The sequence below is a fragment of the Pseudomonas sp. PGPR N4 genome (genome assembly GCF_059693665.1).
Map to the genome: position 1 here is coordinate 286359 of NZ_JCAUKV010000002.1, position 115343 is coordinate 401701.

Below are 115343 nucleotides of genomic sequence, written 5' to 3' on the forward strand. Positions count from 1 at the left end.
ACCCGCCCCCAAGCGTTGGAAGTGTGCGGCACGGCCATCGACCTCAAGCAGGTCAAGTGCGATATCTACAGCCTGGCCGGCACCGCCGACCACATCACGCCGTGGCAGGCCTGCTACCGCTCGGCGCATCTGTTCGGTGGCAAGATCGAGTTCGTGTTGTCCAGCAGCGGCCACATCCAGAGCATCCTCAACCCGCCAGGCAATCCCAAGGCGCGCTTCATGACCGGTGAAGATCGCCCGGACAGCCCGCTGGCCTGGCAGGAAAACGCCATCAAGCACGCCGACTCCTGGTGGCTGCACTGGCAAGCCTGGCTCGGCGAGCGTGCGGGCGAGCTGAAAAAAGCCCCAGCGCGGCTGGGCAATCGGGCCTATGTCGCCGGCGAAGCTGCACCGGGCACCTACGTTCACGAACGTTGAGCATGACCGCCACGGCCTAGCGCCGTGGCGCTTCGTTCCTCACAGAGTTTCGCGCATGCCGCAACCCTATGTTTTTCGCACCGTCGAGCTGGACGACCAGTCCATCCGCACGGCGGTTCGCCCAGGCAAGCCGCACCTGACGCCGTTGCTGATCTTCAACGGCATCGGCGCCAACCTTGAGCTGGTGTTTCCATTCATCGAGGCGCTTGACCCGGACCTCGAGGTAATTGCCTTCGACGTGCCCGGTGTGGGCGGCTCATCGACGCCGCGCCAGCCATATCGCTTTCCTGGCCTGGCCAAGCTGACCGCGCGCATGCTCGACTACCTCGACTACGGCCAGGTCAACGTCATCGGCGTGTCCTGGGGCGGCGCCCTCGCCCAGCAATTCGCCCATGATTACCCCGAGCGCTGCAAGAAGCTGGTGCTGGCGGCCACGGCGGCCGGCGCGGTGATGGTGCCGGGCAAGCCCAAGGTGCTGTGGATGATGGCCAGCCCGCGGCGTTATGTGCAGCCATCCCATGTGATACGTATCGCCCCGCTGATCTACGGCGGCGCGTTTCGCCGCGACCCGGAACTGGCTGCCCGGCATGCCGCAAAAGTGCGCTCGGGCGGCAAGCTCGGTTATTACTGGCAACTGTTCGCCGGCCTTGGCTGGACCAGCATTCACTGGCTGCACAAGATCAGCCAGCCGACCCTGGTGCTGGCCGGTGACGATGACCCGTTGATTCCGCTGATCAACATGCGCCTGCTGGCCTGGCGCATCCCCAACGCCCAGTTGCACATCATCGACGACGGTCACTTGTTCCTGATTACCCGGGCCGAAGCGGTGGCGCCGATCATCATGAAGTTTCTCGAGCAGGAACGGCAGCGCGCACGGATGCACCCGCGCCCCGCCAGCGGCACCTAGCTACACCTGTGCATCTGGCGCTGTTCGGGCAGTGACGCCGCGACCGCGCTGGTGCAACCGACGCCATCACAACGAGGGAGTGTTGTCATGCAAGAAAAGCCGGCCAAAGGCAACTCACCCGCCCCGGTCACGGTGATGAATGTGCAGAATGCCATCACTGGCCTGCGCGGTCGCGACCTGATTTCGACACTGCGCCAGGTTGGCCGTCAGGGCCTGCGCGATCCGCTGCACACCGCCCGCCACCTGCTCGCCCTGGGCAGCCAACTGGGCCGGGTGATGCTCGGCGATTCGCCGCTACAGCCGCACCCGCGTGACACCCGCTTTGCTGACCCGACCTGGCAGGACAACCCGCTGTACCGACGCGGCCTGCAGGCGTATCTGGCCTGGCAGAAACAATCGCGGCTGTGGATCGAGCACAGTTCACTGTCAGCAGATGATCGCGCCCGCGCGCAGTTTCTGCTCAACCAGATCAACGACGCGCTGGCGCCGAGCAACTCGCTGCTCAACCCGCTGGCCGTCAAAGAGCTGCTCAACACCGGCGGGCAGAGCCTGCTGCGCGGCCTTGGCCACCTGCTTGACGACCTGCGCCACAACGACGGCATGCCGCGCCAGGTCGACCAGAGCGCCTTCGCCGTGGGTGGCAACGTGGCCAACACGCCCGGCGCGGTGGTGTTTCGCAACGAGCTGCTGGAGCTGATCCAGTACCAGCCGATGAGCGAGCAACAGCATGCGCGGCCGCTGCTGATAGTGCCGCCGCAGATCAACAAGTACTACATTTTCGACCTCAGCCCCGGCAACAGCTTCGTCCAGTACATGCTCAAGAACGGCCTGCAGGTGTTCATGGTCAGCTGGCGTAACCCGGAACCGCGTCACCGCGAATGGGGCCTGTCGAGCTACGTGCAGGCGCTGGAGGAAGCGCTCGATGCTTGCCGCAGCATTACCGGCAACCGCGACCCGAACCTGCTCGGCGCCTGCGCCGGCGGCCTGACCATGGCGGCCTTGCAAGGCCATCTGCAGGCCAGGAAGCAACTGCGCAAGGTGCGCAGCGCGACCTATCTGGTGAGCCTGCTCGACAGCCAGTTCGACAGCCCGGCCAGCCTGTTTGCCGACGAGCAGACAGTCGAAGCCGCCAAGCGCCGCTCCTACCAGCGCGGCGTGCTCGACGGCGCTGAAGTGGCGCGGATCTTTGCCTGGATGCGGCCCAACGATCTGGTCTGGAATTACTGGGTCAACAACTACCTGCTCGGCAAGACCCCGCCGGCCTTCGACATCCTCTACTGGAACGCCGACAGCACGCGGCTGCCGGCAGCCCTGCATGGCGACCTGCTGGACTTTTTCAAGCTCAACCCATTGGCCCACGCCGATGGCCTGGAGGTGTGCGGCACGCCGATCAATCTCAAGCAGGTCGAGCTGGACAGCTTTCATGTCGCCGGCAGCAACGATCACATCACGCCCTGGGATGCGGTGTACCGCTCGGCGCTGCTGGTCGGCGGCAAGCAACGCTTCGTGCTGGCCAACAGCGGCCATATCCAGAGCATCATCAACCCGCCCGGCAACCCCAAGGCCTACTACCTCGACAACCCACGCCTGAGCAGCGACCCGCGCGCCTGGTTCCATGATGCCAAGCGCAGCGAAGGCAGTTGGTGGCCACTGTGGCTGGAGTGGATCGGCCAGCGCTCGGGGCCGCTGAAGGCTCCGCGCAGCAGCCTGGGCAACACCACCTATCCACCCCTGGCGCCGGCACCTGGCACTTACGTATTGGTGCGCTGACTCGATGAAGACCCGTGACCGTATCCTTGAGTGTGCCCTGCAGTTGTTCAATCAGCAGGGCGAACCGAATGTGTCGACGCTGGAAATCGCCAACGAGCTGGGCATCAGCCCGGGCAACCTGTACTACCACTTCCACGGCAAGGAACCGTTGGTCAACGGCCTGTTCGAGCGCTTCGAAGAGGCCCTGATGCCGCTGCTCGATCCGCCGCTGGACGTGCGCCTGGACGCCGAGGACTACTGGCTGTTCCTGCACCTGATCGTCGAGCGCATGGCCCAGTACCGTTTCCTGTTTCAGGACCTGTCGAACCTGACCGGGCGCCTGCCCAAGCTGGCCCGCGGCATGCGCAGCCTGATCAACGCGATCAAACGCACGCTCGCGGCGCTGCTTGCCAGCCTCAAGGCGCACGGGCAGGTCACCAGCGATACTCAGGCGTTGGGGCAGTTGGTCGAGCAGATCACCATGACCCTGATGTTCTCGCTGGACTATCAGCGCGTGATCGGCCGCGCGGCCGACGTCGGGGTGGTGGTGTACCAGGTGATGATGCTGGTGGCGCCGCATCTGCAAGTGCCCGCACGGCGAGCGGCGGAGCAGTTGGCGATGAAGTATCTGGAGGGGTAGACCTGAGGTTCCGGCGTTGGGGCCTTCGCGGGCAAGCCCGCTCCCACGGAGCCTGCGCTGAGCTGCTGATCGGCGCTGTACCTGTGGGAGCGGGCTCGCCCGCGAAGAAGACGACGCGTTATCAGATCAGGGTATCGGTACCCGTTGGTGCCGACGGCGTGCTGCTGCCCGGAGCCGCGGCAGATGCGGGTGCTGCGGTAGCGGCCGGAGCGGCGCTGGCTGCCGGTTTGGCCGGCGCTTTCTTCGGCGCAGGCTTCTTCGCTGCCGCTGCCTTGGCCGCTGCCGGTTTCGCCGCAGGCTTGGCAGCTACAGACTTGGCCGCCGGCTTGGCTGCAGGCTTGGCCGCTGCGGTTTTAGCCGCTGGTTTGGCGGCTGCCGTTTTGCCTGCAGGCTTGGCGCCGGCGGTTTTGGCGGCTGCTTTGGCCAACGGTTTTGCAGCAGATTTGCTCGCGGCCGCCTTGGACACCGGCGTCACCGACGCGCCAGTCAGCTTCTCGATCTGCTTGGTCAGCGTGTCGACCTGCTGGTGCAGCGCCTTGATCTCGTTGCGGCTCGGTACACCGAGGCGCGAGATAGCACTGTTGAGGCGCTTGTCGAAGGCTTCTTCCAACTCGCCCCACTTGCCCAGCGCGCGCTCCTTGACGTCGGCAACGCGCGAAGAGGTTGCCGACTTGGCTTCATCAGCTGCCGAATCAACGGTCTTCTTCGCCTGCTTCTCGGCTTTTTCGCCGTCCTTGACCAACGAATCAAACAGCTTGGGGCCGTCCTGATCGACCTTGGAGTAGATACCCAGGCCAGCCAACCAGATCTTGCGGGAGTACTTCTCGATTCCGCCGATCCAGGAGCCGCCTTCTTTATCGATATTCTTCTTGCCAGCCATCCTGCTCTCCTTATGGTTTGCGCGCGACACGCTCGAGCAACTCGTGGAGTTGTTCCAACTTGATGGACAACGCCTCAACGTCATGTTTAGACGGAATGCCGAGGCGATTCAAGCCACGCGCGACACGCGCATCAAAAGCTTTTTCAATTTTGTCGAGTTGAACTTCAACCTTGCCACGTACGCGGCTGACTTCTTCACCGGCTTCATCGATCTGCTCGTTGGCGGCATCGAGCTTTTTGTCGATGACTTTCTTGCCACGCTTTTCGACGCCTTCGCCAGCCTTGACCAGCTCCTTGAAGTAGTCGGTGCTCTCCTGGCCGACTCGGGCATAGGCGCCCAGGCCTGCCAGCCAGACTCTGCGCGCATAGTTACGCACTTCGTCCAGCGTGCCTTGGGCGTCGTCTTTTTTCTTCAGATTGATCTTGGCCATGCTCTGCACCTCTCGCTCATAGGGGATGGAGGAACTGCCCACGGACTTCGGGCTTGAGCACAACGGTATGCAGAAAAATTAGAATTCTCACCCTAAGCGACGCAACCGCAACGACCAGGCCCACGTTTGATGTATTTACCGCAGGCCACCACCGCCGCTGGCCTAGCGTACAAGCTCCTTTCGCACTGGAGACCTGCACCATGCCGCTTGCCGCCCCAACGCCCATCGCTTCGATCCAACGCCTCGTCGCGGCGCGCTTCGCCAACCGCCCCAGCCTGCGCCAGGTCATTGCCCACGAAGGCCTGGAGACGCTTGCCAGGCGCTATCCGTGGATTCGTACCAGCTACCCTCAGCTCGAATCGCTCGAAGGCTTCAGCATTATCCACGCCCAAGCCCCCGGCGCAGGGCTTGGGCAAAGCCCGCTGGTCGACACGCTGATCGCCCACCTGCTCAGCGGAAAGCGCATGGCGTTGGCGCCGACCGATCAGCTCAGCCTGGCAACGGGACAGGTGTTTCACCCGCAGCAAGCCGGGCCAGGCCAGCCAGAGATCGATCTGCGCATGGCTGACCTCAACCAGGATTTCGACGCCCTGCTGGCCGGCGTGATCGACAGCTTCCAGCAAGCCCAGATCGGCTTCTGGAACGCCCGCGAAGGCGATTCGGAAATCTCCGCTCTGCGCTGGATGCAACAGTTATTGAAAGCAAACCTGCTGGCCAACATCCAGCGCCAGGGCCTCGGCGACGCCGAGAAGAGCGTGCTGTACGGCTTGCTCGAGGGCCGCAGCGATGGCCTGGTGTGCCATGCCCTGCAGGTCAGGCTGAACAGCGCGGGGGTCGAGCACTGCCTCTCACTCAGCAGCACGTTGCTCTGTGCACGCCACGCCGATCGTGACTTGCTGCTCTGGTGCAAGCCCACCGGCACCGTGCACGGTTACCACGACCTGTCCGCCCTCGCCTGCGCCCTGCGCGACGAATTGGCACAGCGGTATCGCTTCGAATCGATGGTGTGGGCGAAGGCGCCGCTGGAGGAGGATGCGTTCGCACATCAGGCCCGCCAGCTGCTCAATGGCATCCTCGATGAGATTGGCCGCCTGCGACTGGCCGATATCGCTACCCCGCGTGAACTTGAAGCGGCGCTGAGCCTGCTCAGTGACCCTGCGGCCGGCTTTCTCGATCAGCCGTGGCCGCCAGCGGCCCAACCCATCATCGAAGTACCGGGCTGGCTGGCCCAGGCCAGCGCGGGCGATCGTTTCCAGTACCAGACGGCCATGCTCCAGTTAGCCGCCAGCCAAGCCTTGGCCAAAGGCGAGACCTCGTGGGGTGATATCGAAGACCTCAACCAATACGCCTCACGCTGCCTGCGTGAACAGATGCACGCGGATCATCCGCAGGGGAGGCTGTTACAGCCAGACCAGGTGCTGGCGAGCATTGCCCAAAGGGTGCAGACCTCTTCGCTGACCTTCGATCTTCAATACCTCAGAACCGAGTCGCTCACCGCGCTGGCCATTACCCGCCTGCAGGTCGGCGAGCATGAAGCGGTGACCGGCATTCTTCTGGCCGACGGCTCGCAACCGCCTCAATGGCTGACGCCTGAGTATGTCGACAGGTTGATACGGACAGTCGACATCGGCGGGCGCTACCCGGGGTACGTCAACGCCGCGCTGCAGGATGCCCGCAACACGCCCCGCCGGGTGCGGCTGCACGCCCGCGAATGGCGCAGCCATCTGCTGCTCGGAGCCCTCCAGGCGAAGATCGCTGGCCAGTTGCGGGACCGCAGCTGGCAGGCGTTGGCCGATTTCTGTGACCGGCCCGGGGATCGCTCCAGCGTCCACGCCATGGCCCCGCTGGCGTTTCTCTGTGCGCCGCAAGCGGCTGCGGCCAATGAGGTCCAGGGCATGTTCCTGATCCGGCTCCAGGCGAACGGGCCCTGGGTGCTTTACCGGGCGCTTTGCAACGAGCAGGTCGTACGCGAATTCGACGACCTCGAGCATCTGATGGACAGCGTTCTCGCCGATCAGCCCCTGCAGCAAGACATGCTGGACTGGATGGACGACGACGCTCGCGCGATCTATGAAGACGGTGGTTTCCAGCGACCGCACCTGCACCGCAATCTGTCTGAACTGGCGCACCTGCTGGCCCCTGCAGACATGCTGGATGCACTGCTGAGTCGATTGCGCCAGCCGGCAAGGGTGCGCTTCAGCGCCTGGCAGGGCGATCTTGACCAGCACATGTTCCAGGCCCGCGGCAAGGCCCTGCTGGTGCTGGCGTCCAGGCAAAGCGTCTCCAACGCTCAACAACGCTGGGCACTGATCAGTCAACTGGCCTGGCTGGCCTTCAACACGGTCGCATCGGTGCTACGCGGTCCAGCCGCGTCAGTGGCCTGGCTGATCATCAGCCTGGTGGCACTCAAGGATGACCTCGCCGCGCTGGAGCGGGGTACGCCTGAAGAGAAGGCCCTGGCTGTCACTGACGTGCTGACCAACCTGGCCATGCTGCTGGTTCACGGTCATGCCAGCGGAGCGCAACCGGACACACTGTCCACACCCCTCAAGCCACGTCTCGAAGGGCCCAGACCGCACGAACCCGGCGCCACGCTCAACCGTGAGGAACCCTCTCCGGCGCCCTGGCAGGAACCCGTCGACCAAGGCCGTCCGGCACCTTTGCGGGTGAGTGGTTGGCAGGGTGGGCAAGGCCCTGGCCATCTGCCCGCAGCGCAACGTGAGACACTGGCCGGCCTGCGCGCAAGGATCTCCCTCGCCGGGCACAGCGCCGAGCCGCACGGCCGCCTGCGCGGCCTGTTCAAGGTGAATGAACGTCACTATGTGGCGCTCGACCACGAGCCCTACGAAGTCCAGGAGACCTTTGCCGGTGTCCGCATCGTCGGCCCCGAGCAGAGCCAGAGTGAGTGGTCGGGACAGTGGGGCGGCGCGCCGGACGGTTACTACCTGCCTGATCGCGAACGTGCCCAGGGCCCCTGGATCACCCGCTGGAACGGCGAGTGGCGGCTCGACCTGAGGCTGGCCGGCGGGATGCCGAAAAGCAGGCGCCAGGCGGTCGCAGAGAAAGTGGACCATTTCAACGCGCTGCAGCAGCGTCGCCGCAACAACGACAGCGAGCTGACCAAGCTGGCACCGCTCGCAGAACGCAATGCGCAGTTGCTCAGCGCCTATGATCAAGAAGCCGCAGCTTTTCGAAGCGACATGGAAAAACTGCCGCCTGATGCGCGCGCAGCGCTCCCGGATGATCTGCGTATCCGTCTGGAAAACCTGCATGGGCAGCGCAAGCAACACCGCCCCATCCTCGGAATAATGGCCTCCATTTTCGAGAAACAGTCCGTGCTGATCGAGTCCAATATTGCGCTTTTCACTGAACTCGGCGAACCGCAGTACCAGCGCATGGACCCTGAGGCTCGCGCCCGTCGGGCCCTCAATCAATGGTACGAGCAATCCATAAACAACGATCAGTACCTTTATCATCGGTTACTGGAGCTGACCGATTACGACTCTCTCAGTCAGCAATCACGGGAGCTCGCACGCCTTCCTGTCGAGCCAGCAGAGATCGAATTAGCCACCACGTTTCGCCGCACTGTCGCCGAGGCCCTCACCACCCACCAGCGTATGCTCACCGTCAGCGAAAGGCTCGACGCCAACATCCGCATGATCTACGCCGACCACCGAATCCAGTTCGAGAACCAGCAGGAAAAGATGAGCAAGGCGGTTGCGTATCGCACCTATTCGACCCTCATGGTGCGTGGACAGATCTTCAGCGATCTCGCCCAGTTGGTGATCGACAGGACGCGTCTGGAGCCCGAGAGTTTTGAAGCAGTGCTGCGCCTGCAGGCGGGTCTTCGCAGCAGTGACTTTCATCAGGCCATGCTCAGCCATGACAGCCTCGAAGGCACCGCCCTGGAACCCGCGGAGAGGGTGGAGGTGCTGGACAACGCATTGCGCGAATACCGCGCCTCGCTGGGCAAGGCCCACGAACTGTTGTCGCTCGACGAGCCTGCGGTGGACAAGCCCAGGGTCGAGGACTACATCCGCGAGCTTTCCCAACTGGAAGCACTGACCGTCGAGCAATTGAGCAACACCCTGCGCGACAACGACAGTGGCGCCACGCCGCCAGTTGTGCCGATGACCCACAGGGAACGACCGGGCAACCGTCGTTTGATCCGCACCGCTCGCGGCAAGCCGCTGCTCGCCGAGCAAAACGATCAAGGAACGCTTGCAGTCCAGCATGATCCGCTCACCGACCAGGCAGTCAGCCACTACGAGCAGCGTGACGGCCAATGGGCCGAGGCGGCCAAAGCCGCGCCGACCCCGCCCGGTAACGCCTACCTGCGCCGTGTTGGCTCAAGCCTGCTGGCGCGCAAGGACGCCAGGCTCGCACTGGCCGCCCGCTACCTGAACGAGCCCAACAGCCTCGCCGACCTGCTGGACTGGCACATCCAGGACATGGACGGCATTGCCACGCAGCTTGAAGCCGGCCAGGAGCAGGCGCTTGCCACCCAACTGCGTGAGGCCATCGGGCAAATGCAAAGTGAAAAGCGCCGCCTGCTGACGCAGGCCTACCTTGATACCCGCCACCCTGACAGCCAGGCGTTGCACTTTCTGGTGGCGCAAGGCGAGGTACAGATCCAACGCGTGCCGACCACGCTGCGTAAACGGCTCAAGGACAAGGATTACCTGGATGTCTACGCCATCAACCGCACGATGCCGCACCAGCAGCTATGGGAAGCGCACTTCCATTACTCCAGCGCACAAGCCGCGCCACGCGCGTTTGCCAAAGGCCACCTGAAGTTCTGGGAGCCACGCGCGATGAGCCGGGAAGAACAACTGCAGCGCACAGTCAACCCGGCGGAGCGGGTGCGCATCTACCGCGGGGATCTACGCCTGGAGCAGATCGAAGACCTGTTCCCGTTTTCCGCCCCCTAGCACGCCTCACTGAGCGCAGCTGTACTGGGACGGCTGCGCAGCCCATCGCGACGCAAGGCCGCTCCCACAGAGGCGGCACATGCCTCAAGACTGGAGGCTCAGGCCAAGGCCTTGTCCAATGCCCGTTCGATCTCGCCCTTGATGGTGCCGCTCATCATCGACATCATCATGCCCAGCTTCAATTGGACGCGGATCAGGTCGTCGCCGATTTCGACGCTGCCCTTGGCGCCGCTGCGCGAAACTTCGACCCGATCACCCTGCCAGTTGGCTTCCAGGCCATATTCGCGGGTCAGTTTGTCGACCAGCGCCTCGGCCTTGGCGCGGGCGGCTTCGCGGCCGAGGGCGTGTTTGCGTTCAACGCTGATCTGGGTCATGCGGGCAATCCTGGATATAAAGACAATGGCGCCATTATGCCCGCCCCTGCCCGAGGGCACACCCCGCCAAGACAAATCCGCCCATTGCCCCTAGAATGGCGATACTTTTTTCCGGTGATGCGATATGAACGACCAGCGCAAAGGCGAACACGCCGAACCCACCACTCATTTCGGCTACAAAGATGTGCCAGAAAGCCAGAAAGCGAAGAAAGTCGCCGAGGTTTTCCACTCCGTAGCCGCCAAATACGACCTGATGAACGACGTGCTATCGGGCGGCATGCACCGCCTGTGGAAGCGCTTCACCATCGAGCTGTCCGGTGTGCGCAGTGGCAACCGGGTGCTGGATATCGCCGGTGGCACAGGTGATCTGGCAGCCAAGTTCTCGCGCCTGGTCGGCCCTACTGGCCAGGTCGTGCTGGCCGACATCAACGAGTCGATGCTCAAGGTCGGCCGTGACCGCCTGCTCGACCGTGGCGTGGCCGGCAACATCGAATTCGTCCAGGCCGACGCGGAAAAGCTGCCGTTCCCGGACAACCACTTCGACTGCGTGACCATCGCCTTCGGCCTGCGCAACGTCACTCACAAGGACGATGCCATCCGCTCCATGCTGCGCGTACTCAAGCCCGGTGGTCGCCTGCTGGTGCTGGAGTTCTCCAAGCCGACCAGCAAGCTGATGTCCAAGGCCTACGACGCCTACTCGTTCGCCTTCATGCCGCTGGCCGGCAAGCTGATCACCAATGACTCGGAAAGCTACCGTTACCTGGCCGAGTCGATCCGCATGCACCCCGATCAGGAAACGCTGAAGGCGATGATGGTCGATGCCGGTTTCGACCGCGTCACCTATCACAACATGACCAGCGGTATCGTCGCCGTGCACCGGGGGATCAAACCCTGATGTTGCTGGCCGGGCTGCTCGCCAGCGTCGAGCATGGCCTCAACCGCGTCCTGCGTCTGGACAGTACGGCCTTGCCGCGGCTGGCCGCGCTGGAAGGCAAGGTGATCGCCATCGACTGTCTGCAGCCGGCCCTGCAGCTGTACATCCTGCCCGATGAAGATGGCCTGTTGCTGGCTGCGCATTGGGAAAGCGAGGCCGACTGCACCCTGCGCGCACCGGCCAGTAGCCTGGTCCAGTTGGCCCTGGCCAAGGACAAGACCGCTGTACTGCACAGCCCGCAGGTGCAGCTGCACGGCGACAGCGCCGTGTTGCTCGACCTGGTGGCCGTGCTGCAAGACCTCGAGCTGGACTGGGAGTACGAGCTGTCGCGTTGGCTGGGCCCGGTGCCCACCGCCCTGCTCGCCGGCCACCTGCGCCTGCGTGCACGCTGGACCCGGCAGGGCCTGGCGCGCTTCAGCCAGAACCTCTCCGAGTACCTTGCCGAAGAATCCCGTACCCTGGTCGGCCGCCGCGAAGCCGAGGCCGCATTCAGCGAGCTCGACCGCGTCAAGGTCGATGTCGAACGCCTCGAGGCGCGCATCCGCCGCCTTGCCCGATCCCTTGATACCAGCGATAACGCATGAAGTTGCTCGCCGTCCGCCGCCTGTTTCGTATCCAGCGTGTAGTGATTCGCTACCGCCTCGATGACATTCTGTTCGAGCAACCGCTGCCCTGGTGGCTGATGAGCCTGCGTTTGCTCATGCCCTGGCGCTGGCTGCCACGCAAGCCCTCGCCGCTCAGCCGAGGCGCACGGGTGCGCCTGGCGCTGCAGGACCTGGGTCCGATCTTCATCAAGTTCGGCCAGTTGCTGTCGACCCGCCGCGATCTGCTGCCAAGCGACGTCGCCGACGAGCTGATGTTGCTGCAGGACCGCGTACCGCCATTCGACCCGCAACAAGCAGTGGCGCTGATCGAAGCGCAACTGGGCGCCAAGGTCAGCGAAGTGTTCAGCCGCTTCGACGTCGAGCCACTGGCCTCGGCCTCGGTCGCCCAGGTCCATAGCGCACGCCTGAAGACCGGCGAAGAGGTAGTGGTCAAGGTGGTGCGCCCTGGCCTCAAGCCGATCATCGCCCAGGACCTGGCCTGGCTGTTCCTGATCGCCAAGGGCGCCGAGCGGTTGTCCGCCGATGCCCGCCGCCTGCACCCGGTGGAAGTGGTCGGCGACTACGAAAAAACCATTTATGACGAGCTCGACCTGCTCCGCGAGGCGGCCAACTCGAGCCAGCTGCGGCGCAACTTCGAAGGCTCCGATCTGATGTACGTGCCGCAAGTGTATTGGGACCTGTGCCGGCCCAAGGTGCTGGTGATGGAGCGCATCTATGGCGTGCCGGTCACCGACATGGTGGCCCTGGCCGACCAGCGCACCGACATGAAGCTGCTGGCCGAGCGTGGCGTCGAGGTGTTCTTCACCCAGGTGTTCCGCGACAGTTTCTTCCATGCCGACATGCACCCAGGCAACATCTTCGTCAGCACGGTCAAGCCATGGAGCCCGCAGTACATCGCCATCGACTGCGGGATCGTCGGCAGCCTCACCGCCGAAGACCAGGACTACCTGGCGCGCAACCTGATCGCCTTCTTCCGCCGTGATTATCGCCGTGTAGCAGAGCTGCACATCGACTCCGGCTGGGTCCCGGCGCATACCAAGGTCAATGAATTCGAAGCCGCGATCCGCACCGTGTGCGAGCCGATCTTCGAGAAGCCGCTGAAGGACATCTCGTTTGGCCAGGTGCTGATGCGCCTGTTCCAGACCGCGCGGCGCTTCAACATGGAAGTCCAGCCGCAACTGGTCCTGCTGCAAAAGACTCTGCTCAACATCGAAGGCCTGGGCCGTCAGCTGTACCCGGATCTGGACTTGTGGAGCACGGCCAAGCCGTTTCTGGAGCGCTGGATGCGCGAGCGCATGAGCCCCAAGGCGGTGCTGGGCAATATCTACAGTCAGGCCGAGCAACTGCCGCACCTGGCCGACATGACTCGCGACCTGCTCGAGCGCCTGTCGCAACCGCACCTGCACGACCCGCAGATGCCCCAGCGCCGTCGTAACGGTGATCAATGGGCGCTGCGCCTGCTCGGTGCCGGCCTGCTCGCTGGTGGCGCCATCCTTGCCACGGGCGCCGTCAGCCTGGGGGCGCCAGCGGCGTGGCCGGCCTGGCTGATGCTCAGCGCCGGGCTGTACCTGGTGGTACGCCGATAGCCAGCCACGCTGCTGGCTGGCACACTAATGCAACAGGCCCGATAGCGAAGCGGGCCCGATTTTGGAGTCGACGATGAAAGACTGGCTGGACGAGATCAAGTGGGACAGCGATGGCCTGGTGCCGGCAATTGCCCAGGACCATAAAAGCGGTCGGGTGCTGATGATGGCCTGGATGAACCGCGAAGCGCTGGCTCTGACGGCCGCCGAAAACCGTGCTATCTACTGGTCGCGCTCGCGTGGCAAGCTGTGGCGCAAGGGTGAGGAGTCCGGCCATGTGCAGAAGCTGCACGAGATGCGCCTGGACTGCGACGCCGATGTGATCATTCTGATGGTCGAGCAGCTGGGCCAGATCGCTTGCCACACCGGCCGCGAAAGCTGCTTCTACCGCGTCTTCGAAAATGGCCAATGGGTCAGCGTCGACCCGGTTTTGAAAGATCCCGATGCAATTTACCGCGCAGGCCACTGACATGAGCGATACCCTGACCCGTCTTGCCGAAGTACTGGAGGCCCGCAAAGGCGCGGCCCCGGACAGCTCCTACGTTGCCAGCCTCTATCACAAGGGTTTGAACAAGATCCTCGAGAAGGTCGGTGAAGAGTCGGTCGAGACCATTATTGCTGCCAAGGACGCTGCGCACAGCGGCGACTGCAGTGATGTCATCTACGAAACGGCTGACTTGTGGTTCCATAGCCTGGTGATGCTTTCGGCACTGGGGCAACATCCGCAGGCGGTGCTGGATGAACTGGACCGCCGCTTTGGTTTGTCCGGGCATGATGAGAAGGCAGCGCGGCAGCCTTCGGCCTGATAGTGATGCACTGATTGATGGGGCTGCCTTGCAGCCTGTTCCGACCGATCCGGCGCCCCGGCAAGGCCGCTCCTGTACAAGGAGCGTATTGGCGAAGCCGACACACCTTTTTCAGGAGTACAAAATGGGTATTTTTGACTGGAAACACTGGATCGTCCTGCTGGTCGTGGTGGTCCTGGTGTTCGGCACCAAGAAGCTGAAAAACTTCGGCGGTGACCTCGGTGAGTCGATCAAGGGCTTTCGCAAGGCCATGAGCGATGAAGAGCACAAACCTGCCGAGCAGACCCCGCCGCCGGTGCAGCCAGTGCCGCCAACCCAACAGCCGCATACCACAGCGCCGCTGACTCAACCGCACACCACCCTCGAGGGCCAGGCCCAGCCGGTCCAAGAGCAGCAGCGGAAAGACTGACCCATGTTCGGCATCAGCTTCAGCGAGTTGCTGCTCGTCGGCCTGGTCGCCCTGGTGGTGCTCGGCCCCGAGCGCCTGCCCGGCGCCGCGCGTACGGCGGGGCTGTGGATCGGCCGGCTCAAGCGCAGCTTCAACAGCATCAAGATGGAAGTCGAGCGCGAAATCGGCGCCGACGACATCCGCCGTCAGCTGCACAACGAGCACATCCTGTCGATGGAGCAGGAGGCCCGGCGCATTCTCAACCCACAGGCAGAGCCACCCAAGCCAGCCCAACCGCCGGTAGACGCTGGCGCGCCGATCGTGCCGCTGGCAGAGCCACCAGCCACCGTGCAGGCCCCTACTGCAGTGCCCGCCGAGCCGAGCACGCCTGTTGCCCCGGCCGCCATCCCTGAGCCGCCCCAGACGCCACGAGCCCCATGAGCGATAGACCGGACCACGACCAGCCGATGCCGCTGGTCTCGCACCTGACCGAACTGCGGACACGCCTGCTGCGCTGTATCGCGGTGATCTTCCTGATCTTTGCCGGGCTGTTCTCATTTGCCCAGCAGATCTACACCCTGGTCTCGGCGCCGCTGCGCGACCACCTGCCGGCCAACGCGACGATGATCGCCACTGACGTGGCCTCGCCGTTCCTGACGCCGTTCAAGCTGACCATGATCGTTTCGCTGTTCCTGGCGATCCCGGTGATCCTCCACCAGATCTGGGGTTTCATCGCACCTGGCCTGTATCGCCATGAGAAACGCATAGCGATCCCGCTGCTGGTCTCGAGCATCGTGCTGTTCTATGCCGGCATGGCTTTCGCCTACTTCCTGGTATTCCCGCTGATCTTCGGCTTCTTCGCCAGCGCCACCCCGGAAGGGGTGTCGATGATGACCGACATCGCCAGCTACCTCGACTTCGTCATGACCTTGTTCTTCGCCTTTGGCGTGGCCTTCGAGATCCCGGTGGCGGTGGTGTTGCTGGTGTGGATCGGCGTGGTCGACGTCAAATACCTGCGCAAGATCCGCCCCTACGTGATCATCGGTTGCTTCGTGGTCGGCATGGTCCTGACTCCGCCGGATATCTTTTCGCAGACCCTGCTGGCCGTACCGATGTGGTTGCTGTTCGAAATCGGCGTGCTCTGTGGTGGCCTGATCCGCAAGCGTGGCCCGCTCGATGAACCCGCTGCCGACGATCCGGAAGACCAGCCGCCAGCGACCCAGCCATGAACCTGCTGCTGCTTGAACAGGCCGACTTCATCGCGGCCGACCGCGTCGTGCTGGCTGATCGGCGCTTCACCCACATGCAGGAGATTCATCGCGTTGCAGTGGGCGACAACCTGCGCGTGGGTCAGATAAACGGGCTGATGGGCCAAGCCAGCGTGGTTCGCCTGGAGGGGCACGAAGCGGAGCTGCAGGTCAGCTTTGATCAGCAGCCACCGGCCAAGCTGCCGTTGACCCTGATCCTCGCCGTACCGCGGCCGAAGATGCTCCGCCGGCTGTTCCAGACCATCGCCACCCTCGGCGTGCCACGGCTGATCCTGCTCAACAGCTACAAGGTCGAGAAGAGCTTCTGGCAAACGCCGTTTCTCACCCCCGAGGCAATCCGCGAAAACCTTATCCTCGGCCTGGAACAGGCGCGCGACACGGTGCTGCCGGAAATCATCATCGAGAAGCGCTTCAAGCCGTTCGTCGAAGACCGGCTACCGGCCATCGCCGCCGACACCTTGGGTCTGGTCGGCCACCCCGGCGACTACCCGGCCTGCCCTCGCGCCGTGCAGCAGCCGGTCACCCTGGCAATCGGCCCGGAAGGCGGCTGGATCCCCTATGAAGTCGACTTGCTGGCCAAGGCAGGCCTGCAACCGGTGCAGTTGGGTGCACGCATCCTGCGGGTCGAGACTGCCGTCACTGCCCTGCTCTCGCGCATTTTCTGACTGATCGGTCAGAACTTTTCCGTCAAGTTTCCCCAGCCAAGGCCGATGCCCTGAGCAGCACAAGAAAAAATCTGCAGCGCCAACGCCGGGGGAGTCGAACATGTTCCAGTGGGTTGCCCAGTCTCTGGGAAATATGAGTGTCAGCCGCAAGCTCGGCTTTGGTTTTGGCCTGGTCCTGTTGCTGACCCTGGCAATCACCTTGACCGGCTGGTCCGGCATCAACGGCGTTACCTCGCGCGGTGACACGCTGGGCAACATCTCGGTGATCCATCAGTACACCCAGGAACTGCGCATCGCTCGCCAGCAATATGAGCGTGACCGCGACGAGAAAGGCGTCGCCGCGCTGGAAACAGCCTTGGGCAACCTGGACCGTCAGGTGCAATTGATGCTCGGCCAAATTGAGCAACCTGCCGACCTACAGCGCCTGGAGCAGCAACGTGAGGCGGTGCGTCAATACCAGCAAGCCTTTGCTGACATCCGCCAGGCCGGCCAGCGACGCGATGCCAGCCGCAGCGTGCTCGGCGACAGTGCCGACAAGGCCGCTGCGCTGATCAGCCAGGTCCAGCAGCGCCTGCTAGCGGCCGGCGATGTCAACCAGTACCAACACGCGGTCGAGGTCAGCGCCCTGCTGCAGCAGGCACGCTTCCAGGTGCGCGGTTACACCTACAGCGGTAAACCTGAATTCCAACAGACCGCTCTGACGGCCATCGACCAGGCCTTGGCCGTGCTCAACGCGCTGCCGACCAAGCTGCCGGCTGAATATGCCGCAGGCCTGGATGACGCCTCCACAGCGCTGGCCGCCTACCGCGATGCGGTCAATCAGTTTGCCAGTGCCCAGACCGCCGCCGAGCAGGCACTGCAGCGCATGACCGAGCAAGGCGCTGTGCTGATCGACACCAGCAAGCAGATGAGCAGTTCGCAAACCGAGGTGCGCGACCAAGGCACCCAGCAAGCCAAGACCGTGCTCGCCGGCGCCACCGCGTTGGCCCTGTTGCTCGGCCTGATCGCGGCATGGGCCATCACCCGCCAGATTGTTGTGCCACTGCGCTACACCCTGACCGCAGCCGAACGGGTAGCCAGCGGCGACCTCAGCCAGAACCTGCAGATCGACCGTCGCGATGAACTCGGCCAGTTGCAGGCCAGCATGCAGCGCATGACCGTGAGCCTGCGCGAGTTGATCGGCGGTATCGGCGACGGCGTCACCCAGATCGCCAGTGCGGCTGAAGAGCTGTCGGCAGTAACCGAGCAGACCAGCGCCGGGGTCAATAATCAAAAGGTCGAGACCGATCAGGTCGCCACCGCCATGAACGAGATGGCCGCCACCGTGCATGAGGTTGCGCGCAACGCCGAACAGGCCTCCGAGGCGGCCTTGGCGGCCGACCAGCAGGCCCGTGAAGGTGATCGCGTGGTCGGCGAAGCCATCGCTCAGATCGAGCGTCTGGCCAGCGAGGTGAACAACTCCAGCGAAGCGATGAATCAGCTCAAGGGCGAAAGCGACAAGATCGGCAGCGTGCTCGATGTGATCAAGGCAGTGGCTCAGCAGACCAACCTGCTCGCCCTCAATGCCGCCATCGAGGCCGCCCGCGCCGGTGAGGCCGGGCGCGGCTTTGCGGTAGTGGCCGACGAAGTGCGCAGCCTGGCCCAGCGCACACAGCAGTCGACCGAAGAGATCGAAGCGCTGATCGCCGGCCTGCAGAGCGGTACTCAGCGTGTAGCCAGCGTGATGGACGCCAGCCGCGACCTGACCGAGAGCAGCGTCGAGCTGACCCGCCGTGCTGGCGGTTCGCTGGAGACGATCACCCGCACGGTGTCGTCGATCCAGGCCATGAACCAGCAGATTGCCACTGCCGCCGAGCAGCAGAGCGCGGTCGCCGAAGAGATCAACCGCAGCGTGATGAACGTGCGCGATATCTCCGACCAAACCTCGGCAGCCAGTGAAGAGACCGCCAGTTCCAGCGTCGAGCTGGCGCGCCTGGGCACCCACCTGCAGAGCCTGGTGGGGCGCTTCCGGCTCTAGACGAGCAGCCGAACTGCGTGCGGCCTAGGAATTTTCCTAGGCCTCGCAGTGAACTTTCCTACAGGATTTGCAGGTCAAGTCCTACAACCTCCGCGCCGATGAGCAGGCATGGCCACAGTCCGTGGTCATCTTGAATGGACGGAGGTATGCCATGTTCGGCTTTATCAATCGCACGCTCGGCAACCTGAGCGTCAGGCTCAAGTTGGCGCTGGGCTTCAGCGTGGTGCTGCTGCTTACCCTGGCCACCACAATAAGTGGCTGGAACGCCCTCGACGGCGCCATCAGTCGCTCGCAACAGCTCAGCGAAATCACCCGTATCAATGACTTGAGCAAGGACTTGCGCGCAGAGCGGATCACCTACCGGGTGCTCGCTGACGAGACCAGCAGGACGCGCATCAGTGCCATCATCGAGCAGCTCGAGAGCATGCTCGCCACCCTCCAGCAACGCAGCTCAGTCGACCAGTCACGCCAGCTGCTCACGCAAAAACTGGATCAGCTCAAGCGCCTGCGCGAAGACTTCGGCCTGCTCCAGCAAGCCGTGGCCAAACGCGGCCAGCTGCGCGTCGGTATGCAGCAGCAGGAACACACGCTGGGTGAGGCCATCGACGAGTTGCAGAACCAGACCCTGCTCAAGCTCTCGGCCGATGGCCAACAGAGCAACCTGATCAGCCTCATGGACAGCTTTTCGCGGCATGTCGAGGGTGCCAACCAGCAAAGCCTGCTGCCGGCCTATACCTACTCGCCGCTGGAGGCCTTCGCCAAGGTCGGCGACTCGGCGTTGGCCGCCGCCGACAGTACGCTTGCGCAATTGCGCGGTGCCCTTGCACCGTTGGGCCTGCCGCGCGCCCTGAGGGAGCGGCCAGGCACCGAGCTGGCGCGCTATCGCAGCAGCCTCGAGCAGTACCGCAGCGCTGCGATCGAGGTGGAGCAACTGCACGACAACATGGAGAAACTCGGCGACCAGCTGAGCGCCGCCAGCGTTGCCCTGGCCAAGCAGAAGATCGAGCAGCGCGACCATGAGGCGGTTGAAGACCGCTCGCTGCTGACCAGCGTCGCCTTGTTGGCCTTGGTGGTCGGGGTAATCGCCGCCTGGTTGATCACCCGCCAGATCATCCAGCCCCTGCGCCAGACCCTGGCCCAGGCCGCGCGTATTGCCCGCGGCGACCTCAGCCAACTGGACACGGTTGAGCGGCGCGACGAGCTGGGCCAGCTGCAGGCCAGCATGCGCGACATGACCGTGAGCCTGCGCGAGCTGATCGGCGGCATCGATCAGGGCGTCGGCCAGCTCTCCAGCGCTGCCTCGCAACTGGCTGTCGCCAGCCAGGACACCAAGGCGCGGATCAACCAGCAGAAGGAGGATACCGACCAGGTCGCCACGGCCATGAACCAGATGAGCGCCACCGTGCAGGAGGTCGCGCAGAACGCCGAGCACGCTGCACAGGCGGCCACCAGTGCCGATCAGCAGGCGCAACAGGGAGATGCGGTAGTGACCCTGGCCGTGGCTGAGATCGAGCAGCTGGCCGCGCAGATGGACCACTGCCTGGAGGCCATGCACCACCTCGCGGCAGAGAGCCAGCGCATCGGCAGTATTCTGGATGTGATCAAGTCAGTATCGGTCCAGACCAACCTGCTGGCCTTGAACGCCGCCATCGAAGCAGCGCGAGCTGGCGAGGCGGGCCGTGGCTTTGCCGTGGTTGCCGACGAAGTACGCGGCCTGGCGCAACGAACCCAGCAGTCGACCGAAGAGATCGAGCAGTTGATCGACAACCTGCACAGCGGTACCGATCAGGTCACGCAACTGCTCGACGACAGCAAGCAGCTCACCGAGCGCAGCGTCGAGCTGAGCCGCAAAGCCGGCGATGCCTTGGGCCAGATCACCCAGACGGTGTCCAATATTCAGGGTATGAACCAGCAGATCGCCACTGCCAGCGAGGAGCAAAGCGTGGTCGCCGAGCAGATCAACCGCAGCGTGCTGAGCGTACGTGATGTGTCCGATCAGACCAGCGCGGCGAGTGAGCAGACCGCCGCCTCAAGCGGCGAGCTGGAGCAGCTGGGCCGGCAACTGCGCAGCATGGTCGGTCGCTTCAGCCTGTAACCCGAGCCCGTCGCCAGTCCGGCTGGCGACGGGCCCTGCGCTTACAGCACCTGGCGCAGGAAAGCCTGAGCGCGCGGGTCTTTGGGCGAATCAAAGAACGCCGCCGGTGCCGAATCTTCCAGCAACTTGCCATGATCGAAAAACAGCACGCGGTCGGCCACTTCGCGGGCAAAGCCCATTTCGTGGGTCACGCAGACCATGGTCATGCCTTCTTTGGCCAAGGTCTTCATCACGTCGAGTACCTCGCCGACCATTTCCGGGTCGAGCGCCGAGGTCGGCTCGTCGAACAGCATCACCTTCGGCTCCATCGCCAATGCGCGGGCAATCGCCACGCGCTGCTGCTGGCCACCGGACAGCCGCGACGGGAATTCGTTGGCCTTTTCGGCAATCCCGACCTTGTCCAGCAACGCCCGTGCCTTGGCCTCACGCTCGGCCTTGTTGCGTTTGCGCACGACCTTTTGCGCCAGGCACAGGTTCTCCAGCACGGTCATATGCGGGAACAGGTTGAAGTGCTGGAAGACCATGCCGACTTCGCGGCGATAAGCATTGATGTCGGTTTTCGGGTCGGCCAGCGGTATGCCGTTGATCGACACGTGGCCGGCATCGAAGTGCTCGAGGCCGTTCAGGCAGCGCAGGAAGGTCGACTTGCCCGAGCCCGACGGGCCCAGTACTACCACCACTTCGCCCTTGGCTACACCGGTACTGACGTTATCCACCGCGCGCACCATCTGGCCGCGGGTGTCGAACACTTTCAACAGATCACGGACTTCAATCACTTTGCGCAAGCCTCCGCTCGAGCCGGCTGGCGAGGTGCGACAGCGGCAGGTTGATCAGCAGGTACAGCCCTGCCACGCAGAACCAGATTTCAAAGGTCGAGAACGAGGTGGTGATCGCTTCGCGCCCGCTCTTGGTCAGTTCGGTGATGGCGATCACCGAGACCAGCGAGGTGTCCTTGACCAGGCTGATGAACTGCCCGGCCAGCGGCGGCAACACCCGCTTGAACGCTTGCGGCAGGATCACATGGCGCATCGACTGGCTGGCATTCAGGCCCAGCGAGCGCGCGGCTTCGTTCTGCCCACGGGCAATCGACTGCACCCCGGCACGCACGATCTCGGCCACGTAGGCGCCGGTGAACAGCGCCAGCGCGGCCACCCCGGCGAACTCGCGCGAGAGGTTGAGCACCGTGCCGATGAAGAAATAGAAGATGAAGATCTGCACCAGCAATGGCGTGCCGCGTACCAGCTCGACGTAGACCGTCGACAGATCGCGCAGGGTCGGATTGTTGGACAACCGGCACAGCCCGGCAAACAGGCCGATCACCAAGCCCAGCGCCCCGGACACAACCGACAGCCACAGCGTGGTCCACAGGCCCCAGGCCAACGGCCCGGCCGCCCAATGGCGGGTGACACCGATCTGGTCGCCTTCGGCAACGTCATCGCCGCGGCTCAGTTGCAGGCTGTCTTTGACCACGTCCAGTACTTGCTGCTCGCCGTCTTCACCCTTGAGGGTAACGCGTGCGTTGTCGCCCTGGACTACGATCTCGGCAACCGTGCCATAGCTGGCGGCGCGCTGGGCTTCTTCAGCCTGGTAGGCGAAATACTGCGGGACGCGGTTCCAGCGCCACTCGTAGGCCATCATCGACGTGGCGAGGTACAGGCTGATGGCCAGACCGACCAGCACCAGCGCGGTCAGCCCGTGCCAGGGCCACTGGGCTTTCTTGTGTTTGATCACGTGGGTACTTCCGTAAATGCGAACGCGCAGGGTTTGCCTGCGCGTCGGGGGTCAAAGCCTGGGCTTGTGGCCTGGGCCCTTATTCCATTTCCTTGAGCCAGTCCTTGTTCTTGAACCACTTGTCGTGGATCCGATCATAGGTGCCGTCGTGCTTGATCTGGTGCAGGAAGTTGTTGATGAAGTTGATGCTGTCGTAGTCGCCTTTCTTCAAGCCGAATGCCAGTGGCTCGTAGGTGAAGGGTTCTTCGAGGAACAGCAGCTTGCCAGCGCCGGCCTTCTCGACCGCCACCACGTTGTAAGGGGCGTCGTAGACAAAGGCATCGGCCTTGCCGTTGACCACGTCCATGACCGCTTCCTGCTCGTTGTCATAGCCGTGGTACTTGGCTTTGCTGATGAGCTTCTTGGAAACCATCTCGCCGGTGGTGCCGAGCTTGGAGGTGATGCGGTACTTGTCGCTGTTCAGGTCCTTGTACGACTTGATCTCGCCCGCCAGCTCCTTGCGGATCAGCAGGGTCTGGCCGACCACGATGAACGGTTCGCTGAAGTTCAGGCGCAGGTTGCGCTCCTGAGTCAGGGTCATGCCGCTGCCGATCATGTCGAACTTGTTGGTCAGGAGAGCGGGGATGATGCCGTCGTAGGCGGTGGAGACGGTCTCCAGCTTGACGCCCATGGACTTGGCCATGGCTTTGAGGATATCGACTTCAAAGCCGATAATCTCGCCACGCTTGTTGGTCATCTGGAACGGCATGTAGGTGGGGTCCATACCGACCCGCAGGGTGCCGCTCTTGACCGCATCGTCGATGGCGCCGGCCTGGGCCGCAGTCACCGCGACCAGCGCCGTGACGCCGACCAGCAGTCGCGACAGGTATTTCTTCATCATCACCAAGTCCCCTAGCAAAGAAAGAGTACGAATCTTATTGTTGGCACGGCCGTACTGGCCTGCTCGGAATACCGGAAGCGATGCTAACGCATGCGCGGCTCGGGACCTAGAGCTGGGGGGGACTTTGTTGGCCAAAAAGAATGCGTATCTCGGGGGCCCTGGAGGGCGCTCTGCGCCCTTTTCGCGACACAAGGCCGCTCCTACACGGGATCGCGCTGTACCTGTAGGAGCGGCCTTGTGTCGCGAAAAGGGCCGCAGCGCGGCCCTCAGGGTTGTATCAGGCGCCGACCAACGTCGGCTGCCCATCACCCTCGGGATGCAACGGCAACAACGGCGAATGCGGATCGCTGTTGATCGAACTGCGCCAGGCGTCGATCCAGGCTGCATGTTCGCCAGCCCAGACCCGCTCGTGCAGACGCGACAGCGCGACCGGGTCGCTCAACAGCGCCAGGCGCGTATTGCCATCCAGCGCGGCCGGGCCGACTTCCAGCGCCTTGGCGATGCGCTCTTCACGCAGTGCCTCGATCGCCGCCGACTGGCCATGCCGGGCAGTGCCCATGGCGCAGGCCAGCGCATTCTGCCGCGGGTCGACCACAGCCCGCACGAAGCCGTCGTTCAATGCATGCCAACGGTTCTCGTGGGTGTACTGGTCAGTGGCGAGCAGCTCGGTTGGCGTGGCGTATTCCTCAGGAATCAGGAACAGCTTCTCGTCCTTGGCGCGCAGACCGAGGCCCACTCGGCTGGAAATCACCGATACCGGAATCGAAAGCATCAGCGAACCAACAATCGGCACCAGCCACCACAGGAAGCTTGGGTTGAGCCAGGCTACCAGCACCGTCCAGGCCACACCGAGCAGGGTCTGCGGACCATGCCGACGCACCGCTTCGCTCCACGGCGTGGAGTCGTCATCACGCTGCGGCGAGTTCCAGGTCGCTGCCCAGCCGAGGAACGCGGCAAGCACGAAGCGGGTGTGGAAGATCATCCGTACCGGCGCCAGCAACATCGAGAACAGCATCTCGATCAGCATCGACACGGTCACCTTGAAGCGCCCACCGAATTCGGTAGCGCCCTTGGCCCAGATCAGGATGATGCTCAAAAGCTTGGGCAGGAACAGCAACACCACCGTGGTGGAGAACAGCGCAATGGCCTTCTCCGGGTGCCATTGCGGCCACAGCGGGTACAGCTGGAACGGCTCAACGAAGTATTGCGGCTCCATCAAGGTGTTGGTCGCCAGCAACGCCGTCGACAGCACCAGGAAGAAGAACCACAACGGCGCGGACAGGTACGACATCACCCCGGTCAGGAACACCGCGCGGTGCACCGGGTGCATGCCTTTTACCAGGAACAGGCGGAAGTTCATCAGGTTGCCGTGGCACCAGCGACGGTCACGCTTGAGCTCGTCGAGCAGGTTGGGTGGCAATTCTTCGTAGCTGCCGTCCAGGTCATAGGCAATCCACACACCCCAGCCGGCACGGCGCATCAGCGCTGCTTCGACGAAGTCGTGGGAGAGGATCGCGCCGGCAAAGGCACCTTTACCCGGCAACGGCGCCAGCGCGCAGTGCTCGATAAAGGGCTTCATGCGGATGATCGCGTTGTGCCCCCAGTAGTGCGATTCGCCCAGCTGCCAGAAGTGCAGGCCAGCGGTGAACAGCGGGCCGTACACGCGGGTAGCGAACTGCTGCAGACGCGCATACAGGGTGTCCATGCCCGACGCCTTGGGCGCGGTCTGGATGATACCGGCGTCCGGGTTGGCCTCCATCAGGCGCACCAGGCTGCTCAGGCATTCACCGCTCATGACGCTGTCAGCGTCAAGCACGACCATGTACTTGTACTCGCTGCCCCAGCGACGGCAGAAGTCATCGAGGTTGCCGCTCTTGCGTTTGACGCGGCGGCGGCGGCGGCGATAGAAGATCCGGCCAAAGCCTTTGGCCTCGCGGCACACTTCAAGCCAGGCCTGTTGCTCGGCCACGGCGATATCCGGATCGTTGGAGTCGCTGAGTACAAAGAAGTCGAAGCGGTCGAGGTTGCCGGAGGCGGCGACCGACTCGAAGGTCGCGCGCAGGCCGGCGAATACCCGCGGCACGTCTTCGTTGCAGATCGGCATGACCAGCGCAGTACGCGCCTGGGCATCGATCGGCTCGTTGCCGGCACTGCTGCCGGAAATCTTGTACTTGTCGCGCCCGGTGAGCAACTCCAGGAAGCCCATCAAGGCGGTCCAGAAGCCGGCCGAAACCCAACAGAAGAGAATGCCGAAGAGGATCAGGATCGAGGTCTGCAAGGCATACGGCCAGACCTGCACCACGGTGTCCCACAGCGGTTGGCTGAACACTTCGTCAAGGTCGACGAACGACCAGCCCTGGTACGGCAGGATGCCCTTCATGTACCAGCCAGCAACAATCGTCTGGCCGAGCATCAAGGTCAGCAGGATGTAACGGCGCATCGAGCCGACCCAGCGCCAGCGTGCCGCCGGCAGCTCGCGCTGGGGTGGTTGCGGGGCGTTGGGGCGGCCGGTCATGCGCCGCCACATGCGCACCAGCACATTGGTCCGCCATGGCTCTGGCAACACCCGGGTGCGAGTGATCGGCGGAGCGATCTTCAGGCTCAGGTTGCCATTGCTGTCAACGCCGAGCATCTCGGCCTCTTCCATTTCGCCGGCACTGCCGACGGTCAGGCGGGCAGCCACCGACGCCTCGGCAGAGCCGGCGGCCGGATCGGCCGCCAGACGCTGGTGCAGCTCGCTGAATGAGTTGCAGTCGGCCAGTTGCGCGCGCTGCTCGTCACTCAGGGGCAGGTGGGCCAGATACTCGGCAACCGAGACTGGCCGTAGGTTCGAATTACTCATCGGCAGGCAACTGATAGGTCCAGGTCTCGGTCAACACTTTCTCGGTGGTGGCCGGGGCCGCAGGGGTGGCTGCCGCGTCTGCAGCAGGTTGCTCGGCAGGCTTTTCAGCCTTGGCATGCTTGGCCGCAGCCTTGGCATGCTTGCTGTCCTTGGCCGGTTTTGGCGCTTCTACCGGGACGTCCTGCAGCAGCGCTGCACGCATCTCGGTGGACTTCTTCGGATCCTGGATCTTCAACCGCAGGGTCAGGCGCCAGCCTTTGGTTTCCGGGTTGTAGCGCAGGTTGTTCTCAACCACCTCGGCATTGTCGCCAACGCTGATCTGGCTGCGCACGGTGCTGTCTTCAGGCAGAGCGGCAAGCACGGGACCTGCGAAATCGACCAGGAAGGCTACGCTGCCATCCGGCTGACGGATCAGGTTGGACTGCTTGACGTCACCGGTGGAACGCAGGGTCTGCTTGACCCAACCCAGATCAGGGGCCTGGAACTTGGCCTCGTCGATGGTCCAGTGCAGGCGATAGTTGTAATCCGCTGACTGGCCTGGCTCAGGCAGGGTTTCCGGGCTCCAGAAGGCAACGATGTTGTCGTTGGTTTCATCAGCGGTCGGAATCTCGACCAGATCGACAGTGCCCTTGCCCCAGTCGCCTTGCGGCTCGATCCAGGCGCTTGGACGCTTCTGGTAGTTGTCGTCGAGGTCTTCATAGTCGCTGAAGGCGCGGTGGCGTTGCATCAGGCCGAAACCACGCGGGTTTTCCACGCTGAAGTTGCTCACGGCCAGGTGGCGCGGGTTGTTCAGCGGACGCCACAGCCATTCACCATTGGCTGCATGGATCGCCAGGCCTTCGGAGTCGTGCAGGGCTGGGCGGTAGTTGAGCACTTTGGACGGCTGGTTAGGGCCGAACAGATACATGCTGGTCAGCGGTGCAACGCCCAGACGGCTGACGTGGTCACGCAGGTAGATGCGCGATTTGACGTCGACGATGGTGTCGTTGCCCGGGCGTACGGTCAGCTTGTAGGCACCGGTGGAGCGCGGCGAATCAAGCAGGGCGTAGATCACCAGGTGCTTGTCGGCAGGCTTGGGCTTCTCGACCCAGAATTCGGTAAAACGCGGGAATTCCTCACCCGACGGCAGCGCGGTGTCGATGGCCAGGCCACGTGCAGAAAGGCCGTAGGCGTGGCCCTTACCGACTACGCGGAAGTAGCTGGCGCCAAGCAAGGTCATGATTTCGTCTTGCTTGTCAGCCTTGTTGATCGGGTAGAGCACGCGGAAACCGGCATAGCCGAGGTTTTCCACGGTCTTGGCGTCGTGCGGCACGTCGCCGAAATCGAAACGACTGGCGTCGTACTTGATCTCTTCAACCTTGGAGGCAGTGACTTCGTTGATTTTCACCGGCGTGTCGAAGTGCATGCCCTGGTGATAGAACGACAGCTTGAACGGGGTCTTGTCCTGAGCCCACTCGGCCTTTTCCTGGAGGAAGCGGATCTTCTGGTAGTCGGCGTACTTCATGTCACGGAACACCGCCGGCAGATTGCTCTTCGGTGCTTCGTACTTCTGACCGGCCAGATCCTTCGCCTTGGCGGCGACATCGTCAAGGTTGAATGCCCACAGCTGACCCGCGCTCAGCAGGCCGACCAAGGCCACGCCAGCCGCCAGGGCGGTACGCAACCGATTGCCGGGGATCTTTGGTGCATTACGGGGACTTACAATCACGAGCAACCCTCGCCGAAAACAGATCATGAAACCAACGGCCAGCTACAAATGCCGGGTTGGCGAGCACTGTTCGGACCCCGTAAGGGCTCAATGATTCCCCAAACGGCTCCAGACAGTCCTCAAGTCTTGGTACAACGAACCTGCGAACGCAGGTCCCTACAGCCGCGCGATTATCTAGCAGGCCGCGTGACAACGCATCAGGCGGCAACAACTATTTATCGTCAAAACCCTCTTGTTTTGTACAAACAAGCGGTTATTTCGCTTCAGATTTGTAACATAAATGTTACGGGGCCATCATTGACCAGATGGACCTGCATATCGGCGCCAAAACGGCCACTGGCTACATCGTCGTGTGACGCCCGCGCCTGCCCCATCAGATACTCGAACAATTCAGCGCCAAGTGCAGGTGGCGCGGCGGTCGAGAAGCCCGGGCGCATGCCACTGCGGGTATCGGCCGCCAGGGTGAACTGCGACACCAGCAGCAAGCCGCCGCCAATGTCCTTGAGCGACAGGTTCATCTTGCCATCGGCATCACTGAACACCCGGTAGTTAAGCAGCTTGTGCAACAGTTTGTCGGCATGCTCGCGCGTATCTGCAGGCTCGACCGCCACCAATACCAGCAAGCCCTGCTCGACCGCACCGACCACTTCGCCGGCAACTTCGACGCGGGCGTTCTGCACGCGCTGCAGCAGGGCCTTCACGCTTCTTCCAATGGCAGGTCAAGCAAGCGCCGGGCCATCTGGTCGGCGGCGCGCACCAGCGCGTCGGTGATACCCGGTTCGGACGCGGCGTGGCCGGCGTCGCGGATCACTTTCAGCTCGCTGTTGGGCCAGGCCTGGTGCAGCTCCCAGGCGTTGTCCAGCGGGCAGATCACATCATAGCGGCCATGCACGATAACCGCCGGCAGGTGGGCGATGCGGGGCATGTCGCGGATCAGCTGATCGGGTTCGAGGAAGGCATCGTTGGTGAAATAGTGGCATTCGATACGGGCAATCGACAGTGCACGCTGCGGCTCGGAGAAGCGATCGACCACCAGCGGATTGGGCCGCAGGGTGGCGGTGCGGCCTTCCCAGGTCGACCAGGCCTTGGCGGCGTGCATCTGCGCGATCTGATCGTTGCCGGTCAGGCGCTTGTGGAAGGCCGTGACCAGATCGCCACGCTCGTCGTGCGGGATCGGTGCGATGTAGTCCTGCCAGTAGTCAGGGAACAGCCGGCTGGCGCCTTCCTGGTAGAACCAGCGGATCTCTTGGGCGCGGGCGAGAAAGATGCCGCGCAGGATCAGCCCGTGCACGCGCTCGGGGTGCTTCTGTGCGTAGGCCAGGGCCAAGGTCGAGCCCCACGAGCCGCCGAACAGCACCCATTTGTCGATGCCCAGGTGCTCGCGAATACGCTCCATGTCCTCGACCAGGTCCCAGGTGGTGTTGTTTTCCAGGCTGGCGTGCGGGGTGGAGCGGCCACAGCCGCGCTGATCGAAGGTAATGATGCGGTACAGGTTCGGGTCGAAATAGCAGCGGCTCTGCGCGTCGCAGCCGGCACCCGGACCACCGTGGATGAACACCACCGGCAGACCTTCTGGCGAACCGCTCTCGTCGACATACAGCACATGCGGCGCTTGCACGGCCAGATCGTGACGGGCGTAAGGTTTGATCTGCGGGTACAGGGTCTGCATTGCGCACTCCATGAAGGGCTATTCTTCGGCTGCCGCCATCATAAACCCGAATCATGTCAGGGCGCATCGGCAACGCACGCTAACAGTCTGCGTCACCTGCGCAGTGCTACCGCCTTCAGGATAGCGACCCGCTCTTTCAACAGCCGGGAACACCCTAAGAAAATCCTGCATGTCGCCCTGCTGGCGTTGCTCGCGCCTGCTGCGTTCGCTGCTTCCGACGACCCGCGCCTGGAGCTGCGCAGCGCCATGCTGATGGCCGATGCGGCCCAGCAAGCCGCCGTAGCGCAGGGCTACAACATCGTCATCAGCGTGCACGACCAGCACGGCAATCTGAAATACCTGCGGCGCGACGCAGGCGCTGGACAGCGCTTTTGCCGCCGCTGGGGTGCAGGCTTACCAGGCGCCCGCGCCCGAGTGAAACCTGCGCCTGCCTGGTCTCGAGCAACTGCACAGCCCTGCGCCGTGCGCGTCTAGCGCGCGTACCGCGCCTGCCCCCAGGCAAGCATCACTTCGAGCAACTGGCGCAGCACTGCCTGAGTAGGCTGGGCCAGGTCTTCACGATAGGCGAACGGCTCGGTTTCGTTCATGTAGGTGCTCTGCGCCAGCTCCAGCTGCACGGCATGCACGTGTTGGTCCGGGGCTCCGTAATGACGAGTGATGTGCCCGCCCTTGAAGCGTCCATTGAGCACATGGCTGTAGCCCGGCACCTGGGCGCAGGTGCGCTGCAGCTGCTCGGCCAGCGCCGGGTCACAACTGGCGCCATTGAAGGTGCCGAAGTTGAAGTCCGGCAGCTTGCCGTCGAACAGGTGCGGGATGTGCGAGCGGATCGAATGCGCATCCCACAGCAGTGCATAGCCGAACTCTTCACGCAGACGCGCCAGCTCCTGGCGCAGGGTGTCGTGATAAGGGCGCCAGATCTGCTCGAGATACTCCGCCCGCTGCGCCGCAGACGGCGCAAGGCCGGCAACGAACAGCGGCTCGCCGTCGAACAGGGTGGCCGGAAACAGCCCGGTGGTGGCCCCGGCATATAACGGCTGGTCATCTTCTGGCCGATTGAGGTCGATGACGAACCGCGAGTACTCCGCGGCGACCACGCTGGCACCCAGTTCACGGGCGAAGTCATACAGCCGTGGGATATGCCAGTCGGTATCGGGCAAGCTGCGCGCCTGTTCGACCAGGCCGTCGCGCACGGCGGCGGTCAAACCGAGGCCGGCGTGGGGCATGCTGATCAGCAGCGGCAGGCGGCCTTGGTGAAAGCTCAATACGTTGTCCATGAGGCCTCGCTCAAAAAGTTGATTGCACACCGCCGCGCACTACCCGCTTGGGCAAGTCGCCGCCCAGCCAGTACGCGAGGTCGGCCGGGCGATCGATCTGCCAGGCGACAAAGTCGGCGACCTTGCCGGCTTCCAGCGTGCCGTGAGTGCTGCCCAGGCCCAGTGCCGTGGCGGCATGCGCGGTAACCCCGGCCAACGCCTCTTCAGGGGTCATGCGGAACAGCGTGCAGCCCATGTTGAGCATCAGCCGCAGCGACAGGCCAGGCGAGGTGCCAGGGTTGAGGTCGCTGGCCAGAGCGATCTTCACCCCGTGCCGACGCAGCGCGTCCATCGGTGGCAGCTGGGTTTCGCGCAGGAAGTAGAACGCGCCCGGCAGCAGCACCGCGACGGTGCCCGCCGCGGCCATGGCAATGGCGTCGTCTTCGGTCATGAACTCCAGGTGATCGGCCGACAGCGCCTGATAACGGGCAGCCAGGCTGGAGCCGTGCAGCGATGACAACTGCTCGGCATGCAGCTTGACCGGCAAGCCCAGTTCGCGGGCCTTGATGAACACCCGCTCGACCTGCGCCGGCGAGAACGCCAGGTGTTCACAGAAGGCATCGACCGCATCGACCAGGCCTTCGCCGGCCAACGCTGGCAGCAGCTCATCGCAGATGTGCTGGATGTAGTCATCGCCGCGCCCGGCATATTCCGGCGGCAAGGCGTGAGCGGCCAGGCAGGTGCTGCGCACGTTCAGCGGCAGCGCTTCGCCCAGACGCCGAGCGACGCGCAACATCTTGCGCTCGTTGACCAGGTCCAAGCCGTAGCCTGACTTGATCTCAAGGGTGGTCACCCCATCGCGCATCAACGCTTCGACCCGCTGCCGGGCGCTGGCCAGCAGCTGCTCTTCGCTGGCCGCGCGAGTGGCGCGCACGGTGCTGGCAATGCCGCCGCCCTGGGCGGCAATCTCGGCATAGCTGACACCCTGCAAACGCTGCTCGAACTCGCCACTGCGGTTACCGCCAAACACCGCATGGGTGTGGCAGTCGATCAGCCCCGGGGTGACCCAGGCACCGCCCAGATCGACCGTCTCCAGGTCGGCCTGTGGCGCCAGCTCGGCGCGTGGGCCGATCCATTCGATCAGCCCGGCGCGGGTGATGATCGCCGCATCCTCGATGATCGAATAGCTGCCGCCGACCATGCTTGCCACATGGCAGTGCTGCCATAACGTTGCCATACACTTCCTCCGTTACTAGCGGTGCAGCTCGGCCTGCTGCTCGGCCAACCGACCCTGACCTGCACGCGGCTTGCACCAGAGCAGGTAGGACGCGACCAGAAACATCACCCACACTACCCCGACCAGCAATGCGGCCTGAGTGTCCGGGAAGTAACCGAGCACACCAAAAATGAACACCATGAAGGCAATCGCCAGGGCCGGCCCATAGGGCCAGAACGGTACCGGGAACTTCAGACTGGCGACTTCCTCACGGCTCATGCTGCGGCGCATCGCCACTTGAGTGAGCAGGATCATCAGCCAGACCCAGACCGTGGCGAAAGTGGCGATCGAGGCGATCAGCAGGAACACGTTCTCCGGGATCAGATAGTTGAGCACCACGCCGATCAGCAGCGCCGCGCCCATCACTACCACCGTCAGCCACGGCACACCGTGTTTGGACAGCTGGGCGAAGCCACGCGGGGCATGGCCCTGCTGGGCCAGGCCGTACATCATGCGCCCGGCACCGAAGATGTCGCTGTTGATCGCCGAGACTGCCGCAGAAATCACCACTACGTTAAGCACAGCAGCAGCCGAACCGATGCCCAGGTTGCTGAAGATCTGCACGAACGGGCTGCCTTGGCTGCCGATCTGCGGCCATGGGTACAGGCTCATCAGCACAAACAGAGTCAGCACGTAGAACAGCAGGATACGCAGCGGCACGGCGTTGATTGCCTTGGGGATGACTCGCTGCGGGTCTTTCGCTTCGCCAGCAGTGATACCGATGATTTCGATACCGCCAAAAGCGAACATCACCACGGCAAACGAGGCGATCACCCCGGCAATGCCGTTGGGCATGAAGCCGCCATGCTCGAACAGGTTGCTCACGCCGACCGCCGAGCCACTACCGACCTGGCCCATGCCGAAGGCCATGATGCCAAGCCCGGCGAGGATCATCGCGACAATCGCGCCGACCTTGAGCAGCGACAGCCAGAATTCCATCTCGCCGAACACTTTGACGTTGCACAGGTTGAGCCCGCCGATCAGGAAGACGATGCCCAGCACCCAGATCCAACGCGCCACTTCAGGGAACCAGAAGCCCATGTAGATACCGAAGGCGGTCACGTCGGCGATACAGACAATGATCATCTCGAAGGCGTAGGTCCAGCCCAGCACAAAGCCGGACATCGGCCCCAGGTAGGTACTGGCGTATTGGCCAAAGGAGCCGGCGACCGGGTTGTGCACGGCCATTTCGCCGAGCGCGCGCATGACCATGAACACGGCGGCGCCACCGATCAGGTAGGCCAGCAGTACCGCTGGGCCGGCCATCTGGATGGCTGAAGCAGAACCATAGAACAGCCCGGTGCCGATCGCCGAGCCGAGCGCCATGAAACGGATGTGGCGGGACGTCAGCCCGCGTTTTAGACCTTGAGATTGTTGCATGCTGCGTCCCTTTTATTTTTATGGACGGATTAGCGCGTTGGGGGCCGCTTTGCGGCCCTTCGCGGGTGAACCCGCTCCCACAGGTTACGGCGGCGCTGCAAATCCTGTGGGAGCGGGTTCACCCGCGAAGGCCTGCGCAGCAGGCCCCCAGCTTTTCACAGGCTTGGCAATACTCCAGCCGGCAACAACCCGGTCAGCGTGCCTTCGGCCAGCAGCGCGCTGGCCATTTCGATATCCGGCGAGAAGAACCGGTCACGCTCGTAGTGGGCAACCTTGGCACGCAGGGCGCGGCGCGCCTGCTCCAGCTTGGCCGAGGTTTTCAGGCCCTTGCGCAAGTCCAGGCCCTGGCAGGCACCGAGCCATTCGATGGCAAGCACGCCACGCGTGTTCTCGGCCATTTCCCACAGGCGCTTGCCTGCTGCCGGCGCCATCGACACGTGGTCTTCCTGGTTGGCCGAGGTCGGCAGGCTGTCGACGCTGTGTGGGTGCGACAGCGCCTTGTTCTCACTGGCCAATGCTGCGGCGGTGACCTGGGCGATCATGAACCCGGAGTTGACCCCACCGTTTTCGACGAGGAACGGCGGCAGCTGGGACATGTGCTTGTCCATCATCAGTGAAATGCGACGCTCGCTCAGCGAACCGATCTCGGCAATCGCCAGGGCCAGGTTGTCAGCGGCCATGGCCACCGGCTCGGCGTGGAAGTTGCCGCCGGAAATCACATCACCTTCGGCGGCGAACACCAGCGGGTTGTCGGAGACAGCGTTGGATTCGATCGCCAGCACTTCCGCGGCCTGACGCAACTGGGTCAGGCAAGCGCCCATCACCTGTGGCTGGCAACGCAGCGAGTACGGGTCCTGGACCTTGCCGCAGTTTTCGTGGGAGCGCGACACTTCGGTCGAGTCACCGAGCAGGTCACGGTAGCAGGCCGCGGCGTCAATCTGGCCGCGCTGGCCGCGCACTTCATGGATGCGCGCATCGAACGGCGAGCGCGAGCCCAGCGCGGCTTCGACGGTCAGGCCGCCGCAGGTGATCGCGGCGGCAAACAGGTCTTCAGCGTAGAAAAGGCCGCGCAGGGCATAGGCGGTAGACGCCTGGGTGCCGTTGAGCAAGGCCAGGCCCTCTTTGGCGGCCAGGGTCAGCGGTTCGAGGCCGGCCACAGCCAGTGCTTCGTTAGCTTCCAGCCACTGCCCCTTGTAACGGGCCTTGCCCTCGCCGAGCAGCACCAGTGACATGTGCGCCAGCGGCGCGAGGTCGCCGGAGGCGCCGACCGAGCCTTTCAGCGGAATGTGCGGATAGACTTCGGCGTTGACCAGGCTGATCAGCGCATCGATGACCTTGCGCCGAATGCCGGAGAAACCACGGCTGAGGCTGTTGATCTTGAGCACCATGATCAGCCGCACCAAAGCGTCGTCCAGCGGCGCGCCGATGCCTGCGGCGTGCGACAACACCAGTGAACGCTGCAGGTTCTCGAGGTCTTCACGGGCGATGCGGGTCGAGGCCAGCAGACCGAAACCGGTGTTGATGCCGTAGGCGGTGCGGTCTTCGGCGAGAATCTGCTCGACACAAGCGACGCTGGCATCGATCGCCGGGCCCGCGCTGTCATCCAGGCGCAGCTTGACGGGTGCGGCATGAATGGCGCGCAGCTGGGCCAGGGTCAGGGTACCGGGCTTGAGGGTCAGTTCGGTCACTTCGCTACTCCATTGGCGGGGCCCGCAGGCCCCTTCTTGTTATTCAGTATCGGCGTTGTCGGCGGCGGCTGATCAGCCGTTGATCATCGGCAGATCGAGGCCCTGCTGGTTGGCGCAGTCAACGGCGATCTGGTAGCCCGCATCGGCGTGGCGCATGACGCCGGTGCCCGGGTCGTTGGTCAAGACGCGAGCAATACGCTCGGCAGCTTCATCGCTGCCATCACAGACGATGACCATACCCGAGTGCTGCGAGAAGCCCATGCCAACGCCGCCGCCGTGGTGCAGCGACACCCAGGTCGCGCCGCTCGCAGTGTTGAGCAAGGCGTTGAGCAGCGGCCAGTCGGACACGGCGTCGGAGCCATCCTGCATCGATTCGGTTTCGCGGTTGGGGCTGGACACCGAACCAGAGTCGAGGTGGTCGCGGCCGATCACGATCGGTGCCGACAACTCACCGCTGCGGACCATCTCGTTGAAGGCCAGGCCGAGCTTGGCACGCTGGCCCAGGCCAACCCAGCAGATCCGCGCCGGCAGACCCTGGAAGCTGATGCGCTCACGGGCCATGTCCAGCCAACGGTGCAGATGGGCATCGTCGGCGATCAGCTCTTTGACCTTGGCATCGGTCTTGTAGATGTCCTCGGCGTCACCCGACAGCGCCACCCAGCGGAACGGGCCGACCCCGCGGCAGAACAGCGGGCGGATATAAGCCGGAACGAAACCGGGGAAGTCGAAGGCATTGCTGACGCCCTCCTCCATGGCCATCTGGCGAATGTTGTTGCCGTAGTCGAAGGTCGGCACGCCTTGCTGTTGGAAGTCGAGCATGGCTTTGACGTGCACCGCCATCGACTGCTTGGCGGCCTTGACCACTGCCGCCGGGTCGGTCTGCGCACGGTCGCGGTACTGCTCCCAGCTCCAGCCAGCAGGCAGGTAGCCGTTGAGCGGGTCGTGGGCGCTGGTCTGGTCGGTGACCATGTCCGGGCGCACGCCACGCTTGACCAGCTCAGGCAGGATTTCGGCAGCGTTGCCGAGCAGGGCAATCGAGATCGCCTTGCCTTCCTGGGTGTATTTGGCGATGCGCGCCAGGGCGTCATCGAGGTCGCTGGCCTGTTCGTCGACATAACGGCTGCTGAGGCGGAAGTCGATGCGGCTCTGCTGGCACTCGATGTTCAGCGAGCAGGCACCGGCCAGGGTTGCGGCCAGCGGCTGTGCGCCACCCATGCCGCCAAGGCCTGCAGTGAGCACCCACTTGCCTTTGAGGCTGCCGTTGTAATGCTGGCGGCCGGCCTCGACGAAGGTTTCATAGGTGCCCTGGACAATGCCCTGGCTGCCGATGTAGATCCAGCTGCCTGCGGTCATCTGGCCGTACATGGCCAGGCCCTTGGCATCCAGTTCGTTGAAGTGTTCCCAGTTGGCCCAGTGCGGCACCAGGTTGGAGTTGGCGATCAGCACGCGCGGGGCGTTGCTGTGGGTCTTGAACACGCCCACCGGCTTGCCCGACTGGACCAGCAGGGTCTCGTCGTCTTCCAGGCGGGTCAGGGTCTCGACGATCTTGTCGTAGCTCTCCCAGTTGCGCGCAGCACGGCCGATGCCGCCGTACACCACCAGCTCCTTGGGGTTCTCGGCCACTTGTGGGTCGAGGTTGTTCATCAGCATGCGCAGCGGCGCTTCGGTCAGCCAGCTTTTGGCGGTCAGCTTGTTGCCACGTGGGGCACGGATTTCTACGTCACGGTATTTGTTGTTGTCAGTCACGGGAGAGGTCCTTTGCGGTCATCCGACGGCGGGGTGTCGATGAGTAATATACAAACACACCTTTACTTGTATGTACAAGCACGGACAACCAAATTATTCGGAGCTCGCCGTTAGATAGCCGGGGGCGCTACGCACCCCTTTCCGACCGGTCCGGCGCCCCGGCAATCTCAAACCGTGATCAATTCAATCAGGCAAAACCGCCCCTGCACGTCCAACTCCAGCAACCCGTCGTTGCCCTCCAGGCGCAAACAGTCATACAACCCAAGCCGCTGCAGCTCGCGCCCGGCCATCTGCACTTCAACCTGGCTACCAGCGGCAAACAGCAACAGCGTCGACGCCGAGCTATACAGGCGGCTGGTGCCATCAAACCACTGCAACCGCGCCCGATACCGCTGCGGCGCGTAGATCAGGTTGAAGTCGCGGATCATCCCGCCCAGCAGCTTGCACTGAACCTGGCTCTCGCCGCCGAAGGCAAACGCATCGAACGCCAGCAACGGCCGGCTGAGCTGGCCGTCGACCACCAGACGCATGCCATCCCCCTGCAGCACACTGATGATCCGCTGGTACCCGGCAAAGCTGGAAAAGCCGCCCGACTCTTCGATATCGGCAATCGACAGGCGCCAGCCAAATCCATCCAGGCCATCGCCAGCATCGCGGGCGATCTCTTCGGTAAACCCGCCGCCGTTCTTCCATGGCATGCGCGGGTAATCCGCCGCGTGTAGCAACTGCATCTGGCTCATTTGCTGAAGCGTCCTTCCAGGCGATGGCGGGAACCGGGGTGAATCAGGCGTGCGGCGGTGACCGGCTGGCGACCCGACCAGGTGCGGCGGCGGATCAGCAGGCATGGCTCGCCGGCATCGATCTGCAGCAGGCGACACTCGTCCGGCTCTGCCAGAATCGCCTCGACCACGTGCTCGCCTTCAGTCAGTGGCGCCACCTGCGACAGGTAGGCATAGGGTGTCTGCCGGGTAAAGTCCTGCTTGAGGTAGTCCGGGGCAATCGCGGCGTTGACGTAGCGATCCTCGATCTGCACCGGCACGCCGTTTTCGTAGTGCACGATCAACGAGTGGAATACCCGCTGGCCTTCGCGCATATCCAGCGCTAGGGCGCGCTCGGAACCTGCGGCCTCTTCGCCGAGCACGATCACCTGGCAACTATGCTGATGGCCACGGCCGGCGATCTCGTCGGCAATGTTGTTGACCTCGAACAGCGCGGAACGGCTCTTGGGCTCGGCGACGAACGTGCCGACCCCCTGCATGCGCACCAGCAACCCGTCAGCAGTCAGCTCGCGCAGGGCGCGGTTGATGGTCATGCGGCTGAAACCCAGCTGGTTGACCAGCTCGCTCTCGGACGGCACCCGGTGATGCGGCGGCCAGCTGCCGTTTTCGATCTGCTGGACGATCATCTGTTTGACCCGGGCATACAGCGGCGCCGGCCCTTCGCCCATCTGGGCAACCAGCGCGGAGACAGGAGGTGTCGGCACGGCTTTGATCCTTGTGCGGTTTGAGTGAGCAGTAGCTTGCCGCAGTTTACCGGGCAGGCAAACGCCTGTATATGTATATACAAGCTAACAAGAACAGGAAGATGCTTACATGTCCGTGTACTTTGCCGAGCGCGCCCTGCTCCCCAGCGGTTGGGCGCGCAACGTCCGTCTAGAGGTCGACGCCCAAGGCCAGCTTGCCAGCCTGCAGGTCGATGCCTCGGCAGACGGCGCCGAGCGCTTGGCCGGGCCGCTGCTGCCGGGCATGCCCAACCTTCATTCGCACGCCTTCCAGCGCGCCATGGCGGGCCTGGCAGAAGTGGCCGGTAACCCCAACGACAGTTTCTGGACCTGGCGCGAGTTGATGTACCGCATGGTTGGCCAGATCAGCCCGGAACAACTGCAGGTCATCGCCCGCCAGCTGTACATCGAGATGCTCAAGGCCGGCTATACCTCGGTCGCCGAGTTCCATTACGTGCACCACGATCGCGATGGCCAGCGCTATGCCGATCCCGCCGAGCTGTCACGGTGCATCAGTGCCGCCGCCAGCGCCGCCGGGATTGGCCTGACGTTGTTGCCGGTGCTGTACAGCCACGCAGGATTCGGCGGCCAGCCCGCCAGCGAGGGCCAACGCCGCTTTATCAATAGCAGCGAGCAATACCTGCGCCTGCACGAACAGCTCAAGCCAGTGCTGGCGGCACAACCGGCGCAGCGCCTGGGCTTGTGCTTCCACTCGCTGCGCGCGGTCACTCCCGAGCAGATTGCCACGGTGCTGGCCAGCGGCGAGCAGGACTGCCCGGTACACATTCACATCGCTGAGCAGCAAAAGGAAGTCGACGACTGCCTGGCCTGGAGCGGGCGTCGTCCGCTGCAATGGCTATATGAAAACGTCGAGGTCGACCGCCGCTGGTGTCTGGTACATGCCACCCACGCGGCGCCGGACGAGGTCGCAGCGATGGCCGAAAGCGGCGCGGTAGCTGGTTTGTGCCTGACCACCGAGGCCAACCTGGGCGACGGCATCTTCCCCGCGGTCGACTACCTGGCTCGGGGCGGGCGCATGGGGATTGGATCGGACAGCCACGTGTCACTCAGTGTGGTCGAGGAACTGCGCTGGCTCGAATACGGCCAGCGACTGCGTGATCAGCGCCGCAATCGGCTCTATCGCAGCGACCAGCCAATGGTTGGCCGCACCCTTTATGACGCAGCGCTCAGCGGTGGCGCGCAAGCCCTGGGGCAGCCGATCGGCGAGTTGACGGTGGGCAGGCGCGCGGACTGGCTGGTGCTCGACGGTGAGGACCCGTACATCGCTACTGCCGAAGGCGACGCCATTCTCAACCGCTGGCTGTTTGCCGGCGGCGACCGCCAGATCCGCGACGTGATGGTCAACGGCGCGTGGGTGGTGCGCCAGGGCCGCCATGCTCAGGAAGCCGAGAGCAACCGAGCGTTTGCCGAGGTGCTCGGCCAGTTGCTTGGCTGAGGGCTCAGTGTGCGGCGGCGATGTCGCGGTCGGCTACGCGCCAGATCAGGCGATTGGTGTCGTAGCCTTGCTGACGCGCCTTGGCCAGCAGGCTCTCGCGCTCCCAGGCCGGCAGGCTCGGCGTACGCGACAGGATCCACAGGTACTTGCGGTCCGGGCTGCCGACCAATGCGGTCTGATAACGCGAGTCGACGTACAACACCCAGTACTCGCCCTTGGCCACACCAGGCGCCAGGCGGGTGAACCAATTGTCGAACTCGACCCAGAGCTTGTCGGTATGCCCGGCCTCCTGCGGCGTGGCGCTGCCTTCGGCACGGATCCACTGGCCGTCGAGCATGCGGCAACGGTTGAGCACGCCGATGCTGCCATCAGGCCGGGCGTTGTAATGCGCCTCGGATTGCGCGCAGTCGCGCTGGAAGTACATCGGCAGGCGGGCCAGCTCGAACCATTTGCCCTGATAGCGCTTGAGGTCAACGGCGCCTGCCGTCTTCGGCGCCAACGGGTCATGGCTACCCGTGGCGCAGCCGCCCAGCAACAGGCTCAGGCACAGCCCAAGCAGCAGACTCACGTGCCTCATTTAAGGCCCTGCCCGGAGTACATCAATACTTTGTCCGCTGCATACTGCACACTGATGAAGCTGTTCTGGTCACCCCAGGTGCAACTGCTCATGCCCAGCGCGCCCGAGCACTCGGTAGGTGTACCCAGCAGTTGCTCGACCGCCGCGCGGTTCATGCCGGCGCTGAGTTTGGAGTAATTTTCCTGGTTGATCTTGCTGCACGCAGTCAGCACGACGCACAACGACAACAGGGCGAGGGAACGCAACGACATGAAGGGACACTCCTGGACACGGACATCAGGCGAGGCGCCTGTGGAGACCTTGGAGAGCAAAAAGCCTCCGTGGTTCCCTGACCGCAGCGCTTAAATGCCGGCCGTTGGTCGTCTGACCGGCCAACGACTCATGTTTTACCCGCACAAGTCGACACAACGAGCAGTGGAGCAGCAGCTTGCCCTACCCCCTGCCCTTCGACGTGCATTCGCGCAGACTCAGCCATGACCAAAAATCTCAAGTTCAGCCACAAGATCCTGCTGGCCGCAGCCCTCGTAGTCGCGGTCGCCTTCACCTGCTTCGTACTGTTCAACGACTACCGGCAACGCCAGTCGCTGCGCAGCGACACGCAGACGTCGCTGCAGGACCTGGGGAGCCTGACTGCAGGCAACATCCGCAACTGGCTCGACAGCCGCGTGCAGGTACTCGACAGCCTGGCCCAGCAAGTGGCCGTCGATGGCCCCGGCAAGCCGAGCCTGGACCGTGCCCTGGCACTGCCGGTGTATGCCAACAACTTCCAGCTGAGCTACTTCGGCAGCCAGGACGGCAGCATGCAATCGGTACCCGCCGGCAACCGCGCCGCCGACTACGACCCGCGCCAGCGTGGCTGGTACAAGGCGGCGACTGCTGCCAACCAGACTATCGTCACCGAGCCGTACATTTCCGCCTCGGCTGGCAAGCTGGTGATCACCCTGGCCACGCCGGTGCAACAGGGCGGTCGCCTGCTCGGCGTGAGTGGCGTCGACACCGACCTGCAGACCATCAGCAAGCTGATCAACGCGCTGGACTTCGATGGCAATGGCCATGCCTTCATCGTCAACGGCGAAGGCAAGATCATGATCCACCCCAAGCCTGAGCTGGCCCTGAAAACCCTCGCCGATCTGTTCCCTGGCGACACGCCGCAGATCAGCAGCGGGCTGAAGGAAGTCGAGTTCGACGGGCGCAAGCAGTTCATCAACTTCACCCACGTCGACGGCATCTCGTCGGTCGACTGGTATGTCGCGCTGGTACTCGACCAGGATGCCGCCTTCGCCATGCTCGGCGAGCTGCGCACGTCGGCAGCCGTGGCGACGCTGATCGCGATCATCGCCATCATTGCCTTGCTCGGCCTGTTGATTCGCGTGCTGATGCAGCCGCTGCACGCCATGGGTCGCGCCATGCGCGACATTGCCGAGGGTGAAGGCGACCTAACCCGGCGCCTGACCATCCATGCTCAGGACGAATTCGGCAGCCTTGCCCAGTCGTTCAACCGCTTTGTCGAGCGTATCCACGAGTCGATCCGCGAAGTGGCCTCGGCGACCGGCCAGGTGAATGCCGTGGCCGGCCAGGTGGTGACTGCCTCCAACGCCTCGATCAACAACGCCGATCAGCAGTCGAGCCGCACCAGCAGCGTTGCCGCTGCAATCAATCAGCTCGGTGCCGCCGCCCATGAAATCGCCCAGAACGCCGCGCTCGCCTCGCAGCATTCGACCGCCGCGCGCGGTCTGGCCGAAGAAGGCCAGCAGGTGGTCGGACAAACCATCAGCACCATGCATCAGCTGTCGGCGCGCATCAGTGACTCGTGCGAGAACATTCAGACACTCAATTCGCACACCAGCAACATCGGCCAGATCCTCGATGTGATCACCGGCATTTCGCAGCAAACCAACCTGCTCGCGCTGAACGCTGCCATCGAAGCCGCCCGCGCGGGCGAGGCCGGCCGTGGTTTTGCCGTGGTTGCCGATGAGGTGCGCAGTCTGGCCCACCGCACTCAGGAATCAGCGCAGCAGGTACAGCGTTTGATCGAAGAGCTGCAGGCCGGCGCGCAGATGGCGGTCAGCACCATGAACCAGAGCCAGCAGCAGAGCGAGCACAGCGTGGGGATTGCCAATCAGGCCGGTGAACGCCTGGGCAGCGTGACCCAGCGCATCGGCGAGATCGACGGCATGAACCAGTCGGTTGCCACCGCCACCGAAGAGCAGACGGCGGTGGTCGAGTCGATCAATCTCGACATCAGCGAGATCAATACGCTGAATCAGGAAGGCGTGCACAACCTGCAGAGCACCTTGCGTGCCTGCAACGACCTGGAACACCAGGTCGAACGGTTGCAACAGTTGGTTGGCAGTTTCAGAATCTGAGCCGGGTGCTGCCCCATTCGCCTACGCAGATGGGGCAGCCGCTCAGCGCTGCATCAGAACCGTGAACCCGGCTCGAGCAGGAAATCCATCTCCTCATCGGTGCTCGGACGGTCCAGCAGCAGATTGCGCTGCGGGAACCGGCCAAAGCGCTCGATCACGCGCTGATGCTGCTCGGCGTAGTCAAGGAAGCCTTCGAACAGGCGGCGGTTGGCCTCCGGTTGCTCGTCCAGCAACTGCCGATAGCGCTCGACACTAAGGTGCTGCCAGTCGAGCACCTCGGCGTGTTCCAGCACCAACAGCACGAACACCCGCTGGATCGGCAGTAACTGGTAATCCCAGTCATGCTGCAAACCCTGCATGGCCACCACCTGCGCGCGCCGGTCACCTTCAAAGGCGCGCGGCGTGTCGCGGTAGATCATGCGCGGCAGTTGATCGAGCAGCAGGATCAGGCCAAGCCAGCCCTGCGGGCTTTGCTGCCAGTCTTCGAGACCACCCGCCAGGGCCTGCTCGCACAGCGCGCCGAAACGCTCGCGCGCCTCGTCATCATGGTGCTTGCCGAACCACAGCGTGCTCTTCTCGTCAGCCACGGCCTGCGGGCTCTTGCCCGGACCGAACCACCACTCCAGCAACGGCTGCCAAGGTGCGAGCATGATTTATTCCTTGTGGTAGGCCGTAACGCGCTCGACCTCTTGCTTCGAGCCGAGGATTACCGAAACGCGCTGGTGCAGGCTGTCCGGCTGGATGTCGAGGATGCGTTGCTCACCGTTGGTGGCAGCGCCGCCGGCCTGTTCGATGATGAACGACATCGGGTTGGCCTCGTACATCAGGCGCAGCTTGCCTGGCTTGCTCGGCTCACGCGAATCGCGTGGGTACATGAACAGACCGCCACGGGTGAGGATGCGGTGCACATCAGCCACCATCGAGGCGATCCAGCGCATGTTGTAGTTCTTTTTCAACGGCCCGGTCTCACCGGCCAGCAGCTCGCCGACGTAGCGCTGGATCGGCGCTTCCCAGTGACGCTGGTTGGACATATTGATAGCGAACTCGGCAGTGGTCTCCGGCACCTGGATGTTCTCGTGAGTGAGGACAAAGCTGCCCAGCTCGCGGTCCAGGGTGAAGCCTTTTACGCCGTTGCCCAGGGTCAGGATCAGCATGGTCTGCGGGCCATAGATCGCGTAACCGGCGGCGACCTGCTCGGTGCCAGGCTGGAGGAAGGCGTTTTCGTTGAGGGTTTCGTTCTGGCTCAGGTATTCCTGCGGGCAGCGCAGAACCGAGAAGATGGTGCCGACCGAAACGTTGACATCGATGTTCGACGAGCCGTCCAGTGGGTCGAACACCAGCAGGTAGGCACCCTTAGGGTATTTACCCGGGATCTGGTAGGCGTTGTCCATTTCTTCGGACGCCATGCCGGCCAGGTGACCACCCCACTCGTTGGCTTCGAGCAGAATGTCGTTGGAGATCACGTCGAGCTTTTTCTGCACTTCGCCCTGTACGTTTTCGGTGCCCATGCTGCCCAGCACGCCGCCGAGGGCGCCTTTGGACACGTGGTGGCTGATTTCCTTGCACGCGCGCGCCACCACCTCGATCAGGAAGCGCAGATCGGCAGGAGTATTGTTGCTGCGGGTCTGCTCAATCAGATAGCGACTCAGGGTAACGCGGGACATGTATGGCTCCGAAAGGGAAAGAGGGTGAAAAACCCTCGCAGTTTACAGTAATGCCGATGGTTTGGCGTAAAGGCTAGCGAGCAAACACACTCGCCTGGCCGATCAGACGGTCGAACCGGAGTCTAGTTCAGCACGGCACCGGCCGGTGGTCGGCCCGGTGCCCTGCGATGGTCAGCTCAATCCAACGCTTTCCAGATCTCGGTCGCGTACTCGCGTATGGTCCGATCCGACGAGAACCAGCCCATCCGCGAGGTATTGAGCACCGCCATCCGCCACCATTGTTCCGGCTGATGCCACAGCTCGTCGACCTTGCGCTGGGCGTCCCAATAGGCGTCGAAATCGGCGCAGACCAGGAAGCGGTCATGGTCGATCAACGAGTCGATCAACTGGGTATAGCGCGACGGGTCATCCGGCGAGAACACCCCGCTGCGAATGGCGTGCAGCACATCGCTGAGGCGGTGCGACTCGGCCACCGCTGCACTGGCACCAAAGTCACCCGCGCGTTTGCGCGCCTCGACCTGCTGCGCCGTCAGCCCAAAGATGAACATGTTCTCTGCACCGACCTGCTCGCACATCTCGACGTTGGCGCCGTCCAGGGTGCCGATGGTCAGCGCGCCGTTGAGGCCGAACTTCATGTTGCTGGTGCCGGACGCTTCGTAGCCGGCGGTGGAAATCTGCTCGGACAAGTCCGCCGCCGGGATGATGCTCTCGGCCAGGCTGACGTTGTAGTTGGGCAGGAATACCACCTTGAGCAGCCCGCGCACGGTCGGATCGTTGTTGACCACCCGGGCGATGTCGTTGGACAGCTTGATGATCAGCTTGGCCTGGTGATAGCTGGCGGCCGCCTTGCCGGCGAAGATCTTCACCCGCGGCACCCAGTCGGTGCTCGGTTCGGCGCGAATTGCCTGATACAGCGCCACCGTGTGCAGCAGGTTGAGCAGCTGGCGCTTGTACTCGTGGATGCGCTTGACCTGTACGTCGAACATCGCTTCGGGGTTGACCGTCACGCCGACGCGGTCCTGGATGATGCTCGCCAAGGCACGCTTGCTGTGCAGCCGCTGCGCAGCGAACTGCTTGCGAAACGCCGGTTGCTCGGCGAACGGTTCAAGGTCCTTGAGGCGCACCTCGGCGTCATCCAGCACCTCGCGCCCGAGGGCCTCGATCAGCATCGCAGTCAGCTGCGGGTTAGCCTGGTGCAGCCAGCGGCGGAAGGTGACGCCGTTGGTCTTGTTGTTGATCCGATCCGGGTAGAGCTTGTGCAGCTCGGCGAACACCGTGCTCTTCATCAGCTTGCTGTGCAGCGCGGACACGCCGTTGACACTATGCGAACCAAGAAACGCCAGGTTGCCCATGCGCACGCGACGGCCGTTGTCTTCTTCGATCAACGACACCGCGCGCAACACGTCAAAATCGTGTTGGCCTTTGGCCCGCAGGGCATCGATATGATAGGCGTTGATCAGATAGATGATCTGCATGTGCCGCGGCAGCATGCGCTCCATCAGCGCCACCGGCCAGGTTTCCAGCGCTTCGGGCAACAGTGTGTGGTTGGTGTAGGCCAGGGTGCCGACGGTTACTTGCCAGGCTTTGTCCCATGGGATTTCATGCTGGTCGACCAGCAAGCGCATCAGCTCCGCCACCGCAATCGAGGGGTGGGTGTCGTTGAGCTGGATCGCCGCCGCATCAGGCAGGTTGAGCAAGCTCTTGTGCATGTTCAGGTGCCGGCGCAGCAGGTCTTGCAGCGAGGCGGAAACAAAGAAGTACTCCTGGCGCAGGCGCAGTTCCTGGCCCGCCTCGGTGCTGTCGGCTGGGTAGAGCACGCGCGAGATGCTCTCGGCGCGGGCCACCTCGGCGACTGCACCCAGGTGGTCACCGGCGTTGAAGCGCTCCAGGTGCAGCTCTTCCAGCGCGCGTGCACGCCACAGGCGCAGGGTGTTGACGCTGGACCCGCGCCAGCCGACTACCGGCGTATCGTAGGCAACCGCCCGCACGGTTTCGCCAGGGGTCCAGATCTGCCGTTGCTGGCCGTCGGCAGCCGTCACGGTTTCGACGCCACCACCAAAGCTGATCGGATAGATCACCTCGGCCCGCTCGAACTCCCACGGGTTGCCGAAATCCAGCCAGTTCTCGGTTTGCTCCTGCTGCCAGCCATCGACCACGGCCTGGCGGAACAAGCCGTGCTCGTAGCGGATACCGTAGCCATGGGCGGCAATGCCCAGGGTCGACATGCTTTCCATGAAGCACGCCGCCAGCCGGCCAAGGCCGCCATTGCCGAGCGCGGCGTCCGGCTCCAGCAGGCGAATGCGATCAAGGTCGACACCGAGGCCATCCAGCGCCTCGCGGGCGATTTCCAGGTAGCCGAGGTTGCTCAGGCTGTCGTACAGCAGCCGGCCGATCAAAAACTCGAGGGAAAGGTAGTAGACGCGTTTCTGGCTACGTCGGTAGGCCTGCCGGGTGTGGTCCATCCAGTGATCGACCATATGGTCGCGCGCAGCCAGGGCAATGGCTTCGAACCAGTCGTGATCAAAGGCGTGCTCCGGGTCCTTGCCGACCGCGTAGGTCAGCTTGGCCAATACAGCGGCACGGAACTCGGTGACCTCGACGTCACGTGCTTTGGGTTGCTGAGACATGTGACATCCTCGGGCAAGTGGGCGAAGGCAGGAGAGTGTTCAGACTAGACCCTTCGACAGGGGCTGGCAGTTGTTGTTCGCAGTTTTCATGCCGACAAGCATAATCGGGCGAAAGGTTGTTCACAATTTGAACAACTCCGGTATCATCGCGCGCCCCTCCACCGTGATTCGCTCCTTATAACTATGAAACCGACCCTGATTGCCGCGGCTGAAGTCGACCGCCTCGATACCTGGCAGCGCTACTCCAGCCATATGTGCGGGGGCTGCCATTCGACCTGCTGCACGCTGCCGGTGGAAGTGAAGATCAAAGACCTGATCCGTATTGGCGTGGTCGATGACTTCGACAAGGACGAGCCGGCCAAGAACGTTGCCAAGCGCCTGCAGAAGGACGGAATCATCGAGCGGTTCAACCAGAAGTCAGGGATCTTCACTCTGACCCGGATGAGCAACGATGACTGTCTCTATCTGGATCGTAAGAGCCGCCTGTGCACCATTTATGACAAGCGCCCCGATACCTGCCGCAACCACCCCAAGGTCGGCCCACGGCCGGGCTTCTGCGCGTACAAACCGAAGGTGGTCGGGCGCTGATGGTCGGGGCTGCGTCGCGGCCTCTCCCACCTAAGCCGCCCTCCTGAGCGGCTCGCTGCGGCGCTGGAGCGGTCGGAAAGCCAGCAGCGCTAAACTGAAATCTGGGGCCGCTGCGCAGCCCTTTCGCGACACAAGGCCGCTCCTACACGCACCGCGTACGATCGGCATGCGCGGTCAATTGTAGGAGCGGCCTTGTGTCGCGAAAGGCCAGCAGCGCTGGCCCGGCGATATCGGCCGCGAAGCTGAAATCCTGGAGCTGCTGCGCGCCCCCAAAATCCTCAGACAAAAACGCCTCGGCCTTTTGACAGGGGGCTTTTTTTTTCTGTGGTCCAGGTACACATAAAGCAGCCTGCAACGCCGGTGCTCACCCCCAGCAGAGCGACTGTGAAGGCAGAAGACCAGTTCTCCTCCCTAGCACGTTGCCCAATGCTCACTACAGAACAACATTACCGTCTTGCCGGGTTGCGCGACGGTATTGTTCTTATCCACCCTAGTGACATGACCTTGTCTGGTTCAGGCGCTAAAAAAAACGCCCCCGGCCTTTCGACCGGGGGCGTTTTCATTCAGCTAGATCTGGATTCAGATCTTGGCTTTCTTGGCAGCGCGGGTACGCTCGCTTTCGTCGAGGATCTTCTTGCGAAGACGGATCGACTTAGGCGTGACTTCGCACAGCTCGTCTTCCTGGATGTATTCCAGAGCCTGTTCCAGAGTGAAGCGAACCGGCGGAACCAGAGCGATGGTTTCGTCTTTACCCGAAGCACGCATGTTGTCGAGCTTCTTGCCTTTGGTTGGGTTTACACCCAGGTCGTTGTCGCGGCTGTTCTGGCCGATGATCTGACCGTTGTAGATCTCTTGACCGTGCTCGACGAACAGCTTGCCGCGCGCCTGCAGGGTTTCCAGCGAGTAGGTCAGAGCCTTGCCGGTTTCAACCGAAACCAGTACGCCGTTCTGACGGCCGGACATGTGGCCCGACTTGACTGGAGCGTAGCGATCGAAGATCGAGGTCAGAATGCCAGCACCGTTGGTCAGGGTCAGGAACTGGTTACGGAAACCGATCAGACCACGAGCAGGGATGTTGTATTCCAGACGCACACGGCCTTTGCCATCCGGGACCATGTTGCTCAGGTCGCCTTTACGCAGGCCCATCTCTTCCATGACCTTGCCCTGAGCTTCCTCTGGGATGTCGATGGTGACGTTTTCGAACGGCTCTTGCTTGACGCCGTCGACTTCACGAATGATCACTTCCGGACGGCCCAGGGCCAGCTCGAAGCCTTCGCGACGCATGGTTTCGATCAGTACCGACAGGTGCAATTCACCACGGCCGGAAACCTTGAACTTGTCTGCCGAGTCGCCTTCTTCAACGCGCAGTGCAACGTTGTACAGCAGCTCTTTGTCCAGACGATCCTTGATGTTACGCGAGGTCACGAACTTGCCTTCTTTACCGCAGAATGGCGAGTCGTTGACCTGGAAGGTCATGGAAACGGTTGGCTCGTCGACGGTCAGAGGCTTCATCGCCTCGACGGTCAGCGGGTCGCACAGGGTGTCGGAGATGAACAGCTCGTCGAAACCGCTGATGCAGACGATGTCGCCGGCGGCAGCTTCTTCAACGTCGACACGGTGCAGACCGTGGTGACCCATCAGCTTCAGGATACGGCCGTTACGCTTCTTGCCGTCGGTATCGATGGCAACAACCGGGGTGTTCGGCTTGACGCGACCACGGGCGATACGGCCAACGCCGATAACACCGAGGAAGCTGTTGTAGTCCAGAGCGGAGATCTGCATCTGGAACGGGCCGTCACGGTCAACAGCAGGTGGTGGAACGTGGTCGACAACCGCTTGGTACAGCGGGGTCATGTCTTCGGCCATGGCAGTGTGGTCCAGACCGGCAATGCCGTTCAGGGCCGAGGCGTAGACGACCTGGAAGTCCAGCTGCTCGTCGGTAGCGCCGAGGTTGTCGAACAGATCGAAGATCTGGTCCAGAACCCAATCAGGACGCGCGCCCGGACGGTCAACCTTGTTGATTACAACGATTGGCTTGAGGCCAGCTTCGAATGCCTTTTTGGTCACGAAGCGAGTTTGCGGCATAGGGCCGTCTTGGGCATCGACCAGCAGCAGCACGGAGTCGACCATCGACATTACACGCTCAACTTCGCCACCGAAGTCGGCGTGGCCGGGGGTGTCGACGATGTTGATGTGGTAGCCATTCCAGTTGATGGCGGTGTTTTTCGCCAGAATGGTAATACCGCGCTCTTTCTCCTGGTCGTTGGAGTCCATGACGCGCTCGTCATTGAGCTCGTTACGCTCCAGGGTGCCCGACTGACGCAGGAGTTTGTCGACCAGAGTGGTTTTACCATGGTCAACGTGGGCGATGATGGCGATGTTACGCAGATTTTCGATCACAAATGTATCTCGATCAGAGGATTCGGTTGCCGCCCATTCTAGACGGCCAATATGAAGGTAAAAGGCTCAGCGGGCCCGCGGGTCGGGAGGGCGATGGCGGATGCTGCCGCCATACAGCCCTGGCAGTTTATGCCGGACGATAAACACGCACATTGGCATGTCCCTCACTGAGCAGATGATGCGCATGCAGGCGACTCATGACGCCCTTGTCGCAATAAAGTAGGTACTGACGGTTGCCATCGAGCTGCTTGAAGCGGCTGTTGATGGCATAGAAAGGCATGGTCTGGACTTCGATACCGTCGATCACCAGAGGTTGATCCTCTTGCGCATCGGGGTGACGAATGTCGATGACGATCTGGCCTGGAGTGGCCTCGGCCACCTCTTCAATCTGAATGTCCTGGCTCAGTTCGTCGATCACATGGTCGATCGAGATGAAGCGAGCACGTTCCAGCGCGCGCTCCAGGATCTGCATATCGAACTGGGCCTCCTCGTATACAACCCGCTGCGGTTTGGCGCAGGTAGTCGGGTTGACCGAGATGACGCCGCAGTATTCTGGCATGTGCTTGGCAAACTCGGCTGTGCCGATCTGATAAGCGGTATCGATGATGTCCTGTTTGTGGCTGGCCAGCAGCGGACGCAGGACCAGCTTGTCAGTGGCCTGGTCGATCACTGTCAGGTTGGGCAGGGTCTGGCTCGACACCTGGGAAATCGCCTCACCGGTGACCAGCGCGTCGATCTGCAGGCGGTCAGCGATGTTGGCCGCTGCGCGCAGCATCATGCGCTTGAGGGTGACGCCCATGTAGCTGTTGTCGACCTTGCCGAGAATCTCGCCGACCACTTCTTCGAACGGCACGCTGATGAACAGCACGCGCTGGCTGCTGCCGTATTTTTTCCACAGGTAGTGAGCGACTTCCATCACCCCCAACTCGTGGGCACGGCCGCCGAGGTTGAAGAAGCAGAAGTGGGTCATCAGGCCGCGACGCATCATCTGGTAGGCAGCCACGGTGGAATCGAAACCACCGGACATCAACACCAGAGTCTGCTCCAACGCGCCCAACGGATAACCGCCGATACCTTGATGCTGATTGTGGATGACGTAAAGGCGCTGATTGCGGATTTCCATCCGCACCTTGATTTCCGGGTTCTTCAGGTCGATACCGGCGGCGCCGCACTGCTGGCGCAACTGGCTGCCAACATAACGGTCGACATCCATCGAAGTGAAGTCGTGGTGGCCGCCACGCTTGCAGCGTACGGCGAAGCGCTTGCCGGCCAGCAGATGGCCGTAATGCGCCTTGCACTTCTCGACGATATCGTCGAAGTCGCCCAGCGGGTATTCCTCTACCTGAAGGAAATGGGTGATCCCCGGCGTGCACGACAGCCGGTCGATGATCTCGCGCTGAAGCTTCTCGTCTTCGATGCGGGTGACCACTTCGAGATTATCCCAGACACCGTCAACCTTCAGCTCAGGGTCGATATCCTTGAGCACGTTGCGGATGTTCTTCGAGAGCTGACGGATGAAGCGCTTGCGCACCGGCCGGCTCTTGATGGTGATTTCTGGGAAGACTTTGACGATGAGTTTCATGGGTAAACAGCGCGCCCAGGGCCTGCCGAAAATGAGGGGCGCGAATTATAGCGGAAATTGCTCAGGATTTGACCAACTTTTGAACAGAAAGGTTTGAGACGAGTGCAAGAGATTGATTTTGCCGCGCCTGTGCCGGCTCTTTAGCGGCGATCCGGCGTCCCGGTGGACCCGCTCCCACAGGATGGTGCAATGCCCGACTCCACCGCTATCCCTGTGGGAGCGGGTTTAACCGCGAAGAGGTTCCAGAAAACGCCCCCGCAAAGATGCGCACTAATTTGGTGCGCAGTTCGCAATTTCCGCATCTAAAAGGTGCGCTTTTGCTCGGACCACTACCAATAAGTGCCCCTGAACGCCCGCTTTTATCTCAGACTCGCCATTTTCGGGCACTGGCATGCAATTTGCTCTCTTGTGAGGCAGGTAAGCTTGGCCGACTATCCGCGCCCAGCAACACCCTTTTTCCAGGGCAGCGGCCCACCGCGCTCTAGACCCTCCGGAGGACAACATGTCGAAGTCGGTTCAACTCATCAAAGATCATGACGTCAAGTGGATTGATCTGCGTTTCACGGACACCAAAGGCACTCAGCATCACGTGACCATGCCGGCGCGTGATGGTCTGGACGAAGACTTCTTTGAAGTCGGCAAGATGTTCGACGGTTCGTCGATTGCCGGCTGGAAAGGCATCGAAGCCTCCGACATGATCCTGATGCCGGTTGACGATACCGCTGTGCTCGACCCGTTCACCGAAGAGCCAACCCTGATCATCACCTGCGACATCGTCGACCCGTCGAGCATGCTCGGCTACGATCGCGACCCACGTGCGATCGCCAAGCGCGCTGAAGAGTACCTCAAGAGCACTGGCCTGGGTGACACCGTGTTCGCCGGTCCAGAGCCTGAGTTCTTCATCTTCGACGAAGTGAAGTTCCAGTCCGACATCTCCGGTTCGATGTTCAAGATCTTCTCCGAGCAAGGCTCGTGGATGACCGGTGCTGACATCGAAGGCGGCAACAAAGGCCACCGTCCAGGCGTCAAAGGCGGCTACTTCCCAGTACCTCCATTCGACCACGACCACGAAATCCGTACTGCCATGTGCAACGCACTGGAAGAAATGGGTCAGATCGTTGAAGTTCACCACCACGAAGTGGCGACTGCCGGTCAGAACGAAATCGGCGTCAAGTTCAACACCCTGGTGAAGAAAGCTGACGAAGTCCAGGCCCTGAAATACGTCGTGCACAACGTTGCCGACGCTTACGGCCGCACCGCTACCTTCATGCCGAAGCCACTGTACGGTGACAACGGTTCGGGCATGCACGTGCACATGTCGATCTGGAAAGACGGCAAGAACACCTTCGCTGGCGAAGGCTATGCCGGCCTGTCCGATACCGCCCTGTACTTCATCGGCGGCATCATCAAGCACGGTAAGGCACTGAACGGCTTCACCAACCCGTCGACCAACTCCTACAAGCGTCTGGTCCCAGGTTTCGAAGCACCGGTAATGCTCGCCTACTCGGCCCGTAACCGTTCCGCATCGATCCGTATTCCTTACGTCAGCAGCCCGAAAGCTCGCCGTATCGAAGCGCGCTTCCCGGACCCGTCGGCCAACCCATACCTGGCCTTCGCAGCCCTGCTGATGGCTGGCCTGGACGGCATCCAGAACAAGATTCACCCAGGCGATGCTGCCGACAAGAACCTCTACGACCTGCCACCAGAAGAAGCCAAGGACATCCCGCAAGTCTGCGGCAGCCTGAAGGAAGCTCTGGAAGAGCTGGATAAAGGCCGTGCGTTCCTGACCAAGGGCGGCGTGTTCTCCGACGACTTCATCGATGCCTTCATCGAGCTGAAGAGCGAAGAAGAAATCAAGGTGCGCACCTTCGTACACCCGCTGGAATACGAGCTGTACTACAGCTGCTGATGTAAGCGACGCCTGTCGTCGCTAGGCATCAACTGAAGACGGCCTCCCTCGGGAGGCCGTTTTCCGTTTCGCCAGACAGGATTTTCAGAAGCGTCCGACTTGCGCACCCTCAGCATCACCGCACACTTCCAGCCTCCACTGAAAAGGAGACTGCCGATGCGCCTTGCCCCCTTTATCCTCGCCTGCGCCCTCGGCCTGAGCGGCTGCAGCGCCACCTCTGACGACCCCACCTTCTCACCCCTGCTTGACCTGGTCGAGCGGCGACTGGCCGTGGCCGATGTGGTGGCGCTGCATAAATGGGATAACGCCCAGCCCGTCCAGGCAACCGAGCGCGAACAAGCCATCATTGCTGCCGTGCGCAACGCGGCGCCTGGCCATGGCCTTGACCCTGCGCGTGCAGCGGCGTTCTTTGATGATCAGATAGAGGCCAACAAGCTGGTGCAGTATGCGCGGCTGTCGCAATGGCAGCTCGCCGGAGCGGCGCCGGCACTGCCACGACATGACTTGCAACGCATCATCCGCCCGCGGCTGGACGGCCTGCAGACAGACCTGCTGCACCAATTGGCGTCTTTCGATCAAACCCGCAGCCGCCAGTGCGCGCGCAAGCTGGCCCTGGCATTGGCGCAACGCCAAGGCGATGCACTGCACCGTGCCGGCATGATCCGCGCCACCGGACAGCTCTGCGACTGAGCAAGCGAGCAAGATGCTCTATATTGGTGCATGGCGGGGCCTACTGCTCTGCCATGCAGCCCAATATGGTTCAAGTGAATCGTTTCATCGATAGTTTTTGGCCTGCAATAGCGCATGAACAGGGCCTTTTCCGGTAATTGCGCTTCTTTTCGGAGCCTTGGTTTGTTTCTTGCATTTTCAAACCATCACGCGGATCACCAGCGCGCCCGCTCCTGGCTCAGCCAAGGGCGACCCATGTGCCAAAAGAGGTCGACGACGCCCCATGACCATCAGCGATGCGCAGCACCGTCTACTCTTGGACAACCTGACCACAGCGACCCTGCTGCTCAATGCCGAACTGCGCCTGGAGTACATGAATCCGGCCGCAGAGATGCTGCTGGCGGTCAGCGGTCAGCGCAGTCATGGGCAGTTCATCAGCGAGCTGTTCACCGAGTCGACCGAGGCGCTCAACTCGCTGCGCCAGGCCGTTGAACAGGCTCACCCGTTCACCAAGCGCGAGGCGCAACTGACCTCGCTGACCGGGCAAAGCATCACCGTCGATTACGCGGTTACGCCGATCCTGCATCAAGGCCAGACCTTGCTGCTGCTCGAGGTGCACCCGCGTGACCGGCTGTTGCGTATCACCAAGGAAGAGGCCCAGCTGTCCAAACAGGAAACCACCAAGATGCTGGTGCGTGGCCTCGCCCATGAAATAAAGAATCCGCTGGGCGGCATTCGTGGCGCGGCGCAGTTGCTGGCCCGTGAACTACCCAATGATGGCCTGCGTGATTACACCAACGTGATCATCGAAGAAGCCGACCGCCTGCGTAACCTGGTCGACCGCATGCTCGGCTCGAACAAGCTGCCGTCGCTGGCGATGACCAACATTCACGAAGTGCTGGAGCGCGTCTGCAGCCTGGTCGAGGCCGAAAGCCAAGGCTGCATCACTTTGGTGCGTGATTACGACCCGAGCCTGCCGGACGTGTTGATCGACCGCGAGCAGATGATCCAGGCCGTACTTAACATCGTGCGCAACGCAATGCAGGCGATCAGCAGCCAGAACGAATTGCGCCTGGGCCGCATCAGCCTGCGCAGCCGCGCCGTGCGCCAGTTCACCATTGGCCACATCCGTCATCGCCTGGTAGCCCGCGTCGAAATCACCGACAACGGCCCCGGCATCCCGGCGGAACTGCAGGACACCCTCTTCTATCCCATGGTCAGCGGGCGCCCGGACGGTACCGGCCTCGGCCTGGCCATTACCCAGAACATCATCAGCCAGCACCAGGGCCTGATCGAGTGTGAGAGCCATGCCGGCCACACCACCTTCTCGATCTTCCTGCCTCTGGAACAAGGAGCCACTGCCCCATGAGCCGAAGTGAAACCGTGTGGATCGTCGACGATGATCGCTCCATCCGCTGGGTCCTGGAAAAAGCCCTGCAACAGGAGGGCATGACCACCCAGAGCTTCGACAGCGCTGACGGAGTCATGGGTCGCCTGGCCCGGCAGCAGCCGGACGTGATCATTTCCGACATCCGCATGCCTGGCGCCAGCGGCCTGGACCTGCTGGCACAGATTCGCGAACAACATCCGCGCTTGCCGGTGATCATCATGACCGCGCATTCGGACCTGGACAGTGCGGTAGCCTCCTATCAAGGCGGCGCTTTCGAGTACCTGCCCAAGCCGTTCGACGTTGACGAGGCGGTCTCGCTGGTCAAGCGGGCCAACCAACATGCTCAGGAGCAGCAAGGCCTGCATGTCGCGCCGACGCTGACGCGCACGCCGGAGATCATTGGCGAGGCGCCGGCGATGCAGGAAGTATTCCGCGCCATCGGCCGCCTCAGCCACTCCAACATCACCGTGTTGATCAACGGTGAGTCGGGTACCGGTAAAGAGTTGGTTGCCCACGCCCTGCACCGTCACAGCCCAAGGGCTGCTTCGCCGTTCATTGCGTTGAACATGGCGGCGATCCCCAAGGATCTGATGGAGTCAGAGCTGTTCGGCCATGAGAAAGGCGCCTTCACCGGCGCTGCCAACCTGCGCCGTGGCCGCTTCGAGCAGGCCGATGGCGGCACGTTGTTCCTCGACGAAATCGGCGACATGCCAGCCGACACCCAGACCCGCCTGCTGCGGGTATTGGCTGACGGTGAGTTCTACCGCGTGGGCGGGCATATCCCGGTCAAGGTCGATGTACGCATCATTGCCGCAACGCACCAGAACCTGGAAACCCTGGTCCAGGCGGGTAAATTCCGTGAGGACTTGTTCCACCGCCTGAACGTGATCCGCATCCATATTCCGCGACTGTCCGACCGCCGTGAGGATATCCCCACCCTCGCCAGGCACTTCCTCGGCCGAGCGGCGCAAGAGCTGTCGGTCGAGCCAAAGCTGCTCAAGCCGGAGACCGAAGAGTTCATGCGCAACCTGCCGTGGCCGGGCAACGTGCGCCAGCTGGAGAACACCTGCCGCTGGATCACGGTAATGGCCTCTAGCCGCGAAGTGCTGGTGGGTGACCTGCCGCCGGAGCTGCTCAACCTGCCGCAGGATGCTGCGCCGGTGACCAACTGGGAGCAGGCACTGCGCCAGTGGGCGGATCAGGCGTTGGCGCGGGGGCAGTCCAACCTGCTCGACAGCGCGGTGCCGAGTTTCGAGCGGATCATGATCGAGACCGCACTCAAGCATACCGCCGGGCGTCGGCGTGATGCTGCGGTGTTGCTGGGTTGGGGGCGTAACACCCTGACCCGCAAGATCAAAGAACTGGGGATGAAGATCGACGGCGGCGATGAGGATGACGGCGACGATCATTGATCCACGCTTGACGCCCTACACGCCGGGCCGCATAGCGGCCTTTTTCGACCGGTCCATCGCGCACCCTCTAGGAGCGGCCTTGCCGGGGCGCCGGACCGGTCGGAAAGGGCTGCGTAGCGGTCCAGGATCTGCGCAACGCCACAGAATCGCCGGGCCAGCTTCGCTGGCCTTTCCGACCGGTCCGGCGCCCCGGCAAGGCCGCTCCTACAGGGACCGCGCTCGGTTGCGGATCGGCGCAATCTGTACCATGCACCGAGATCGTGCCCAACGCACCGCAGCAAGGCACAAACGACATCAAATCCCGGCCTAATCACCCGCAAACCCTAACAAACACAGCGTTTAAAAAACCTGGCACGCCCCCTGCAATAGCTATTGCACAACCAGTTTCGGGGGCCCTGGTACAGGCAGGCCGGGTGACCCCTATTTTATTCGCAAGTCGAGCAAGTTCTGGGGACCTCGGTACAGGCAGGCCGGGAATCCCCTCTTTTATTCGTGCAGCCTCACCTGCACACGCCAACGTCCCGCGTCCTCTGCAGCGCTCCATTCGCCCTGCAGGGGGCGCGCGGCCACCACCGTCAGCAGCAAGCCCTTGTCGCTGTTCTGCAAACGCCAGCCGACCGGCTTCTCCTCCAGCATCAGTTGCCCGCGCTGCGCCTTGCCCTTCGCTTCGAACACAATCGCCACCGTACCTTCGACGTTCTCGCCATGCAGCTTTGGCTCTTCGTTGAACCACAGGTCAAGCCCGCCCTGCACTACTCCGATCTGCTCCAGCACACGCTCTTCAGGCGTGGTCAGGCGGCCGATCATCAAGCCGACCATCACCCCGACGATGGCCAGCGACAGCATTACCCGCGGGAACGCTTTCGAACGCTGATCCGGTTCAGGGGTAGAATGCTCGTCATCTTCACGCTTGGAGCCGTGCATGTTTCACGTCATCCTTTTTCAACCAGAAATTCCGCCGAATACCGGCAATATCATCCGCCTGTGTGCCAACAGCGGCTGCGCCTTGCACCTGATCGAGCCGATCAGCTTCGAGCTGGACGACAAGCGCCTGCGCCGCGCCGGGCTGGACTACCACGAGTATGCCACGCTCAAGCGCCACGAGAGCCTGGCGGCGTGCCTGGAAAGCCTCGGCCAGCCGCGTCTGTTCGCCTTCACCACCAAGGGCTCGCACCCGTTTCACGAGGTTGCCTACCAACCAGGCGATGCCTTCCTGTTCGGCCCGGAAAGCCGCGGCCTGCCGGCCGAAGTACTCGACGCCCTGCCCGCCGAGCAGAAGCTGCGCCTGCCGATGCGCCCGGGCTGCCGCAGCCTGAACCTGTCCAACACCGTGGCGGTGACGGTATATGAGGCCTGGCGCCAGCAGGGCTTTGTCTGAGCCACAAAAAAAGCGCCCAACAGGGCGCTTTTCTCAGTCTGGCAGCCGTGCTTATTGCAGCGACGGTGCTTCGCCAGCGGCCTGCATGCGCTCCATTTCCTGCGCGTACAGGGCGTCGAAGTTCACTGGCGACAGCATCAGCGCCGGGAACGAGCCGCGGGTTACCAGGCTGTCCAGGGTTTCGCGAGCGTACGGGAACAGGATGTTCGGGCAGAACGCGCCGAGGGTGTGGCTCATGGAAGCCGGGTCAAGGTTCTTGATCAGGAAGATACCGGCCTGCTGCACTTCCGCGATGAAAGCCACTTCGTCACCGTTCTTGACGGTCACCGACAGGGTCAGCACGACTTCATGGAAGTCGCCTTCGAGGGCTTTCTGACGGGTGTTGAGGTCCAGCGAAACAGCCGGCTCCCACTGCTGACGGAAGATCTGCGGGCTCTTCGGTGCTTCGAAAGACAGATCGCGCACGTAGATACGCTGCATGGAGAATTGTGCTGCGTTGTCGTCAGTGGCAGCGCCGTTGTTCTGTTGCTCAGTCATGGCTGATCCTAATCCTAATGGGTTGAATGCGGTGTGACTCAGGCCGCGAGGAGGCTGTCGAGCTTGCCCGCGCGCTCGAGGGCGTACAAGTCATCGCAACCACCGACGTGGGTGCTGCCGATCCAGATCTGCGGTACCGAGGTACGGCCGGCCTTCTGGCTCATTTCGGCGCGAACCTGGGGCTTGCCGTCGACCTTGATTTCCTCGAACGGCACGCCTTTGCTTTGCAGCAGTTGCTTGGCGCGGATGCAGAACGGGCAGTAGTCGCTGGAATAGACGATGACGGGCTTCATATCACTTCACCAGGGGCAGGTTATCGGCTTTCCAGCTGGAAATGCCACCGCTGAGCTTGGCCGCGGTGTAACCAGCTTTGAGCAGTTCACGGCAATGGGTACCGGATTGCTGACCCATGCTGTCGACCACGATCAGGGTCTTGTCTTTATGCTTTTCCAGCTCGGCCATACGGCTGGCGAGCTTGTCTTGCGGGATGTTCAGGGCGCCAACGATGTGGCCGGCCGCGAATTCCTTGCTGGTGCGGATGTCGAGCACCACGCCCTTGTCGGCGTTGACCAGCGCAGTCAGCTGGCCGTTGCTCAGGCTCTGGCCGCCACGACGGATTTCGTTGAGCAACAGCAGGATCAGCAGAACAAAGAAAATCGCCACCAGAATGAAGTGGTTTGTGGCAAATGTAATCAGGTTAGCAACCATCAGGTGTGTTCCACGCGATTGAAAATGTCGGCCAGTATACACAGCAGCCAAGGCCCACCAAAGCCCGCCCGCCGGGCAGGCGTGCAGCATTCATCTGCAAACGTTGCAGCGCCAGTCGGCAAACACGATGAATTTTCGCCTGGGGTGGCGCATTTGCCCTAAAATCGGGTCTTTATCATCTTCTGGCAACCGTGAGTGCGATTGATGACGAACACCCCCAAGCCTCTGGTCCTGATCATCCTTGATGGTTTCGGGCACAGCGAACACGTCGAATACAACGCCATCCTTGCCGCGCAGACGCCGGTCTACGATCGCCTTTGCGCTACCCAGCCGAACGGCTTGATCTCGGGTTCGGGCATGGACGTCGGCCTGCCTGACGGGCAGATGGGCAACTCCGAAGTCGGCCACATGAACCTCGGCGCTGGCCGCGTGGTGTACCAGGACTTCACCCGGGTGACCAAGGCCATCCGCGATGGCGAGTTCTTCACCAATCCGGTGCTCTGCGATGCAGTCGACAAGGCTGTCGGCGCCGGTAAGGCCGTGCACATCCTCGGCCTGCTCTCCGACGGCGGCGTACACAGCCACCAGGACCACCTGATCGCCATGGCCGAACTGGCCGCGCAGCGCGGCGCCGAGAAGATCTACCTGCACGCGTTTCTCGATGGCCGCGACACGCCGCCACGCAGCGCGCAGTCGTCGCTCGAACTGGTCGACGCAGCGTTCGCCAAACTGGGCAAGGGCCGTATCGCCAGCATCATCGGCCGCTACTTTGCGATGGACCGGGACAACCGCTGGGACCGCGTCGCCGCGGCCTACAACCTGATCGTCGACTCCAGTGCCGACCACACTGCGGCTACCGCTGTGGAAGGGCTTGAGGCCGCCTACGCGCGCGGCGAGAGCGATGAATTCGTCAAGGCCACGCGGATTGGCGAAGCGGTCACTGTCGAAGATGGCGATGCGGTGATCTTCATGAACTTCCGTGCCGACCGCGCCCGCGAACTGTCGCGGGTGTTCGTCGAGCCTGACTTCAACGAGTTTGCCCGCACCCGCCAGCCAAAAGTGGCAGCCTTCATCGGCCTGACCCAGTACTCGGCGAAGATCCCCGCGCCGGCAGCCTTCGCCCCGGCCAGCCTGGACAACGTGCTTGGCGAATACCTGGCAAAAAACGGCAAGACCCAACTGCGGATTGCCGAAACAGAGAAGTACGCTCACGTCACCTTCTTCTTCTCCGGTGGCCGCGAAGAGCCGTTCGAAGGCGAAGAACGTATTCTCATCCCGTCGCCCAAGGTTGCTACCTATGACCTGCAGCCCGAGATGAACGCGCCTGAGGTCACCGACCGCATCGTCGAAGCGATCGAGCAGCAGCGCTACGACGTGATCGTGGTCAACTACGCCAACGGCGACATGGTCGGCCATACCGGCGTATTTGCCGCTGCGGTCAAAGCCGTCGAGGCGCTCGACACCTGCGTCGGGCGCATTGTCGATGCCCTGGACAAAGTCGGTGGCGAAGCACTGATCACCGCCGACCACGGCAACGTCGAGCAGATGGAAGACGAGAGCACCGGCCAGGCGCATACCGCGCACACCACCGAGCCCGTGCCGTTCATCTATGTCGGCAAGCGCCAGCTCAAGGTGCGTAAAGGCGGCGTGCTGGCCGATGTAGCACCGACCATGCTGACCTTGCTCGGCCTGGAAATCCCGGCAGAAATGACCGGGACTTCGATTCTGGTCGAATAAACCGCCCGCTACACCGCTGTTTCCAGACAAACGCCCCGCTGCAGATGCCGCGGGGCGTTTTGTTTGCAGGCCCAGGCGGGCATACTAGGCCAGTCTCCATCCCTGGTACGCCCACTCCATGTTCCGCGCCCTGATCCTTCTCGCCCTGTCATGCCTGCTCAGCCCGGCCTTTGCCGATGAGCGCGCACAGACCCAGCAACAACTGGATGCCACCCGCCAGGACATCGCCGAGCTCAAGAAGATGCTGGGCAAGCTCCAGGAAGAAAAATCCGGTGTGCAAAAAGACCTGAAGAGCACCGAAACCGACATCGGTAACCTGGAAAAGCAGGTGGAGGCCCTGCAGCAAGAACTAAAAAAGACCGAGGGCGAACTGGAGCGCCTTGATACCGAGAAAAAAAAACTCCAGTCCGCCCGCACTGAACAACAAGGCCTGATTGCCAGTCAGGCCCGCTCGGCTTATCAGAACAACGGCCGCGAGGAATACCTGAAACTGCTGCTCAACCAGCAGAACCCAGAGAAATTTGCCCGCACCCTCACCTATTACGATTACCTGAGCAAGGCGCGTATGGAGCAGTTGCGCGTGTTCAACGAGACCCTGCGTCAGTTGGCCAATGTCGAGAAGGACATTGCCAGCCAGCAGGCGCAGTTGCTCGCCCAGAGCGGCAACCTCGACAGCCGCCGGCAGGAGCTCGAAGCCGAGCGCGACAAGCGCAAGGCGGTATTGGCCAGGCTCAATAGCGACTTGAAGCAGCGCGACCAGAGACTGCAAGCCCGCGAGCAGGACCAGGCCGAGCTGGGCAAGGTGCTCAAGACCATCGAAGAAACCCTCGCGCGCCAGGCCCGCGAAGCTGAAGAGGCGCGGCAAAAAGCCCTGATCGCTCAGCGCGAAGCCGAACAACGCCGCCAGCAGGAGGCCTTGGCCGCACGCCAGGCCCCAGCCGAGGCGCCGGCCGAGCCACCGAAAAAGGCCCTGACCACCCTCGGCCCGATGGTTTCCGGCGATGGCGCCAGCTATGGCGGTGCGTTTTCTGCAGCGCGGGGCAAACTTCCATGGCCAGTCAATGGTCGATTGCTGGCACGCTTCGGTGATGCCCGTGGTGGTGATGCCCGCGCCAAATGGGATGGTGTGATGATCAGCGCCAGCAGTGGCACCCAGGTTCGCGCAGTGCACGGCGGCCGAGTGGTATTTGCCGATTGGTTGCGTGGGGCTGGACTTCTGGTCATTCTCGACCATGGTAATGGCTATCTGAGCTTGTATGGCCACAATCAACGCCTGCTCAAGAGCGCCGGTGATGTGGTCAAGGCTGGGGAAGCCATTTCCACCGTGGGTGACAGCGGTGGCCAGGAAAGCGCAGGTCTGTACTTTGCCATTCGTCAGCAGGGCCGCCCGAGCGACCCGGCGCAATGGTGCCGTGGCTAGGCATTTCAACTTATTTACGGTGGCTGCACCGAGGCTCCTGCGGGAGCGCCAACAGGATCAGGAGTTCGTTCGACATGCTGCACTCGCCTCGCCTCACCCAACTGGCCCTGACCGTCGCCCTGGCGATCGGCGCGCCCCTGGCCCATGCCGCCGAGCCGGCCAAGCCAGCCGCAACGCCAGCTCCCGAGGCCACGGCGAAGTCGCCGCTGCCGCTGGAAGAGCTGCGCACCTTTGCCGAAGTCATGGACCGCATCAAAGCGGCATATGTCGAACCGGTGGACGACAAGACCCTGCTGGAGAACGCCATCAAGGGCATGCTCAGCAACCTTGACCCGCACTCGGCCTACCTCGGCCCGGAAGACTTCCAGGAACTGCAGGAAAGCACCAGCGGCGAGTTCGGCGGCCTGGGCATCGAAGTGGGCATGGAAGACGGTTTCGTCAAAGTTGTCTCGCCCATCGACGACACCCCGGCCTCGCGTGCCGGCATCGAAGCCGGCGACCTGATCGTCAAGATCAATGGCGCGCCGACCCGTGGCCAGAGCATGACCGAAGCGGTCGACAAGATGCGCGGCAAGATCGGCGACAAGATCACCCTGACCCTGGTCCGCGATGGCGGCACGCCGTTTGACGTGACCCTCGCCCGTGCGGTCATTCAGGTCAAGAGCGTCAAGAGCCAGCTGCTGGAAAGCGGCTACGGTTATATCCGCATCACCCAGTTCCAGGTCAAGACTGGCGAAGAAGTCGGCAAGGCCCTGGCCAAGCTGCGCAAGGACAACGGCAAGAAGCTGCGCGGGGTCGTGCTCGACCTGCGCAACAACCCCGGCGGCGTGTTGCAGTCGGCGGTCGAAGTGGCCGACCACTTCCTGACCAAAGGCTTGATCGTCTACACCAAAGGCCGCATCGCCAACTCCGAGCTGCGCTTCTCGGCCGACCCGGCCGACGCCAGTGAAGGCGTACCACTGGTAGTGCTGATCAACGGCGGCAGCGCCTCGGCTTCGGAGATCGTCGCCGGCGCCCTGCAAGACCAGAAGCGCGGTGTGCTGATGGGCACCGACAGCTTCGGCAAAGGCTCGGTGCAGACCGTGCTGCCGCTGGCCAACGACCGCGCCCTCAAGCTCACCACCGCGCTGTACTTCACCCCCAACGGCCGCTCGATCCAGGCCCAGGGCATCGTCCCCGATATCGAAGTGCGCCAGGCCAAGCTCACTGCCGAGGCCGACACCGAGAACTTCAAGGAAGCGGACCTGCAAGGCCACCTCGGTAACGGCAACGGCGGCGCCGACCGCCCGACCGGCAGCAGCAAGCGCAAAGAGCGTCCGCAGGATGATGACTTCCAGCTGAGCCAGGCACTGAGCCTGCTCAAAGGCCTGAACATCACCAAGGGCGAATGATCCGCTGATGCGTTATCTGCTGTTGACCTTGCTCTGCCTGCTGACCGGCGCCGCCCATGCGGCGCCGGCCAAGGCTTACATGAGCATCATCATCGACGACCTTGGCCAGAGCATCGAGCGCGACCAGCGCACCCTTGCCCTGCCCGGCCCGGTGACCATGGCGGTGATGCCTGATACCCCGCACGCCAGTGACTTCGCCCGTCAGGCCCATAAAGCCGGCAAGACGGTGATCCTGCACATGCCGATGGACCCGGCCACCGGCCCATATGCCTGGCACCCTGGCCTACCGACCGAAGAGCTCGCCCGGCGCCTCGACGCAGCGTTGCTCAAGGTGCCGTTTGCCGCAGGCGTGAACAATCATATGGGCAGCCGCATGACCGCTGAGCCAACTGCCATGGCCTGGTTGATGGCTGAGTTGCAGCGCCGTGACCTGTTCTTCGTCGACAGCCGCACCAGTGCCGCTACCGTGGCTGCCGCCAAGGCGCAGGAAGACTGCCTTGCACACGTGTCACGGGATGTATTTCTGGACGACGTGCGCACCAGCGAAGCCATCACCGCTCAGTTGCGTGAAGGCGTCGAGCTGGCCCGCAGGCAGGGCTCTGCTGTGCTGATTGGCCACCCCTACGCACAAACGCTGGAGGTTCTGGAAAGAGAAATGCCCCGGCTCAAGAGCCAGGGCATCGAACTGATAGAGCTGCGCCAGATGATCGCCGTGCGCAGCAATCTGGCCATGCCTGCACATGGCAAGCAAGGCCGCTACAGCAATCGCTGAAGCCTACTCGAACGGGATGATGCCGAGCACATCGGCCTTGGTCAGCTTGCTGCGGTAGATCTCCAACACCTCACTGTTCTGCGCTGCACGTAATTGAGCGTCGCGGCCCAAAGCGCGCTGCGCCCAGGTTTTCAGGTGCCCGGCGACAAAATCAAGGTCAGCTGCGCCCTCGCTGGCGTAGTGGAAATGCGCCTCCCACAAGCCAATGCCTCGACCATGTCCGGACACGGCCAGCCGCTTGATTTCATAGATATCCAGGTAGTCGTTGCGGGGCAGCGGTCTGCGTTTGACGGTGCGTACAATAGTCAGTTGTTTCTGCTCGTGCAGGTACTTGAGCGCTCGTGCCGTTGGGTGAGTGGTGTTGAAGTAGATCGATCTGAGCAAGTCATCCTGGGTCGCCTGCAATGACTCGATGCCCGTTTCAAGATCTTCATACAACGCTGCATCGCCTTCGCTGCGAGGCAGTGCGGCGAGCACCTCGCTGAGTTTTTCGCGGTGCAGCTCCAATACCGTGCTCAAGCCCAACGGCTCGTCAGATGAAACATAGCGCCGAGCGATCTTGACCACCGAATCCATCTCGTCCAACAGCGTGCGCCCGCGTCGGCGGACACTGGCAAGCCCTTGCGTCGATGGGGAAGCTCTGTCGAGCGGGTTGGACTCGGCGTCTTCGACCCATGCACTGTTCTGGCGTCTGAAAGTTTTCAAAACCTTGGAGTAGGAATCTCTTTGCTGGATAACCGACTCGCCATCGACCTGCACCTCCTCTCCCACCACGCTTCGGCCACGGTGCGTGCGGACCACTCGACGTACGCCGCCACGCTTCGCATAGAGAGGCGTACGCACCCTCGGTACATCCGCCAGCTCAAGTTCACGCAGGTCGCTGGCAATCTCGATCCTGACCGAATCCTTGAGCTTGCCGAGCGTCTGCTGGTATAGCCGCAGCTTGTCCGCTCGGATGACTCTCTTGCCCACGCTCAGCAAGTAATCGGCCATACTTGCTGCTTCCTCGTAGGCATCCATTACACCGTTCAGGACTTCCAGGCGCTCGCTCAGCGCGAGGTCCGCACCCGCCAGCTCGGCGTGCGCAGCACCAGCACTGGCCAACGCCGGGCCGTTGAGATAGTTCTGGTACTCGTTCAAGGTCGCTTCGTCGGCCCCACCAAGGCGATCCAGACTAAGCTCGGCAAGGTCCTGCAGCATACGGAATTCAAGGTCTACCGCGTTCGCTCGCCTTGTCTCGATGATCCGATTGAGCATCTGAGCCTTGGTATCTCTACCGCCTTCCTCGGATTTGAAATGAATCGTGCTGTCCTTTAGCGTTTCCTCGAGCAAGGCGTCGAACGGCCCGGACAGTTCGATCAACTCCTGCTCCCACACCTGCACGCCCTCAAGCGCCTTGGTGAAGTCCCGATAATGCTGGATTTCAACCTCGGTTTCCGGGAGGACCATCAGCTGCTCCCTTTGCTCCTCCACGTCTTCCTCGTTGATCATGTCCGCCAGACGGTTGTAGTAATGCCCACAGTTCTCGACCAGGCTGCGCCGAATATCGCTGCGCTGTGCGTCCAGCACCTGATCCAGCAATGGGTCAACGGACCTGACGGCAGTGATCTCGGTCAGAATACGATCATGCTTGCGGTCTACCTCGATCAGTCGTTTATAGCCACCGGCAACACGCTCGCTGTAGCGCTTCTGAAGACTCCTGAGCAGTGCCAACTTGCTTACTTGAACGCTGTCCAGTGATGCCTCCTGTTCCAGATCAAGGATCAGCGCCTTGTTCTCGAACTCTTGCCTGATATATTTTTCAAGGTCTCGCCGCCGTGGCTCGCTGTCCACGATCAGCGCACTTTCCTGATTCTTGAGCAGAGTAAGCTGCTGCTTCTTGGTTTCCTGCAGGCGCTGAACGCGATTACGCGGCATACCGCCATCCAAGCGCAGTCGAGCATCGATACGCCACGCTCCGAACTCGCGCAGCAGCCACGGCCCGACGGCGCCGTCCCGGCCTTCAATGCGTGCGCCTTCGGCGCTGAGCGCCACCGCGTAGGTGTCCCCGCGCAGCGACACGTAATGCTGCCCGTCCTTGATGTACAAGCCTTGTTCAGGGCCAGCACTCAGCGGCTGGATGCCGTTGAGCGATACAGCACTGCGCATCGCCAGCAAGGTCTGCCGCCGTTGAGGAGGCAGGACATTGAAGCCCTGCCCTCCACTGAAGGAAAAGTCCAGGTTCACGCTGGCCTGGTTGAGCACCTCGCCAGGCAGGTAAACCTTGCCTTGGACTGGGCGAGTCATCGCCGTGGATGCACCGTTGCCTGCGATTGTCGGCCCGCGCAACAGATCCAGCGGCGGTTGCTCTACGGGGACGGGCTCCTGCAACTGCGGCAACCGCGCATGCAGCAGCGCCATGCCGGCATTGAGGATCAGGTCGACAACCGCCGCTGAGCGCCCGAAGGCACTAGCTTGAGCCAACGCGGTGAGGTCATTGTCGACGCTCTTGGCCAGTTGCACCATCCAGGCCACCACTGCCACCGGCCCGCGCAGTTGCAAGGTAATCAGGTCGAACAGCAACCAGGCACCTTCACACAGAATGGCCCAACGGCTCTCGGCATTCGACACACTCTGCCGGTCAGCCAGCTCCACCAGCAGGTCGCGGTTTGCTGCATACATCTTTGCGTCGACATCAACGCGCCAATACTGCGGCCAGAACGCAGGCGGTTGCACGCGCTCGGGCAGGAGCGAGGAATCGATGATCGGCACACCCAGATGCGGCTCGGTAAATCCGCCGTGCGCATACACGCTTCGAGCCTGTGGCAGGATCCACTCAAGGATGTCCTGCTGCAAGGCCATATCGGAACGAATCGCCTGCATCATCGCATTCAGACTGGCAAACTCGCACACCGAGCGCGATGCATACAAAGGCCGATATAGCACAACCACCGCAGGCTCGACGCAAAACAGCACATACATTCCACGCACCAGGTCGTAGTGCTCACTGCTGGGCTCGCGCCGAAATGCAAGTGGCATCAACATGCTGCCTGGCAACTGCTTGTCATCCAGCCCCCGACAGTAATTGACCACGGCTTGCAGCGCGGCCTCACTAAGGCTACCTGCCAGCTTTGCCTGCAAGGCACTGAACAGGAAGGAACAACGCCATTCACGAGCGAAACGACTGACGCGCAGCTCACGCTGGGCCGGCTCATCCAGACGGTCAGCGACATACACCGGATAATGAGCACCGATGTCGACACGCTGGATAAGTGCCTTGACGTACTCGACGTTCATCCAGTCCATGATCAGTTGATCGTCCCGATGCTCGATCGCCGTCACGGTAGCTCCGGCCAGTGAGCTCAAATTGCCTACGGCAAGCTGGGTAAGCGAAACCTTGCGCGTTTCAACCACCCCACCGCCAACACCCGCGCCCGCACCGCCGGGCACTCCCCTGGCCACGCTCAGGGTCAGCAACAGGTCATCCGCAAAGTAGTTGGCGTCGATCGGATGATCACTCAACATCTGCTCACGCAAACGCTGGCTGGCGTAGCCATGCAGGTCAAGAATGCCATCAAGTGCAGCGATACCGTCGGAGTCAGCCTGCGCCAAGGCCAGCTCGAACAGGCCACACTGGTGGGCAAAGCTGTCCTCGGAAGACGCTCTATTCAGTCCTGGAGGCAGGATCAGTTTGGTATTGCCAACGTTGGAATAGGCCGGGATGAAGAAGCTGGCAGGGTCGCTCAGCGAGGCATATGCCTGCTCAAGCGCGCCGACATCTGCCAACAAGGCGGGGCGCAGCCGCGACAGCGTCGCCAGGAGAATATCCAGCAACATTGCCGCCTGCTGCACAAAGCAGTCGCCCTCCAACGCAAAGCGGTGCCAGGTCATGGCCTCGAAGCGGTAACGCACGCCGAGCTCGTCGGCAAGCGCAGCAGCAAACTCGTCGAACGAGTCGAATGCACGGATGACCCCCGAGGGTGCGCACCACAGAAGGGACTCGCGCTCGTCCCATTGCGCCTGAATCAGCAGGTTTGGCAATGTCTCGCTGAAGGTAGCCCCGCCGATGTCCAGTTCGACCTGCACCAGATACGCACCGGACGGCACATTGCCGCGTGCCAGCAGCTCGCGCACGCACTGCGCCTGCTGTTCGTCCAGCACCTGCCAGGGCAAGTTGCAGAGTAGCGCCGATTTGAGCAGTTGCTGCAGCCAGCTCAGGTGGTCGACGCCCATGCTGCCAGCCGCCCGCCAATAGTCGACCTGGGCCTGACAGAAGTCATCTGGCAACTGCCTAATCAGTTCGTCCAACCCTGTCTGCAGCCGCTCAGGCTTTATGACATCGCCCTCGCCGGTGGTCATGGAGTCTTCGATCGCATAAAAGCGCCTAGCCGGTTCCAGGCAGAAGTACTGGGCAACGTTGTCTACCGGCGACAAGTCCAGCAACTTGCCGTCCATCAGCGCTTGCAGCACCAGGTCGACCAGCGGTCGGAGAGGAAGTCCAGGTGTCATCAGCATCAGCCCTTCAGCTGAATGCATGTCAGGTCTGGCAGTCTTGAGAATGGGATGGTGTTCGATCAAGAGTTGCATGATCCGCTCAGCCGCGATCTGGCGCAGGCCAGGGCGGTTGGCGAATTGAGCAGCTACGCTGGCACGGAAATCAAAAGCTGTTGCGGATGGGTTGCTGGGCATGGCGGCACTTTCCTGAGGAGAAAAGGCTCAACCTAACGCGTAGTGGCGGGTGCTCCGGTGTTAGTTATTGCTGGGGTCGACACTGCGCCATCAGGCAGTTGGCGCTATAACGAAACAGGCCCTGTCCAATGGACAAGGCCTGTTTCAAGCAGAGCTGCGCACGTGTTCTAGCTGTACACGCGACCCAGCACCTGGCGATGGCTCTCGAACTGATCAAGCACGTCGCGAACGATCTGCTCCGGCAAGAAGCCCATCAGGTCGTACTCCTGACTACCATCGTGCAGATAGACCTCGGCGCGATAATAGCGTTGGCGCACATCGGCCTCGCCTTGCACCTGTGCCTCGTTGGGCGCCGCCAGGTAGCCGTCCAGGCTGACCTCGTAGACGAACGGGTTGCCCTCTTCCATCATCACCCGCAGGCCCATCATATTGCGCGACTGGCCTAAGCGGGTCTCGACTTCGAAACCCTGCGCCTGCAGCTGCGCTGCGGCGTCCTTGAGGGCCGGACTGACGTGTTTGTCCATGAAGCGCTGAACCACCGCCTGGGTCGGCTGCAACTCCATCGCACTGAGCCGCTCGCTGAAACCGCGACGGCCGCGCGCGGCCAGCTCGGCCCGCTCCTGCTCCAGTTGCGCGTCCTGCTTCATGGCCTTGTACAAGCCGAACATGAACAGCACCAGCACCACAGAGAACGGCAGCCCTGCGAGCACGACCATGGTCTGCATGGCGGCGAAGTTGCCGGCCAGCAGCAGGCCAATGGTTACCAGGGTGATTACCACCGACCAGAACACCACCATCCAGTGCGGCGCGTCCTCGTCGACCTGGCCGCCCTTGCACGACAGGTTGGCCATCATCACCGCGCCGGAGTCGGCCGGGGTCAGGAACAGCACGAAGCCGACGAACACCGCCACCCCGATGACGATCTTGGCTGCCGGGAAGTATTCCAGCAGTTGGTAGATCGACATCGATGGCTGCTCAAGCGCCGTCTTGCCCAGCTCCACCGCACCATGGTTCATCACCAGGTCCAGTGCGGTGTTGCCGAAGATCGACAGCCAGGCCAGGGTAAAGCCCAACGGGATCAGCAGCACGCCGGCAACCAGCTCGCGCACGGTGCGGCCCTTGGAGATACGGGCGATGAACATGCCCACGAACGGTCCCCAGGAAATCCACCAGGCCCAGTAGAACACGGTCCACAGGCCCAACCAGCGCTCGGACTTGCCCGCTTCGTTCTCGTACACATACAGGTCAAAGGTCTTCAGCACGATGCCGTTGAGATAGTCGCCGGTGTTCTGCACAAAGCCGTTGAGCAGGTGCAGGGTATCGCCGGCCAGCAAAACGAAGATCAGCAGGCCGCTGAACAGCACGATATTCAAGTTGGACAGACGGCGGATGCCGTTTTCCACACCCGATACCGCGGCCACCGTCGCCACCGTTGCCATGACCAGAATGACGATCAGCAGGTTAGTGTTGCTGTGCGTCATGCCGAACAGGTACTCGAGCCCCGAGGCAACCTGCATCGAGCCGATACCGAGGTTGGTCACCAGCCCCAGCAGGGTCACGAACATGCCGAAAATGTCCACCGCATGGCCGGCGCTGCCCTTGACCCAGCGCTCGCCCATCAACGGGTACAGCGCCGAACGCAAGGCCAGCGGCTGGTTGTGCCGATAGGCGAAGTAGCCGACTGCCAGGCCAACCAGGGCATAGATCGCCCAGCCGTGCAGGCCCCAGTGCAGGAAGGTCAGCTGCAGGCCCTGGCGCGCCGCTTCTGCGCTGGCCGAGGTGCCTTCGGGCGGGTTGAAGTAATGATCCAGCGGCTCGGACGCACCGAAGTACAGCAGCGAGATACCGATGCCCGACGAGAACAGCATGCCGGCCCAGGCACCGTAGCTGAAGTCCGGTTGGTCATCCTTGCCGCCCAGCTTGAGCTTGCCGAAGCTGGAGAAGGCCAGAACGATGACGAACACCAGGTAGCCGCCAATCACCAGCATGTAATACCAGCCGAAGCTGCGCGTCAGCCAGGTCTGGGCGACGTTGAGCACTTCACCGGCGGTGTCGGGTACAGCGATAAGCAAGGCAGTCAGAACAAGGATCAGCAGCGCAGAGGTGATGAACACCACGTTGTTGACCCGGACCCTCTCGGCGGGGGGTTTGGTTAGGGAGGCAGAACTCATTGCACGAATGCTCCGGGCAGTGCTGGGGTGGAGGCTAATCAGTCAATCCCGTGCAATTGGTCAATTAATGCCACTGCGACAGGTGTTATAAAAGCACTCAGGAAAACCGTGATCCCGTAGCGAAACGATGCACAACTACAGAGCCAAGCCCCGCTCCGAGGGCCCTGCGCGCAGTCTCGCGACCGCTCGGCAGATTCTGTATCGCGCAGCGCCCATGCCCGTCAACGCCTTGTATTCCGGGGGTTGCACGTTTTTCTGGGGTGCCAATCGATGCCTTCTCGACAGCCTTAAACAACTGTCAATGGCACAAATTGTCGCAGAGCTTATTCTTTATTGATTGAACGTTCAATCAAAACAAAATAGACTGGCCTTCGCCGAGGCAGCCGCTTGTCGTCTGTCCGCAGGCCTGAGGAGATTTGCCAGATGCCCAAGGTCGGTATGCAACCCATTCGCCGTCAGCAGTTGATCGAAGCCACCCTGCAGGCGGTCGATCAGGTCGGTCTGGGAGATGCCAGCATTGCGCTGATCGCCCGTTTGGCTGGAGTGTCGAACGGCATCATCAGTCACTACTTTCAGGACAAGAACGGCCTGATCGCAGCGACCATGCGCCACCTCATGAATGCGTTGAGCGAAGGCACCGTCGCCCGTCGACTAGCCCTCACCGACGACAGCCCGCGGGCGCACCTGAGAGTCATCGTCGAGGGCAACTTCGACGCCAGCCAGGTCAGCGGCCCGGCAATGAAAACCTGGTTGGCCTTCTGGGCCGCCAGCATGCACCAGCCGTCCTTGCACAGGTTGCAGCGGATCAACGATCACCGCCTTTATTCCAACCTGTGCTGCCAGTTTCGCCGCGTCCTGCCGCTCTACCATGCGCGCAAGGCCGCCCGCGGCCTGGCAGCCTTGATCGACGGCCTGTGGTTGCGTGGCGCGCTCTCGGGCGACGCGTTCGATACCGAGCAGGCAATTCGGATTGCCTACGAATACATGGATTTACAACTGGCTAAGCAGCACGCCCTGGATACAACGCCCCAGGCGGCTGAACGATCGCACGCAGCGACTGCCTCATTAGCAGGAGCGCAACGCGGCTAGCCAATCACACACTGCACTTGCGAGGATTCTATGGCCCGTTTCGGAACGCAAAAACTCTACATCGATGGTGGTTATGTCGACGCTGGCAGCGATGCCACCTTCGAAGCCATCAACCCGGCGACCGGCGAAGTCCTCGCCCACGTCCAGCGCGCCACTGCAGCTGACGTCGAACGTGCCGTCGAGAGCGCCGAACGTGGCCAGAAAGTCTGGGCCGCGATGACTGCCATGCAGCGTTCGCGCATCCTGCGTCGTGCTGTTGACATCCTGCGCGAGCGCAACGATGAGCTGGCCATGCTGGAAACCCTCGACACCGGCAAGTCCTACTCGGAAACCCGTTACGTCGACATCGTCACCGGCGCCGACGTGCTCGAGTACTACGCAGGCCTGGTCCCGGCCATCGAAGGCGAGCAGATCCCGCTGCGCGAAAGCTCGTTCGTCTACACCCGCCGCGAACCGCTGGGCGTGACCGCCGGTATCGGCGCGTGGAACTACCCGATCCAGATCGCCCTGTGGAAATCGGCGCCAGCCCTGGCGGCCGGCAACGCGATGATCTTCAAGCCGTCGGAAGTTACCTCGCTGACCACCCTGAAACTGGCCGAGATCTACACCGAAGCCGGCCTGCCGAATGGCGTGTTCAACGTCCTCACCGGCAGCGGCCGTGAAGTCGGCACCTTGCTGACCGAGCACCCGCGCATCGAAAAAGTATCGTTCACCGGCGGCACCACCACCGGCAAGAAAGTCATGGCCAGCGCCTCGAGCTCGTCGCTCAAGGAAGTCACCATGGAACTGGGCGGCAAGTCGCCGCTGATCATCTGCACCGATGCCGACCTCGACAAGGCCGCCGACATCGCCATGATGGCCAACTTCTACAGCTCCGGCCAGGTCTGCACCAACGGCACCCGGGTATTCATCCCGGCGTCGATGAAAGCCGCCTTCGAAGCCAAGATCGCCGAGCGCGTTGCGCGCATCCGCATTGGCAACCCGGAAGACGAGAACACCAACTTCGGCCCGCTGGTCAGCTTCCAGCACATGGAAAGCGTGCTCGGCTACATCGCCAAAGGTAAGGAAGAAGGCGCCCGCGTCCTCTGCGGCGGCGAGCGTCTGAGCGAAGGCGACCTGGCCAAGGGTGCCTTCGTTGCGCCGACTGTGTTCACCGACTGCAGCGACGACATGACCATCGTCAAGGAAGAGATCTTCGGCCCGGTCATGAGCATCCTCAGCTACGAGACCGAAGAAGAAGTCATCCGCCGCGCCAACGATACCGAATACGGTCTGGCTGCCGGCGTCTGCACCAACGACATCAGCCGCGCCCACCGCATCATTCACCAGCTTGAAGCCGGCATCTGCTGGATCAACGCCTGGGGCGAGTCGCCGGCAGAAATGCCGGTCGGTGGTTACAAGCAATCCGGTGTCGGCCGCGAAAACGGCGTCAGCTCGCTGGCCCAGTACACCCGCATCAAGTCGGTTCAGGTCGAGCTCGGCGGCTACACCTCGGTGTTCTAAGCACCCTGTGTAGTTAGGCCCGCGCCTTATGGCGCGGGCGCTTTGCTCCCTGACACCGCCACAACGAGGGTACTTGCATGTCCCAACAGTTCGATTACATCATCGTCGGTGCCGGCTCGGCCGGTAACACCATCGCCACCCGCCTGACCGAAGACGCCAACGTCAGCGTGCTACTGCTCGAAGCTGGCGGCCCTGACTATCGCTTCGACTTCCGCACCCAGATGCCGGCCGCGCTGGCCTTCCCGCTGCAGGGCCGTCGCTACAACTGGGCCTACGAAACCGATCCAGAGCCGCACATGGACGGCCGTCGCATGGAATGTGGCCGTGGCAAAGGCCTGGGTGGCTCGTCGCTGATCAACGGCATGTGCTACATCCGCGGCAACGCCATGGACTTCGATGGCTGGGCCAAGCTGCCAGGCCTGGAAGACTGGACCTACCTCGACTGCCTGCCGTACTTCAAAAAGGCCGAAACCCGCGATATCGGCCCCAACGATTATCACGGCGGTGACGGCCCGGTCAGCGTTGCCACGCCCAAAGCCGGCAACAACCCACTGTTCCACGCCATGGTCGAAGCCGGCGTACAGGCTGGTTACCCGCGCACTGAAGACCTCAACGGCTACCAGCAGGAAGGCTTCGGCCCGATGGACCGTTCGGTGACCAAGAACGGCCGTCGCTCGAGCACCGCGCGCGGCTACCTGGACCAGGCCAAGAAGCGCCCGAACCTGACCATCGTCACCCATGCCCTGAGTGACCGGATCCTGTTCGAAGGCAAACGCGCTGTCGGCGTGACCTACCTGGTCGGCGACAGTGAAGAGCGCATGGAAGCCCGTGCGCGCAAGGAAGTCATCGTCAGCTCCGGCGCGATTGCTTCGCCGCAACTGCTGCAACGCTCCGGCGTCGGCCCGCGTGCACTGCTCGAAAGCCTCGACGTGCCCGTGGTACACGACCTGCCAGGCGTTGGTGAAAACCTGCAGGATCACCTTGAACTGTACCTGCAGTACGCCTGCACCCAGCCAGTCTCGCTGTACCCATCGCTGCTGTGGTGGAACCAGCCGGCCATCGGTGCCGAATGGCTGTTCAACGGCACCGGTATCGGCGCCAGCAACCAGTTCGAGGCGGGCGGCTTCATTCGCTCCCGGCCTGAATTCGAGTGGCCGAACATCCAGTACCACTTCCTGCCGGTGGCGATCAATTACAACGGCTCGAATGGCGTCAAGGAACACGGTTTCCAGGCGCACATGGGCTCGATGCGCTCGCCTAGCCGCGGCCGTATTCAGCTCAAGTCCAAGGATCCGCGCCAGCATCCGAGCATTCTCTTCAACTACATGGCGACTGAACAGGACTGGCAGGAATTCCGCGACGGTATCCGTTTGACCCGCGAGATCATGGCCCAGCCTGCGCTGGACCAGTACCGCGGCCGCGAAATCAGCCCGGGCGCCCACGTGCAAACCGATGAAGAGCTCGACAAGTTCATCCGCGAGCATGCCGAAACCGCATTCCACCCGTCCTGCTCGTGCAAGATGGGCACCGACGAGATGGCCGTGGTCGACGATCAGGGCCGTGTGCATGGCATGCAAGGGCTGCGGGTGGTCGATGCGTCGATCATGCCGATCATCATCACCGGCAACCTCAATGCCACCACGATCATGATCGCCGAGAAAATCTCCGACAAGATCCGTGGCCGCCAGCCGCTGCCGCGCAGCACCGCCAAGTACTACGTGGCCAACGGCGCGCCGGTCAAAGGCAAGCCGATGCGGGAAGTGAAGCAGCCGTAACTCAGGCTAAATGGGGTCGCTTTGCGGCCCCAATCGTTACGTCGGCAGCGGAAAGAACCGCCGCATCAATGAATCATCTCCGCCTGCCCCCAACCGCTGCGCCAGCACCTCCCGATCAAACACCTCGCCACTACGCAGATCATGCACCAGGCCTCCTTGCAGAGGCTGCGCCAGCGCCCTCAGGCGCACCTCGATAAAGCGATACCGCGCATTGTCGACGGCGGTGATGCGCGTGACCTCGACATAGCGCCCAGGTAGCATCAACGACTCAGCCTCATCAGGTCTGCTGGAAAACGCCGCGACCGGTGTCGCCCGCACATGCTCGCCTGGTTCCAGCACATATACCACCGCGCCATCATCGAAGGCTGGCCTGCCGGATATCTGCACCTCAGGGCTGTTGAACACCTCCCAAAGCACGTAGGGATTCTCGGTGAACGAGGTGAACTCGGTACTCACCAGTACATCTCCCACCGTGACCTGACCACTGCGAAAAGCCGCAGTACCGGTGCTGCGCATACCTGAAGCAGCGCGATACAAGGTGACCGGGCTGTACTGACCAATCTGCTCAAGTGCCTCGGCCAGGGCATGGCTACGGTCGATACAGACCGCCAGCCGATCGTCCAGCGGTAGCCCGCGCCACAGGTTGTTGTAGCGCTGCGGCGCATGGCTGTACTCGGCTATCGCCGGTGCGCCATAGCCGAGTTCATCGCGATAGACCGCGTAAGGCTCACTGAACGCATCCAGATACCACCCGCGCTCATCGACCTGGCCGGCGTCGGCCCACGGCACCCGCGCCAGCGCCGTTTGCTGACGGGCCAGAGCTTGATCGGAACGGAGCAACAGCGCGTCAGCGGCGGGCTGCATGAATTCTTCCCAGCTGTCGTCGGCAATCGCCAGCGGCGCCTGGAGCGTGCGCGGCGGTGGTAACCGACCTGGAGCAAACAGCTCGGTGGAGCGCATCAGTGCGCTGTCCAGGAGGATGAACAGGATATCCAGCAACACCGCCCACCAGGCAGCTGCGCGCCACTCGCGCTTACCATTGATGGCCTGGTCCACATGCAGCGCGAGGCAACCGACACCGATGCCCAACGCTGTCAGGGCCACAGGCCAACCCGCAATGCTCATGGGCGCCAGGATCAACGCCGCAGTTTGCAGCCCGGACAGCCAGCGCTGCCTGCGTAACTGAGCGTTGGTAGTAAGGCGCTCATCGGCATCACTGGCCAGGGTAACCAACGCCTGATCACGCAGGCGCACGAACACATCTCCGCGCAGCGGCTGGCTGCTGATCAGCAGCGTATGATCGGGCTGCGCCAGCAAGTCCAGGTACTTTTGCAGACGCGGACGCAGCGACTGGCTCAGCAAGTCACTGCCGACAAAATCGCTCATCAACCGCTCCTGCCCCTGCGCTGTTGCCGCTTGCTCGACCAGCCACGCCTCAAGCGTCTGCTCATCGTTGAGCAGCACCATGCCGGCATGCTCGCCTGCCAGATACAGGCAGCGTTTGCCACTGGGCAACGTACGCAGCAGCAGGGTTCGCGCCGCAACCCCGCCCAGACTCAGGCGAGCCCAACCGCTGAGGTGGTTGTCGCCATACGACAGGCGCAGAGCCTTGCGGGTCGCTGGCAACTGCGAGCGGACCAGCGAGGCCGCGAGTATTTCGTGCCGCTCATCGTTGCTCAGTGCAGCCTGGCCGAGTACAGCCAGAAACCGCGAGCGGGCTAACAGGCAGAAGTCCTCGCCGCGCTCGGCTCGAAACCGCGCCAAACGCTTGCGGTAGGTTGCCGCGAAGTCCATCGCCCAACACTGCTCCAGCACGCTCTGGGCCGCCAGACGCAGCTCGTTGCGCTCATCGAAAACGGTATGGCTGGCGTCCACTCGATAAAAGCCGCCGTACACCGACAACTGGTCGATATTGGCCTGTTGCGCCGGGCTGAAGCGCTGGATCATCAGCTCGGTCAGGCTCATCGAGCGCCGCGGTGGGCCGCCGTGGCAAAAACCGGTGTAGGTCCGCGGGCTGCTGCTGGCGCTGTCGAACTCATGCCAGAACACCTGATCAGGGTCGAGCCAGTGACCGAGCTGACGGCGCAGCACATGGCCGGCGGCCTGACGGGCCAGCCCATGCAGGTCAGGGAACTGGCCCAGATAACGGCGGGCAATGTCCGCCAGAGGTATATCGTCGGGGTGGATCATGCGCGGTGGCCTGTGCAAATGGGAGCCCGCACTTCAACCTGGATGCCGCATCAATATGCGGTAACGCTTTACAGCCCGCGAGCGCCTCGGGTTAGAATCAGTTGGCACGCAACCTGCGTAACAGCGCCGCCTGTCCCCCCGTTTCTCCGGAGTACCGCCCTTGGATGCAAGCACCATCAACAGCCTGTTCCTGATCGGCGCATTGCTGGTGGGTGCAAGTATTCTGGTCAGCTCGCTGTCATCGCGCCTGGGCATTCCGATTCTGGTCATCATTCTGGCGGTCGGCATGGTGGCCGGCGTCGACGGCGGCGGGATCATTTTCAACAACTACCCGACTGCCTACCTGGTGGGCAACTTGGCGCTGGCGGTAATCCTCCTCGACGGCGGCCTGCGCACACGGGTGGCGAGCTTTCGCGTAGCGCTGTGGCCGGCGCTGTCGCTGGCCACGGTCGGGGTATTGATCACCACGGCGCTGACCGGCATGGTCGCGGCCTGGCTGTTCGATCTGAGCCTGATCCAGGGCCTGTTGATCGGCGCCATCGTCGGCTCGACCGACGCTGCGGCGGTGTTCTCGCTGCTCGGTGGCAAAGGCCTCAACGAGCGGGTCACCGCCACGCTCGAGATCGAATCGGGCAGCAACGACCCGATGGCGGTATTCCTCACCGTAACCCTGATCGACATGATCGCCAGCGGCCAGACCGGCCTGCACTGGAGCCTGCTCACTCACCTGCTGCGCGAGTTCGGTATCGGCGGCCTGCTGGGTTTGGGCGGCGGCTGGCTGATGCTGCAGATGGTCAACCGCATCAACCTCGCCAGCGGCCTCTACCCGATTCTGGTAGTGGCTGGCGGGCTGGTGGTGTTTTCGCTGACCAACGCCCTGCACGGCAGCGGCTTCCTCGCGGTTTATCTGTGCGGCCTGGTGCTCGGCAACCGGCCGATCCGCAGCCGCCACGGTATTTTGCACATGCTCGACGGCATGGCCTGGCTGGCGCAGATCGGCATGTTCCTGGTGCTCGGGCTGCTGGTCACGCCACATGACCTGCTGCCGATTGCAGTGCCGGCGCTGGGCCTGGCGCTGTGGATGATCCTGGTGGCGCGGCCACTGTCGGTGCTCGCCGCGCTACTGCCGTTCAAGGCCTTCCATGACCGTGAAAAGGGCTTCATTGCCTGGGTCGGTTTGCGCGGCGCGGTACCGATCATTCTGGCCGTGTTCCCGCTGATGGCGGGGCTGCCGCAAGCGCAGCTGTTCTTCAACCTGGCCTTCTTCATCGTGTTGATCTCGCTGTTGGTGCAGGGCACCAGCCTGCCGTGGATGGCCAAGCTGCTCAAGGTCACGGTACCGCCAGACCCGGCACCAATCTCGCGCTCGGCGCTGGAGGTACACATCACCAGCGAGTGGGAGATGTTCGTCTACCGCCTCGGCGCAGAAAAGTGGTGCATCGGCGCCGCCCTGCGCGAGCTGAAGATGCCCGAAGGCACGCGGATTGCCGCGCTGTTTCGCGGCGAGCAGCTGCTGCACCCATCCGGCAGTACCGTGCTCGAAGTGGACGACATGCTCTGCGTGATCGGCCACGAGCATAACCTGCCGGCGCTGGGCAAGCTGTTCAGCCAGGCGCCACAACGTGGCCTGGACCTGCGCTTCTTTGGCGATTTCGTTCTCGAAGGCGATGCCGAACTGGGCCAGGTAGCAGCACTTTATGGCCTGCAACTGGACGGTTTGAACGCCGATATGGCGCTGGCGCAGTTCATCCGACAAAAGGTCGGAGGCGCTCCAGTAGTAGGCGATCAGATCGAATGGCACGGCACAATCTGGACGGTCGCAGTCATGGACGGGAACAAGATCGACAAAGTCGGCGTCAAATTCCCCGAAGGAACTCGCCCCGGCCCGGGCTTGTTCCTGTAGCCCTCGACTTGCCTCGTATCACACGAACCCCTGACAAGACTCTGCTTATGTCCCTGCGCGTGCACCTTCGCGCAGCCCTGCTCGGGCTGTGCCTGTCCCTCTCTTTCGGCGCCACCGCTGCCGAGGCCCCGACCACTGCCAGCGTGCAGAACAGCCTCGACAAGATCGCCGAGCGCAAGCTGCCCGAGGCTGACCAGAAGAGCCTGCAGCAAGTGCTCGAGCAGACCCTGAGCCTGCTCGCCAGCCAGCAGGACAGCGCGGCCAAGCTCAAGGCGCTGAAGCAGCAGTTGGCCGACGCGCCGCGCTTGACCAGCGAGGCCCAACGCGAGCTGGCCAAGCTCAAGGCGAGCACACCGGCTCCCGTCACCCAGCGCTATGCCAACCTGAGCGTGCCGCAACTCGAGCAACTGCTCAGCGAGCGCAGCACGCTGCAAGGCGAGCTGCAAAAGGCGCTGGCCGATGCCAACAGCCTGATGATCAGTTCGCAGACCCGCCCGGAACGGGCGCAAGCGCAGATCAGCAACAACCAGACGCGCATCCAGCAGATCAACAGCAGCCTCAAGTCCGGCAAGGACGCTGGCAAGGCCCTCTCCGCCGACCAACGCAATCAGCTCGCCGCCGAGCTCGCCTCGCTCAACGCGCAAACCCTGCTGCGCCGCCAGGAACTGGCCGGCAACGGCCTGCTGCAGGACCTGGGCAGCGCTCAGCACGACGTGCTGGTCGAGCGCACCGCGCGCCTGGAGCAGGAAATCCAGCAACTGCAGACGCTGATCAACGACAAACGCCTTGCGCAGTCGCAGCAAGCGGTGACCCAGCAATCGCTGGAAGCGCAGAAGTCCGGCGGCAGTGTCCTGCTGGCCAATGAGAGCGCCGCCAACCTCAAGCTCTCCGACTACCTGCTCAAGAGTACCGACCGGCTCAACGAGCTGACCCAGCAGAACCTCAAGACCAAAACTCAGCTCGACAGCCTGACCCAGGCCGATCAGGTGCTTGATGAACAGATCGACGTGCTCAAGGGCAGCCTGTTGCTGTCCAAGATCCTCTACAAGCAAAAACAGAGCCTGCCGCATTTGAAGCTCGACCGCGACCTGGCCGACCAGATCGCCGATATCCGCCTGTATCAGTTCGAGGTCAACCAGCAGCGCGAGCAGATGAGCAGCCCCGTCAGCTACGTCGATGGCGTGCTCGCCAGCCAGCCTGCCGAGGACGTCACGCCCGAACTGCGCAAGGCACTGTTGGAAGTGGCCATCACCCGCAGCGACCTGCTCGAACGGCTCAACCGTGAGCTTTCGGCATTGCTCAACGAATCGATCACCCTGCAGCTGAACCAGAAGCAGCTGGTCAGCACCGCTCAGGGGTTGCGCACCACCCTGGAAGAGCAGATGTTCTGGATCCCCAGCAACAAGCCGCTGGACTGGGAATGGCTGAGCAGCGTGCCCGGGCGCCTGATCGATCAGGTGGCCAACCTGCCGTGGGGTTCGGGCGTCAAGGAAGTGCTGCAAGGCCTCAGCCTGCGGCCATTGCTGTTCCTGCCGCTATTGCTGCTGATAGGAGTGCTGCAGTGGCGCCGGCGCTACTTGTATCAGCGCTTGAGCAAGGTGCATCAGGACATCGGCCACTTCAAACGCGACAGCCAGTGGCACACGCCGCAGGCGCTGCTGATCAACGTGCTGCTGGCGATGCCGCTGAGCCTGACCCTGGCCTTGTGCGCGTATATCCTCCAGGTCGATGCACGCGGGCAGAATGCCAACCTGAGTGCTGCCTTGTGGCAGCTGGCTCAGGCCTGGCTGGTGTTCTACACCGCCTACCGGATTCTCGCGCCGGGCGGCGTGGCCGAGGTGCATTTCCGCTGGCACAAGCCGCAGGTGCAGTTCCTGCGTGGCTGGGTGCGGCGTCTGGGTACCGTGGTGCTGGCGCTGGTCGGGGTGGTCGCCGTGGCCGAACACCAGCCGTCGGCGCTGGCCAGTGACGTGCTTGGCATCGGCGTAGTACTGACCTGCTATGCCTTGATGGCCTGGTTGCTCAGCCGCCTGCTGTTGAGTAGCCCGGCGCACCGCGACACGTCACTGTTTCGCAAGATCGTCGGGGTGGCCTTCACGGCGCTGCCGATGGCGTTGTTCGTGGCCGTGTGCTTCGGCTACTACTACACCGCCCTGAAACTCACCGACCGTTTGATCTACACCTTGTACCTGCTGCTGTTCTGGCTGGTGATCGAGGCAGCGTTCGTACGCGGCCTGTCGGTTGCCGCGCGGCGCCTGGCCTATCAGCGCGCGCTGAGCAAGCGCCAGGCAAGCAAGGAAGGGCTCGACGGCGAGGTGATCGTCGAGGAGCCGACCCTGGACATCGAACAGGTCAACCAGCAATCGCTGCGCCTGATCCGCCTGGCCCTGCTCGGCGGCTTCATCGGTGGCCTGTACTGGGTCTGGGCAGACCTGCTTTCGGTGTTCGCCTACCTCAACAACTTCACCCTTTACGAGTACACCAGCGGTACCGGCGCCGCCGCCAGCATGGTGCCGATCAGCCTGGGTGACCTGCTCGGCGCACTGGTGATCATCGGCATCACCTTCGCCCTGGCCGGCAACCTGCCGGGCCTGCTCGAAGTGCTGGTGCTGTCACGCCTGAACCTGGCGCAGGGCAGCGCCTATGCCACCACCACACTGCTGTCCTACGTGATTGCCGGGGTCGGTTTCGTCAGTACCTTGTCGACCCTGGGCGTCAGCTGGGACAAGCTGCAATGGCTGGTGGCTGCACTGTCGCTGGGGATTGGCTTTGGCATGCAGGAAATCTTCGCCAACTTCATCTCCGGGATCATGATCCTGTTCGAGCGCCCGGTGCGTATCGGCGACACCATCACCATCGGCAACCTGTCCGGCACGGTGAGCAAGATCCGCATCCGCGCCACCACCATCACCGACTTCGACCGCAAGGACATCATCGTCCCCAACAAGACCTTCATCACCGGCCAGTTGATCAACTGGTCGCTGACCGACACGGTCACCCGGGTCACGCTGAAACTGGGCATCGACTACGGCTCGGACCTGGACCTGGTACGTGAACTGCTGCTCAAGGGCGCACATGACAACCCGCGCGTGCTGAAAGACCCAGAACCGCTGGTGTATTTCCTCAACTTCGGCGAGAGCTCGCTGGATCACGAGTTGCGCATGCACGTGCGCGACCTCGGCGACCGCAACCCGACCCTGGACGAGATCAACCGCTACATCAGCCGCGAGTTCAAGGCCCACGACATCAAGATCTCGGTGCGCCAGGTCGAAGTGTTCCTGATGGACACCCAGGGCCACAAACAGAAGCTGATCGCCGTTGAAGGTGGCGACGGGACAAAACCCGAAGGCACTCAACCGTTCTGACTGGACTCAAACCGGCATGCACCGCACACTCGCGGCGAGGGCCTGGCCCTCGTCCGCCATGCCAGGAGCCGGCCCGTGAAAGCCCTAGACCAACTGACCTTCGACAATCGCTTCGCCCGCCTCGGCGATGCCTTCTCCACTCAGGTACTGCCTGACCCGATCGCCGAGCCGCGGGTGGTAGTGGCCAGCGAGTCGGCGATGGCCCTGCTCGATCTCGACCCGGCGCAGGCAGCGCTGCCGCTGTTTGCCGAGCTGTTCAGCGGCCACCAGTCCTGGCAAGACGCCGACCCACGGGCGATGGTCTACTCCGGGCACCAGTTCGGCGGCTATACGCCGCGTCTGGGCGATGGCCGCGGATTGCTGCTGGGCGAAGTAGTCAACGATGCCGGCGAGCACTGGGACCTGCACCTCAAGGGTGCCGGGCAAACGCCTTATTCGCGTATGGGTGATGGCCGCGCCGTGCTGCGCTCGTCTATCCGCGAGTTCCTCGGTTCCGAAGCCCTGCACGCCTTGGGCATCCCCAGCAGCCGCGCGCTGTGCGTGATCGGCTCGAGCACGCCGGTGTGGCGTGAGACCCAGGAGAGCGCGGCAATGATCCTGCGCCTGGCACAGAGCCATATCCGTTTTGGCCACTTCGAGTATTTCTATTACACCCGCCAGCCAGAACAGCAGCAGCTGCTGATCGACCATGTGCTGGAGCAGCATTACCCTGAATGCCGCAGCGCCGAGCAACCGTACCTGGCGATGTTCCAGACCATCGTCGAGCGCAACGCCGAGTTGGTCGCGCGCTGGCAGGCCTATGGTTTCTGCCATGGGGTGATGAACACCGACAACATGTCGATCCTGGGCATCACCTTCGACTTCGGCCCGTTTGCCTTCCTCGACGACTTCGACGCCAACTTCATCTGCAACCACTCTGACAATCAGGGGCGTTACAGCTACAGCAATCAGGTGCCCATCGCCCACTGGAACCTCAGCGCACTGGCCCAGGCCTTGACTCCGTTTGTCGAGGTCGAGGCACTGAAGCAGGCGCTGGGCCTGTTCCTGCCGCTGTACCAGACCCACTACCTCGACCTGATGCGCCGCCGCCTGGGCCTGACTACCGCCGAGGACGACGACCTGCAATTGGTCGAAACCCTGCTGCAACGTATGCAGAGCGGCGGCGTCGACTACACGCTGTTCTTCCGCCGGCTTGGCGATCAGCCCGCCGCAGCGGCCCTGCAGGTAGTACGCGACGATTTTGTCGATCTGGCCGGCTTCGATGCCTGGAGCGCGACCTATCTGGCCCGCTGTGAGCGCGAGCCAGCCAACGCCGAGGGCCGCCGCGAGCGTATGCATGCGGTCAACCCACTGTACGTGCTGCGCAATTACCTGGCACAGAAGGCCATCGAAGCGGCCAATGGCGGTGACTACACCGAAGTGCGCCGCCTGCATCAGGTGTTGAGCAGGCCGTTCGAAGAGCAGCCGGGCATGCAGGCCTACGCCGAGCGCCCGCCGGAGTGGGGCAAGCATCTGGAAATCAGTTGCTCGTCGTGAGTAACTTTTGAGGACGTCGGGGGGCGCTATGCGCCCCTTTCGCGACACCAGGCCGCCCCTACAGGCACCGCGTAATACCGACTTACGCGGTCAACTGTAGGAGCGGCCTTGTGTCGCGAAAGGGCTGCAAAGCAGCCCCAGAATTTCCGGTCAGAATCGCATTCATAAGGAGTCACAATGTCCGATCCACTAGTGATCCCCTGCCCACACTGCAACGGCCTCAACCGCCTGCCGGCCGAGCGCCTGAACGACACGCCCAAATGCGGCCGCTGCAAACAGGCCGTGTTGCTGAGCCGGCCGTTCGATCTGAGCGAGGCAAACTACGCCAGCCAGATCAAAGGCGATCTGCCCTTGTTGCTGGACGTCTGGGCCGACTGGTGTGGGCCGTGCAAGTCGTTCGCGCCGATCTTCACCCAGGCAGCGGCGCAACTGAGCGGTCGCTGCCGTTTGGCCAAGCTCGATAGCGAAGCCAACCGCAATCTGGCCAGCCAACTGGGCATCCGCTCGATCCCAAGCTTGATCCTGTTCAAGAACGGTCGCGAAATCAGCCGTCAGGCTGGCGCATTTCCACTCCACTCATTACTGGAGTGGCTGCGCAGCCAGGGCGTTTAGGCGTTTTCTTCGAGCAACGCGTGCAGCTCGACGAACTGCTGGGTCAGCTTGTGCCGCGGATCCAGGTGGATCAGCGGCAGGCTGGCATGGTGCGATTCGCGCATCTTCACCGAGCTGGTCAGGTACACCGGCAACACCGGCAGGCCCTCTTCGATCAGCTCATCGAGCATCTGCTGCGGCAGGCTGGCGCGTGACTGGAATTGATTGACCACGATGCCTTCGACCAGCAGGCCTTCGTTGTGGTCGTCCCTCAACTCTTCGATCTCGGCCAGCAGGCCGTACAGCGCCTGGCGCGAGAAACTGTCGCAGTCGAAGGGGATCAGCACTCGATCAGCCGCGATCAACGCTGATACCGCATAGAAATTCAGCGCCGGCGGGGTATCGATGTAGATCCGATCGTAATCCTCGTCGAGCTCTTCGAGCAATTTGCGCAGCTTGTTGATCTTGTGCTTGGCCTCGAGCTTGGGCTGCAGGTCGGCCAACTCCGCCGTGGCGGTAACCACGTGCAGGTTGTCGAATGGGGTTTCGTAGATATCGACCTTGTTCTTCTTCGAGAACGGCCCGGTCGACAGGCTCTGCTTGAAGAAGTCGGCGATGCCCATGGGGATGTCGTCGCCGGTCAGCCCGGTCAAGTACTGGGTCGAGTTGGCCTGGGAGTCCAGGTCGATCAGCAGGGTCCGGTAGCCTTCGTTGGCGCTGACCGCTGCCAGGTTGCAGGCAATGCTCGATTTGCCCACGCCACCTTTCTGATTGAATACCACGCGCCGCATGAGAGACCTCCGTGTATCAACGAATGTCCGAGTATGTGTCGAGGCCCGTGCATTGGCCAGCGCCACTTCGCTTAAGCCGCTCCAACGGCAGCTGCCATGCGGGCAGCACCGCTTGTCGGAATTTGCCTGCACCACATGTCGGCGTTGTGCAAAACGTAAATGAACTTGTCTGATGGCGATTATGTAACCAGCAATTGCTACACATCGCTGGCGCCGTGATAATGCGCGCCACTCGGCGAATATGCCAACCCTGTCAGGTCGTTGTTACGAGTCATTCCTCGGCAAGGCAGTCCTTCAGGGCGGAATAAAAAGCACCGTGATCACCTTCGATATCAGCCAATGGCGTGCCTGGGCTCCAGGCCTGGTGACGCCTGCCGACTGGCAGGCGTGGGCCCAGGGCAGCCGACACAGCTGCAGTGAAGCGGCGTCGCCAGACGTCTCGTTCCTGCCGGCCATGCAGCGCCGTCGCCTGAGCAATCTGGCGCGCATGGCCTTTGCTGTCGGCTGGCCGCTGGCTGAAGGGTACGAGGCACTGCCGCTGGTATTTGCCTCGCGTCATGGCGAAACCCCGCGCACCTTTGCCATTCTCAGTGACCTGGCTGATCAGCAACCGTTGTCGCCGACCCAGTTCAGCCTGTCGGTGCACAACGCGGTAATCGGGCTGTGGTCGATCCTGCGCGGCGAAACCAGCGAGATGACCGCCATCGCCGCCGCCGGCGATGGCCTTGAGCAGGGCCTGCTGGAGGCTGCGGCGCTGTTGGCGGAGGGCGCGCCGGCGGTGTTGCTGATCGTCTGCGAAGAACTGCCGCCGGCGGTCTACGATGCCTGGGTCGACGATGTGCCTTTCGCCTACGCCCTAGGCCTGTTGGTCACCCCGGGTCAGCAGTGGCAACTGAGCCCTGGCCCGGCAGCCACGCAGTCGTTGCCGGCCGCCCTGCCACATGCCCTGAACTGGCTGCAGGCCACACTGAACGGCGTGAATTGCTTCACTCATACCTGGAAGCGGCGGTCATGGACCTGGCAACGGCAGCCGTGAGCAAGACCCGCGATCACTACTACTGGCGCCTGCTGGCGACAGCTGCGTGCTTTTGCCTGTTTGGTCTCGGCGGCCTGTGCCTGCGCGTGCTGGTGTTTCCGTTGCTCAGTTGCCTGCCGGGCGGAGTGGTGCGTCATCGTCAACGCGCGCGCTACACCATCAGCTGGCTGTTCTGGCAGTTCGTACGGGTGATGCGGTTCAGTGGCGTGCTCACCTACCAGATCGACGGCGCCGAGCGCCTCGGCCGCCCCGGGCAGATGATCATCGCCAACCACCCCTCGCTGATCGATGTGGTGTTTCTCATCGGTCTGGTGCGTCAGGGCAATTGCGTAATCAAGCAGAGCCTGTTCGACAACCCCTTCACCCGCGGTCCGGTCAGTGAAGCGCAGTACCTGGGCAACGATGGCAGCATGGACATGCTCGACAACGCCGTGCAATGCCTGCGCGATGGCCAGCCGCTGGTGATATTCCCGGAAGGCACACGCACCCCGCCCGGCCAGGCGCCGGCCTTTCATCGCGGCGCCGCCGCGATTGCCCTGCGCGGTGCGAAGATCATCACCCCCGTAACCATCAAGGTCAGCCCGACCACCCTGACCAAGAACGAACCCTGGTACCGCATCCCTCAGCGCCGCGTGCACTTGAGCCTGAGTGTCGGCGCCGATATCGACCCACAAACGTTCGCCGCCCTCGGACCTGCGCCAAAGGCGTCGCGCGCACTCAACGATTATCTGCATCAGTACTACATCAAGGAGCTCGCCATCGATGAGCGATCCACAGCAAGACCTTAACCGTGACCTCAAGCAATTGATCATCGACGCTCTCGGCCTGGAAGACATAGCCGTGGACGACATCGACGACCAGCAACCGCTGTTTGGCGACGGCCTGGGCCTGGACTCGGTGGACGCTCTCGAGCTCGGTCTGGCGATACAGAAGCGCTATGGCATCAAGATCGACGCCGACGCCAAGGACACCCGCAACCATTTCAGCAGCGTCGCCGCACTGGCGGCGTTCGTCACTGCCCGCAACGCCGCCTGAGAACTCACATGCAAACCCGCGAAGACATCTTCAATATTTTGCGCGATGCGCTGGTCGAGCTGTTCGAGCTGGAGCCAGAGCGCGTAACCCTGGACGCCAACCTGTATCAGGACCTGGAAATCGACAGCATCGATGCGATCGACCTGATCGACCACATCAAGCGCCAGACCGGCAAGAAAATCGCCGCCGAAGAGTTCAAGGCCGTGCGCACCGTCAATGATGTGGTCGAAGCGGTGTTCCGCCTGGTCAACCCGGCCGCATGAAACGCCTGATCGGCCTCGGTCTGGTCGTGGCTGGGGTGCTGTACCCGTTTGCCGTGCATTTCGGCCTGGCGCACTTTGCCCCGTGGCAGTTCGCCCTGCTGCTGGGTGGCCTGTGGCTGGCCCGCGCCTTGAGCGCGCCGCGTCGCCCCGCCAGCCTGTGCATGGCCGCGCTGGCGTTGGCCTTCTGCGCCCTGCTCGGGCTGAGCGACAGTGCCCAACTGCTGCGCTGGTACCCGGTGCTGATCAGCACCTTCATGCTCGGCCTGTTCGGCTCCAGCCTGCTCCACGGCATGCCCATGGCCGAGCGCCTGGCACGCCTGCAAGAGCCTGATTTGCCAGCGCGCGCGGTGCAGTACACCCGCCGGGTGACGCAGGTGTGGTGCCTGTTCTTTCTGCTTAACGGGCTGATCGCAGCGGGCCTGACCCTGTGGGCGCCACTGAGCTGGTGGACCCTGTACAACGGCCTGATCGCCTATATCGCGATGGGCCTGCTGTTCGCTGGCGAATGGCTGACAAGACAACGTGTGCGAGGACGCCCATGAACTGGATCAATCTTCACCACCTGCTGCGCCCGCTGGATGCGCCGCGCCAGGTGACCCAGGCGCCGGCGCTGGACCACGCCGAGCTGTGCACCCAGGCCTTGCGCCTCGCCGGTGGCCTGCAGCAGCGCGGCGTGCAGCGCCTGGCGGTGCACCTGGAAGACGCCGCCGAGCTGGCGATCGCCCTGCTCGGCGCCTGGCGCGCTGGCGTCACCGTGTTGCTGCCAGCCGATCTGCAAGCCGCCACGCGGGCGCGCTGGAGCGAGCAGGTCGACCTGTGGCTCAGCGACCAGGCCGGCGATCATTCATTGCTCAGCCTGCTCGGTGAGCCACTGCCGGCAGCCGACCTCGACCCGCACACCTGCTCGATCAGCCTGTGCACCTCCGGCTCCAGCGGCGAGCCCAAGCGCATCGACAAGCAGCTGAGCCAACTGGCCAATGAAGTCAGCGCGCTGCAGGCACTGTGGGGCGCCAGCCTGGGCGATGCCTGGATCATTGGCAGCGTCGCCACCCAGCACATCTATGGCCTGCTGTTCCGCGTGCTCTGGCCACTGTGCGCGGGGCGCGGCTTCGAGCGCCGCCAACTGCCGTTCCCCGAAGACCTGCAACGGGCCAGCCGTGAACATGCAGACTTCGCCTGGGTGGCCAGCCCGGCCCTGCTCAAACGCATGGGTGACAACCTCGACTGGCCAGCGCTGGGCCACGTGCGCCGGGTGTTCACCTCCGGCGGCGCCCTGCCCGCCGAAGCCGGCCAGCGCCTGCAGCAGTTGCTCGGCCAATGGCCGACCGAGATCTTCGGCAGCTCTGAAACCGGCGGTATCGCCTGGCGTCAGGGCGACACCCTGTGGCAGCCCTTTGCCGAGGTGCAACTGAGCCAGGACGCGCACGGCGCCCTGCGCATTGCCTCACCCTACCTGCCCGTCGGGCATGTCGAGCAAACGGCCGATGCGGTCCAGTTCAGCGCCGACGGGCGCCTGCGCCTGCTCGGCCGACTCGACCGGATCGTCAAGCTGGAAGAAAAACGTGTGTCGCTGCCCCTGCTCGAACAAGCGCTGTGCAGCCATGCCTGGGTCAGCGAAGCGCGGCTGGGCATGCTCGAACAGGGCCGCGCCTACCTCGGCACCCTGCTGGTGTTGTCGGCTAGCGGCCTGCACGCCCTGCGCAATCAGGGCCGACGCGCGTTGATCGAAGGCCTGCGACGGTACCTGGCCGATCACTGCGAAGCGGTCGCTCTGCCGCGGCGCTGGCGACTGCTGCGCCAGCTGCCGTTGACCAGCCAGGGCAAGCTGCCCGAGGCCCAGGTGCAGGCGCTGCTGCAAGCCCCGCGCAGCATGCAGCCAGAGCTGCTCGAACAGCGCCAGGAGCAGGACCAGCACCTGCTCACACTGCACGTGCCGCTGGACCTGGCCTGCTTCAGCGGGCACTTCCCGAAAACGCCGGTGCTGCCCGGTGTGGTGCAGGTCGACTGGGCGATTGCCCTGGCCAGTGAGCTACTGCCGGGCCAGCGCCGCTTTGCCGGCATGGAAGTGCTCAAATTCCAGCAACTGGTGCGCCCCGGCGACGAAGTGCTGCTGAGCCTGCGCTGGGACAGCGAGCGCGGCAAACTCTACTTCGCCTACACCTGCGCCGGGCAGGCCTGCTCCAGCGGCCGCATTCTGATGGAGACGGTCGATGCATAAGCCTTGCGCAGTGATCCCGGTATACAACCACGAGCACGCGCTGCCAGCAGTAGTCAGCGACCTGCAGCGCGCCGGGCTGCCCTGCGTGCTGGTTGACGACGCCAGCAGCCCCGCATGCGCCTCAGTGCTGGCACAGCTGGCCACTCAAACGGACATCTATCTGGTCAGCCTGAGCGTCAACCAGGGCAAGGGCGGCGCGGTGATGGCCGGCCTGCGCGAAGCGGCGCGGCTGGGTTTCACTCATGCGCTGCAAGTAGACGCCGACGGCCAGCATGACCTGGGCGACATCGGCCGTTTTCTTGAGCTTTCGCAGAATGATCCACAGGCACTGGTGTGTGGTTATCCGCAATACGACGCAAGCGTGCCCAAGGGCCGTCTGTATGCGCGCTACCTGACCCATGTATGGGTGTGGATCAACAGCCTGTCGCTGCAGATTCCCGATTCCATGTGCGGTTTTCGCGTCTACCCGCTGCCTGCCACGCTGGCCCTGATCAACAGCGTCAAGCTTGGCCGGCGAATGGATTTCGATCCGGAGATCCTGGTGCGCCTGGCCTGGCGCAACCAGCCGATGCGCTGGCTGCCAACCCGCGTGCACTACCCGCAGGACGGCCTGTCGCACTTTCGCCTGGTGCACGACAACGCGCTGATCTCGACAATGCACGCCAAGCTGTTCTTCGGCATGCTGCTGCGCGCACCGCTGATCGTCTGGCGCAGGTGGCGCGCATGACTACTCCTTCGCGGCACTGGGCACAGCATCAGGAGCGCGGCAGTTTCTGGCTGATGAAGCTGACCGCAACGCTGGTACGGCTGCTTGGCCGGCGCGTGCTGAGCCCGCTGATCCACGTCATCGTCGGCTACTTCTTCCTGTTCGGCCGCCGCGCCCGGCGCAGTGCCTGGCAATACCAGCAACGGCTCAGCGCATGCAACGGCGGACAGACACCGGCGCCGAGCCAGTGGCAGGTGTTCCGCCAGTTCATGGCGTTCGCCGACGCCCTGCTGGACAAGCTCGACGTATGGAATGGCCGCCTGCGCCTGGAAGACATCGAAATCGACGACCCAGCGCAACTGCGCACGCAATTACGCGGCGAACGCGGGCAGATGCTGGTGGGCGCCCACTTGGGCAACCTTGAAGTGTGCCGGGCGCTGGCCGAACTGGGCGAGCAGGTGACCATGAACGTGCTGGTGCACACCCGCCACGCCGAGCGCTTCAACCGCCTGCTGGGCGAGGCCGGCGCGACCAATCTGCGCCTGATTCAGGTCAGCGAATTGGACCCGGCAGTGATGCTGCAGTTGTCCGAACGGCTCGAGCGCGGCGAATGGCTGGCGATTGCCGGGGATCGGGTACCGCTGCATGGCGCGCGCACCGTCGAGGTGGATTTCCTCGGCCACCGCGCCGCATTCCCGCAGGGGCCGTGGCTGCTGGCGGGGATCCTTGGCTGCCCGCTCAACCTGCTGTTCTGCCTCAAGCTGCAAGGCCGCTACCGAGTCACCCTCGAACCCTTTGCCGAGCGCGTGCAATGGCGCCGCGGCCAGCGCGACCAAGTGATTGCCGAATGGACCACGCGCTATGCGCAACGGCTGGCGCACTACTGCAGCCAAGCGCCGCTGCAGTGGTTCAACTTCTACCCTTTCTGGAAGACCGACGACGATGCATCCGCATGAGCCTGTAACTTTCGGTGAGTCGCACCTGGCCATCGAAGCTGTTGTAGCCCTGGCCGAACGCCGGGCCAGCGCCCACTTGCAGGACGACGCCGCCTACCGCGAACGCATCGCTCGTGGCGCGCGCTTTCTCGACACCCTGCTGAGCAAGGAAGGGGTGATCTACGGCGTCACTACCGGTTACGGCGATTCCTGCGTGGTGGCCGTGCCGCTGGAGCATGTCGAGGCGCTGCCGCAGCACCTGTACACCTTCCATGGCTGCGGCCTGGGCCGCCTGCTCGAAGCACCGGCGGTGCGCGCCGTGCTGGCGGCCCGCCTGCGCTCGCTGAGCCACGGCGTGTCGGGGGTGCGCCTGGAGTTGCTGGAGCGCCTGCGCGCGTTCCTCGAGCACGACATCCTGCCGTTGATCCCGGAAGAAGGTTCGGTCGGCGCCAGCGGCGACCTGACGCCGCTGTCGTACGTCGCCGCGACCCTGTCCGGCGAGCGCGAGGTCAGCTACCAGGGCCAGCGCCGCAGTAGTGCCGACGTGCACCGCGAGCTGGGCTGGCAGCCCTTGGTGCTGCGCCCCAAAGAGGCACTGGCATTGATGAACGGCACCGCGGTGATGACCGGCCTGGCTTGCCTGGCCTTCTCCCGCGCCGACTACCTGCTGCAACTGGCCACGCGCATCACCGCCCTCAACGTGATCGCCCTGCAGGGCAACCCGGAGCACTTCGACGAGCGCCTGTTCGCCGCCAAGCCGCATCCCGGCCAGACGCAAGTCGCCGCCTGGTTGCGCCAGGACCTGGCCATCGACGCCCCGCTGCCACCGCTGCACCGCCTGCAGGACCGTTACTCGCTGCGCTGCGCGCCGCATGTACTGGGCGTGCTGGCCGATAGCCTGGGCTGGCTGCGCGGTTTTATCGAAACCGAGCTGAACAGCGCCAACGACAACCCGATCATCGACGGCGACGCCGAGCGCGTACTGCATGGCGGGCACTTCTATGGCGGCCATATCGCCTTTGCCATGGACAGCCTGAAAACCCTGGTGGCGAACGTTGCCGACCTGCTCGACCGCCAGCTCGCGCTGCTGGTCGACACCCGCTACAACCACGGCCTGCCAAGCAACCTGTCGGGCGCCCCGGCCGAGCGGGCGATGATCAACCATGGCTTCAAGGCCGTGCAGATCGGCGCCAGCGCCTGGACCGCCGAAGCGCTCAAGCTGACCATGCCGGCCAGCGTGTTCTCGCGCTCCACCGAATGCCACAACCAGGACAAGGTGAGCATGGGCACCATCGCTGCGCGCGATGCCCTGCGCGTGCTGGAGCTGACCGAGCAGGTTGCTGCTGCGACCCTGCTGGCGGCGAACCAGGGCGTGTGGCTGCGTGCCCGCCAGGCAGAAAGCCATGCATTGCCGCCAGCACTGGCGCAGATGCACGAAGCCCTGCTCGTCGAGTTCGTCCCGGTGATCGAAGACCGCGCGCTGGAAGCCGACCTGCGCCACTGCCTGCTGCGCATCGGCCAACGTCACTGGAGGCTGCATGCGTAGTGCAGGAGTGATCCACGTCGACACTGAAGTGCAGGTGCCGTTTTTCGACGTAGACAGCATGCATGTGGTCTGGCACGGCCATTATGTCAAATACCTGGAAGTGGCCCGCTGCGCGCTGCTCGACCAGCTCGGCCACAACTACGTGCAGATGCAGGCGAGCGGTTATGCCTGGCCGGTGATCGACCTGCAGCTGCGTTATATCCGCGGCGCCACCTTCGGCCAGCGCTTGACCGTGCGCGCGAGCCTGGTCGAGTGGGAAAACCGCTTGAAGATTCATTACCTGATCAGCGACGCCGAAACCGGCGAGCGGATGACCCGCGCGAGCACGGTGCAGGTCGCGGTGCACATCGACAGCGGCGAAATGCAGCTGGCCTCGCCGCAGGTCATGCTCGACGCCGTGCAGAGGGTTTTGCCATGAAGCGCCTGTGCACACTGCTCACCCTTGCCCTGAGCCTGCTCAGCCCGCTGGCGCAAGCATTCAGCCTTGATGACCTGCAGCGCCAGCTCAGCGCGCCGGCCGTGGTCAAAGGCCCGTTCATTCAGGAAAAGCACCTGCGCGCTCTACCCCAGCCGTTGCTGAGCAAGGGCCAGTTCGTGCTGGCCCGCGAGCATGGTTTGTTGTGGCTGTTGCAGACGCCGCTGCGCCAGGACTACCGGATCGACGCCAACGGCATTGCCCGGCGTGATCCGAGCGGCTGGCAGCGCCTGCCCAGCGCCAGTGCCGGCGCCGAGCAGAACCGGCTGTTCTTTGCCGTGCTGCAAGGCGACAGTGCCGGTCTCAAGCGCGACTTCGAACTGAGCCTGAGCGGTGACGCCACGCACTGGCAGCTGCAACTGACCCCGCGTTCGCTGCTGCTCAAACAGATCTTCACCCGCATCGACATCAGCGGCGGGCAGTTCGTCGAACAGATTCAGCTCAGTGAAACCCAGGGCGACAGCACGCTGCTGCGCATGACCGACAGCCATGGCGCTGCCGCCCTCAGCGACACGGAGCGCAGCGATTTTGTCGATTGAACGCTGGTTGCCGCGCGGCTTTCTCGCCCTGCTGCTGGTGATGCTGGCCATCGCCGGCTGGCAATGGCAGCGCGGCGCGCCGTTGTCGGCCGACCTGATGACGCTGGTGCCGGGCGCCACCGAAGACGCCCTGGTCAAGCGCGCCGAACTGCGCGTGCAAGAGCCATTGAACCGCGAGGTACTGGTGCTGGTTGGCCACGCCGAACGCCAGCAAGCGCTGGCCCTTGCCGAACAACTGGCCGGCCAATGGCAGGCCAGCGGACTGTTCGAGCGCGTGCAGTGGAGCCTGCAGACAGACCTCGGCGCGGTCCGCGAGCAGTTGCTCGCCGGCCGCGTGGCGATGCTCTCGGCAGCTGACCGCGCGCAGCTGCGCGAACGGCCTGCGGCATTCATCGAGCAGCGCGTGCAGAGCCTGTTCGACCCGTTTTCCGGGTTCAGCCTGGTGCCTGCCCAGGACGACTGGCTGGGCTTGACCGGGCGTATTCAGAACAGCCAGCCGAAACCCGTCAATATCGAACTGGACACGGCCAGTGGCGCCTTGATCGCGCAGGCCGATGGCCGCCAGTGGGTGCTGCTGCGGGCGCGCACCCTGGGCACTGCCTTCGATATGAAGCTACCGCTGCAGGTGGCCGAGCTGCTGGCTGATGCCCGCCGCCAGGCCGAACCGCATGGCGCCCAGTTGCTGGCCGCCAGTGGCCTGCTGTACGCGGCCGCCGGCCAGCAGCAGGCCAGCCGCGAAATCACCTGGGTCGGCGGTGGCGCGACGTTGAGCATTCTGTTGTTGCTGCTGCTGGCGTTTCGTCGCTGGCGGGCCCTGCTGGCGTTCGTGCCGGTGCTGACCGGCATGCTGTTCGGCTCGGTGGTGTGCGTGGCGCTGTTCGGCCACATGCACGTGATGACTCTGGTACTCGGTTCGAGCCTGATCGGCGTAGCGGTGGATTACCCGCTGCATTACTTGTCGAAGAGCTGGAGCCTCAAGCCATGGCGCAGTTGGCCGGCGGTACGCCTGACCCTGCCAGGGCTGAGCCTGAGCCTGGCGACCAGCTGCATCGGTTATCTGGCGCTGGCGTTCACGCCGTTTCCGGCCCTGACCCAGATTGCCGCGTTCTCGGCCGCCGGCTTGATCGGCGCCTACCTGTGCGCGGTGTGCCTGCTGCCGGCATTGCTGGGCCAGGTCGAGCTGAAGCCGGCGCAGTGGCCGCTACGCATCGCGCAAGCCCTCACCGACTGGCGCGAGCGGCTGTTGCGCAGAGTGCCCAGCGCAGTGCTGCTGGTGCTGGTGCTGCTGTTTTGCGGCGCTGGGCTGTGGCAGCTGGACACGCGTAACGACATCCGCCAATGGGTGGCGAGCCCACCGCAACTGCAAGAGCAAGCCCAGGCAGTCGCACGCATCACCGGCTACCAGCCAACCAGTCAGTTCTACCTGGTGCGCGGGGCTGATCAAGAGCAACTGTTCCAGCGCCTGCAGGCGCTGTCGGCCAAGCTCGACGAGCTGCATGACCTAGGCAAGCTCAAGGGTTATCTGAGCCTCTCGCAGATCGTCGCCAGCCCTGAGCAGCAGGCACAAACCCGGCAGGCGCTGGCCCACCTGAGCGACTATTGGCAGCCGCTGGTTGAACTCGGTGTGCCGCAAGCCGGCCTGCAAACCCAGCTGCAACAGCTGCAAACGTTGCCGCCCCTGAGCATCGAGCAGGCCCTCGCCGGTCCGCTTGCTGAAGCCTGGCGACCGCTCTGGCTTGGCCAGGACGCCACCGGCGTCGCCGCCATCGTCAGTCTGCAAGGCCTGAGCGATGCCAGCCTGCTGCGCTTGCAGACCGACGGCCTGGATGGCGTGCAACTGGTCGACCGGCTCGGCGAACTCAATCAACTGTTCGCCGCCACCCAGATCAGCGCCGCCGAGCTCAAGCTGCTGTCCTGCGCACTGATCCTGGTGCTGCTGGCAGTCCCGTTCGGCCTGCGCGGTTCGCTGCGCATTGTCGCCCTGCCGCTGCTGGCAGCGTTATGCAGCCTGGCCAGCCTCGGTTGGCTGGGGCAGCCGCTGACACTGTTCAGCCTGTTTGGCCTGCTGCTGGTCACGGCCATCAGCGTCGACTACGCCATCCTCATGCACGAGCGTATCGGCGGGGCTGCGGTGAGCCTGCTCGGCACCTTGCTGGCGGCTCTGACCACCTGGCTGTCGTTCGGCCTGCTGGCGCTGTCGCAGACGCCTGCGGTGAGCAACTTCGGCATGGCCGTCAGCCTCGGGTTGATCTTCAGTTTCCTGCTGGCGCCGTGGGCAGCGGCACGCGAGAAGCCGGCGGTGCAGCCATGAGCATCGTCCTGTTCTGGCTCATGGCCCTGGCCTTGTTTGCCGTGGCCAGCGCATTCGGCAAACGCCTGGGGCTTATCCCTATCGTCAGCCAGCTGCTGTTGGCCGCGCTGGTGCTGCCGCTGCTGATGCTGTTGTGGGTACAACCGCACTGGCAGCTTGACGGCGCCCAGCTGATCGCCCCGAGCTGGCTGAAGACCCTCTACGGCTGCAGCTTTGCCCTGTTGCTGGGACACATTCTTGCTGACGTCGCGCAGCTGCGGCTCGACCCGCAAGCATTGAAGATCGCCCTGCCCAGCTTCGCCGTGCCGTTTGCCTGCGGCCTGGCCTGCGCGCTGTGGCTGCTTGAACTGAGCGGGGTCAGCGCCCTGGCCATGGGCCTGGTGTTCGCCATCACCGCAATCCCAGTGCTGTACCTGTACCTGCGCGCCATCGACTACCCGCCAGCCGCCAGCCAGCGCCTGCTGCAGGCCGCGATCGTCATCGACCTGGCCTGCTGGCTATTGCTCGGCATGGGCCAGGGCAGCCTGCAGCCGAGCAGCCTGGCCGTGCCGGCGCTGGCGGCGCTGACGCCGGTAGTGCTGCGAGGGCTGGGCCTGCGCGCGCCCCGTCTATACGGCCTGGTGTTCCTGCTACTGCTGTTTGCCGCCGAGCACTACCGGCTCAACGCGCTGATCTTCGGCGTTGGCTATCTGGCCTGCTTGCGCGTGCTTGGCCTGCAGCTACGCCTGCCGCTGCCAGACGCCAGCAACCGCCGCCTGCAACAAGGCCTGGCCGTGCCGCTGATCCTCACCTACGGCGTGGTCCAGATCGACCTGCAGCATGCCTTCGCAGGCTTCGACGCCAGCCAGCTGCTGGCGCTGCTGGTGCTGCCGATCCTGAGCAAGCTGCTCGGTAACTGGCTCGGTTTGAGCTGGGCGACCGCCTCGTTCGCCGGCGCCAGCAAGTGGCGCGAGAGCCTGCTGCTGAACATCCGCGGTCTCAGCGAAATCGTTTTTCTCAATCTGTTGCTGACCCAGCAGCTGATCAGCCCGGCGTTGTACTTCGCGCTGATGCTGATGAGCCTGATCGCCACCCTCATGCCTGCCTTCGCCGGCCTGCATCGCATCCCGCAGACATCCCTCACACCGCCAAGGAGGCCACATGCCGAACTGTGAACTGCAACACCACCAGGTCGTGGTCATCGGCGCTGGCCCCTCGGGCGCCATCGCTGCCGCGTTGCTCAAGCGCCGCGGCCACGATGTGCTGGTCATCGAGCGCCAGCGCTTCCCGCGCTTCTCCATTGGCGAAAGCCTGCTGTCGCACTGCATCGACTTCGTCGAAGAAGCCGGCATGCTCGAAGCGCTCGAAGCGGCGGGTTTCCAGTACAAGGACGGCGCCGCCTTTGCCTGGGGTGATGAGTACAGTGCGTTTGATTTCGGCGAAACCTTCAGCCAGGGCCGGCCGAGCACCTTCCAGGTCCAACGGGCGCGGTTCGACAAGCTGCTGGCCGACCAGGCCGAGGCCCAGGGCGTGGAAATCCGCTACGAGCACGAGATCATCAGCGCCGACATGAGCGCTGCGCAGCCACGCCTGCGCGCACGCCGGCCAGACGCCAGCGAATACGAAGTGCAGGCCGACTTCGTCCTCGATGCCAGCGGCTATGGCCGCGTGTTGCCGCGCCTGCTCGACCTGGAAGCACCGTCGAATTTCCCGGTGCGCCAGGCAGTATTCACCCACATCGAAGACCGCATCGATCTGCCCGGCTTCGACCGCAACAAGATCCTTATCACCACCCACCCTGAACACCGCGACATCTGGTTCTGGACCATCCCGTTCAGCGACGGTCGCGCGTCGCTGGGTGTCGTCGCGGCCGCCGAGCGCTTTGCTGCAGCGCCGACCGATCTGGACGCCTGCCTGCAGCATTTCGTGGCGCAGACGCCAAGCCTGGCCAAGGTCTTGGCCAACGCCGTGTGGGACACCCCGGCGCGGACCATCGGCGGCTACTCGGCCAATGTCAAAACCCTGCATGGCAACGGCTTTGCCCTGCTCGGCAACGCCGCAGAGTTTCTCGACCCGGTATTTTCGTCCGGAGTCACCATTGCCATGCGCTCGGCCAGCATGGCTGCCGCCCTGCTCGACCGCCAGTTGCGCGGCGAAGCGGTCGACTGGCAGCGGGAGTTTGCCGAGCCGCTCAAACGTGGGGTGGATACCTTCCGCGCCTATGTCGAGGGTTGGTATGACGGCAGCTTCCAGGACGTGATCTATCACCCCGGCAGCTCGCCGCAGATTCGCGCCATGATCAGCTCGATTCTGGCTGGCTACGCCTGGGATGAGCGCAACCCGTTCGTGGCTGAACCACGGCGCCGGCTGGCGACGCTGGCGGCGCTTTGCGCGAGGGGCCAGGCATGAGTCAGCCTCCGTTCCTCAGCGCCAGCTATGTCGAAGAAACTCGCTTTGGTTTCTGGTTCCTGCGCAGCCACACCTGGCAGCATCACGTACTACGGGTGGCGATCGACGACCTGCGCCAGTTGTTCGACAGCCCGCTGCCAGCGGCGCCGGTGCTGCTCGATGCCGGCTGCGGCCAGGGCAAATCGTTCAAGCATCTGCAGCGAGTGTTTGCGCCCGGCCGATTGATCGGTATCGATGCCGACCCGCACAGCCTGCAACTAAGCGACGCCGAAGCTGCGCGCCAGGGCCTTACGGTCGAGCTGCTGGGCAGCGACTGCGCCCAGCTGCAACTGGCAGACGCCAGCGTCGATATCGTCTTCTGCCATCAGACTTTCCACCATCTCGTGGAACAGGAGCAGGCCCTCGCCGAGTTCTGGCGGGTGCTTAAGCCTGGTGGTTATCTGCTGTTCGCCGAATCCACCGAAGCCTATATCGACACCTGGGTGATCCGCTGGCTGTTCCGCCACCCAATGCATGTACAGAAGAGTGCCGAGGGTTATCTGCAGATGCTGCGCGAACAGGGCTTTGCCTTCACCGCGCGCAATGTCTCCTACCCGTACCTGTGGTGGAGCCGCGCCAAGGACTTCGGCCTGCTCGAACGGCTGCGCCTGTGCAAGCCGCCCGCGCCAGGCCAGCGCGAAGAAACCCTGGTCAATGTGGTCGCCCGCAAGCCGCTGGTGCAGCCATGAGGGCGCTGCTGCTGGCGACGCTGTACTTGGTGCTGGCCGCCTGCAGCAGCCGCGCGCCGCTGCCCGCGCAGATGCCGCAGTTGCAGTTGCCCCAGCAGTTGCACGTGCAGCGCGAGCAGGCCGGCGAGCGCCAGGACTGGATGCTCGTGGTGCAGGCCGAGAACGGCCAACTGCGCTGGTCGCTACTCGATCTGCTGGGTATCCCCCAGGCACGCCAGTTGTTCGATGGTCAACACTGGCAGGCCGACGGCCTGTTGCCACCCAATCCGCCGGCACGCGAGCTGTTTGCCGCGCTGCTGTTTGCTCTGACCCCCTCCGAGCAACTGGCGCAGCTCTACCCGGATGCCCGCGAAGGAGGCCAGCAGCGCTGGTTGGGCGAGCGTTGGCAGGTCAGCTATCGGCAGCCGGGCGCTTTTGACTTGAAACTGGCCCACGGCCTGCGTTATCTAGTCGACCCCCTACCCAGCGAGCGCCTGCCATGACCGCCTACCTGAATGCGCTGGGCCTGACCTGCGCCCTCGGCCGTGGCCAGGCTGAGGTCGCCGCACGCCTGTTTGCCGGTGACTGTTCGGGCATGCAGGCCCAACCTGGGTGGATCCCGGAGCGCTGTCCGACCGTCGGCGCGGTGCAAGCTGAGCTGCCGGCGGTGCCGCTGCCAACGCAGCACAGCCGCAACAATCAATTGCTCTACAGCGCCGCTATGCAGATCGAGCCGGCAATCCGCCAGGCTATCGCCCGGTTCGGCGCGCAGCGTATCGCGGTGGTGCTCGGCACCAGCACCTCGGGGATTGCCGAGGGCAGCGTAGCCATCGCCCAGCAGCGCCAGAGCGGGCAGTTTCCGCCGGACTATCGCTACGACCAGCAAGCCCTCAGCGCGCCGGCAGAGTTCCTTGCCGACTGGCTGCAACTGAGCGGCCCGGCCTATGTGATTTCCACCGCCTGCACCTCCAGCGGGCGGGCCTTGCTCAGCGCCCGGCGCCTGCTCGAGCTGGGCGTCTGCGATGCGGTGCTGTGCGGCGGCGTCGACAGCCTCTGTGGCCTGACCCTGAACGGCTTCAACTCCCTTGAGGCGATCAGCCAGGCACGCTGCAATCCGTTCTCGCAGAACCGTGACGGGATCAATATCGGCGAAGCGGCTGCGCTGTTCCTGATGACCGCAGAGCGTAATACCGATGGCCCTTCACTGGCCCTGCTCGGCGCTGGCGCCAGCAGCGATGCCTACCATATTTCAGCGCCTGACCCGAGCGGCGCCGGCGCGCGGCAAACCATGGCCCTGGCCTTGAACAACGCCGGCCTCGCGCCCGAACAGATCGACTACCTGAACCTGCACGGCACCGCCACCGAGCACAACGACGCCATGGAAAGCCTGGCGGTGCACGGCCTGTTCGGCGCGCAGCTGGCCTGCTCGTCGACCAAACCGATGACCGGCCACACCCTGGGCGCCGCCGGCGCGCTGGAAGCCGCCTTCTGCTGGCTGAGCCTGAGTGAGCACAACCCGCACGGCCAGTTGCCACCGCATGTCTGGGACGGCCAGGCCGACCCGCGCCTGCCTGCCCTTAACCTGGTCGACGGCACGCAGCGGATGCATGCGGCGCGGCCACGCCGGATAATGAGCAACTCGTTCGCCTTCGGCGGCAACAATGTCAGCCTGATTGTTGGAGACACCCCATGATTGCCTGGCCTCTGGCCGAACTGCTGCCGCATGCCGGCGACATGATCCTGATCGATCACGTCGACAGCTGCGACGACGAGCAGATCCACACCCGCAGCACAGTGCGCCCTGGCGGCCTGTTCAACCGCGCCGACGGCAGCCTGCCGGCCTGGCTCGGCCTGGAGCTGATGGCGCAAAGCGTTGCCGCCTATGCCGGTTGCCGCGCCCGTCGCGATGGCCGGCCGGTGGAGCTGGGGTTTCTCCTCGGCACGCGCAACTACCAATGTGATGTCGAACACTTCCCTGCCGGCGCCGAGTTGCACATCCACGCCCTGCGCTCGCTGGAAGACGACAACGGCATGGGTGTGTTCGAGTGTCACCTGCGCGGTCCGGGGCTGCATGCCAGCGCCCGCCTGAATGTCTATCGCCCGCCACAGGTCGCTGGTTACCTGACCGAAGCGGCCCCTGAGGAACCTTGCCATGACTGATACCATCCTGGTCACCGGGTCGAGCCGCGGCATCGGCCGAGCGATCGCCCTGCGCCTGGCGCGTGCCGGTTATGACCTGGTGCTGCATTGCCGCAGTGGCCGTGCCGAAGCCGATGGCGTTGCCGGCGAAATCCACGCCATGGGTCAACAGGCCCGGGTGCTGCAGTTCGACGTAGCCGACCGCGAAGCCTGCCGGGCCATCCTCGAACAGGATGTGGAGATCCACGGCGCCTACTATGGCGTGGTCTGCAACGCCGGGCTAACCCGCGATGGCGCCTTCCCGGCGCTGACCGACGCTGACTGGGACCAGGTCCTGCGGACCAACCTGGACGGTTTCTACAACGTTCTGCATCCGCTGAGCATGCCCATGATCCGCCGTCGCAAACCGGGCCGGATCGTCTGCATCACCTCGGTTTCGGGGTTGATCGGCAACCGCGGCCAGGTCAATTACAGTGCCTCCAAGGCCGGCGTGATCGGCGCGGCCAAGGCGCTGGCGATCGAGCTGGGCAAACGTCAGATCACCGTCAACTGCGTAGCCCCAGGGCTGATCGACACCGCCATGCTCGATGAGCACGTGCCGGTCGACGAGCTGATGAAGATGATTCCTGCCGGACGCATGGGCACGCCCGAGGAAGTCGCCGGCGTGGTCAATTTCCTGATGTCGGCGGAAGCCGCCTACATCACCCGCCAGGTGCTGGCGGTCAACGGAGGGTTGTGCTGATGCGTCGCGTAGTCGTCACCGGCATGGCCGGCATCACCTCCCTGGGCAGCGACTGGGCGACCATCGCCGGCCACTTCGCCAACCAGCGCAGCGGTATCCGGCGCATGGCTGAATGGGATCGCTTCAGTGAGTTGAACACGCGTCTTGCTGGCCCGATCGACGATTTCAAGGTGCCCGGCCACTGGACCCGCAAGCAGTTGCGCAGTATGGGCCGGGTATCGCGCCTGGCCGTGGCTGCGGCCGAGCAGGCGCTGGCCGATGCCGGCCTGCTCGATGATCCAATCATCCGCGATGGCCGCATGGGCGTGGCCTGCGGCTCGTCGACCGGCAGCACCGACGAGATCAAGGCATTCGGCAACATGCTGCTCAACTCGGTAGCCGATGGCCTCAACGCCAACTCCTACGTGCGCATGATGCCGCACACCACGGCTGCCAATATCAGCATCTTTTTCGGCCTGACCGGGCGCCTGATCCCCACCTCCAGCGCCTGCACCAGCGGCAGCCAGGGCATTGGTTATGCCTATGAAGCGATCAAGTTCGGGCGCTTGCCGATGATGCTCGCCGGCGGCGCCGAAGAGCTCTGTCCGACCGAGGCGATGGTGTTCGATGCGCTGTACGCCACCAGCCTGAAAAACGACACCCCGCAGCTGAGCCCACGTCCTTACGACAATGGTCGCGACGGCCTGGTGATCGGCGAAGGCGGCGGCATGCTGGTGCTCGAAGAGCTCGAGCATGCCCTGGCCCGCGGTGCGCGCATCCACGCCGAGATCGTCGGCTTTGGTAGCAATGCCGATGGCCAGCACACCACCCGCCCCGAGCAGAGCACGATGCGCCGGGCCATGGAGCTGGCCCTGGAGGACGCTGCTCTGGCGCCAGAGGCCATCGGCTACGTCAACGGCCACGGTACCGCTACCGAACAGGGCGACATTGCCGAAACACTGGCCACCAGCAGCCTGTTTGGCCCGCACATGCCGATCAGTTCGCAGAAGAGTTTTCTCGGCCACACCCTCGGCGCCTGCGGCGCGCTGGAGTCGTGGTTCAGCATCGAGATGATGGACAGCGATCTGTATGCGCACACCCTCAACCTGGATGAAATCGATCCCCGCTGCGGCGAGCTGGACTACCTGCGCGGCGAGTTTCGCAGGATGAGCAACCAGCATGTGATGAACAACAACTTCGCTTTCGGCGGCGTCAACACTTCGTTGATATTCCGCCGCTGGCCCTGAACACACCCCGATCGAGGAACGATCCGATGCGCCTGAAGACCTGGACTGCCACCACCGCCCTGCTGCTCTGCGCCCTGCCCGGCATCAGCCAGGCACGCGATACCGCGCTGTACCTGCCCTTCGACAAGGTCGTCGAGCAAATGCTCGCCGAAAAGAAACTCGACGGTTCGGTGAAGTTCTATTTGGCCGGTGTACAGCCGCGCGGCAAGGTCAGCGTGATCCAGCCCGGCGCGGTCACCAACAAGAAGACCAATGCCTTCAACAAGACCGACCAGGGTGCCTGTGAGTGGGCCTTGCAGTCGGCCCTGCTGACCCTGCAGGACGCTGCGCGCCGGGCCAATGCCAACGCAGTGACCAACATCGCCAGCTACTACAAGAAGAACGAGCGCAAAGATGCCAGCACCTACGAGTGCCACGCCGGCGCCGTGATCGCAGGCGTCGCACTGAAAGGCGACCTGGCTCGCGTCGACTAAACCGCCGCCATCAGGCGTTGCCGATCAGCAGGTCGGCAAACGCCTTGGCCATCACCGAGCTGCCAGCCTGGCGCTGGACCAGCCACACGGCGGTATCCGCCCCTTCATCCAGCACCGTTCGATAGACCACGCCATCGATGCGCATGCGCTGGTACGAGGCTGGCAGCACCGAGACGCCGAGACCTGCCGAAACCAGGCCGATAATCGTCATCGCCTCGCCAACCTCCTGGGCAAAATGCGGGCTGAAGCCTGCCTGGCGGGCCAGCGCCAGCAACTGTGCATGCAAACCACTGCCGTAACTGCGCGGGAAGAACACGAACGGTTCACGGGCCAGATCAGCCATGTGTAACCCTTGTTCACTGGCGGCAACCAATGGGTGCGAAGCATTCAGCACTGCCACCAGCGGCTCACGGAAAAGCTCGGTGACCTGCAGGCCGTCGGGCAACGGCATCGGCCGCATCAGGCCAACTTCGATCGATTCATCGAACACCGCCGCCGCAACATCACGGCTGCTCATCTCCTTCAAACTCAGGTGCACCGCCGGGTAGCGCTGACGGAACGCATGGATCGCCTTGGGGATCTTCGAGGTGAAGGGCGCTGAAGAAGTGAAGCCGATCTTCATCTCGCCGAGCTCACCCAACTGCGCACGGCGGGCGACGTCGGCAGCTTTATCGACCTGTGCCAGCACCTGCCGCGCCTCCTCGAGGAACAAGCGCCCGGCCTCGCTCAGCTCGACCCGACGATTGGTGCGCTCGAACAAACGCGCCCCCAACTCATGCTCCAGCGCCTGAATCTGCTGGCTCAGCGGCGGCTGGGAGATGCCTAGCTGCTGTGCAGCCCGGCCGAAGTGCAGCTCCTCGGCCACGGCAATGAAGTAACGCAGATGACGCAATTCCATAGCTGCTCCGAACGAGTCGTTAAACGTCTTAAACAGGTCGAACAATATATTGGATCTAATCATTAGCCAGCTATATGATTTTTTCCAATCAGCAACATCGGCCAGCGCTTTTGAGGGACCCGTCGTGAAAACTGCTGCAATGCCCCACGTGATCGAAGCCGCCCCGCTGCCGGATATCTGGATTGAAAAAGGCAGCCCGGCGTTCATGAAAACAGTGCTGGCGCTATTCAGCGGCGGCTTTGCCACCTTTGCCCTGCTCTACTGCGTACAGCCGATGATGCCGCTGCTGTCGCAGGAGTTTGCCATCAACGCTGCGCAGAGCAGCCTGGTGCTGTCGGTAGCCACCGCCATGCTTGCCATCGGCCTGCTGATTACCGGGCCGATCTCCGACCGCATCGGCCGCAAGCCGGTGATGGTATTCGCCTTGGTCTGCGCCGCCCTGTCGACCCTGGCCAGCGCGGTGATGCCAAGTTGGGAGCTGGTGCTGGCGACCCGCGCGCTGGTCGGCCTGTCGCTGAGCGGGCTGGCGGCGGTGGCGATGACCTACCTGAGCGAAGAGATCCACCCACAGCACATTGGCCTGGCGATGGGCTTGTACATCGGCGGCAACGCCATTGGCGGCATGTGCGGGCGGCTGATCAGTGGCGTGCTGATCGACTTCGTCAGCTGGCACACAGCGATGCTGTGCATCGGCGGCCTGGCGCTGGTGGCAGCAGTGGTGTTCTGGAAGGTACTGCCCGAGTCGCGCAACTTCCGCCCGCAGACGCTGAACCCTCGCAGCCTGCTCAACGGCTTTGTCATGCACTTTCGCGACGCCGGCCTGCCCTGGCTGTTCCTCGAAGCATTTTTGCTGATGGGTGCATTCGTTACCCTGTTCAACTACATCGGCTACCGCTTGCTGGCCGAGCCTTATCACATGAACCAGGCACTGGTCGGGCTGCTGTCGATTGTCTACCTGTCGGGCATCTACAGCTCCGCCCAGGTCGGCGCCCTGGCCGACCGGCTGGGCCGGCGCAAGGTGTTCTGGGCAAGCATCGTGGTGATGGCCGGCGGCATGTTGATGACCCTGGCCAGCCCGCTGGCGATGATCATCGTCGGCATGCTGGTGTTCACCTTCGGCTTTTTTGGCGCGCACTCGGTGGCCAGCAGCTGGATCGGCCGGCGTGCGCTCAAGGCCAAGGGCCAGGCATCCTCGCTGTATCTGTTCAGTTACTACGCAGGGTCGAGTGTGGCGGGTACCGCGGGCGGGGTGTTCTGGCACATGGCCGGTTGGAACGGCATCGGCCTGTTCATCGGTAGCCTGCTGGCCGTGGCCTTGCTGGTGGCGCTGCACCTGAGCCGGCTAGCACCAAAAACCGCGTGAAGCCAAAGGCTGCACGCGGTCGCTTTGAAGTCATCGATCAGTTGATGATTTCGACCAGGTCGACATCCACTTCACGGCTCATCAGGTTTTTTTCCACTTCACCGGTCAGCTTGACCTTGGTCTTGTCGTTGAAGCCAGCTGCAGGCATGTCTTCATCGTCGATTTCAACCTTGATGGTGCCGGTGTTGTCCTTGAACTCGAACTTGTCGTCGTTATCCAGCTTCTTGGTAACGAAGCCCTGCAGGACCACACGAGTGTCGTCAGCCGCATCGTTGGCAGCGGCCACGGTGGTAACCGGCTGCGCGCCTGGGCCGGTGTAGGTGGTGGCCAGAGCAGCAGTGCTGAACAGTGGGGCAAGGATCAGAGCGAGGTAGCGAGCTTTCATGGTGATCAAGTCCTGTATCGGTTGAGATGGGACCAGATTAACGATGATCGCTGAATTTAAGCTTAACGCATAAAAAACCCGGCACATGGCCTAATGGTGTTCACTTAAGCTCTACGTCGCCTGCATGGGGGCCGCTTTGCGGCCCATCGCGACACAAGGCCGCTCCCACGCCGATCGCGTAAGCCGCTATTTAACGGGCAAGCGCGGGCATTGTGGGAGCGGCCTGGTGTCGCGATGGGCTGCGCAGCAGCCCCGGCATTCTTAGGTAAACAGCGTCAGGCACATGGCCGGGTTTTTATTCAGCGACTGATCACTGATGGTATTGCGCCGACAGGTCATGCACGGCGTTGATGAACGCCCCCGCATGTTCCGGATCAACCTCAGGCGTGATGCCATGGCCAAGGTTGAACACGTGGCCAGTGCCTTTGCCATAGCTGGCCAGGATGCGCCCGACCTCCTGACGAATCGCCGCAGGCTTGGCGTACAGCACGGTCGGGTCCATGTTGCCCTGCAGGGCAACCTTGTCGCCGACACGGCGGCGGGCATCGCCGATCTCGCAGGTCCAGTCCAGACCCAGTGCATCAGCGCCACAATCAGCAATGCTCTCCAGCCACATGCCACCATTCTTGGTAAACACAATGACCGGCACCTTGCGCCCATCATGCTCACGGATCAGCCCGCTGATGATCTTGCGCATGTAAGCCAGTGAGAACTCCTGATACGCCGCCGCCGACAGGTTGCCACCCCAGGTATCGAAGATCTGCACCGCCTGCGCACCAGCCTGAATCTGCCCGTTGAGGTAGCTGGTAACCGACTGAGCCAGCTTGTCCAACAGCAGGTGCATCGCCTGCGGATTGTCATAGAGCATGGCCTTGCTCTTGCGGAAGTCTTTCGACGAGCCGCCTTCGACCATGTAGGTGGCCAACGTCCACGGGCTACCGGAGAAACCGATCAATGGCACGCGCCCATTGAGCTCACGGCGGATGGTGCTGACCGCATCCATCACATAGCCAAGGTCCTTGTGCGGATCAGGGATCGGCAGCGCCTCGATATCGGCGAGGGTGCTGACCACCTTCTTGAAACGCGGGCCTTCGCCGGTCTCGAAGTACAGGCCCTGGCCCATGGCATCAGGGATGGTGAGGATGTCCGAGAACAGGATCGCCGCGTCCAGTGGGTAACGATCGAGCGGCTGCATGGTCACCTCGCAGGCGAACTGCGGGTTCTTGCACAGGCTCATGAAGTCGCCGGCCTGAGCACGGCTGGCGCGGTACTCCGGCAGGTAACGGCCGGCCTGGCGCATCATCCAGACGGGCGTGACGTCTACGGGTTGCTTGAGCAGTGCACGCAGGAAACGGTCGTTCTTCAGGGCAGTCATGTCGGCATCCGGAAAAAAAGTGCGGGCATTTTCTCAGACGCCAGCACAAAAGGCACGGCCAAGGCCATGCGTTTTGTCTATTGGGTGTCTTGGGTCAAACGATTTTGTATACAAGATGGCTGGAATGGGGCTGCTTTGCAGCCCCGGCGATCAGTCAGACCTCGAGATAATCCAGAATCCCCTCAGCCGCAGTACGGCCTTCAAAGATCGCAGTCACCACCAGATCCGAACCCCGCACCATATCCCCGCCAGCAAACACTTTCGGGTTGCTGGTCTGGTGCTTGAAGCGCGCCTGCTCCGGAGCAATCACCCGGCCCTGGCTATCGGTCTGGATGTCGAACTGCTCGAACCACGGCGCCGGGCTTGGGCGGAAACCAAAGGCGATCACCACCGCATCTGCCGGCAGGATCTCTTCGGAACCCGGAATCGGCTCAGGGCTGCGGCGGCCACGGGCGTCTGGCTCGCCGAGACGGGTCTCGACCACCTTGACGCCTTCGACCTTGTCTTCACCGACAATCGCGATGGGCTGGCGGTTGTAGAGGAACTTCACGCCCTCTTCCTTGGCGTTCTTCACCTCTTTGCGCGAGCCCGGCATGTTCGCTTCGTCACGACGGTAGGCGCAGCTGACCGACTTGGCGCCCTGGCGGATCGAAGTCCGGTTGCAGTCCATCGCGGTGTCACCACCGCCGAGCACCACGACCTTCTTGCCAGCCATGTCGACGAAGTCTTCCGGCGACTTTTCAAAGCCCAGGTTGCGGTTGACGTTGGCGATCAGGAAGTCCAGCGCATCGTGCACGCCTGGCAGGTCTTCACCGGGGAAGCCGCCCTTCATGTAGGTGTAGGTGCCCATGCCCATGAACACGGCATCGTACTCGGCCAGCAACTGCTCGAGGGTGATGTCCTTGCCCACTTCGGTGTTCAGGCGGAACTCGATCCCCATGCCGGTGAAGACTTCGCGGCGATTGCTCAGCACGGTCTTTTCCAGCTTGAACTCAGGGATGCCGAAGGTCAGCAGACCGCCGATTTCCGGGTTGCGGTCGAACACCACCGGGGTTACCCCAGCGCGCACCAGCACGTCTGCGCAGCCTAGCCCAGCCGGGCCAGCACCAATGATGGCAACCCGCTTGCCGGTCGGTTTGACCTTGGACATGTCCGGGCGCCAGCCCATGGCGAAGGCGGTGTCGGTGATGTACTTCTCGACAGAGCCGATGGTCACCGCACCAAAACCGTCGTTGAGGGTGCAGGCACCTTCACACAGACGATCCTGCGGGCAGACCCGGCCGCACACTTCCGGCAGGGTGTTGGTCTGGTGCGACAGTTCGGCGGCCGCGAGGATGTTGCCTTCGGATACCAGCTTCAACCAGTTGGGGATGAAGTTGTGTACCGGGCACTTCCACTCGCAATACGGGTTGCCGCAACCCAGGCAGCGGTGCGCCTGATCGACAGACTGCTGCGGCTTGAACGGTTCGTAGATCTCGACGAACTCCTTCTTGCGCTGGCGCAGCAGTTTTTTCTTCGGGTCTTTGCGCCCAACTTCGATGAACTGGAAGTCGTTGTTCAGACGTTCAGCCATTTTCAATACCTCTTCACAGCAGCTGCGAGCCGTTAGCTGCACGCCGCAAGACAATCACGTAAGCCGGGCAACACCCCATGCTGCTTTTGGCCGCAGCTTGGGGCTTGCCACTTGCAGCTGCTTTTACTGCGGGTTGGCACGGGTGCTGGACAACAACTGCTTGAGCGTCGCAGCCTTTGGCTTGACCAGCCAGAAGCGGCGCACATAGTCGTCCAGGTTTTCCGAGAGCTCACGCCCCCACTCGCTGCCAGTCTCCTCGACGTACTCGGCAAGGACCCGCGCCAGATGGCTGCGGTAGGCTTCCATGGCTTCACCACTGATGCGCTGGATTTCCACCAGTTCGTGGTTGAGCTTGTCGAAGAAGCTGTTGTCCATGTCGAGCACGTAGGCGAAGCCGCCAGTCATGCCAGAGCCGAAGTTGTAACCGGTCTTGCCCAATACGCAGACAAAGCCGCCGGTCATGTATTCACAGCAGTGATCGCCGGTACCCTCGACCACCGCATGGGCGCCCGAGTTACGTACCGCGAAGCGCTCACCGGCAGTACCAGCAGCGAACAGCTTGCCGCCGGTGGCGCCATACAGGCAGGTGTTGCCGACGATAGCGCTTTCCTGGGTTTTGAACGGGCTGCCAGCAGGCGGCACGATGGTCACCTTGCCACCGGTCATGCCCTTGCCGACGTAGTCGTTGGCGTCGCCCTGCAGGTGCAGGTTGAGGCCACCGGCGTTCCACACGCCAAAGCTCTGCCCGGCAGTGCCCTTGAAGCGGAAGGTGATCGGCTTGGCGGCCATGCCCTGGTTGCCGTACAGCTTGGCGATTTCACCAGAGATACGCGCACCAATCGAACGGTCGCAGTTGCAGATGTCGAGGTCGAACTCGCCACCGGCCTGATCGCGGATCGCTGGCAAGGCCATCCCGACCATCTTCTCGGCCAGCTCGCCCTTGTCGAACGGCGGGTTCTTGTCGACTTCGCAGAACTGCGGCTTGTCGGCCGGGATGTGCGAGCTGCCCAGCAGCGGGCTGAGGTCCAGATACTGCTGACGCTCGGTGTCGCCCGGCAGCACTTCGAGCAGGTCGGTGCGACCGATCAGCTCGCCGAGGCTGCTAACGCCCAGTTTGGCCAGCCACTCGCGGGTTTCTTCGGCAACGAAGGTGAAGAAGTTGATCACCATGTCGACGGTGCCGATGTAGTGGTCCTTGCGCAGCTTTTCGTTCTGCGTGGCTACACCGGTGGCGCAGTTGTTCAGGTGGCAGATACGCAGGTATTTGCAACCCAGGGCGATCATTGGCGCGGTACCGAAGCCAAAGCTTTCGGCGCCGAGAATGGCCGCCTTGATCACGTCGAGGCCGGTTTTCAGGCCGCCGTCGGTCTGCACTCGGACCTTGCCGCGCAGGTCGTTGCCGCGCAGGGTCTGGTGGGTTTCCGCCAGGCCCAGTTCCCACGGTGCACCGGCGTACTTGATCGAGGTCAGCGGCGAAGCGCCGGTGCCGCCGTCGTAGCCAGAGATGGTGATCAGGTCGGCATAGGCCTTGGCCACGCCGGCCGCGATGGTCCCGACACCGGCTTCTGCTACCAGCTTGACCGAAACCAGCGCTTGCGGATTGACCTGCTTGAGGTCGTAGATCAGCTGCGCGAGGTCTTCGATCGAGTAGATGTCATGGTGCGGCGGTGGCGAGATCAGGGTTACGCCAGGCACTGCATAGCGCAGCTTGGCGATCAGGCCGTTGACCTTGCCGCCAGGCAGCTGGCCGCCCTCGCCCGGTTTGGCGCCCTGCGCGACCTTGATCTGCAGCACTTCGGCATTGACCAGGTATTCCGGGGTGACGCCAAAGCGGCCGGTGGCCACCTGTTTGATTTTCGAGCTCTTGATCGTGCCGTAACGGGCCGGGTCTTCGCCGCCCTCACCGGAGTTGGAGCGCGCGCCCAGGCGGTTCATTGCTTCGGCCAGTGCTTCATGGGCCTCGGGCGACAGCGCGCCGAGCGAGATGCCGGCCGAGTCGAAGCGCTTGAGGATGGCCTCCAGCGGCTCAACCTGGTCGATCGCCAGCGGCTGCTCGGCAACCTTGACCTTGAGCAGGTCACGGATCATCGACACCGGACGCTTGTCGACCAGCGCGGTGTATTCCTTGAACTTGGCGTAGTCGCCCTGCTGCACGGCTGCCTGCAGGGTGTTGACCACATCCGGGTTGTAGGCATGGTATTCGCCACCGTGGACGAACTTGAGCAAGCCACCTTGCTGGATCGGCTTGCGCGCGCTCCAGGCTTCGGCGGCGAGCAGCTTCTGATCGCCTTCGAGGTCGACAAAGCGCGCACCTTTGATGCGGCTCGGTACGCCCTTGAAGCTCAGGCCGACTACTTCGTCGGACAGGCCGATGGCTTCGAACAACTGCGCACCGCGGTACGAAGTGATGGTCGAGATGCCCATCTTCGACAGGATCTTGAGCAGGCCTTTGGAGATGCCTTTGCGGTAGTACTTGAACACTTCATCCAGATCGCCCAGCACTTCACCGGTGCGGATCAGGTCGGCCAGCACTTCGTAGGCCAGGTACGGGTACACCGCCGAGGCGCCGAAGCCGAGCAACACAGCGAAGTGATGCGGGTCACGCGCGGTTGCGGTCTCGACCAGGATGTTGCTGTCGCAACGCAGGCCCTGCTCGGTCAGGCGGTGATGCACCGCGCCAACTGCCAGCGAGGCATGCACCGGCAGCTTGCCCGGGGCGATGAAGCGGTCGCTCAGCACCAGCTGGGTCTTGCCGCTGCGCACTGCTTCTTCAGCCTGATCGGCGATGTTGCGGATGGCCGCTTCCAGGCCCAGGCTTTCTTCGTAGTTGAGGTCGATCAGCTGCCGCTCGAAGCCTTCGCGCTCGAGGTTCATCAGCGAACGCCACTTGGCCGGGGAGATCACTGGCGAGCTGAGGATCACGCGCGAGGCGTGCTCAGGCGATTCCTGGAAGATGTTGCGCTCGGCGCCGAGGCAGATTTCCAGCGACATCACGATCGCTTCGCGCAGCGGGTCGATCGGCGGGTTGGTCACCTGAGCGAACTGCTGGCGGAAGAAGTCGTACGGCGAACGCACGCGCTGCGACAGCACGGCCATCGGCGTGTCATCGCCCATCGAGCCGACCGCTTCCTGGCCCTGTTCGCCGAGCGGACGCAGCACCTGGTCACGCTCTTCGAAGGTGACCTGGAACATCTTCATGAACTGTTTGAGCTGGTCAGCGTCGTAGCTGGCCGCGCCCTGGTCGTCGCTCAGGGTGGCCTGGATGCGCGTGGCATGCTGGCGCAACCAGCGCTTGTACGGATGGCGCGACTTGAGGCGGTTGTCGATGGCGTCGGTATCGAGGATCTGCCCGGTTTCGGTGTCCACGGCAAAGATCTGCCCAGGGCCCACGCGGCCTTTGGCAACCACGTCTTCCGGCTGGTAGCCCCATACGCCGATTTCCGAGGCGATGGTGATGTAGCCATTGCGGGTGGTGACCCAACGCGCCGGGCGCAGGCCGTTGCGGTCGAGCAGGCAGACCGCATGGCGACCTTCGGTCATGACGATACCGGCCGGGCCGTCCCACGGCTCCATGTGCATGGAGTTGTATTCGTAGAACGCACGCAGGTCGGCGTCCATGGTCTCGACGTTCTGCCAGGCTGGCGGTACCAGCATGCGCACGCCGCGGAACAGGTCGATGCCGCCGGTAACCATCAGCTCCAGCATGTTGTCCATGCTCGATGAGTCGGAGCCGACCCGGTTGACCAGTGGGCCGAGCTCTTCGAGGTCGGGGATCAGGTCGTTGGCGAACTTGGTGCGCCGGGCCATGGCCCAGTTGCGGTTGCCGGTGATGGTGTTGATCTCGCCGTTGTGGGCGAGGAAGCGGAACGGCTGCGCCAACGGCCATTTCGGCAAGGTATTGGTCGAGAAGCGCTGGTGGAACACGCAGATCGCGGTCTGCAGGCGCTCGTCACCCAAGTCCGGGAAGAATGCGGCGAGGTCCGCCGGCATCATCAGGCCTTTGTAGATGATGGTCTTGTGCGAGAAGCTGCAGATGTAGTGATCGCTGTCGTGGGCGTTGGCCACGGACGAACGGCGACGGGCACTGAACAGCTTGATCGCGATGTCCTGATCGCTCAGGCCTTCACCACCGATGAACACCTGTTCGATCTGCGGCAGGCGCTCGAGGGCCAGACGACCCAGCACGCTGGTATCGATTGGCACCTTGCGCCAGCCGATCAGCTGCAGGCCGGCCGCGATGATTTCGCGGTCCATGTTGGCCCGCGCAGCTTCGGCTTTGATCGGGTCCTGGTTGAAGAACACCATGCCGACGGCGTACTGCTTGGGCAGTTCGGCAGCAAAGTGCTCTTTGGCCATGGCACGCAGGAACTGATCGGGCTTTTGCATGAGCAAGCCACAACCGTCACCGGTCTTGCCGTCAGCGTTGATGCCGCCGCGGTGGGTCATGCAGGTCAGCGCTTGCATGGCCGTTTGCAGGAGGTG

At 63.1% G+C, this 115343-nt stretch carries 94 protein-coding genes and 4 pseudogenes (2 of these 98 cut by a window edge); 61 read left to right on the forward strand and 37 right to left on the reverse strand.

Annotated elements, in window-relative coordinates:
- The 4 genes from phaC (AC58X1_RS10930) to AC58X1_RS10945 all read left to right on the forward strand — a co-directional run.
- Positions 1-417 carry the 3' end of a class II poly(R)-hydroxyalkanoic acid synthase gene (phaC, locus tag AC58X1_RS10930; RefSeq protein ID WP_150573447.1) on the forward strand. The gene continues 1263 nt to the left of window position 1, outside the view, so the window shows 417 of its 1680 coding nt (coding positions 1264-1680); its start codon lies off the left edge, out of view; it ends in the stop codon at positions 415-417.
- A 55-nt stretch (positions 418-472) separates the two neighbouring features.
- Positions 473-1324 carry a poly(3-hydroxyalkanoate) depolymerase gene (gene phaZ, locus AC58X1_RS10935; RefSeq protein ID WP_101315704.1) on the forward strand — a complete coding sequence of 284 codons (852 nt, stop codon included), beginning with the start codon at positions 473-475 and terminating at the stop codon, positions 1322-1324.
- An 87-nt stretch (positions 1325-1411) separates the two neighbouring features.
- Positions 1412-3094 (forward strand): class II poly(R)-hydroxyalkanoic acid synthase, encoded by a 1683-nt coding sequence (gene phaC, locus AC58X1_RS10940; protein WP_150571197.1) that lies wholly within the window; start codon positions 1412-1414, stop codon positions 3092-3094.
- Between the two features lie 4 nt (positions 3095-3098).
- Complete coding sequence (locus AC58X1_RS10945) at positions 3099-3713, forward strand: TetR/AcrR family transcriptional regulator (protein ID WP_150571198.1); 615 nt, start codon at positions 3099-3101, stop codon at positions 3711-3713.
- 121 nt (positions 3714-3834) lie between these two features.
- On the opposite strand, the gene AC58X1_RS10950 is transcribed toward AC58X1_RS10945, so the two are convergent.
- Both AC58X1_RS10950 and AC58X1_RS10955 read right to left on the reverse strand, forming a co-directional pair.
- Positions 3835-4593 carry a phasin family protein gene (locus tag AC58X1_RS10950; RefSeq protein ID WP_497428835.1) on the reverse strand — a complete coding sequence of 253 codons (759 nt, stop codon included), beginning with the start codon at positions 4591-4593 and terminating at the stop codon, positions 3835-3837.
- 10 nt (positions 4594-4603) lie between these two features.
- Positions 4604-5023 carry a phasin family protein gene (locus tag AC58X1_RS10955; protein ID WP_101322926.1) on the reverse strand — a complete coding sequence of 140 codons (420 nt, stop codon included), beginning with the start codon at positions 5021-5023 and terminating at the stop codon, positions 4604-4606.
- A 200-nt stretch (positions 5024-5223) separates the two neighbouring features.
- Between AC58X1_RS10955 and AC58X1_RS10960 the strand changes: the two genes are divergently transcribed.
- Positions 5224-9954, forward strand: coding sequence for a hypothetical protein (locus AC58X1_RS10960; protein WP_497428836.1), 4731 nt, complete (start codon positions 5224-5226; stop codon positions 9952-9954).
- Positions 9955-10052: 98 nt separating this feature from the next.
- On the opposite strand, the gene AC58X1_RS10965 is transcribed toward AC58X1_RS10960, so the two are convergent.
- Positions 10053-10328 carry a polyhydroxyalkanoic acid system family protein gene (locus AC58X1_RS10965; protein ID WP_101315693.1) on the reverse strand — a complete coding sequence of 92 codons (276 nt, stop codon included), beginning with the start codon at positions 10326-10328 and terminating at the stop codon, positions 10053-10055.
- Positions 10329-10452: 124 nt separating this feature from the next.
- On the opposite strand from AC58X1_RS10965, the gene ubiE reads away from it, so the two are divergent.
- From ubiE to AC58X1_RS11030, 13 genes and pseudogenes are all read left to right on the forward strand, one after another.
- Entirely contained in the window at positions 10453-11223 is a 771-nt protein-coding gene (gene ubiE / locus AC58X1_RS10970; protein WP_101315691.1) for a bifunctional demethylmenaquinone methyltransferase/2-methoxy-6-polyprenyl-1,4-benzoquinol methylase UbiE, read from the forward strand.
- A complete protein-coding gene (locus tag AC58X1_RS10975; RefSeq protein ID WP_181105772.1) occupies positions 11223-11846 on the forward strand; it encodes a ubiquinone biosynthesis accessory factor UbiJ in 624 nt (207 codons plus the stop codon). Before ubiE ends, AC58X1_RS10975 begins: the two co-directional genes overlap by 1 nt.
- On the forward strand, positions 11843-13453 hold the full coding sequence (gene ubiB / locus AC58X1_RS10980; RefSeq protein ID WP_101315687.1) for a ubiquinone biosynthesis regulatory protein kinase UbiB: 1611 nt from the start codon (positions 11843-11845) through the stop codon (positions 13451-13453). Before AC58X1_RS10975 ends, ubiB begins: the two co-directional genes overlap by 4 nt.
- Positions 13454-13526: 73 nt before the next feature.
- Complete coding sequence (hisI, locus tag AC58X1_RS10985; RefSeq protein ID WP_101315685.1) at positions 13527-13919, forward strand: phosphoribosyl-AMP cyclohydrolase; 393 nt, start codon at positions 13527-13529, stop codon at positions 13917-13919.
- Between the two features lies 1 nt (position 13920).
- On the forward strand, positions 13921-14256 hold the full coding sequence (locus tag AC58X1_RS10990; protein WP_101315683.1) for a phosphoribosyl-ATP diphosphatase: 336 nt from the start codon (positions 13921-13923) through the stop codon (positions 14254-14256).
- 124 nt (positions 14257-14380) lie between these two features.
- Positions 14381-14665 (forward strand): twin-arginine translocase TatA/TatE family subunit, encoded by a 285-nt coding sequence (locus AC58X1_RS10995; RefSeq protein ID WP_101315681.1) that lies wholly within the window; start codon positions 14381-14383, stop codon positions 14663-14665.
- A gap of 3 nt (positions 14666-14668) precedes the next feature.
- A complete protein-coding gene (tatB, locus tag AC58X1_RS11000) occupies positions 14669-15085 on the forward strand; it encodes a Sec-independent protein translocase protein TatB (RefSeq protein WP_401181424.1) in 417 nt (138 codons plus the stop codon).
- Positions 15082-15873, forward strand: a complete 792-nt coding sequence (gene tatC / locus AC58X1_RS11005; RefSeq protein ID WP_101315677.1) for a twin-arginine translocase subunit TatC — start codon at positions 15082-15084, stop codon at positions 15871-15873. Before tatB ends, tatC begins: the two co-directional genes overlap by 4 nt.
- Positions 15870-16577 (forward strand): 16S rRNA (uracil(1498)-N(3))-methyltransferase, encoded by a 708-nt coding sequence (locus AC58X1_RS11010; RefSeq protein ID WP_101315675.1) that lies wholly within the window; start codon positions 15870-15872, stop codon positions 16575-16577. The genes tatC and AC58X1_RS11010 overlap by 4 nt, the downstream gene beginning before the upstream one ends.
- A 133-nt stretch (positions 16578-16710) precedes the next feature.
- Positions 16711-17739, forward strand: a pseudogene (locus AC58X1_RS11015) (methyl-accepting chemotaxis protein); the annotation flags it as partial.
- Positions 17740-17880: 141 nt separating this feature from the next.
- Complete coding sequence (locus AC58X1_RS11020; protein WP_497428971.1) at positions 17881-18594, forward strand: methyl-accepting chemotaxis protein; 714 nt, start codon at positions 17881-17883, stop codon at positions 18592-18594.
- A 151-nt stretch (positions 18595-18745) separates the two neighbouring features.
- Positions 18746-19834 (forward strand): annotated as a pseudogene (locus tag AC58X1_RS11025) (methyl-accepting chemotaxis protein); the annotation flags it as partial.
- Positions 19826-20689, forward strand: a complete 864-nt coding sequence (locus AC58X1_RS11030; protein WP_375140263.1) for a methyl-accepting chemotaxis protein — start codon at positions 19826-19828, stop codon at positions 20687-20689. The pseudogene AC58X1_RS11025 and the gene AC58X1_RS11030, both read left to right, overlap by 9 nt.
- 41 nt (positions 20690-20730) lie before the next feature.
- On the opposite strand, the gene AC58X1_RS11035 is transcribed toward AC58X1_RS11030, so the two are convergent.
- From AC58X1_RS11035 to pip, 7 genes are all read right to left on the reverse strand, one after another.
- Entirely contained in the window at positions 20731-21465 is a 735-nt protein-coding gene (locus tag AC58X1_RS11035; protein WP_101322925.1) for an amino acid ABC transporter ATP-binding protein, read from the reverse strand.
- On the reverse strand, positions 21458-22420 hold the full coding sequence (locus AC58X1_RS11040; RefSeq protein ID WP_150571204.1) for an amino acid ABC transporter permease: 963 nt from the start codon (positions 22418-22420) through the stop codon (positions 21458-21460). The genes AC58X1_RS11035 and AC58X1_RS11040 overlap by 8 nt, the downstream gene beginning before the upstream one ends.
- Before the next feature lie 79 nt (positions 22421-22499).
- Complete coding sequence (locus tag AC58X1_RS11045) at positions 22500-23297, reverse strand: transporter substrate-binding domain-containing protein (protein WP_101322924.1); 798 nt, start codon at positions 23295-23297, stop codon at positions 22500-22502.
- Positions 23298-23577: 280 nt separating this feature from the next.
- Positions 23578-26142, reverse strand: a complete 2565-nt coding sequence (gene mdoH, locus AC58X1_RS11050) for a glucans biosynthesis glucosyltransferase MdoH (RefSeq protein WP_101315667.1) — start codon at positions 26140-26142, stop codon at positions 23578-23580.
- Complete coding sequence (locus tag AC58X1_RS11055) at positions 26135-27850, reverse strand: glucan biosynthesis protein G (protein ID WP_308812237.1); 1716 nt, start codon at positions 27848-27850, stop codon at positions 26135-26137. The genes mdoH and AC58X1_RS11055 overlap by 8 nt, the downstream gene beginning before the upstream one ends.
- A 263-nt stretch (positions 27851-28113) precedes the next feature.
- Positions 28114-28551 carry a D-aminoacyl-tRNA deacylase gene (gene dtd, locus AC58X1_RS11060; protein WP_101315663.1) on the reverse strand — a complete coding sequence of 146 codons (438 nt, stop codon included), beginning with the start codon at positions 28549-28551 and terminating at the stop codon, positions 28114-28116.
- The gene (gene pip, locus AC58X1_RS11065) at positions 28548-29519 is read right to left on the reverse strand and encodes a prolyl aminopeptidase (protein WP_101315661.1); all 972 of its coding nucleotides are present in this window, start codon (positions 29517-29519) and stop codon (positions 28548-28550) included. Before pip ends, dtd begins: the two co-directional genes overlap by 4 nt.
- A 186-nt stretch (positions 29520-29705) precedes the next feature.
- Between pip and AC58X1_RS11070 the strand changes: the two genes are divergently transcribed.
- Positions 29706-29993, forward strand: a complete 288-nt coding sequence (locus AC58X1_RS11070) for a hypothetical protein (RefSeq protein WP_497428837.1) — start codon at positions 29706-29708, stop codon at positions 29991-29993.
- Here the strand turns inward: AC58X1_RS11070 and hutG are convergent.
- The 7 genes from hutG to hutC form a co-directional block, all read right to left on the reverse strand.
- Positions 29990-30793: an N-formylglutamate deformylase gene (gene hutG, locus AC58X1_RS11075; RefSeq protein WP_497428838.1), complete on the reverse strand. Its 804-nt coding sequence runs from the start codon at positions 30791-30793 to the stop codon at positions 29990-29992. The genes AC58X1_RS11070 and hutG overlap by 4 nt on opposite strands.
- 10 nt (positions 30794-30803) lie before the next feature.
- Entirely contained in the window at positions 30804-32009 is a 1206-nt protein-coding gene (gene hutI, locus AC58X1_RS11080) for an imidazolonepropionase (RefSeq protein ID WP_497428839.1), read from the reverse strand.
- 15 nt (positions 32010-32024) lie between these two features.
- Positions 32025-33428, reverse strand: a complete 1404-nt coding sequence (locus tag AC58X1_RS11085; protein ID WP_497428840.1) for an amino acid permease — start codon at positions 33426-33428, stop codon at positions 32025-32027.
- Positions 33429-33583: 155 nt separating this feature from the next.
- Positions 33584-35116 carry a histidine ammonia-lyase gene (gene hutH, locus AC58X1_RS11090; RefSeq protein WP_181088392.1) on the reverse strand — a complete coding sequence of 511 codons (1533 nt, stop codon included), beginning with the start codon at positions 35114-35116 and terminating at the stop codon, positions 33584-33586.
- A 72-nt stretch (positions 35117-35188) separates the two neighbouring features.
- Positions 35189-36862, reverse strand: a complete 1674-nt coding sequence (gene hutU / locus AC58X1_RS11095) for a urocanate hydratase (RefSeq protein WP_101315648.1) — start codon at positions 36860-36862, stop codon at positions 35189-35191.
- 167 nt (positions 36863-37029) lie between these two features.
- Positions 37030-37602, reverse strand: a complete 573-nt coding sequence (locus AC58X1_RS11100) for a HutD/Ves family protein (RefSeq protein ID WP_150572665.1) — start codon at positions 37600-37602, stop codon at positions 37030-37032.
- Positions 37599-38309: a histidine utilization transcriptional repressor HutC gene (hutC, locus tag AC58X1_RS11105; protein WP_178080811.1), complete on the reverse strand. Its 711-nt coding sequence runs from the start codon at positions 38307-38309 to the stop codon at positions 37599-37601. The genes AC58X1_RS11100 and hutC overlap by 4 nt, the downstream gene beginning before the upstream one ends.
- Before the next feature lie 145 nt (positions 38310-38454).
- Here hutC and AC58X1_RS11110 point away from each other — a divergent pair, with 145 nt between their 5' ends.
- Positions 38455-39819 (forward strand): formimidoylglutamate deiminase, encoded by a 1365-nt coding sequence (locus AC58X1_RS11110; protein ID WP_312387272.1) that lies wholly within the window; start codon positions 38455-38457, stop codon positions 39817-39819.
- 4 nt (positions 39820-39823) lie between these two features.
- Here the strand turns inward: AC58X1_RS11110 and AC58X1_RS11115 are convergent, their stop codons facing one another.
- Complete coding sequence (locus AC58X1_RS11115) at positions 39824-40396, reverse strand: lipocalin family protein (protein ID WP_150572667.1); 573 nt, start codon at positions 40394-40396, stop codon at positions 39824-39826.
- Positions 40393-40647: an outer membrane protein assembly factor BamE domain-containing protein gene (gene bamE / locus AC58X1_RS11120; protein ID WP_101315637.1), complete on the reverse strand. Its 255-nt coding sequence runs from the start codon at positions 40645-40647 to the stop codon at positions 40393-40395. Before bamE ends, AC58X1_RS11115 begins: the two co-directional genes overlap by 4 nt.
- 222 nt (positions 40648-40869) lie before the next feature.
- Here bamE and AC58X1_RS11125 point away from each other — a divergent pair.
- Both AC58X1_RS11125 and AC58X1_RS11130 read left to right on the forward strand, forming a co-directional pair.
- Positions 40870-41907, forward strand: a pseudogene (locus AC58X1_RS11125) (HAMP domain-containing protein); the annotation flags it as partial.
- Between the two features lie 69 nt (positions 41908-41976).
- Positions 41977-42762, forward strand: coding sequence for a methyl-accepting chemotaxis protein (locus tag AC58X1_RS11130; RefSeq protein WP_375140264.1), 786 nt, complete (start codon positions 41977-41979; stop codon positions 42760-42762).
- 53 nt (positions 42763-42815) lie between these two features.
- On the opposite strand, the gene AC58X1_RS11135 is transcribed toward AC58X1_RS11130, so the two are convergent.
- The 3 genes from AC58X1_RS11135 to AC58X1_RS11145 all read right to left on the reverse strand — a co-directional run bounded on the left by AC58X1_RS11135 (position 42816) and on the right by AC58X1_RS11145 (position 47053).
- Positions 42816-43412, reverse strand: a complete 597-nt coding sequence (locus tag AC58X1_RS11135; RefSeq protein ID WP_101315633.1) for a DUF924 family protein — start codon at positions 43410-43412, stop codon at positions 42816-42818.
- A gap of 3 nt (positions 43413-43415) precedes the next feature.
- Entirely contained in the window at positions 43416-44426 is a 1011-nt protein-coding gene (locus tag AC58X1_RS11140) for a class 1 fructose-bisphosphatase (protein WP_101315630.1), read from the reverse strand.
- 176 nt (positions 44427-44602) lie between these two features.
- Positions 44603-47053 (reverse strand): glycogen/starch/alpha-glucan phosphorylase, encoded by a 2451-nt coding sequence (locus AC58X1_RS11145; RefSeq protein WP_150571213.1) that lies wholly within the window; start codon positions 47051-47053, stop codon positions 44603-44605.
- A 183-nt stretch (positions 47054-47236) separates the two neighbouring features.
- On the opposite strand from AC58X1_RS11145, the gene AC58X1_RS11150 reads away from it, so the two are divergent.
- On the forward strand, positions 47237-47641 hold the full coding sequence (locus tag AC58X1_RS11150; RefSeq protein ID WP_101315626.1) for a YkgJ family cysteine cluster protein: 405 nt from the start codon (positions 47237-47239) through the stop codon (positions 47639-47641).
- Between the two features lie 579 nt (positions 47642-48220).
- Here AC58X1_RS11150 and typA read toward each other — a convergent pair.
- Both typA and thiI read right to left on the reverse strand, forming a co-directional pair.
- The gene (gene typA / locus AC58X1_RS11155; RefSeq protein WP_101315624.1) at positions 48221-50041 is read right to left on the reverse strand and encodes a translational GTPase TypA; all 1821 of its coding nucleotides are present in this window, start codon (positions 50039-50041) and stop codon (positions 48221-48223) included.
- A gap of 127 nt (positions 50042-50168) precedes the next feature.
- Entirely contained in the window at positions 50169-51623 is a 1455-nt protein-coding gene (gene thiI, locus AC58X1_RS11160; protein WP_150571217.1) for a tRNA uracil 4-sulfurtransferase ThiI, read from the reverse strand.
- 502 nt (positions 51624-52125) lie between these two features.
- Here thiI and glnA point away from each other — a divergent pair.
- The 4 genes from glnA to ntrC all read left to right on the forward strand — a co-directional run bounded on the left by glnA (position 52126) and on the right by ntrC (position 57003).
- Entirely contained in the window at positions 52126-53532 is a 1407-nt protein-coding gene (gene glnA, locus AC58X1_RS11165) for a type I glutamate--ammonia ligase (protein WP_101315620.1), read from the forward strand.
- 156 nt (positions 53533-53688) lie between these two features.
- Entirely contained in the window at positions 53689-54222 is a 534-nt protein-coding gene (locus tag AC58X1_RS11170; RefSeq protein WP_150572671.1) for a chorismate mutase, read from the forward strand.
- A 262-nt stretch (positions 54223-54484) separates the two neighbouring features.
- Complete coding sequence (gene glnL / locus AC58X1_RS11175) at positions 54485-55570, forward strand: nitrogen regulation protein NR(II) (protein ID WP_101315616.1); 1086 nt, start codon at positions 54485-54487, stop codon at positions 55568-55570.
- Positions 55567-57003, forward strand: coding sequence for a nitrogen regulation protein NR(I) (ntrC, locus tag AC58X1_RS11180; protein WP_101315613.1), 1437 nt, complete (start codon positions 55567-55569; stop codon positions 57001-57003). Before glnL ends, ntrC begins: the two co-directional genes overlap by 4 nt.
- Before the next feature lie 486 nt (positions 57004-57489).
- Here the strand turns inward: ntrC and AC58X1_RS11185 are convergent, their stop codons facing one another.
- Positions 57490-57927 (reverse strand): hypothetical protein, encoded by a 438-nt coding sequence (locus AC58X1_RS11185; RefSeq protein WP_150571220.1) that lies wholly within the window; start codon positions 57925-57927, stop codon positions 57490-57492.
- On the opposite strand from AC58X1_RS11185, the gene trmL reads away from it, so the two are divergent.
- A complete protein-coding gene (gene trmL, locus AC58X1_RS11190) occupies positions 57926-58381 on the forward strand; it encodes a tRNA (uridine(34)/cytosine(34)/5-carboxymethylaminomethyluridine(34)-2'-O)-methyltransferase TrmL (protein ID WP_103435738.1) in 456 nt (151 codons plus the stop codon). The genes AC58X1_RS11185 and trmL overlap by 2 nt on opposite strands.
- Before the next feature lie 51 nt (positions 58382-58432).
- On the opposite strand, the gene secB is transcribed toward trmL, so the two are convergent.
- The 3 genes from secB to AC58X1_RS11205 are packed head-to-tail and all read right to left on the reverse strand — an operon-like array spanning position 58433 to position 59626.
- A complete protein-coding gene (secB, locus tag AC58X1_RS11195) occupies positions 58433-58918 on the reverse strand; it encodes a protein-export chaperone SecB (RefSeq protein WP_103435737.1) in 486 nt (161 codons plus the stop codon).
- A 38-nt stretch (positions 58919-58956) separates the two neighbouring features.
- Positions 58957-59211 (reverse strand): glutaredoxin 3, encoded by a 255-nt coding sequence (grxC, locus tag AC58X1_RS11200; protein WP_101315605.1) that lies wholly within the window; start codon positions 59209-59211, stop codon positions 58957-58959.
- A gap of 1 nt (position 59212) precedes the next feature.
- On the reverse strand, positions 59213-59626 hold the full coding sequence (locus tag AC58X1_RS11205; protein WP_101315604.1) for a rhodanese-like domain-containing protein: 414 nt from the start codon (positions 59624-59626) through the stop codon (positions 59213-59215).
- A 204-nt stretch (positions 59627-59830) separates the two neighbouring features.
- Here AC58X1_RS11205 and gpmI point away from each other — a divergent pair, with 204 nt between their 5' ends.
- The 4 genes from gpmI to AC58X1_RS11225 all read left to right on the forward strand — a co-directional run bounded on the left by gpmI (position 59831) and on the right by AC58X1_RS11225 (position 64946).
- Positions 59831-61363: a 2,3-bisphosphoglycerate-independent phosphoglycerate mutase gene (gene gpmI, locus AC58X1_RS11210; protein WP_101315602.1), complete on the forward strand. Its 1533-nt coding sequence runs from the start codon at positions 59831-59833 to the stop codon at positions 61361-61363.
- Between the two features lie 118 nt (positions 61364-61481).
- Positions 61482-62783 carry a murein hydrolase activator EnvC family protein gene (locus AC58X1_RS11215; RefSeq protein ID WP_497428841.1) on the forward strand — a complete coding sequence of 434 codons (1302 nt, stop codon included), beginning with the start codon at positions 61482-61484 and terminating at the stop codon, positions 62781-62783.
- A gap of 74 nt (positions 62784-62857) precedes the next feature.
- Positions 62858-64174, forward strand: coding sequence for a S41 family peptidase (locus AC58X1_RS11220; RefSeq protein WP_101315598.1), 1317 nt, complete (start codon positions 62858-62860; stop codon positions 64172-64174).
- 7 nt (positions 64175-64181) lie between these two features.
- Entirely contained in the window at positions 64182-64946 is a 765-nt protein-coding gene (locus AC58X1_RS11225; RefSeq protein ID WP_150571521.1) for a divergent polysaccharide deacetylase family protein, read from the forward strand.
- Between the two features lie 3 nt (positions 64947-64949).
- On the opposite strand, the gene AC58X1_RS11230 is transcribed toward AC58X1_RS11225, so the two are convergent.
- The gene (locus tag AC58X1_RS11230; RefSeq protein ID WP_497428842.1) at positions 64950-69614 is read right to left on the reverse strand and encodes a dermonecrotic toxin domain-containing protein; all 4665 of its coding nucleotides are present in this window, start codon (positions 69612-69614) and stop codon (positions 64950-64952) included.
- A 167-nt stretch (positions 69615-69781) separates the two neighbouring features.
- Positions 69782-71785 carry a choline BCCT transporter BetT gene (gene betT, locus AC58X1_RS11235; RefSeq protein ID WP_150571523.1) on the reverse strand — a complete coding sequence of 668 codons (2004 nt, stop codon included), beginning with the start codon at positions 71783-71785 and terminating at the stop codon, positions 69782-69784.
- A 423-nt stretch (positions 71786-72208) separates the two neighbouring features.
- On the opposite strand from betT, the gene betI reads away from it, so the two are divergent.
- The 3 genes from betI to betA all read left to right on the forward strand — a co-directional run bounded on the left by betI (position 72209) and on the right by betA (position 76152).
- Positions 72209-72874, forward strand: coding sequence for a transcriptional regulator BetI (betI, locus tag AC58X1_RS11240; protein WP_101315590.1), 666 nt, complete (start codon positions 72209-72211; stop codon positions 72872-72874).
- A 30-nt stretch (positions 72875-72904) separates the two neighbouring features.
- Complete coding sequence (betB, locus tag AC58X1_RS11245; RefSeq protein WP_312387314.1) at positions 72905-74377, forward strand: betaine-aldehyde dehydrogenase; 1473 nt, start codon at positions 72905-72907, stop codon at positions 74375-74377.
- Between the two features lie 77 nt (positions 74378-74454).
- Positions 74455-76152 carry a choline dehydrogenase gene (gene betA, locus AC58X1_RS11250; protein ID WP_101315586.1) on the forward strand — a complete coding sequence of 566 codons (1698 nt, stop codon included), beginning with the start codon at positions 74455-74457 and terminating at the stop codon, positions 76150-76152.
- 36 nt (positions 76153-76188) lie between these two features.
- Here betA and AC58X1_RS11255 read toward each other — a convergent pair whose 3' ends face one another.
- On the reverse strand, positions 76189-78342 hold the full coding sequence (locus AC58X1_RS11255) for a dermonecrotic toxin domain-containing protein (protein WP_312387317.1): 2154 nt from the start codon (positions 78340-78342) through the stop codon (positions 76189-76191).
- Positions 78343-78502: 160 nt separating this feature from the next.
- Here AC58X1_RS11255 and AC58X1_RS11260 point away from each other — a divergent pair, with 160 nt between their 5' ends.
- The 4 genes from AC58X1_RS11260 (at position 78503) to trxC (ending at position 85758) form a co-directional block, all read left to right on the forward strand.
- Positions 78503-80245: a potassium/proton antiporter gene (locus AC58X1_RS11260; RefSeq protein ID WP_103435727.1), complete on the forward strand. Its 1743-nt coding sequence runs from the start codon at positions 78503-78505 to the stop codon at positions 80243-80245.
- Positions 80246-80292: 47 nt separating this feature from the next.
- Complete coding sequence (gene mscK, locus AC58X1_RS11265) at positions 80293-83610, forward strand: mechanosensitive channel MscK (protein WP_497428843.1); 3318 nt, start codon at positions 80293-80295, stop codon at positions 83608-83610.
- A gap of 75 nt (positions 83611-83685) precedes the next feature.
- Positions 83686-85146 carry a protein adenylyltransferase SelO gene (gene selO, locus AC58X1_RS11270; protein ID WP_497428844.1) on the forward strand — a complete coding sequence of 487 codons (1461 nt, stop codon included), beginning with the start codon at positions 83686-83688 and terminating at the stop codon, positions 85144-85146.
- A 177-nt stretch (positions 85147-85323) separates the two neighbouring features.
- Positions 85324-85758: a thioredoxin TrxC gene (trxC, locus tag AC58X1_RS11275; RefSeq protein ID WP_101315575.1), complete on the forward strand. Its 435-nt coding sequence runs from the start codon at positions 85324-85326 to the stop codon at positions 85756-85758.
- On the opposite strand, the gene AC58X1_RS11280 is transcribed toward trxC, so the two are convergent.
- Positions 85755-86528, reverse strand: a complete 774-nt coding sequence (locus AC58X1_RS11280) for a ParA family protein (protein ID WP_150571527.1) — start codon at positions 86526-86528, stop codon at positions 85755-85757. The genes trxC and AC58X1_RS11280 overlap by 4 nt on opposite strands.
- Before the next feature lie 316 nt (positions 86529-86844).
- On the opposite strand from AC58X1_RS11280, the gene AC58X1_RS11285 reads away from it, so the two are divergent.
- From AC58X1_RS11285 to AC58X1_RS11385, 21 genes are read left to right on the forward strand one after another with little or no spacing between them, the layout of a single operon-like run.
- Positions 86845-87564, forward strand: coding sequence for a beta-ketoacyl synthase chain length factor (locus AC58X1_RS11285; protein WP_256585649.1), 720 nt, complete (start codon positions 86845-86847; stop codon positions 87562-87564).
- Entirely contained in the window at positions 87540-88352 is an 813-nt protein-coding gene (locus tag AC58X1_RS11290; protein ID WP_259074597.1) for a lysophospholipid acyltransferase family protein, read from the forward strand. Before AC58X1_RS11285 ends, AC58X1_RS11290 begins: the two co-directional genes overlap by 25 nt.
- Complete coding sequence (locus AC58X1_RS11295; protein WP_101315568.1) at positions 88327-88599, forward strand: phosphopantetheine-binding protein; 273 nt, start codon at positions 88327-88329, stop codon at positions 88597-88599. Before AC58X1_RS11290 ends, AC58X1_RS11295 begins: the two co-directional genes overlap by 26 nt.
- Before the next feature lie 8 nt (positions 88600-88607).
- Complete coding sequence (locus tag AC58X1_RS11300; protein WP_101315566.1) at positions 88608-88862, forward strand: acyl carrier protein; 255 nt, start codon at positions 88608-88610, stop codon at positions 88860-88862.
- On the forward strand, positions 88859-89404 hold the full coding sequence (locus AC58X1_RS11305; RefSeq protein WP_101315564.1) for a COG4648 family protein: 546 nt from the start codon (positions 88859-88861) through the stop codon (positions 89402-89404). The genes AC58X1_RS11300 and AC58X1_RS11305 overlap by 4 nt, the downstream gene beginning before the upstream one ends.
- Positions 89401-91080, forward strand: coding sequence for an ApeI family dehydratase (locus AC58X1_RS11310; protein WP_497428845.1), 1680 nt, complete (start codon positions 89401-89403; stop codon positions 91078-91080). The genes AC58X1_RS11305 and AC58X1_RS11310 overlap by 4 nt, the downstream gene beginning before the upstream one ends.
- Complete coding sequence (locus AC58X1_RS11315) at positions 91073-91807, forward strand: glycosyltransferase family 2 protein (protein WP_181088373.1); 735 nt, start codon at positions 91073-91075, stop codon at positions 91805-91807. The genes AC58X1_RS11310 and AC58X1_RS11315 overlap by 8 nt, the downstream gene beginning before the upstream one ends.
- Positions 91804-92742, forward strand: a complete 939-nt coding sequence (locus AC58X1_RS11320; protein WP_312387336.1) for a lysophospholipid acyltransferase family protein — start codon at positions 91804-91806, stop codon at positions 92740-92742. Before AC58X1_RS11315 ends, AC58X1_RS11320 begins: the two co-directional genes overlap by 4 nt.
- Positions 92729-94267 (forward strand): HAL/PAL/TAL family ammonia-lyase, encoded by a 1539-nt coding sequence (locus tag AC58X1_RS11325; protein ID WP_259074609.1) that lies wholly within the window; start codon positions 92729-92731, stop codon positions 94265-94267. The genes AC58X1_RS11320 and AC58X1_RS11325 overlap by 14 nt, the downstream gene beginning before the upstream one ends.
- A complete protein-coding gene (locus AC58X1_RS11330; protein WP_497428846.1) occupies positions 94260-94685 on the forward strand; it encodes an acyl-CoA thioesterase in 426 nt (141 codons plus the stop codon). Before AC58X1_RS11325 ends, AC58X1_RS11330 begins: the two co-directional genes overlap by 8 nt.
- Entirely contained in the window at positions 94682-95281 is a 600-nt protein-coding gene (locus AC58X1_RS11335) for an outer membrane lipoprotein carrier protein LolA (RefSeq protein ID WP_150570359.1), read from the forward strand. The genes AC58X1_RS11330 and AC58X1_RS11335 overlap by 4 nt, the downstream gene beginning before the upstream one ends.
- On the forward strand, positions 95271-97592 hold the full coding sequence (locus AC58X1_RS11340) for an MMPL family transporter (RefSeq protein WP_497428847.1): 2322 nt from the start codon (positions 95271-95273) through the stop codon (positions 97590-97592). The genes AC58X1_RS11335 and AC58X1_RS11340 overlap by 11 nt, the downstream gene beginning before the upstream one ends.
- Complete coding sequence (locus AC58X1_RS11345) at positions 97589-98746, forward strand: sodium:proton antiporter (protein WP_497428848.1); 1158 nt, start codon at positions 97589-97591, stop codon at positions 98744-98746. Before AC58X1_RS11340 ends, AC58X1_RS11345 begins: the two co-directional genes overlap by 4 nt.
- Positions 98733-99980: an NAD(P)/FAD-dependent oxidoreductase gene (locus AC58X1_RS11350; protein ID WP_101315547.1), complete on the forward strand. Its 1248-nt coding sequence runs from the start codon at positions 98733-98735 to the stop codon at positions 99978-99980. Before AC58X1_RS11345 ends, AC58X1_RS11350 begins: the two co-directional genes overlap by 14 nt.
- Entirely contained in the window at positions 99977-100708 is a 732-nt protein-coding gene (locus AC58X1_RS11355) for a class I SAM-dependent methyltransferase (RefSeq protein ID WP_497428849.1), read from the forward strand. The genes AC58X1_RS11350 and AC58X1_RS11355 overlap by 4 nt, the downstream gene beginning before the upstream one ends.
- Positions 100705-101190: a hypothetical protein gene (locus tag AC58X1_RS11360; protein WP_497428850.1), complete on the forward strand. Its 486-nt coding sequence runs from the start codon at positions 100705-100707 to the stop codon at positions 101188-101190. Before AC58X1_RS11355 ends, AC58X1_RS11360 begins: the two co-directional genes overlap by 4 nt.
- Positions 101187-102380: a beta-ketoacyl-[acyl-carrier-protein] synthase family protein gene (locus tag AC58X1_RS11365; RefSeq protein WP_497428851.1), complete on the forward strand. Its 1194-nt coding sequence runs from the start codon at positions 101187-101189 to the stop codon at positions 102378-102380. Before AC58X1_RS11360 ends, AC58X1_RS11365 begins: the two co-directional genes overlap by 4 nt.
- Positions 102377-102847 (forward strand): hotdog family protein, encoded by a 471-nt coding sequence (locus AC58X1_RS11370; RefSeq protein WP_497428852.1) that lies wholly within the window; start codon positions 102377-102379, stop codon positions 102845-102847. The genes AC58X1_RS11365 and AC58X1_RS11370 overlap by 4 nt, the downstream gene beginning before the upstream one ends.
- Entirely contained in the window at positions 102840-103568 is a 729-nt protein-coding gene (gene fabG, locus AC58X1_RS11375) for a 3-oxoacyl-ACP reductase FabG (RefSeq protein ID WP_497428853.1), read from the forward strand. The genes AC58X1_RS11370 and fabG overlap by 8 nt, the downstream gene beginning before the upstream one ends.
- Positions 103568-104794, forward strand: a complete 1227-nt coding sequence (locus AC58X1_RS11380) for a beta-ketoacyl-ACP synthase (protein ID WP_497428854.1) — start codon at positions 103568-103570, stop codon at positions 104792-104794. Before fabG ends, AC58X1_RS11380 begins: the two co-directional genes overlap by 1 nt.
- Before the next feature lie 26 nt (positions 104795-104820).
- Entirely contained in the window at positions 104821-105267 is a 447-nt protein-coding gene (locus AC58X1_RS11385) for an excinuclease (protein WP_497428855.1), read from the forward strand.
- 10 nt (positions 105268-105277) lie between these two features.
- Here the strand turns inward: AC58X1_RS11385 and AC58X1_RS11390 are convergent, their stop codons facing one another.
- Complete coding sequence (locus AC58X1_RS11390) at positions 105278-106165, reverse strand: LysR family transcriptional regulator (RefSeq protein ID WP_101315531.1); 888 nt, start codon at positions 106163-106165, stop codon at positions 105278-105280.
- Between the two features lie 74 nt (positions 106166-106239).
- On the opposite strand from AC58X1_RS11390, the pseudogene AC58X1_RS11395 reads away from it, so the two are divergent.
- Positions 106240-107528 (forward strand): annotated as a pseudogene (locus AC58X1_RS11395) (MFS transporter).
- Positions 107529-107565: 37 nt separating this feature from the next.
- On the opposite strand, the gene AC58X1_RS11400 reads toward AC58X1_RS11395, so the two are convergent.
- The 4 genes from AC58X1_RS11400 to gltB all read right to left on the reverse strand — a co-directional run.
- Positions 107566-107913 (reverse strand): YgiW/YdeI family stress tolerance OB fold protein, encoded by a 348-nt coding sequence (locus tag AC58X1_RS11400; RefSeq protein WP_101315527.1) that lies wholly within the window; start codon positions 107911-107913, stop codon positions 107566-107568.
- 310 nt (positions 107914-108223) lie between these two features.
- Positions 108224-109288, reverse strand: a complete 1065-nt coding sequence (gene hemE, locus AC58X1_RS11405; protein ID WP_101315525.1) for a uroporphyrinogen decarboxylase — start codon at positions 109286-109288, stop codon at positions 108224-108226.
- A gap of 154 nt (positions 109289-109442) precedes the next feature.
- Entirely contained in the window at positions 109443-110861 is a 1419-nt protein-coding gene (locus AC58X1_RS11410; RefSeq protein ID WP_101315523.1) for an FAD-dependent oxidoreductase, read from the reverse strand.
- Positions 110862-110984: 123 nt separating this feature from the next.
- Positions 110985-115343: the 3' portion of a glutamate synthase large subunit gene (gene gltB / locus AC58X1_RS11415; protein WP_497428856.1), read on the reverse strand. It continues 87 nt past the right edge of the window; 4359 of the gene's 4446 nt are visible here — the last part of the coding sequence; its start codon lies off the right edge, out of view — the gene reads right to left on this strand; its stop codon occupies positions 110985-110987.

Excerpts from the sequence above, each read along its gene's own strand:
- phaZ (WP_101315704.1), top strand. The coding sequence starts at position 473 with ATGCCGCAACCCTATGTTTTTCGCACCGTCGAGCTGGACGACCAGTCC.
- phaC (WP_150571197.1), top strand. The coding sequence starts at position 1,412 with ATGCAAGAAAAGCCGGCCAAAGGCAACTCACCCGCCCCGGTCACGGTG.
- AC58X1_RS10945 (WP_150571198.1), top strand. The coding sequence starts at position 3,099 with ATGAAGACCCGTGACCGTATCCTTGAGTGTGCCCTGCAGTTGTTCAAT.
- AC58X1_RS10950 (WP_497428835.1), bottom strand. The coding sequence starts at position 4,593 with ATGGCTGGCAAGAAGAATATCGATAAAGAAGGCGGCTCCTGGATCGGC.
- AC58X1_RS10955 (WP_101322926.1), bottom strand. The coding sequence starts at position 5,023 with ATGGCCAAGATCAATCTGAAGAAAAAAGACGACGCCCAAGGCACGCTG.
- AC58X1_RS10960 (WP_497428836.1), top strand. The coding sequence starts at position 5,224 with ATGCCGCTTGCCGCCCCAACGCCCATCGCTTCGATCCAACGCCTCGTC.
- AC58X1_RS10965 (WP_101315693.1), bottom strand. The coding sequence starts at position 10,328 with ATGACCCAGATCAGCGTTGAACGCAAACACGCCCTCGGCCGCGAAGCC.
- ubiE (WP_101315691.1), top strand. The coding sequence starts at position 10,453 with ATGAACGACCAGCGCAAAGGCGAACACGCCGAACCCACCACTCATTTC.
- AC58X1_RS10975 (WP_181105772.1), top strand. The coding sequence starts at position 11,223 with ATGTTGCTGGCCGGGCTGCTCGCCAGCGTCGAGCATGGCCTCAACCGC.
- ubiB (WP_101315687.1), top strand. The coding sequence starts at position 11,843 with ATGAAGTTGCTCGCCGTCCGCCGCCTGTTTCGTATCCAGCGTGTAGTG.
- hisI (WP_101315685.1), top strand. The coding sequence starts at position 13,527 with ATGAAAGACTGGCTGGACGAGATCAAGTGGGACAGCGATGGCCTGGTG.
- AC58X1_RS10990 (WP_101315683.1), top strand. The coding sequence starts at position 13,921 with ATGAGCGATACCCTGACCCGTCTTGCCGAAGTACTGGAGGCCCGCAAA.
- AC58X1_RS10995 (WP_101315681.1), top strand. The coding sequence starts at position 14,381 with ATGGGTATTTTTGACTGGAAACACTGGATCGTCCTGCTGGTCGTGGTG.
- tatB (WP_401181424.1), top strand. The coding sequence starts at position 14,669 with ATGTTCGGCATCAGCTTCAGCGAGTTGCTGCTCGTCGGCCTGGTCGCC.
- tatC (WP_101315677.1), top strand. The coding sequence starts at position 15,082 with ATGAGCGATAGACCGGACCACGACCAGCCGATGCCGCTGGTCTCGCAC.
- AC58X1_RS11010 (WP_101315675.1), top strand. The coding sequence starts at position 15,870 with ATGAACCTGCTGCTGCTTGAACAGGCCGACTTCATCGCGGCCGACCGC.
- AC58X1_RS11020 (WP_497428971.1), top strand. The coding sequence starts at position 17,881 with ATGAACGAGATGGCCGCCACCGTGCATGAGGTTGCGCGCAACGCCGAA.
- AC58X1_RS11030 (WP_375140263.1), top strand. The coding sequence starts at position 19,826 with ATGACCGTGAGCCTGCGCGAGCTGATCGGCGGCATCGATCAGGGCGTC.
- AC58X1_RS11045 (WP_101322924.1), bottom strand. The coding sequence starts at position 23,297 with ATGAAGAAATACCTGTCGCGACTGCTGGTCGGCGTCACGGCGCTGGTC.
- mdoH (WP_101315667.1), bottom strand. The coding sequence starts at position 26,142 with ATGAGTAATTCGAACCTACGGCCAGTCTCGGTTGCCGAGTATCTGGCC.
- pip (WP_101315661.1), bottom strand. The coding sequence starts at position 29,519 with ATGCAGACCCTGTACCCGCAGATCAAACCTTACGCCCGTCACGATCTG.
- hutG (WP_497428838.1), bottom strand. The coding sequence starts at position 30,793 with ATGGACAACGTATTGAGCTTTCACCAAGGCCGCCTGCCGCTGCTGATC.
- hutI (WP_497428839.1), bottom strand. The coding sequence starts at position 32,009 with ATGGCAACGTTATGGCAGCACTGCCATGTGGCAAGCATGGTCGGCGGC.
- AC58X1_RS11085 (WP_497428840.1), bottom strand. The coding sequence starts at position 33,428 with ATGCAACAATCTCAAGGTCTAAAACGCGGGCTGACGTCCCGCCACATC.
- AC58X1_RS11100 (WP_150572665.1), bottom strand. The coding sequence starts at position 37,602 with ATGAGCCAGATGCAGTTGCTACACGCGGCGGATTACCCGCGCATGCCA.
- hutC (WP_178080811.1), bottom strand. The coding sequence starts at position 38,309 with ATGGGCGAAGGGCCGGCGCCGCTGTATGCCCGGGTCAAACAGATGATC.
- AC58X1_RS11110 (WP_312387272.1), top strand. The coding sequence starts at position 38,455 with ATGTCCGTGTACTTTGCCGAGCGCGCCCTGCTCCCCAGCGGTTGGGCG.
- AC58X1_RS11115 (WP_150572667.1), bottom strand. The coding sequence starts at position 40,396 with ATGAGGCACGTGAGTCTGCTGCTTGGGCTGTGCCTGAGCCTGTTGCTG.
- bamE (WP_101315637.1), bottom strand. The coding sequence starts at position 40,647 with ATGTCGTTGCGTTCCCTCGCCCTGTTGTCGTTGTGCGTCGTGCTGACT.
- AC58X1_RS11135 (WP_101315633.1), bottom strand. The coding sequence starts at position 43,412 with ATGCTCGCACCTTGGCAGCCGTTGCTGGAGTGGTGGTTCGGTCCGGGC.
- AC58X1_RS11140 (WP_101315630.1), bottom strand. The coding sequence starts at position 44,426 with ATGTCCCGCGTTACCCTGAGTCGCTATCTGATTGAGCAGACCCGCAGC.
- AC58X1_RS11145 (WP_150571213.1), bottom strand. The coding sequence starts at position 47,053 with ATGTCTCAGCAACCCAAAGCACGTGACGTCGAGGTCACCGAGTTCCGT.
- AC58X1_RS11150 (WP_101315626.1), top strand. The coding sequence starts at position 47,237 with ATGAAACCGACCCTGATTGCCGCGGCTGAAGTCGACCGCCTCGATACC.
- thiI (WP_150571217.1), bottom strand. The coding sequence starts at position 51,623 with ATGAAACTCATCGTCAAAGTCTTCCCAGAAATCACCATCAAGAGCCGG.
- glnA (WP_101315620.1), top strand. The coding sequence starts at position 52,126 with ATGTCGAAGTCGGTTCAACTCATCAAAGATCATGACGTCAAGTGGATT.
- AC58X1_RS11170 (WP_150572671.1), top strand. The coding sequence starts at position 53,689 with ATGCGCCTTGCCCCCTTTATCCTCGCCTGCGCCCTCGGCCTGAGCGGC.
- glnL (WP_101315616.1), top strand. The coding sequence starts at position 54,485 with ATGACCATCAGCGATGCGCAGCACCGTCTACTCTTGGACAACCTGACC.
- ntrC (WP_101315613.1), top strand. The coding sequence starts at position 55,567 with ATGAGCCGAAGTGAAACCGTGTGGATCGTCGACGATGATCGCTCCATC.
- trmL (WP_103435738.1), top strand. The coding sequence starts at position 57,926 with ATGTTTCACGTCATCCTTTTTCAACCAGAAATTCCGCCGAATACCGGC.
- AC58X1_RS11185 (WP_150571220.1), bottom strand. The coding sequence starts at position 57,927 with ATGCACGGCTCCAAGCGTGAAGATGACGAGCATTCTACCCCTGAACCG.
- secB (WP_103435737.1), bottom strand. The coding sequence starts at position 58,918 with ATGACTGAGCAACAGAACAACGGCGCTGCCACTGACGACAACGCAGCA.
- grxC (WP_101315605.1), bottom strand. The coding sequence starts at position 59,211 with ATGAAGCCCGTCATCGTCTATTCCAGCGACTACTGCCCGTTCTGCATC.
- AC58X1_RS11205 (WP_101315604.1), bottom strand. The coding sequence starts at position 59,626 with ATGGTTGCTAACCTGATTACATTTGCCACAAACCACTTCATTCTGGTG.
- gpmI (WP_101315602.1), top strand. The coding sequence starts at position 59,831 with ATGACGAACACCCCCAAGCCTCTGGTCCTGATCATCCTTGATGGTTTC.
- AC58X1_RS11215 (WP_497428841.1), top strand. The coding sequence starts at position 61,482 with ATGTTCCGCGCCCTGATCCTTCTCGCCCTGTCATGCCTGCTCAGCCCG.
- AC58X1_RS11220 (WP_101315598.1), top strand. The coding sequence starts at position 62,858 with ATGCTGCACTCGCCTCGCCTCACCCAACTGGCCCTGACCGTCGCCCTG.
- AC58X1_RS11225 (WP_150571521.1), top strand. The coding sequence starts at position 64,182 with ATGCGTTATCTGCTGTTGACCTTGCTCTGCCTGCTGACCGGCGCCGCC.
- AC58X1_RS11230 (WP_497428842.1), bottom strand. The coding sequence starts at position 69,614 with ATGCCCAGCAACCCATCCGCAACAGCTTTTGATTTCCGTGCCAGCGTA.
- betT (WP_150571523.1), bottom strand. The coding sequence starts at position 71,785 with ATGAGTTCTGCCTCCCTAACCAAACCCCCCGCCGAGAGGGTCCGGGTC.
- betI (WP_101315590.1), top strand. The coding sequence starts at position 72,209 with ATGCCCAAGGTCGGTATGCAACCCATTCGCCGTCAGCAGTTGATCGAA.
- betB (WP_312387314.1), top strand. The coding sequence starts at position 72,905 with ATGGCCCGTTTCGGAACGCAAAAACTCTACATCGATGGTGGTTATGTC.
- betA (WP_101315586.1), top strand. The coding sequence starts at position 74,455 with ATGTCCCAACAGTTCGATTACATCATCGTCGGTGCCGGCTCGGCCGGT.
- AC58X1_RS11255 (WP_312387317.1), bottom strand. The coding sequence starts at position 78,342 with ATGATCCACCCCGACGATATACCTCTGGCGGACATTGCCCGCCGTTAT.
- mscK (WP_497428843.1), top strand. The coding sequence starts at position 80,293 with ATGTCCCTGCGCGTGCACCTTCGCGCAGCCCTGCTCGGGCTGTGCCTG.
- trxC (WP_101315575.1), top strand. The coding sequence starts at position 85,324 with ATGTCCGATCCACTAGTGATCCCCTGCCCACACTGCAACGGCCTCAAC.
- AC58X1_RS11280 (WP_150571527.1), bottom strand. The coding sequence starts at position 86,528 with ATGCGGCGCGTGGTATTCAATCAGAAAGGTGGCGTGGGCAAATCGAGC.
- AC58X1_RS11290 (WP_259074597.1), top strand. The coding sequence starts at position 87,540 with ATGGACCTGGCAACGGCAGCCGTGAGCAAGACCCGCGATCACTACTAC.
- AC58X1_RS11295 (WP_101315568.1), top strand. The coding sequence starts at position 88,327 with ATGAGCGATCCACAGCAAGACCTTAACCGTGACCTCAAGCAATTGATC.
- AC58X1_RS11300 (WP_101315566.1), top strand. The coding sequence starts at position 88,608 with ATGCAAACCCGCGAAGACATCTTCAATATTTTGCGCGATGCGCTGGTC.
- AC58X1_RS11305 (WP_101315564.1), top strand. The coding sequence starts at position 88,859 with ATGAAACGCCTGATCGGCCTCGGTCTGGTCGTGGCTGGGGTGCTGTAC.
- AC58X1_RS11310 (WP_497428845.1), top strand. The coding sequence starts at position 89,401 with ATGAACTGGATCAATCTTCACCACCTGCTGCGCCCGCTGGATGCGCCG.
- AC58X1_RS11315 (WP_181088373.1), top strand. The coding sequence starts at position 91,073 with ATGCATAAGCCTTGCGCAGTGATCCCGGTATACAACCACGAGCACGCG.
- AC58X1_RS11320 (WP_312387336.1), top strand. The coding sequence starts at position 91,804 with ATGACTACTCCTTCGCGGCACTGGGCACAGCATCAGGAGCGCGGCAGT.
- AC58X1_RS11325 (WP_259074609.1), top strand. The coding sequence starts at position 92,729 with ATGCATCCGCATGAGCCTGTAACTTTCGGTGAGTCGCACCTGGCCATC.
- AC58X1_RS11330 (WP_497428846.1), top strand. The coding sequence starts at position 94,260 with ATGCGTAGTGCAGGAGTGATCCACGTCGACACTGAAGTGCAGGTGCCG.
- AC58X1_RS11335 (WP_150570359.1), top strand. The coding sequence starts at position 94,682 with ATGAAGCGCCTGTGCACACTGCTCACCCTTGCCCTGAGCCTGCTCAGC.
- AC58X1_RS11345 (WP_497428848.1), top strand. The coding sequence starts at position 97,589 with ATGAGCATCGTCCTGTTCTGGCTCATGGCCCTGGCCTTGTTTGCCGTG.
- AC58X1_RS11350 (WP_101315547.1), top strand. The coding sequence starts at position 98,733 with ATGCCGAACTGTGAACTGCAACACCACCAGGTCGTGGTCATCGGCGCT.
- AC58X1_RS11355 (WP_497428849.1), top strand. The coding sequence starts at position 99,977 with ATGAGTCAGCCTCCGTTCCTCAGCGCCAGCTATGTCGAAGAAACTCGC.
- AC58X1_RS11360 (WP_497428850.1), top strand. The coding sequence starts at position 100,705 with ATGAGGGCGCTGCTGCTGGCGACGCTGTACTTGGTGCTGGCCGCCTGC.
- AC58X1_RS11365 (WP_497428851.1), top strand. The coding sequence starts at position 101,187 with ATGACCGCCTACCTGAATGCGCTGGGCCTGACCTGCGCCCTCGGCCGT.
- AC58X1_RS11370 (WP_497428852.1), top strand. The coding sequence starts at position 102,377 with ATGATTGCCTGGCCTCTGGCCGAACTGCTGCCGCATGCCGGCGACATG.
- fabG (WP_497428853.1), top strand. The coding sequence starts at position 102,840 with ATGACTGATACCATCCTGGTCACCGGGTCGAGCCGCGGCATCGGCCGA.
- AC58X1_RS11380 (WP_497428854.1), top strand. The coding sequence starts at position 103,568 with ATGCGTCGCGTAGTCGTCACCGGCATGGCCGGCATCACCTCCCTGGGC.
- AC58X1_RS11385 (WP_497428855.1), top strand. The coding sequence starts at position 104,821 with ATGCGCCTGAAGACCTGGACTGCCACCACCGCCCTGCTGCTCTGCGCC.
- AC58X1_RS11390 (WP_101315531.1), bottom strand. The coding sequence starts at position 106,165 with ATGGAATTGCGTCATCTGCGTTACTTCATTGCCGTGGCCGAGGAGCTG.
- AC58X1_RS11400 (WP_101315527.1), bottom strand. The coding sequence starts at position 107,913 with ATGAAAGCTCGCTACCTCGCTCTGATCCTTGCCCCACTGTTCAGCACT.
- hemE (WP_101315525.1), bottom strand. The coding sequence starts at position 109,288 with ATGACTGCCCTGAAGAACGACCGTTTCCTGCGTGCACTGCTCAAGCAA.
- AC58X1_RS11410 (WP_101315523.1), bottom strand. The coding sequence starts at position 110,861 with ATGGCTGAACGTCTGAACAACGACTTCCAGTTCATCGAAGTTGGGCGC.